This window comes from Myroides odoratimimus (assembly GCF_038039805.1).
Classification (GTDB): domain Bacteria; phylum Bacteroidota; class Bacteroidia; order Flavobacteriales; family Flavobacteriaceae; genus Flavobacterium; species Flavobacterium odoratimimum_B.
On the sequence record NZ_JBBPHK010000007.1, the window covers coordinates 57,672 to 147,699 of the forward strand.

The 90,028-nt window shown below is 33.9% G+C and carries 75 protein-coding genes and 2 tRNA genes (1 of these 77 running past the window's edge); 37 read left to right on the forward strand and 40 right to left on the reverse strand.

Features of this window, described 5'->3' with window-relative positions; all coding sequences use genetic code 11:
• Window positions 1–555, forward strand: the 3' portion of a protein-coding gene (locus AABL85_RS07505; protein WP_341309680.1) for an endonuclease/exonuclease/phosphatase family protein. 150 nt of this gene lie to the left of the window's left edge; the window shows 555 of its 705 coding nt (coding positions 151–705); the start codon falls outside the window, past its left edge; its stop codon occupies window positions 553–555.
• 336 nt (window positions 556–891) lie between these two features.
• On the opposite strand, the gene AABL85_RS07510 is transcribed toward AABL85_RS07505, so the two are convergent.
• From AABL85_RS07510 to AABL85_RS07520, 3 genes are all read right to left on the reverse strand, one after another.
• On the reverse strand, window positions 892–1,566 hold the full coding sequence (locus AABL85_RS07510) for a DUF2461 domain-containing protein (protein WP_341309681.1): 675 nt from the start codon (window positions 1,564–1,566) through the stop codon (window positions 892–894).
• Window positions 1,563–2,060 (reverse strand): DNA-deoxyinosine glycosylase, encoded by a 498-nt coding sequence (locus AABL85_RS07515; protein ID WP_341309682.1) that lies wholly within the window; start codon window positions 2,058–2,060, stop codon window positions 1,563–1,565. The genes AABL85_RS07510 and AABL85_RS07515 overlap by 4 nt, the downstream gene beginning before the upstream one ends.
• 659 nt (window positions 2,061–2,719) lie before the next feature.
• Window positions 2,720–3,541 (reverse strand): helix-turn-helix transcriptional regulator, encoded by an 822-nt coding sequence (locus AABL85_RS07520; protein ID WP_341309683.1) that lies wholly within the window; start codon window positions 3,539–3,541, stop codon window positions 2,720–2,722.
• Between the two features lie 121 nt (window positions 3,542–3,662).
• On the opposite strand from AABL85_RS07520, the gene AABL85_RS07525 reads away from it, so the two are divergent.
• Window positions 3,663–4,586: a GNAT family N-acetyltransferase gene (locus tag AABL85_RS07525; protein ID WP_341309684.1), complete on the forward strand. Its 924-nt coding sequence runs from the start codon at window positions 3,663–3,665 to the stop codon at window positions 4,584–4,586.
• 64 nt (window positions 4,587–4,650) lie between these two features.
• Here AABL85_RS07525 and pdxY read toward each other — a convergent pair whose 3' ends face one another.
• From pdxY to AABL85_RS07555, 6 genes are all read right to left on the reverse strand, one after another.
• Entirely contained in the window at window positions 4,651–5,508 is an 858-nt protein-coding gene (pdxY, locus tag AABL85_RS07530; protein WP_160340024.1) for a pyridoxal kinase, read from the reverse strand.
• Window positions 5,509–5,938: 430 nt separating this feature from the next.
• Complete coding sequence (locus AABL85_RS07535; protein ID WP_341309685.1) at window positions 5,939–6,694, reverse strand: hypothetical protein; 756 nt, start codon at window positions 6,692–6,694, stop codon at window positions 5,939–5,941.
• 2 nt (window positions 6,695–6,696) lie between these two features.
• The gene (locus tag AABL85_RS07540; RefSeq protein ID WP_341309686.1) at window positions 6,697–7,377 is read right to left on the reverse strand and encodes a hypothetical protein; all 681 of its coding nucleotides are present in this window, start codon (window positions 7,375–7,377) and stop codon (window positions 6,697–6,699) included.
• 85 nt (window positions 7,378–7,462) lie between these two features.
• Window positions 7,463–8,185, reverse strand: a complete 723-nt coding sequence (locus AABL85_RS07545; protein ID WP_341309687.1) for a hypothetical protein — start codon at window positions 8,183–8,185, stop codon at window positions 7,463–7,465.
• A 123-nt stretch (window positions 8,186–8,308) separates the two neighbouring features.
• Window positions 8,309–9,376 (reverse strand): SDR family oxidoreductase, encoded by a 1,068-nt coding sequence (locus tag AABL85_RS07550; RefSeq protein ID WP_341309688.1) that lies wholly within the window; start codon window positions 9,374–9,376, stop codon window positions 8,309–8,311.
• A gap of 90 nt (window positions 9,377–9,466) precedes the next feature.
• Window positions 9,467–10,039 (reverse strand): Crp/Fnr family transcriptional regulator, encoded by a 573-nt coding sequence (locus tag AABL85_RS07555; protein WP_341309689.1) that lies wholly within the window; start codon window positions 10,037–10,039, stop codon window positions 9,467–9,469.
• An 82-nt stretch (window positions 10,040–10,121) separates the two neighbouring features.
• On the opposite strand from AABL85_RS07555, the gene AABL85_RS07560 reads away from it, so the two are divergent.
• Window positions 10,122–10,496 carry a hypothetical protein gene (locus AABL85_RS07560; protein ID WP_341309690.1) on the forward strand — a complete coding sequence of 125 codons (375 nt, stop codon included), beginning with the start codon at window positions 10,122–10,124 and terminating at the stop codon, window positions 10,494–10,496.
• Window positions 10,497–10,498: 2 nt separating this feature from the next.
• On the forward strand, window positions 10,499–10,987 hold the full coding sequence (locus AABL85_RS07565; protein ID WP_341309691.1) for a GNAT family N-acetyltransferase: 489 nt from the start codon (window positions 10,499–10,501) through the stop codon (window positions 10,985–10,987).
• Between the two features lie 71 nt (window positions 10,988–11,058).
• Here AABL85_RS07565 and AABL85_RS07570 read toward each other — a convergent pair whose 3' ends face one another.
• The 4 genes from AABL85_RS07570 to AABL85_RS07585 form a co-directional block, all read right to left on the reverse strand.
• Window positions 11,059–11,403, reverse strand: a complete 345-nt coding sequence (locus tag AABL85_RS07570; RefSeq protein ID WP_041889912.1) for a type II toxin-antitoxin system RelE/ParE family toxin — start codon at window positions 11,401–11,403, stop codon at window positions 11,059–11,061.
• Window positions 11,404–11,407: 4 nt separating this feature from the next.
• Window positions 11,408–11,644, reverse strand: a complete 237-nt coding sequence (locus AABL85_RS07575) for a hypothetical protein (protein WP_341309692.1) — start codon at window positions 11,642–11,644, stop codon at window positions 11,408–11,410.
• A gap of 130 nt (window positions 11,645–11,774) precedes the next feature.
• Entirely contained in the window at window positions 11,775–13,670 is a 1,896-nt protein-coding gene (gene dnaK / locus AABL85_RS07580; protein WP_286415876.1) for a molecular chaperone DnaK, read from the reverse strand.
• A gap of 269 nt (window positions 13,671–13,939) precedes the next feature.
• Window positions 13,940–14,986, reverse strand: coding sequence for a hypothetical protein (locus AABL85_RS07585; protein WP_341309693.1), 1,047 nt, complete (start codon window positions 14,984–14,986; stop codon window positions 13,940–13,942).
• A gap of 241 nt (window positions 14,987–15,227) precedes the next feature.
• On the opposite strand from AABL85_RS07585, the gene AABL85_RS07590 reads away from it, so the two are divergent.
• The 5 genes from AABL85_RS07590 to AABL85_RS07610 all read left to right on the forward strand — a co-directional run bounded on the left by AABL85_RS07590 (window position 15,228) and on the right by AABL85_RS07610 (window position 21,170).
• The gene (locus tag AABL85_RS07590) at window positions 15,228–16,652 is read left to right on the forward strand and encodes an L-serine ammonia-lyase (RefSeq protein ID WP_286415877.1); all 1,425 of its coding nucleotides are present in this window, start codon (window positions 15,228–15,230) and stop codon (window positions 16,650–16,652) included.
• Window positions 16,653–16,656: 4 nt separating this feature from the next.
• Complete coding sequence (locus AABL85_RS07595; protein WP_341309694.1) at window positions 16,657–17,835, forward strand: SH3 domain-containing protein; 1,179 nt, start codon at window positions 16,657–16,659, stop codon at window positions 17,833–17,835.
• A 53-nt stretch (window positions 17,836–17,888) separates the two neighbouring features.
• Window positions 17,889–18,707 (forward strand): 3-methyl-2-oxobutanoate hydroxymethyltransferase, encoded by an 819-nt coding sequence (gene panB, locus AABL85_RS07600; protein WP_016649692.1) that lies wholly within the window; start codon window positions 17,889–17,891, stop codon window positions 18,705–18,707.
• 78 nt (window positions 18,708–18,785) lie between these two features.
• Entirely contained in the window at window positions 18,786–19,484 is a 699-nt protein-coding gene (locus AABL85_RS07605) for an RluA family pseudouridine synthase (RefSeq protein ID WP_286415880.1), read from the forward strand.
• A 159-nt stretch (window positions 19,485–19,643) separates the two neighbouring features.
• The gene (locus AABL85_RS07610) at window positions 19,644–21,170 is read left to right on the forward strand and encodes an AbgT family transporter (RefSeq protein ID WP_286415882.1); all 1,527 of its coding nucleotides are present in this window, start codon (window positions 19,644–19,646) and stop codon (window positions 21,168–21,170) included.
• A gap of 70 nt (window positions 21,171–21,240) precedes the next feature.
• Here the strand turns inward: AABL85_RS07610 and AABL85_RS07615 are convergent, their stop codons facing one another.
• Both AABL85_RS07615 and AABL85_RS07620 read right to left on the reverse strand, forming a co-directional pair.
• Entirely contained in the window at window positions 21,241–22,083 is an 843-nt protein-coding gene (locus tag AABL85_RS07615; protein ID WP_341309695.1) for a sulfurtransferase, read from the reverse strand.
• A 32-nt stretch (window positions 22,084–22,115) separates the two neighbouring features.
• Window positions 22,116–23,051: a hypothetical protein gene (locus AABL85_RS07620; protein ID WP_341309696.1), complete on the reverse strand. Its 936-nt coding sequence runs from the start codon at window positions 23,049–23,051 to the stop codon at window positions 22,116–22,118.
• Between the two features lie 516 nt (window positions 23,052–23,567).
• On the opposite strand from AABL85_RS07620, the gene AABL85_RS07625 reads away from it, so the two are divergent.
• Window positions 23,568–26,102, forward strand: a complete 2,535-nt coding sequence (locus AABL85_RS07625) for a heavy metal translocating P-type ATPase (RefSeq protein WP_341309697.1) — start codon at window positions 23,568–23,570, stop codon at window positions 26,100–26,102.
• A gap of 759 nt (window positions 26,103–26,861) precedes the next feature.
• Here AABL85_RS07625 and AABL85_RS07630 read toward each other — a convergent pair.
• On the reverse strand, window positions 26,862–27,167 hold the full coding sequence (locus tag AABL85_RS07630) for a DUF6804 family protein (RefSeq protein ID WP_341309698.1): 306 nt from the start codon (window positions 27,165–27,167) through the stop codon (window positions 26,862–26,864).
• A gap of 217 nt (window positions 27,168–27,384) precedes the next feature.
• On the opposite strand from AABL85_RS07630, the gene gcvT reads away from it, so the two are divergent.
• On the forward strand, window positions 27,385–28,467 hold the full coding sequence (gene gcvT, locus AABL85_RS07635) for a glycine cleavage system aminomethyltransferase GcvT (RefSeq protein ID WP_131540709.1): 1,083 nt from the start codon (window positions 27,385–27,387) through the stop codon (window positions 28,465–28,467).
• A gap of 101 nt (window positions 28,468–28,568) precedes the next feature.
• Complete coding sequence (locus tag AABL85_RS07640; protein WP_041889880.1) at window positions 28,569–29,279, forward strand: YebC/PmpR family DNA-binding transcriptional regulator; 711 nt, start codon at window positions 28,569–28,571, stop codon at window positions 29,277–29,279.
• A 75-nt stretch (window positions 29,280–29,354) separates the two neighbouring features.
• Here the strand turns inward: AABL85_RS07640 and AABL85_RS07645 are convergent, their stop codons facing one another.
• Window positions 29,355–30,332 carry an AraC family transcriptional regulator gene (locus tag AABL85_RS07645; protein ID WP_341309699.1) on the reverse strand — a complete coding sequence of 326 codons (978 nt, stop codon included), beginning with the start codon at window positions 30,330–30,332 and terminating at the stop codon, window positions 29,355–29,357.
• Window positions 30,333–30,452: 120 nt separating this feature from the next.
• On the opposite strand from AABL85_RS07645, the gene AABL85_RS07650 reads away from it, so the two are divergent.
• The 3 genes from AABL85_RS07650 (at window position 30,453) to AABL85_RS07660 (ending at window position 34,700) form a co-directional block, all read left to right on the forward strand.
• Window positions 30,453–32,858 (forward strand): TonB-dependent receptor, encoded by a 2,406-nt coding sequence (locus AABL85_RS07650; protein ID WP_341309700.1) that lies wholly within the window; start codon window positions 30,453–30,455, stop codon window positions 32,856–32,858.
• 147 nt (window positions 32,859–33,005) lie between these two features.
• The gene (gene ypfJ, locus AABL85_RS07655; protein WP_131540706.1) at window positions 33,006–33,860 is read left to right on the forward strand and encodes a KPN_02809 family neutral zinc metallopeptidase; all 855 of its coding nucleotides are present in this window, start codon (window positions 33,006–33,008) and stop codon (window positions 33,858–33,860) included.
• Window positions 33,861–33,929: 69 nt separating this feature from the next.
• A complete protein-coding gene (locus AABL85_RS07660) occupies window positions 33,930–34,700 on the forward strand; it encodes a hypothetical protein (RefSeq protein ID WP_131540705.1) in 771 nt (256 codons plus the stop codon).
• Window positions 34,701–34,705: 5 nt separating this feature from the next.
• On the opposite strand, the gene AABL85_RS07665 is transcribed toward AABL85_RS07660, so the two are convergent.
• Complete coding sequence (locus tag AABL85_RS07665) at window positions 34,706–36,247, reverse strand: YifB family Mg chelatase-like AAA ATPase (RefSeq protein ID WP_341309701.1); 1,542 nt, start codon at window positions 36,245–36,247, stop codon at window positions 34,706–34,708.
• Window positions 36,248–36,558: 311 nt separating this feature from the next.
• Here AABL85_RS07665 and AABL85_RS07670 point away from each other — a divergent pair, with 311 nt between their 5' ends.
• From AABL85_RS07670 to AABL85_RS07680, 3 genes are all read left to right on the forward strand, one after another.
• Window positions 36,559–37,707: an efflux RND transporter periplasmic adaptor subunit gene (locus AABL85_RS07670; RefSeq protein WP_131540703.1), complete on the forward strand. Its 1,149-nt coding sequence runs from the start codon at window positions 36,559–36,561 to the stop codon at window positions 37,705–37,707.
• A 69-nt stretch (window positions 37,708–37,776) separates the two neighbouring features.
• A complete protein-coding gene (locus AABL85_RS07675) occupies window positions 37,777–40,926 on the forward strand; it encodes an efflux RND transporter permease subunit (RefSeq protein ID WP_341309702.1) in 3,150 nt (1,049 codons plus the stop codon).
• Between the two features lie 12 nt (window positions 40,927–40,938).
• On the forward strand, window positions 40,939–42,411 hold the full coding sequence (locus AABL85_RS07680) for an efflux transporter outer membrane subunit (protein WP_286415917.1): 1,473 nt from the start codon (window positions 40,939–40,941) through the stop codon (window positions 42,409–42,411).
• 350 nt (window positions 42,412–42,761) lie between these two features.
• On the opposite strand, the gene mltG is transcribed toward AABL85_RS07680, so the two are convergent.
• Genes mltG through dapF form a run of 3 tightly spaced genes read right to left on the reverse strand, consistent with a single transcriptional unit; the run spans window position 42,762 to window position 45,120 of the window.
• Complete coding sequence (gene mltG, locus AABL85_RS07685; protein WP_131540698.1) at window positions 42,762–43,799, reverse strand: endolytic transglycosylase MltG; 1,038 nt, start codon at window positions 43,797–43,799, stop codon at window positions 42,762–42,764.
• Between the two features lie 8 nt (window positions 43,800–43,807).
• Window positions 43,808–44,332, reverse strand: coding sequence for a GNAT family N-acetyltransferase (locus AABL85_RS07690; RefSeq protein WP_131540697.1), 525 nt, complete (start codon window positions 44,330–44,332; stop codon window positions 43,808–43,810).
• A 5-nt stretch (window positions 44,333–44,337) separates the two neighbouring features.
• Window positions 44,338–45,120, reverse strand: coding sequence for a diaminopimelate epimerase (gene dapF / locus AABL85_RS07695; RefSeq protein WP_286416961.1), 783 nt, complete (start codon window positions 45,118–45,120; stop codon window positions 44,338–44,340).
• A 134-nt stretch (window positions 45,121–45,254) separates the two neighbouring features.
• Between dapF and AABL85_RS07700 the strand changes: the two genes are divergently transcribed.
• Window positions 45,255–46,655: a trypsin-like peptidase domain-containing protein gene (locus AABL85_RS07700; RefSeq protein WP_341309703.1), complete on the forward strand. Its 1,401-nt coding sequence runs from the start codon at window positions 45,255–45,257 to the stop codon at window positions 46,653–46,655.
• Between the two features lie 113 nt (window positions 46,656–46,768).
• A complete protein-coding gene (locus AABL85_RS07705; protein ID WP_131540694.1) occupies window positions 46,769–48,217 on the forward strand; it encodes a glyceraldehyde-3-phosphate dehydrogenase in 1,449 nt (482 codons plus the stop codon).
• Window positions 48,218–48,290: 73 nt separating this feature from the next.
• Here AABL85_RS07705 and AABL85_RS07710 read toward each other — a convergent pair whose 3' ends face one another.
• Together AABL85_RS07710 and AABL85_RS07715 are read right to left on the reverse strand one after the other, a co-directional pair.
• Window positions 48,291–48,860, reverse strand: a complete 570-nt coding sequence (locus AABL85_RS07710) for a TlpA disulfide reductase family protein (RefSeq protein ID WP_341309704.1) — start codon at window positions 48,858–48,860, stop codon at window positions 48,291–48,293.
• A gap of 173 nt (window positions 48,861–49,033) precedes the next feature.
• Complete coding sequence (locus AABL85_RS07715) at window positions 49,034–50,353, reverse strand: solute carrier family 23 protein (protein ID WP_286416955.1); 1,320 nt, start codon at window positions 50,351–50,353, stop codon at window positions 49,034–49,036.
• Between the two features lie 133 nt (window positions 50,354–50,486).
• On the opposite strand from AABL85_RS07715, the gene AABL85_RS07720 reads away from it, so the two are divergent.
• A complete protein-coding gene (locus tag AABL85_RS07720) occupies window positions 50,487–51,140 on the forward strand; it encodes a hypothetical protein (protein ID WP_286419265.1) in 654 nt (217 codons plus the stop codon).
• Between the two features lie 67 nt (window positions 51,141–51,207).
• On the opposite strand, the gene AABL85_RS07725 is transcribed toward AABL85_RS07720, so the two are convergent.
• Window positions 51,208–53,469, reverse strand: coding sequence for an aconitate hydratase (locus AABL85_RS07725; protein ID WP_341309705.1), 2,262 nt, complete (start codon window positions 53,467–53,469; stop codon window positions 51,208–51,210).
• Between the two features lie 281 nt (window positions 53,470–53,750).
• On the opposite strand from AABL85_RS07725, the gene AABL85_RS07730 reads away from it, so the two are divergent.
• On the forward strand, window positions 53,751–54,215 hold the full coding sequence (locus AABL85_RS07730) for an OsmC family protein (protein ID WP_341309706.1): 465 nt from the start codon (window positions 53,751–53,753) through the stop codon (window positions 54,213–54,215).
• 92 nt (window positions 54,216–54,307) lie between these two features.
• Here AABL85_RS07730 and AABL85_RS07735 read toward each other — a convergent pair whose 3' ends face one another.
• The 3 genes from AABL85_RS07735 to AABL85_RS07745 all read right to left on the reverse strand — a co-directional run bounded on the left by AABL85_RS07735 (window position 54,308) and on the right by AABL85_RS07745 (window position 59,708).
• A complete protein-coding gene (locus AABL85_RS07735) occupies window positions 54,308–57,070 on the reverse strand; it encodes a bifunctional aconitate hydratase 2/2-methylisocitrate dehydratase (RefSeq protein WP_131540688.1) in 2,763 nt (920 codons plus the stop codon).
• A gap of 408 nt (window positions 57,071–57,478) precedes the next feature.
• Entirely contained in the window at window positions 57,479–58,852 is a 1,374-nt protein-coding gene (locus AABL85_RS07740) for a peptidylprolyl isomerase (protein ID WP_131540687.1), read from the reverse strand.
• Window positions 58,839–59,708 carry a hypothetical protein gene (locus AABL85_RS07745; RefSeq protein WP_341309707.1) on the reverse strand — a complete coding sequence of 290 codons (870 nt, stop codon included), beginning with the start codon at window positions 59,706–59,708 and terminating at the stop codon, window positions 58,839–58,841. The genes AABL85_RS07740 and AABL85_RS07745 overlap by 14 nt, the downstream gene beginning before the upstream one ends.
• A 391-nt stretch (window positions 59,709–60,099) precedes the next feature.
• Here AABL85_RS07745 and AABL85_RS07750 point away from each other — a divergent pair, with 391 nt between their 5' ends.
• Entirely contained in the window at window positions 60,100–61,692 is a 1,593-nt protein-coding gene (locus tag AABL85_RS07750; protein ID WP_131540685.1) for a peptide chain release factor 3, read from the forward strand.
• A 415-nt stretch (window positions 61,693–62,107) separates the two neighbouring features.
• Here the strand turns inward: AABL85_RS07750 and AABL85_RS07755 are convergent, their stop codons facing one another.
• Together AABL85_RS07755 and AABL85_RS07760 are read right to left on the reverse strand one after the other, a co-directional pair.
• Window positions 62,108–62,623 carry a DUF2892 domain-containing protein gene (locus AABL85_RS07755; RefSeq protein ID WP_286416944.1) on the reverse strand — a complete coding sequence of 172 codons (516 nt, stop codon included), beginning with the start codon at window positions 62,621–62,623 and terminating at the stop codon, window positions 62,108–62,110.
• A 139-nt stretch (window positions 62,624–62,762) separates the two neighbouring features.
• Window positions 62,763–63,419: an HAD family hydrolase gene (locus AABL85_RS07760; protein WP_131540683.1), complete on the reverse strand. Its 657-nt coding sequence runs from the start codon at window positions 63,417–63,419 to the stop codon at window positions 62,763–62,765.
• Between the two features lie 100 nt (window positions 63,420–63,519).
• Between AABL85_RS07760 and AABL85_RS07765 the strand changes: the two genes are divergently transcribed.
• The 6 genes from AABL85_RS07765 (at window position 63,520) to AABL85_RS07790 (ending at window position 68,630) form a co-directional block, all read left to right on the forward strand.
• Window positions 63,520–64,062, forward strand: coding sequence for an RNA polymerase sigma factor (locus AABL85_RS07765; RefSeq protein ID WP_341309708.1), 543 nt, complete (start codon window positions 63,520–63,522; stop codon window positions 64,060–64,062).
• Between the two features lie 43 nt (window positions 64,063–64,105).
• Window positions 64,106–64,519 (forward strand): hypothetical protein, encoded by a 414-nt coding sequence (locus tag AABL85_RS07770; RefSeq protein WP_131540681.1) that lies wholly within the window; start codon window positions 64,106–64,108, stop codon window positions 64,517–64,519.
• Window positions 64,520–64,523: 4 nt separating this feature from the next.
• Complete coding sequence (locus AABL85_RS07775; RefSeq protein WP_131540680.1) at window positions 64,524–64,955, forward strand: hypothetical protein; 432 nt, start codon at window positions 64,524–64,526, stop codon at window positions 64,953–64,955.
• An 89-nt stretch (window positions 64,956–65,044) separates the two neighbouring features.
• Window positions 65,045–66,256: an RsmB/NOP family class I SAM-dependent RNA methyltransferase gene (locus AABL85_RS07780; RefSeq protein WP_006263112.1), complete on the forward strand. Its 1,212-nt coding sequence runs from the start codon at window positions 65,045–65,047 to the stop codon at window positions 66,254–66,256.
• A gap of 76 nt (window positions 66,257–66,332) precedes the next feature.
• Entirely contained in the window at window positions 66,333–67,286 is a 954-nt protein-coding gene (locus AABL85_RS07785) for an endonuclease I family protein (protein ID WP_341309709.1), read from the forward strand.
• Window positions 67,287–67,598: 312 nt separating this feature from the next.
• On the forward strand, window positions 67,599–68,630 hold the full coding sequence (locus tag AABL85_RS07790; RefSeq protein ID WP_341309710.1) for an endonuclease I family protein: 1,032 nt from the start codon (window positions 67,599–67,601) through the stop codon (window positions 68,628–68,630).
• 268 nt (window positions 68,631–68,898) lie between these two features.
• Here the strand turns inward: AABL85_RS07790 and AABL85_RS07795 are convergent, their stop codons facing one another.
• Window positions 68,899–69,549 (reverse strand): DedA family protein, encoded by a 651-nt coding sequence (locus tag AABL85_RS07795; protein WP_341309711.1) that lies wholly within the window; start codon window positions 69,547–69,549, stop codon window positions 68,899–68,901.
• A 365-nt stretch (window positions 69,550–69,914) separates the two neighbouring features.
• On the opposite strand from AABL85_RS07795, the gene AABL85_RS07800 reads away from it, so the two are divergent.
• Together AABL85_RS07800 and AABL85_RS07805 are read left to right on the forward strand one after the other, a co-directional pair.
• Window positions 69,915–69,988, forward strand: a tRNA-Met gene (locus tag AABL85_RS07800).
• A 123-nt stretch (window positions 69,989–70,111) separates the two neighbouring features.
• Complete coding sequence (locus AABL85_RS07805; RefSeq protein ID WP_131540676.1) at window positions 70,112–71,155, forward strand: endonuclease I family protein; 1,044 nt, start codon at window positions 70,112–70,114, stop codon at window positions 71,153–71,155.
• 44 nt (window positions 71,156–71,199) lie between these two features.
• Here the strand turns inward: AABL85_RS07805 and AABL85_RS07810 are convergent, their stop codons facing one another.
• Both AABL85_RS07810 and AABL85_RS07815 read right to left on the reverse strand, forming a co-directional pair.
• Window positions 71,200–71,868 (reverse strand): sterol desaturase family protein, encoded by a 669-nt coding sequence (locus AABL85_RS07810; RefSeq protein ID WP_341309712.1) that lies wholly within the window; start codon window positions 71,866–71,868, stop codon window positions 71,200–71,202.
• A gap of 38 nt (window positions 71,869–71,906) precedes the next feature.
• Window positions 71,907–72,914, reverse strand: coding sequence for a beta-ketoacyl-ACP synthase III (locus AABL85_RS07815; protein WP_341309713.1), 1,008 nt, complete (start codon window positions 72,912–72,914; stop codon window positions 71,907–71,909).
• Window positions 72,915–73,056: 142 nt separating this feature from the next.
• Between AABL85_RS07815 and AABL85_RS07820 the strand changes: the two genes are divergently transcribed.
• Window positions 73,057–75,477: an alpha/beta hydrolase family protein gene (locus AABL85_RS07820; RefSeq protein ID WP_341309714.1), complete on the forward strand. Its 2,421-nt coding sequence runs from the start codon at window positions 73,057–73,059 to the stop codon at window positions 75,475–75,477.
• A gap of 87 nt (window positions 75,478–75,564) precedes the next feature.
• Here AABL85_RS07820 and AABL85_RS07825 read toward each other — a convergent pair whose 3' ends face one another.
• The gene (locus tag AABL85_RS07825) at window positions 75,565–76,527 is read right to left on the reverse strand and encodes an ABC transporter ATP-binding protein (RefSeq protein WP_283839360.1); all 963 of its coding nucleotides are present in this window, start codon (window positions 76,525–76,527) and stop codon (window positions 75,565–75,567) included.
• A 120-nt stretch (window positions 76,528–76,647) separates the two neighbouring features.
• The gene (gene trxB, locus AABL85_RS07830) at window positions 76,648–77,589 is read right to left on the reverse strand and encodes a thioredoxin-disulfide reductase (RefSeq protein ID WP_131540671.1); all 942 of its coding nucleotides are present in this window, start codon (window positions 77,587–77,589) and stop codon (window positions 76,648–76,650) included.
• Window positions 77,590–77,759: 170 nt separating this feature from the next.
• On the opposite strand from trxB, the gene AABL85_RS07835 reads away from it, so the two are divergent.
• The 3 genes from AABL85_RS07835 to AABL85_RS07845 all read left to right on the forward strand — a co-directional run bounded on the left by AABL85_RS07835 (window position 77,760) and on the right by AABL85_RS07845 (window position 79,775).
• Window positions 77,760–77,834 (forward strand) — tRNA-Pro (locus AABL85_RS07835).
• Window positions 77,835–78,133: 299 nt separating this feature from the next.
• Window positions 78,134–79,396, forward strand: a complete 1,263-nt coding sequence (locus AABL85_RS07840) for a site-specific integrase (RefSeq protein ID WP_341309715.1) — start codon at window positions 78,134–78,136, stop codon at window positions 79,394–79,396.
• A gap of 112 nt (window positions 79,397–79,508) precedes the next feature.
• Entirely contained in the window at window positions 79,509–79,775 is a 267-nt protein-coding gene (locus tag AABL85_RS07845; protein ID WP_131540669.1) for a helix-turn-helix domain-containing protein, read from the forward strand.
• A gap of 250 nt (window positions 79,776–80,025) precedes the next feature.
• On the opposite strand, the gene AABL85_RS07850 is transcribed toward AABL85_RS07845, so the two are convergent.
• Window positions 80,026–82,902 (reverse strand): type I restriction endonuclease subunit R, encoded by a 2,877-nt coding sequence (locus tag AABL85_RS07850; protein ID WP_341309716.1) that lies wholly within the window; start codon window positions 82,900–82,902, stop codon window positions 80,026–80,028.
• A gap of 107 nt (window positions 82,903–83,009) precedes the next feature.
• Window positions 83,010–83,936, reverse strand: a complete 927-nt coding sequence (locus AABL85_RS07855) for a tyrosine-type recombinase/integrase (protein WP_341309717.1) — start codon at window positions 83,934–83,936, stop codon at window positions 83,010–83,012.
• A gap of 84 nt (window positions 83,937–84,020) precedes the next feature.
• On the opposite strand from AABL85_RS07855, the gene AABL85_RS07860 reads away from it, so the two are divergent.
• Window positions 84,021–85,106 (forward strand): restriction endonuclease subunit S, encoded by a 1,086-nt coding sequence (locus AABL85_RS07860; protein WP_341309718.1) that lies wholly within the window; start codon window positions 84,021–84,023, stop codon window positions 85,104–85,106.
• A gap of 44 nt (window positions 85,107–85,150) precedes the next feature.
• Here AABL85_RS07860 and AABL85_RS07865 read toward each other — a convergent pair whose 3' ends face one another.
• The gene (locus AABL85_RS07865) at window positions 85,151–85,600 is read right to left on the reverse strand and encodes a hypothetical protein (protein WP_198032307.1); all 450 of its coding nucleotides are present in this window, start codon (window positions 85,598–85,600) and stop codon (window positions 85,151–85,153) included.
• 181 nt (window positions 85,601–85,781) lie between these two features.
• Here AABL85_RS07865 and AABL85_RS07870 point away from each other — a divergent pair, with 181 nt between their 5' ends.
• Window positions 85,782–86,357 (forward strand): restriction endonuclease subunit S, encoded by a 576-nt coding sequence (locus AABL85_RS07870; RefSeq protein ID WP_341309719.1) that lies wholly within the window; start codon window positions 85,782–85,784, stop codon window positions 86,355–86,357.
• On the opposite strand, the gene AABL85_RS07875 is transcribed toward AABL85_RS07870, so the two are convergent.
• From AABL85_RS07875 to traN, 3 genes are all read right to left on the reverse strand, one after another.
• Window positions 86,346–87,497 (reverse strand): restriction endonuclease subunit S, encoded by a 1,152-nt coding sequence (locus AABL85_RS07875; RefSeq protein ID WP_341309720.1) that lies wholly within the window; start codon window positions 87,495–87,497, stop codon window positions 86,346–86,348. The genes AABL85_RS07870 and AABL85_RS07875 overlap by 12 nt on opposite strands.
• Before the next feature lie 47 nt (window positions 87,498–87,544).
• Window positions 87,545–89,104: a type I restriction-modification system subunit M gene (locus AABL85_RS07880; RefSeq protein ID WP_341309721.1), complete on the reverse strand. Its 1,560-nt coding sequence runs from the start codon at window positions 89,102–89,104 to the stop codon at window positions 87,545–87,547.
• A gap of 155 nt (window positions 89,105–89,259) precedes the next feature.
• Window positions 89,260–90,028 (reverse strand): conjugative transposon protein TraN (gene traN, locus AABL85_RS07885; protein ID WP_341309722.1); only part of this gene is annotated, 769 nt, incomplete at its 5' end.

Here is a 90,028-nt window from a genome sequence, read left to right on the forward strand (position 1 = left end):
ACTTGGATTGGAGAGAATAAAAACAAAGGACTCGCAATATTTGCAAAACCTAATATTAAACTACAAAAATTAAATTGGTCAAATCAATTTAATGATCATACCGTTAATTATTTTTTACCTTGTAAGATTAATGACAATTTTAATTTACTAGCTGTTTGGGCACATTACAACAACTCTCCTAATTTTGGATACATTGGGCAGATTTGGAAATATATACAAATCAATAAGAACAACCTAAATAATTCTATAATAGCCGGAGACTTTAACAGTAATGCTATTTGGGATCAATGGGATAGATGGTGGAATCATAGTGATGTAATAAATGAATTAAAAGAAATCGGTATTAATAGCTTATATCATCATTTTCACCAAGAACTTCAAGGACAAGAAACAAAACCCACATTTTTCTTACAACGTAAACAATCCAAACCATATCATATAGACTATATACTTGGTTCCGAAAATTTCATTAATAAAACTAGTACTTTTGAAATTGCTGATTTTTACAAATGGATTGAATTTAGTGATCATATGCCTATCATATATGAATACTAAATTATTCTGATACCTATTCGCAAAAAAATACTAACCATTACTATACACTCTAGACCTCCATTGAGGATAACTAACCACACAGTATGTCTTGCTGACAAAGGAAGCATCTCACTAGTAACTCTACAGCTATAGAATGAGATTCTTCGCGAGCTCAGAATGACATACGATACGGATATACTATTGGTCATATATTGTCGGGCGTATGTAATACGCCCCCTACAACTATGTGCCAACTAAGCGAGATATACACCTCTTTTCTGAAAGACAAACATCTCTAATTTTTACTCTCTCTAAAAGGAGCCCTTTGTTTCCTGTTCTCACCTTCACAAAAATCCTCTACTCATACAGACTCACCCCATTCACATCGGTAGTCAATACATCTGACATATAGTCAAACAGTGGTCTCATCGCTATAAATGTCTTGATCACCTCCTCTTTAAAGTTAGGCGCTAATACCTCTTTATCCGTAAAAGAACGCATCACAAGATACTGCTTCTTGCGCAATAAGTCGATAGCAGGATGCTCCTTGTCAAATCCCTTAGGAGCTGTCTTTAGCTCCTCCCCTTGTAGTTCTCCGAAGTACTTCTGAAATTGCTCCTCTGCTATAATCTCACGAAGTTCACTATCATCCATAGCGATCTCCTTGCGGATGCGCAGTAAGTCTTCCTTATTAGGCTCCCAAAAGCCACCTCCTACAAAACTTCTATCTGGTTCTATATTCACATAATATCCTCCTCTCAGCATCGGCTTGGTACGTCCTAAGTGCAGTCCAAAATAAGTCTTATAAGGTGTCTTGTCCTTAGAGAAGCGTACATCTCTATAGATGCGGTGTACGTGTAATAGGTCTATACTATCGTGCTGTAACATCTCATCGTGCACTACTTTAAAGAAAGCCTTCACCTCAGCGAATAGCTTATCGAATTCTGGCTTATGATCTGCAAACCAAGGTTTATTATTATTCTGACTTAACGTCACTAAGAAGTCTATATGTTCTTTTTTTAACTGTTTCATACTTTATTTTTTAATTCTTGCCAATGAGCTAATTTTTCTTGAAAGCTCATTCTTGCATTTGCCCCACTCGGCGAAGGTAAAGTTAACAAGGAAACACCATCTATTTGCCCTATGTATTTATCGAAATATTGTCTTGCCTTTTGACTGGAGAATACGATTGTATCGATATGGGGATATTCTATTAATAACCCTTTGATATCATTAGCTTTTTCTGCGATAATATCACTGTCTAAGCTACTCTTGCGTTCGCAAGACTGCAAGACATCCCATAAGGCAATTCTATTTCGCTGAAGCAAATCGAGCTTATCCTTATACACATCGCTATATTCTTCTCTAAAAACACTAAATAATAACTTCCAAAACACATTCTGCTTATTGCCGTAATACTCCTGAAAGTCTAACGATTTAATACTCGGCATCGTACCCAATATCAATACTTTAGCCTCATTAAACACCACAGGCTTAAAAGAATGTATTCTACCCACTTCACTCATATCCCAAAGATATTAATTTTTATCTCAACGAAATAGCTATCAATTCTTTGCTGCTTATTTTGCTATAATTTAGAACAATTCTCTAAGTTTCATTTTATTTAAAAATTGCTTTAGAGCTACTCCCCTATTTTTGATAAGCACAGTATTTCTTCAACAACAACACACTAAAAAAAGCGTCTCATTTTTTTATTTTTCACTAAAAAAGCGTTCTAAAAATGACTCTTAACTATTTTATTTAATCACTTTTTTACAAAAACACCCTGAAAATAGCTTCTATCACATTAATATTTTAAAAAAGAGGTGCATTTTTTTTAGCACCAAAAAACAACTAAAACACTATATAACAACACATTAAACCAAAACAATATAAAATCTATTAAAACATAAAACAGCTCTTAACCCTAGTGAATACAAGCCTTATTTTGATTTCCTTCGACAATACATGGACAATAACCCGAGAATGGTGGACTAGAGAGGTTATTTGTCCAAGAATTGTTCTTTTACTCTCCTGCTATTCTCCTTTTATTAAAATTTAAAATACATTGAAGATTCTATCTAAACTGAAATAGAATAATATCCACATAAAAACTATGTAGTACCAAGAGTGTTTTTAAGTTTACTCCTAAAAGAATGAATATACTTCCCTCTAAACTGAGTGCTTATAGATGTGCTTGTCTATACGCTAAGGGAGATAGACCTGTAGATTTTTTAAAATAACGACAGAAGCTAGTCGCATCTAAGAAATGAAGCTCTTCAGCTATGGTGTAGATAGGTTTATCCGTTGCTATAAGGTAAGACTGCGCTTGAGTGAGTACAAGCTCATTAATAATCGCAGATACCGTCTTACCCGTCTGCCTGCGTACCAAAGTCGTTAAGTACTTAGGAGTGAGCTTTAGTTGATCAGCATAAAACTGTACTGTGCGCTCAGCTAAATAATACTGATGAACCAAATTATACAGCCTAAAAACAGTTGTTTCTTTCTTAGAACTTGGTTTCAGATTCACTTCATCTTGTTCATAGAATCGGTTGATATGAGCAATTAAAGAATACAATAAATACTTCATCGCATCAGCATAAAACACAGATGTATCTGTACTACGATTAGCCAGCAACAACTGGTAGTAATCGATGAACACGCCCTGATCACCCGCATTCAAATGAATAATAGGGTGTCTCACCAATTCGTTTAAAAACTGATAATTAGTTGGTAGAATAAGATCCTTTATACTATCTAGATCAAATAGCACACATAGATACTTCCCCTTGCGTTCTGTGATGGGAATAGAGAATAAACGCTGGGGAAACACGGTCAATAGAGAACCTGCAGAGAAATCTTCTATTCGATTGTCTACTTTAAGCTCATTACTTCCCTCCATACAATAAGATAGCAGTATTCCTTTCTCTCTATATGTAGTAGTAGAGAATAAAGAAGGAATAATACGATCCGATGTGATAATCTGAATAGGAAAGTGCTGACTCATCACGCTGTAGTTAATAAATCAAAGTTAACAATAAAAACAACTTCTTGCACATTTATAAAACAATACTGTCAATAGATAAACAAGGTCTTATTCAGAACTTTGCTCCAAATAAATAAGAATTATGATCAGCAAATCAGTAAGTATAAAAGGAACTCCTTATACCCTATATATCAACTATCAAGATGATAAACAAAAACGAAAAGAGTTCAATCGAATGTGTCAGGAAGTATGGGAGTTTGATTTTGAAGCCTTTTACCAATCGGGATACTGGGGAGAGGAGTGTATACTATTTTCTTTATTCCAAGAAGATAAGATAGTCGCACATACAACTTTAAGCCTATTCGAAATAACGAAAGAAAATAAAACGTACAAGGCAGGACAATTAGGCACTGTGATGACAGACTCTGCCTATCAAAACAAAGGGTTGTCAAGGTTCTTATTAGAATATATAGAAGTAGCATATAGAGATATCGTAACAGGCTACTTCTTGTTTGCAAATGATACAGTACTGGACTTCTATCCAAAGTTTGGTTATGTGCCTGTTGAAGAGTATCAAGCTACACTAAAGGTGAATACCAAATATTCTCCTCTATCGAGTTTAGAGAAATTAGATTTAGACAACCCTGCATCGCTTGCTTTATTTGAAGAATATGTCAAAAGTGGTTATACCTATAATAGATTGATTACTAAAAATGTAGGCTTAGCTTTCTTTTATTGTTATGCAGACTACGACTTCAGTTTTAAAAACGCTATTTATTACAGCAAAGCATTGGATACCATCATCATCTATGAACAAGAAGAAAGTGAACTGACAATCTATTCTATTTATCAAAGAGATCACCATGTCAAACAACTCGATGCGATAATAGATGCATGCTGTACAGCAGAGACGCAGACTATCAATTTTGCATTTAGCCCTGAGGCAGAACAAGCTACTTATAGTCTATATAAAGAAGATGACGATATTACACTCATGGTGACAAAAGAGCTAATAGACTTATTCTCTGATCAGAAGACTATGGTAGCTTCACTATCCCATACATAAATGCTAAATATTCAGAGTTCAATAAAAAAGGCAGTACGAAAACTTATCTTACTGCCTCTCTGTTTTATTTATACTTTACTGCAAGAACATCTTGTGCTTGTAAGATAGCCATCGCATTCATCTCTTTCAATCCATGAAGGTGAACATATCGCAATACTTCAGATAAGAAGTTCATGCTTGTCTGGATAGCTTCTTCGATCGTACGCCCCTTCGTTAGCTGTGCAGAAAGTGTTCCCGTAAACAAATCGCCTGTTCCCACTACTTCGACAGGTATATTATCAGCATAGAAATGAGTCAACTTACCTTGATTAATCAATATGACTTCTACTTGGTGATTTACATTCTCTTTCATTTCGGCTGTAGTCAAAACAATGATTTTAGAAGATAATACCTCATCCGCCTGTACAGCTGTTATCAGTTCTTGCTCATTCGTTATACGCTTTCCTAAAAGGTATTCTAATTCAAAGTGATTAGGTGTCAAGATATCACTTAACGATAATAATCGTTCTTTTGAATAATCTGCCTGTTCTTTGGGGATATACAGCCCATCTGTACGTGTATCACCAAATACAGGATCATAGATATAAGTAATACTATGCTGTGCTTTTAGCTGCTTTATGAACTTTGCCGTAGCATCTATTATCTCTTTGCTCTTTAAGTATCCACTTACAACATACTGTGTAAGCTGTGCAGTGTTAATTTCTAATACTCCACGTGCCAGTTTATCGAATAATTCTTTGGGCACTGCTTCTCCATAATAAACAGGCTTGTCTGTGTGACTTGATAAAAGAATGGTAGGCATCGCTACGCAATTAATTCCGTGAAGCTGTATAGCAAAACTGGCTGAGTTATTCCCCACATACCCTGTAGACACAGTACTCTGTATGGATATAATATGAGGTTCTATTGTATTATTTGTCATGATAATGAAATGAGAAAACACTTCTATATTCTTGCTTATTCACTTCTGTAAAACATAGAAAATATACAACTGTGCTTCTTAAATTATTTCTTACAAAAATACAACTATAATCAGCAAGCGAGATAGTCCAGTTTAAAGAAAATTAATTAAACCTAGAATCGTGATAGACAGATAAACGAAAAGTAATTATACAAAATAGCTCTGAATTAGTGATACAAGTATACTATAGTATGGTTGTAGAGCTAATGAAAGAGATATGAAGTAGAATTGCTTTGTAATATTTGGCTAACGCTTATTCTGGGTTAAAATAATACCAATAAAAAAGCAGACTGTAGTCTGCTTGATTCTATCTTATGGTATAAGGCGTTCTGCTTTTAACTGTTCAAATAATGCAATGAAAGAGTCTTTTGTCGGTTTAAAAGCAGTAAAACTATTTCTTGGTAATAAATAATGTATATGGTATAGATGAATCCCAATTTGTAATTTCAATATCCTTAGAGTTTCTAGAAGTTCCTTTTAGATCAGCTCCAAATGGTTTATTCTCTGTATTTTGTGTCCTATTCAAATGTATACTTATCAAATCGCCCGCTTTACAACTATAAACAACTGATGGAAAATTAATAAGAACTGATGACCCATCAATATGTGGTAAAACAGCACTGTGATCCCCTCCAGAAACAAAATTCCAAGTATTACCATTATCACTACTACTCACAATTCTCATTCCGAAATAAACTCCAGTTTTATTATCATCACTAGCCAGAAACATACTTACAAATCCTGAAAACAGATAATATCCATCGTATTTAATCCTAAATGTATTCGGAAGATTCCCCTGCTCAATACCAAGGTTATTAACTGTTGCATCCTTAATATTTATTGGAAGAACTACAGTTTTTAAAGTATTATAATCAGCTATCCCATTTGGGATATAGAATGCTTCTGATTTCTTTACTATAAAAACCTCTGTTTCAATTGCTTCTTCCGTTTTTGTAAAAACTGTTCCCTTATCATCAATAAATAATTTACGCTCACCAACATTATCAAATTCACTAATCTCCCTCATTTTAACTTTACCATTTACATCGAGTTTTTCTAGTGGCAAATCAGTACCTATTCCAAGATTTTGCGTATAACCAACTAAACTAAAAAAAAACAAGTAAACTATTAATATTTTATCTTTCATAGCTATAGTTTTAATATTATAATAGTATATGGGCTAATCTTATTTGTAGCCCCTAAAGTAAATGACCCCATTGTTGAAAATCCTGTTAAATTTCCATTATTATCTTTTACTCTTGCTAATTTCATACGTACAAGATCACCTGCGTTATGTTTTACAATACCACTAGGCAAAAGAATAACTGCATTTCTAAAAACACCTGCAACAAGCATTTTTGAAAAATGTATACCAGAAACAACATTCCAGCTTGTTCCATTATCTTGACTTACTTCTATTTTTGCAATAATATCAAAAAAAGGATTCGTTGTTGACGATATTGGTTGCATATATAAATTAAGAAATGCATTATACTCATAATATCCTTCAGTAGCAATCCTTAAATTATACGTATTTTCAGGTTGTGTTATCCCCAGATTATTATTCTCTGTCTTAGCAAAATCAATAGGAATAATAATATCCTTTCCAGAATTATATTCACTACCTAAAGTATTCTCTGGCAATGATTGTCTAGCTACATTAGTATAAACTTGTGTCATTAATACTGCATCTTCTTTTTTTCCTATTAAACCATCTTGTCTAATATACAACGATCGTAATCCTTCTGCTTTGCTCTCTTTAACATCTCTCAATCTAATTTTCCCCTGTACATCTAACATTTCTGTTGGTACATCTAAACCTACTCCCATTTTTTGTGAGTAGATTATGGGTATTGAAAAAAAGAAAGTTAATAAAACGCCTATATACCTCATGCTTCTTAATATTTTAATTTTGTTACATTTTACTAATTATCAAATTATAAGTTTTTAACCCATTATCATTAAAAAGCTCAAAGGCAGTCACTTCATCACCTTGTGGTAAACCACTACCACTACCACTAGCAGCTCTAACAATAAATATTCGAACTAAATCACCTTTTTTATGTTCATAAACAATAGAAGGTATCACCAAATTTCTAATCTCTCCATTATATGAAGAACCAGTAGATGACTGATTTATTTTCTTGATTTTATGTAAACTAAGAGACCTTGTTTCCCAATTTTGTCCATTATCACTACTTGTTTCTAAACCAGTAAATACCCATACTCCATCCTTCTCTGTATTAACTTTGCTACGTATATTTACTGATGTTTTATAATTATAAAACCCAGGAGTATTTATTTTTAACGCATCACCGACATGACTTAACCCAAGATTATTTACAATAACATCATTTACATTTATAGGAACATGAATTCTTTTTCTAGAATTAAACTCAACACTTCCTCCTAATGGGGGAGCATTATTCAATCCTTGCGCTGAAAAAACTTGAGATTGTACTTCTTTAAATACTTTTATCCCTAAAACCCCTTCATTATTTATAAACAAAGGCTTTAAACTTTCATCATTCAAATAATCTGTATTTCTAATACGCATCGTACCATTTACATCCACCATCTCTGTAGGAACCTCTACTTCTACACCTATCTGAGCAAACACCAGCGAATTAATTAACATAAAAAAAAACAAAAAAACACCTCTTATCATAACAAAATAAATTTAACTGCTAAATTAACATAATATTTAAAAAACCAAACATTGTAGATAAAAAAAACAGACCGTAGTCTGCTTAATTATATCTTATGGTATAAGGCGTTCTGCTTTTAACTGTTCAAATAATTCTATGAAAGAGTCTTTTGTCGGTTTAAAAGCAGTAAAACCTAACTTTCTACTTTTAGACATATCAGTAATTACTTCTATTGGACGACCTAAATCAGCATCCGTATGCCAAGGAGAAACTAAGGTATCTAAATCCAAAGCTTGCAGTTTATGCTTCGATATAATAGTCTGCCATACCTCACTCTTCTGTAACAAGGTTGCTTCTAATGGTCTGATCGTATCCTTATACCCTTCAAAAGGTATGTCAAAATAATTAGCGATCTCTTCCCATAACCACTTCCATCTAAACACATCTCCATTGGTAACATTGAAGGCTTGATTCTTAGCTATATCAGTAGTGGATGCCCATACCAACTGTTTTGCTAATACACTTACATCTGTTACATCTGACACCCCATTCCACTGTGCTTCTGATCCTGGCCAAACCATAGGAAGTCCTTCTTCCTTACAGATACTCGCATACACAGCAAGAGTAATCCCCATATTCATCAGATTACCTACTGCATGTCCTATCAAAGTATGAGGTCTATGCACACTCCAAGTAAAACCGTCTCGCTCAGATGCTTTATATACCTCATCTTCTTGAGCGTAATAGAAATTCTCTAAATCTAAACGAGGGTGTTCTTCTCTAACAGGGGTAATGGGCAATATACCAGACTTCACATAAGATTCAAAAGGGCCTAAATAATGTTTTAATCCAGTCACTAAGGCTACGTGCTTTACGCTCTGTTTAGGAGATAATACATCTAGTAAATTCCTAACTAAAGTAGCATTGACCATGATATTCTCTGCCTCTGTGTCCTTACGCATCCATGTGGTAAAGTAAACATGAGTAGGAGCTATATCTTGTAAGGCTATAGCTAAACCTTCTGTGTCTAATAAGTCCGCAGCAATGGGAATGACTCCGTCTACTACACCTTTTGGATTTCGCGCCAATCCATATACTGTCCAATTTTGAGCGATAAATTCTTTTGCTAGATTACTACCAGCAATACCACTAACGCCTACTACTAATGCTTTGTTCTTCATATTTTATTTCTTTGAATACAAAGCTAAAGCAAGTAAAAAAGCTGTGCCTTGACTTAAAACAAGGCTTTCTATTGATCTAAATCAAGTAGTTTACTTCATTTTTTTCTTTATGCGGCTAACCGTTTCTGGAGTCAGTCCAAGATATGAGGCTAAGAGGTGTTGAGGAATACGATTGACTAAATCTGGATAACAAGTAATAATCTGAGCATATTTTTCCTCTGCATTATAGGCTATATTACTCAATATACGCCTATCTTTATTAGCTAAGCTACGTTCATACAGTATTCTGAAGTAGTTACTCATTACTGGCATATCTATCATTAACTGATCATATTGCTCCTTTGAAATTAACAAAAGCTCTACATCTTCGATCGCATCAATATTTAGTACACCTTTTTCACCTGTAAAGAAACTATAAGAATCTGCTACCCACCAACCTTCCCAACCGATGAAGTTAATATTCTCTATTCCTTTTTCGTCTATCACATAAGACTTCAATACTCCTTTCGCAACAAAAGCCATGTACCTACATACTTCTCCTTCTTGTAGTAGGTATTGCTTTCTCCTTAGTTTTTTAACTGTAAAATAATCTTCTAAACGAACAGTTTCTTCTGTGGTCAACTGCACTTTTTCTTGAATGTGTTGAATTAATAAATCGAACATGGGAAGTAGTAAAAATATCCTATCTACAAAAATAAGCAATTAAAAAGCGAAATGTTTACCTTTAGGTCTTCATTGTAACCTTATGCCAATTATAACTCAACAAAACTTACTTATTCCTTATCCGCAAAAAGTAGCACTATCTATACAGTTTGACTATGCTATCGTGGATATACACAATAGTTTTGACTACTTAGAAGAACTATGGGATGATATTGTTTTGACGATTACAAATGCTTTTAATGATAGAGGAATTACAATCTTAGAAGGCACAACCAATATCAATGAGGATTATACTGTTATCAGCTATGAAGTGGTCGCTTTAGTCACACCTCCTTATATAGACTTTTCCTTCGTTTTTGATAATTTGTATGATGTTGACTTACCTAGTGCATTTCTAATAAGTACTCCTAATTATTACGACAAGGAGATAAAAGACATTTTACTACAAACAAAATAACGATGATAAAACCAATTGATAGTACCGACTTACCCCAGACTTTACAAGTATTAGAAGAAGTAAAACAACATATGTTTACTCAAGGTATTGACCAATGGGATGAATCCTATCCTAATAAAGATATTATCTCTAATGACATTCAAAAGAAGCAAGCTTATACCTATACAGAAAACGAACAGATCTTAGCCTATATGGTCTTAAACGAAGAATATGATGTAGAGTATAACGACTTACATTGGACCAGCCCTGTTCCATTTATTGTTATCCACCGATTATTTGTCAGCCCAAAGGCACAAGGTAAAGGCATATCCACTAAGATGATTCTATTCGCAGAACAATACGCCAAAGACAATAACTATGCGTCTATTCGCTTTGATGCATATACACTAAATACTACTGCTAATGCGGTATATACTAAAAAAGGATATCAATTAGTAGGTACAGTTCAGTTTAGAAAAGGGGTATTTAATTGTTATGAGAAAACACTATAGTAAACACTAAAAAGTTAATTACGCTCAGAATCAACTTCTATATTTCAAGTACAAACAAAAAAACCGAGCCCTTACAGACTCGGTTTACTATTATTTCTCTGATATTCTTCTCTATCTTCATTGACATACATCTTATGAGGAGATTGCTTGGTATGAAAGATATCCAGAATAACAATATTCTCTTCAGTTACCTCATATAGAATTTTATACTCATAAACTAAGAGATATCTTCTCTCGAATCGACTATACATCATACCTTCTTTCTGTCCTAAATAGGGAAAATTAATTAACTGCTTGATTGCTTTAATAATATTATCCTTTACCTCTTTAGCCTTGCTTACACTGACATGATTAACATAATAGAAGTATATATCCCTTAATTGACTGGCTGCAAAATCAGATAATATTATTTTCATACTACTACCATTTAGTACTCATCTCTTCTACTTCCTCTAAGGTATAATACCTTCCCTCCTCATAGTCTTTACGAGATATGGACAATCTGCTCTCTAACTCCTCTTCTGTCATAGGTACAAACATCTCCTCTTCCACTCGTTTTAGAGCATTGACATATTCATTTATTTGGTCGATCAATGCCTCATCGTTAATATCCATAAGGGATTTAACTATTTGTTGTCTCTTTACCTCTACACTCATAACTAATTCATTTACAATACAAAGGTATACAAAATAAATAAGCACATCCCCGTCTACCTATAAATTTACCACATAAAAAAACCGAGCCTTTACAGACTCGGTTTCTCTCTTTATAACTATATAAGTGGGTTTACTTCACTTCTTCGTATTCTACATCTTGTGTACCATCAGCATCACCACCTTGGTTTGGCTGTCCTTGTTGAGGACCTGCTTGACCACCTTCAGCTTGTGCTTTGTACATTTCTTCAGATGCTGCTTTCCAAGCTTCGTTGATTTTATCTAAAGCTGGTTGGATAGTATCTAAGTTCTTCGTTTCGAAAGCTGTTTTTAATTCAGCTAAAGCTCCTTCGATATTAGATTTATTTCCTTCAGATAACTTATCTCCGAATTCTTTTAATTGTTTCTCTGTTTGGAAAATCATAGCATCAGCTTCATTGATTTTCTCTACAGTTTCTTTTGCTTTTTTATCAGCATCAGCATTTGCTTCAGCTTCTTTTTTCATTCTTTGGATTTCTTCTTCAGTTAATCCAGATGAAGCTTCGATACGAATATCGTGAGATTTACCAGTTCCTTTATCTGTAGCAGATACTTTGATAATACCGTTAGCATCGATATCGAAAGTTACTTCGATTTGAGGCACTCCTCTTTGTGCAGGTGGTAAACCATCTAAGTGGAAACGACCGATTGTCTTGTTATCGTTAGCCATTGGTCTTTCTCCTTGTAATACGTGGATTTCAACCGATGGTTGGTTATCAGCAGCAGTAGAGAACACTTGAGATTTCTTAGTAGGAATCGTTGTGTTAGACTCAATCAACTTAGTGAATACACCTCCCATAGTCTCGATACCTAATGAAAGTGGTGTAACGTCTAATAATAATACGTCTTTTACATCTCCTGTTAATACACCACCTTGGATAGCAGCTCCAATAGCTACAACCTCGTCTGGGTTAACTCCTTTGTGTGGTTTTTTACCGAAGAATTTCTCTACTTCCTCTTGGATTCTTGGGATACGTGTAGATCCTCCAACTAAGATTACTTCATCGATATCTGATTTAGATAAACCAGCATCTTTTAACGCTTTCTCACATGGGATCATAGAACGACGTACTAAATCATCTGATAATTGCTCAAATTTAGCTCTTGTCAATGTTTGTACTAAGTGTTTTGGTCCTGAAGCCGTAGCTGTAACATAAGGTAAGTTAATCTCTGTCTGTGTAGCAGATGACAACTCAACTTTTGCTTTCTCAGCAGCTTCTTTTAAACGTTGTAATGCCATAGCATCTTTACGTAAATCTACTCCTTCAGCAGCGTTAAACTCGTCTGCTAACCAGTTGATGATTACGTTATCAAAGTCATCTCCTCCTAAGTGAGTATCTCCATTAGTAGATAATACTTCGAATACACCGTCTCCTAATTCAAGGATAGAGATATCGAATGTACCACCTCCTAAGTCATATACTACTACTTTTTGGTCTGTTCCTTTTTTATCTAATCCGTATGCTAACGCAGCAGCTGTAGGCTCGTTAATAATACGTCTTACTTTTAATCCTGCAATCTCTCCAGCCTCTTTAGTCGCTTGACGTTGTGCGTCATTAAAGTAAGCAGGTACAGTAATTACAGCTTCTGAAACTTCTTGTCCTAAGAAATCTTCAGCTGTTTTCTTCATTTTTTGAAGAGTCATTGCAGAAATCTCTTGTGGAGTATATAAACGTCCATCGATATCTACACGTGGAGTATCATTATCTCCTTTTACTACTTGGTAAGGTACAGCATCAACTTCTTTAGCTGATGTACTGAACTTCTCTCCCATAAAACGCTTAATTGAAGCAACTGTTTTTGTTGGGTTAGTTACCGCTTGACGTTTTGCAGGATCACCTACTTTAATCTCTCCACCTTCTACGAAAGCTACGATAGATGGTGTAGTTCTTTTTCCTTCAGCGTTTGAAATTACTACTGGCTCATTACCTTCCATTACAGACACACAAGAGTTCGTAGTTCCTAAGTCAATACCAATTATTTTACTCATAATATTTTCTATAGTTTATTTTTATACTTAATTCATTTTTGTGAGCTTCAAGCTCGGTTACTCTTAAACAATCTTTGTGCCAACAGAAAAAAAGGAAACTTTTGTCTGTTTTTAGTCAGTTTTAACCATTTTACAATGTCATATTGTCACCATTTCACGTATTCATCGACTAAATTAATCCAATTTCGTCAGTAATTTACTGACATAAAAAAACCAGATTAGAGTTTCTAATCTGGTTCTTATAGTTATAATTTTCTTTTTCTATATTTTTAGTACTTCGTTACACTTAGATTAGTCAATACACCTTTTCCAGCTGACCCTTCTTGAACTCCCTCTAAAAATACATTTCCATTTCCATATGGATTATTCAAAAAGACCATTGGATAAACCTTATCCCCTTTCTTTAGATTAAGCAAAGTAGTATAAGAGGTAAACCCTCGACTTTCCCCTGCCCCTGATAAAGGGATTCTATAAACACCACGTCCGATCCATAAATCTTTAATATCATTGTTATCCTTTGGAAAACGACTTGTAAATCCTATTACAATATCTTCTTCTAACAAAGATTTTGTAACAATATCAATACTCCCTGAACCACTTAATCTAACACTTTCTTTGGTACTATTACTATTAATATAAGTTTTTGGAACAGCTAACCCTACCTGTAAAGTCATTAAGTAGTTTCCATCTTCTAAGACTGTTAAGCTGTGATCTGTAGTACTCCATTGTATTGAAGGAGAGTTGAATATTTCTCTTTTAAATACAGTGATTTTATTGTACCTTTCATTCAAAAGCTGAGTTCCCTCTGAAGATGCAAAAAACTCTACTGAAGGAATAGTTAACGTATTTAAATACTTTTGGAACAATTCATCTACATTGACAGCAGTAGAATTTCCATTGCCATCTAACATTAAAAAAGTATAATCTTTCACATTTGTCATATCTCCTTGCTGTGCAGCCTCAGGTTTATACCATTTAGGAGCTTTACCAGCTCCTTGAGACATGAGGTAGGCCCCCTCTTCACCACTTGTTTTGTCTATCGTAATCTCACTGTTAATATTTACCTTTCCTTCTACATTAGCATCTCCCTTGACATCCAGTTTAACCTCTGGAGTAAGTGTACCTATACCTAACCTTCCCTCTTCATCTACTACCACATCATTCTTAATTTGCTCTGCAGTAGGCGTACCTGCTGTCGAATTATCTTTTTTCGCATCAATATGAAATGGTTTCATAGGTAGGGTAGTATTCACTCCTACTTGAGCAGAGATACTACTAAACGCTAATAAACTTAATAATACATAAAAAATTCTCATAACTCCTAATTTTACCAATAAAAACAAATATACAAAAACAAATTATGTTAAAAACAACAATATAATTTAATTAAAACAAAAGTATTCTCTTTACCTTACATTATACTTCCTTATCAATAAATGAATAGCCCATAATATTAAAGAGACACATTCCATTCATACCTTGCGTTAAATAAACCTCTAAAAGTTGTCTCTGATTAGAATTTAGCTATCTTCGTATTATTAAAATCACTACTATTTTATGGAATGTATTTCTGTATTTGACATGCTTAAGATTGGCGTAGGCCCCTCAAGTTCACATACTTTAGGGCCATGGAGAGCCGCTGAGCTTTTTTTGAAAGAATTGCGCGAACGCCAAATCTTTGATCAAGTTTCTTATTTAAAAATTGACCTATTTGGTTCACTTTCTTTGACAGGAGTAGGTCACGCTACTGACCTAGCCGTTATGCTAGGGTTGAGCGGAGCAGATCCTGAATATGTACCTGTAGAAGATATTAGTGGCATTATTGACAAGATCAACACATCCCAATCTTTGCATTTAGGAGGAGAAAAACTAATTGCTTTTAATCCTAAAGAACATATTGTATTCAATAGAAACTTCTTACCTTTTCATGCTAATGGTATGACTTTTACAGTAAAATATGGAGAACACAATGTATATGAATCTACTTTTTATTCTATAGGTGGAGGTTTTGTTGTAAAAGAGGAAAATCCAGAAAACCAAGAAAAGGAAGAAATAAAAGCAGCTTTTCCTTATCCAATCGAAAAAGCTACTGAATTATTAGCCTACTGTAAAGAGCAGAATATGTCTATCTCTGAGTTAGTATATGAAAATGAAAAGTCTATACGCTCAGAAGAAGAAATACATAATGAATTATTACGCGTATGGAATACCATGCTAGAGTGTATGTATATCGGATGTCATACTGAAGGTATACTACCTGGAGGTCTTAATGTACGTCGTCGTGCTTATGATACCCATAGTAAATTAAAAGGAGAACTACCTTATAATACACCTCAAGAATGGTTACAAACTATTCGTAAAACAAAAGTTTACTTTAGACAGATACTGAAATGGGTAAGTTGTTTTGCTTTAGCTGTTAATGAAGTTAATGCTTCTCTAGGACGTGTAGTAACAGCCCCAACTAATGGTAGTGCAGGGGTTATTCCTGCTGTATTAATGTATTATCTAGTAATAGAAAACCACAAAGCAGGAGAAAAAGAAATCAAGCAGTTCTTAATGGTTGCTGGTGAGATAGGAAGTATCTTTAAAAAAGGAGCAACTATATCTGCTGCTATGGGAGGGTGTCAAGCTGAGATAGGTGTATCGAGTGCAATGGCTGCTGGTGCCTTATGTGAACTAATGGGTGGTACTCCAGAACAAGTAACTGTAGCTGCTGAGATAGCTATGGAGCATCACTTAGGACTGACATGTGATCCTATAGGTGGGTTAGTACAAGTACCTTGTATAGAAAGAAATACTATGGGAGCTATAAAAGCTATTAATGCTGCTGAGCTAGCCTTAGATACAGATCCTAAAAATGCAAAAGTTCCTTTAGACAAGGTAGTTAATACCATGTGGGAAACTGCAAAAGACATGAATAATAAATACAAAGAGACTTCAGAAGGTGGTCTTGCTGTAGCTGTAAACTTATCAGACTGTTAAACAGATGAAACAAACGATTGGAATATTGTGTTTCCTAGTCTCTGCCTACGCTTTAGGACAGAGTCAACTATATGTAACTACTCCTACTGTAGCTTACAGCGATGCTAATGGCACTACGCAAATAGGTGTCTATACACGTGGTGCATATCTAAATAAAGTAGATAAAGTAAGTAACGATGTTTTTAAAGTAACTAATGAACTATTAGGAACCACCTATATATTAGATACTGATCATCTAAAAGAAGTATTGTCTGCAGAAGACAGTACTGAAGCTTCTCCTTCCCCTATTATTGACTTTGATGATTACTATGGAAGTCCTCATCTATTTACTGTTGTAGGTGGGCTTAAAGTAAGAACAGCACCTAATCATCAATCAGAAACAACAGGAGTTCTATACAACGGAACACCTGTAGGAATTGATTATTTCCCTTATGATAAAGAAGCTTGGATTAAGATAAACTTTAATGAAGGACAAGGGTATATACCTGTTAAATACTTAGGAAAGAGACCAAACCTAAACAACCTAATTGCTAGTTATAAAAAGGCTACTGAACCTAAAGAGCAAAAGCGCTTTATACAGCGTATTATCGAGCTTGGTTGGAATAGTAACAACGATGATAATGCTAAGGCATTATTAGTCTTTGCTGACTATGCAGATAAAAACAGTCAACCAGAGCGTGCTACCATTGCGAGACTACAAGCAGAAGTATTAAAAGCAATTCCTGATGAAGGTATTTATGACAAAACATCAGATTTAGTTACAAATAAATTAATTGGTTTTACCCTAAACAATGTGATAGAACCAAAAAAAGGTTTTAGTTTAGCCACATTAGAAAAGACCTTTGGAAAGGTAAAAGAGAGCTATAGCAATTTAGAAGATTGCGCTCTAGACAATTACGAGAGTAATATTATATTCAACACAGCAGAGTGTATTGGACATGATGTAAACAAAACATATACCCTGAGAATTGTCGAGATGGGCAATGGTGCTGGATTTAAAATCAACAATAACATTCTAAACGAGAATACAACAGAAACAGAGTTTTTAAAAACAGGAAAAGGCTTAATCAATACCATTTTAAATACCGAAAAAGCTTATCAGATCCCTGCTGGAGATTCTGCATATAGATTCACATTTAAAGAAGGTAAATTGAGTAAAGTGGAATTGATTTATTTCTGCTAATTCCTTTTTTTATTCTTTAATAAAATTTACAATAACCCAAAAAAACAAGAAAAATGTCTGTAGCAAAAAAAGACTATAAAAAAGTGACAACTAAGTCGCTAATAGATATGAAAGCCAACGGAGAGAAAATATCAATGTTAACATGTTATGACTACTCTATGGCTAAAGTATTAGAAGCAGGTGGAGTTGACGTAATGCTTGTAGGAGATTCTGCTAGTAATGTAATGGCTGGTCATGAGACTACCCTACCGATTACATTAGACCAGATGATCTATCACGCACAGTCTGTAGTACGTGGAGCTGACAGAGCGCTAATTGTTGTGGATTTACCTTTTGGTTCTTACCAATCTGATCCAAAAGAAGCATTGCGTTCAGCTATCCGTATCATGAAAGAAAGCGGAGCTCATGCAGTAAAAATGGAAGGTGGAGAAGAGATTAAAGATGGTATCAAACGCATCTTAGACGCAGGTATCCCTGTTATGGGACACTTAGGTCTTACTCCTCAGTCTATCTACAAATTCGGAACTTATACAGTAAGAGCTAAAGAAGAAGAAGAAGCTAATCAACTTATCAAAGATGCTAAAATGCTAGAAGAAATAGGATGTTTCGCTCTTGTACTAGAGAAAATACCTGCTGCTTTAGCAAAGAAAGTTGCTGAGAGTATCTCTATCCCGGTTATCGGTATCGGTGCTGGTAATGGTGTAGATGGACAAGTATTAGTAGTACATGATATGATAGGTTTAACTCACGAGTTTAGTCCTAAATTCTTACGTCGTTATATGAATATTTTTGAAGATATGAAAAATGCAGTATCTCAATACGTTGACGATGTTAAGTCTGTTGATTTCCCTAACGAAAACGAACAGTACTAATAGATTCTAACTTATTTAAAATACAAAGAATATCCTTTTTACATATAAAAAGGATATTTTTGTTTAAAATTATTACAAATGAAAATCGTCTCTACACCTGACAACCTACAAGTACTACATGAAGATAATCATATCATCATCATTAATAAACGCGTAGGCGATATCGTACAAGGTGATCAAACAGGTGATATGCCATTAAGTGAAATAGTAAAGCTATACTTAAAAAAGAAGTATAATAAACCTGGTGAAGTGTATCTAGGTGTGGTACATCGCTTAGATCGTCCTACTTCTGGGTTAGTTGTATTTGCAAAAACTTCTAAAGCACTGAGTCGCTTAAATGAATCATTCAAAAATAGAGAAACACAGAAGACCTATTGGGCAGTAGTAAAAGATGCTCCTCCTAAAGTAGAAGACACATTAGAGCATTTTTTAGTGAGAAATCCTAAAAATAATACTTCCAAAGCACATAAAAAAGAAGTACCGAATAGCAAAAAAGCGAAGCTAACATATCGAATGTTTCACCAGCTAAAGACCTACTCTACTCTTGAGATAGATCTACACACTGGTCGTCACCACCAGATAAGATGCCAGCTATCAGCTATAGGATGCCCTATTAAAGGAGATTTGAAGTATGGAGCAGACAGAAGTAATCCTGATGGAGGTATTCACTTACATGCTCGTAAGCTGACCTTTATTCATCCAGTGACCAAAGAGGCCCTTACTATAGTAGCCCCTACTCCTGATGAAGTAATATGGAATAATATAGAGAATAAATAACCTCATCACTATAAACGTTTAGTTAGTCATAGCTAAACGTTTTTTTTTGCTCTATCAAAAAGATATCTATTCATTATTCTCCTAAATAAGATTTTTTTAAGCACAATGTAAAAATTAATAAAAAATATTATCTTTCGCTTTTACTTAACATTATCATAAATGACTGATACACCAAAAAAGAGTTTAGTAGATAGGTTTCTATCTAGCGTTGAAAAAATTGGTAATATGCTACCTCATCCAGCAACACTATTTGCTAGTTTTGCCCTATTAGTAATTATTGCTTCATGGATAGCTAGTTTCTTTGATCTCTCCGTAATACACCCCGGTACGAAAGAAGAAATACAGTCATTTAACTTAGTAAGTGCAGAGGGACTACACATGATTTTAACAAAGATGGTTACTAACTTTACCAACTTTGCTCCTCTAGGTACAGTACTAGTATCTTTACTAGGTATTGGTATTGCAGAAGGTTCAGGATTAATAGGAACTATCCTAAAAAAGATAGTACTATCCTCTCCTAAGAAGCTACTGACATTCGTTATCGTATTTGCAGGAATCTTATCTAATACGGCTAGTGAAGTAGGATATGTTTTATTAGTACCTCTAGCTGCAATTATATTCTTAGCGGCAGGGAGACACCCTATCGCAGGATTAGCAGCTGCATTCGCAGGTGTATCAGGAGGATATAGTGCTAACTTATTATTAGGTACTATAGACCCTTTATTAGCAGGATTATCTGAAGAGGCTGCTCGAATTATAGATCCTACTTATGTGGTAAATCCAGCAGCTAACTACTATTTCCTATTTGTCTCTACATTTATAGTAGCTCTTTTAGGGACATGGGTTACTGAGCGCATTGTAGTCCCAAGATTAGGAGAATACACGGGGGATGAAAAAGCTATCTCTATAGATCCACTTACAAAAGAAGAAAAGAAAGGTCTGATCTATGCTAGTATTGCAGGGATATTATTTACAGCATTTATACTAGGAGGTCTGATCCCAGAGAGCGGTTATTTAAGAGGTACTGATGGTGGGATTCTTAAGTCTCCTTTTATGTCAGGTATTGTTGCTTTATTATTTATTGGAGCAGCACTAGCAGGTATCGCTTATGGTATCGGAGCTAAAACCATCAAAAATGATACTGATGTCATGAAAGGAATGTCAAAAGCAATGGAGACACTTGGTTCTTATATCGTATTAGTATTCTTTGCAGCGCAATTTGTAGCTTATTTTAACTGGACTAACCTAGGGTTAATATTTGCTATCGAAGGAGCAGAAACCTTACAAAAATCAGGTTTAGGTGCAATTCCTTTAATGCTAATGTTCATAATTGTATCAGCATTGATCAATCTTATTATGGGAAGTGCTTCAGCTAAATGGGCGATTATGGCTCCAGTATTCATACCTATGTTTATGCTATTAGGATATTCCCCTGAACTAACACAAGTAGCATATAGAATTGGAGATAGTGTAACGAATATTATCTCTCCTATGATGAGTTATTTTGCCTTAATTGTTGCCTTTATGCAGCGTTATGACAAAAAAGCAGGTATAGGAACTATTGTTTCCACTATGCTTCCTTATACATTTGTATTCTTTATCGGATGGGCAATCCTGTTTATCATCTGGTTATTATTAGAATTACCACTAGGGCCAGGTGCTCAACTATTCTACAATGTTCAATAAAAATTAAAACATAATAAAAGAGGAACTAATTCTTTCAGATTAGTTCCTCTTTTCATTTTTATTAATTTATCTATTCTCCTGTAGCAATAGGCTTGTTACTTCTAGACCACTCACTCCACGAGCCTACATATAGCTTAGGTGTTGGGATACCAGCTACTGTAATAGCTAATAGCGTATGACAGGCTGTAATACCAGAACCACAGTGTACTGCTCTATTTTCTAATGGATAATCTTGTAGAATAGCAGTATACTTTTCTCTTAACTGTTCTTCTGTCAAGAACATCCCCCTCTCATCTAGATTAGACATAAAAGGAACATTGATAGCTCCTGGGATATGTCCTGCTATTTGATCTATTGGCTCTGTTATTCCTTTATAACGATTCTCCTCGCGTACATCTATTACTACATAATCTTCTCTCCCTACATTTGCTTCTATTTCATTAATATCAGCTAGTGGTAGTTGCCACTCCGTTACTGGATATACACCTACTTCGCTTGGTTTTACCACCTTGTTATTACTTGAAAAACCCGCTTGCTGTGCAGCACTCATGCCTCCGCTAAGCACCTGTACTTTCTGATGACCTACAGCTGTCAGCATCCACCAAAAACGTGCCGCAGAATTCCCTCCGAATACAGTGTCATAGATAATCACATGTGAGTCAGGAGTTATACCTAAAGATTGTAAACTATGAGCAAACTTATCAAGAGGAGGTAATGGATGTCTCCCTCCCTTAGAAGCATCTTCTCCTATATGTGCTAACTGTGTATTTCCATCTACAAATAATGCTCCGTCTAAATGTTCTTTATCATATTCAGTTCTAGCCACTTTACTATTTGTAGCATCTATTAATATATAACTACTTCCTTGTTCTTTTAAAGACAATAGTTCACTAGGTAGGATAATTGGTTTCATATTTATAAGTATTGTTTGTTCTGTATCTAACTTTATAAGCTCAGCGGTGCAAAAACACTAGCTAACCGTTCTTCTAACTTAGCTAAATCCTCTTTCGCTTTAGTACCATAAAATCGTTTAGTAGCCAATATAACTGTTTCTTGTTCTAACAACTTTCGTTCTACGATCATCTCTGCCTCATACACCATTTTCATAGCTTGAGGCACACTAGGTATCTCCACTTCTAGTTTTAAGACACCACCTTCTTCATTTATATAATAAGGCAGTACTTTATTGATAACAGGGTTAAATAACTTACTTGTATAGAGTATCACAGATTCAGGTAAGTTCTTCTTCTTGTTCTCTTTCTTACGCGTATAGATAACTTTCTCTACCTCATAACCAGCTACATTACTTACCTCACCAGTAAGTTTACGATCATAATTCTCTAAAGTAATATTAGTCTGCAATAATTCTTTTGCAAAAAAATCTTTTTTGTATGAAAAATTTAATTCTGTATTCGGAACTATTGTTGACGCCGTATACACAAATCCTTCATCTAAAATATCATTCCATTTATTCTCTAGAATATAAGTAGCTCCTTCTCCTTTGTACACTACTTCATAGCCCGCCACATATACATTATTTTTAATAAATGCTAATGTACCATACTCTTCTAAAAACTGAGGATTATCCGTCAAAAACTGATTCAATCTATCTCTATCTTCTACGGATAGCGATTCTATATACTTCTTCGCTAGTTCCTTACTATACAGAGGATCTTGACTGATATACTCTGCAAATTGTTCTATAAGAGGATCAGTTAATGACATTTTATACCCTAAAACTCCTTCTATAAACTTATCCTTCTTTATAGTCGTTTTCTCTTTAGGCACCACAGCTATATCAGTAGCCTCTTGTTGTTTATTTTCCTTACACCCTATCAGCGCTACCCCTACTATCAACAATCCTAAACTTAGTCTTTTCATTCTACTTTGTATTGAAAATCTAAAGTACAAAAAATAACTACGCTCACTTATTCCTTCTCTCTATAATAAATAATGAATAAATGATTTATACCTAGAATTAACATTATAAAAGAAAAAGACAAGAAAAATAGCATGTACACTAGTGATAGGATTATAAAAACAAGTGTATAGTTAAAAGCAGGACTATAATCAATTACTATACAGCTATAGTAGGACGAGACATTGTTAAATTCTGTGGTCGCATAGTGGTCGCATAGTGATTACATAGTGGTCGCATTAAAAACGGGCTAATCTATGCGACCACTATGTGATCAATATCCTATAAAAATACGGTCAGCAAAATTCATAACATGAAGCAGCAAAAAAAATAGAGAACAAATCTGAATTAGTTAATCAATAAAAATAAATTCCCCTCATATTGATACAAAACTATATAACCCTTCTTCAAAATTGTATAACACTATATATGTCTTTTTATTCGTACTTTGTATCTGCATAAAAAGAATTACTGTACAAATGAAAAAAGAATATAAAGTAAGTGGTATGAGCTGCAATGGTTGTAGAACCAAAATAGAGGATACCCTAAATGAAATACACGGTATACAAGCAGAAGTCTCATTAGAGAATGAAAATGCTCAAATAGAATCTCATCACGATATAGATACATTAACCTTACAAAAGGCTTTATTAAAAAAAGGGAACTATATCCTTCAAGAAGTAGTAACTAAAGAAGATGGTACACAAGAGATTCTACCTGCTGTAGAAGTATCAGAAGAAGATATGTATCAACAGGAACTGCCTAAGGGAATGGAAGACAAAGCTGGTAAATATTTTTGTCCGATGCTATGTGAGGGAGATAAAGTCTATGATACCAATGTAGGTTGTCCTGTATGTGGTATGAACTTAGAGCAAATCCCTGCTCCCAAAATAGAAAAAACAGTTTATTACTGTCCTATGTTATGTGAAGGCGATAAAACCTATGACAAACCAGGTAATTGTCCGAAGTGTGGTATGAATTTAGTGCCTAAGACTGTTCTAGTAGAACAAGAAGATACTACCTATGCAGATATGCTAAAAAAACTGCGTATCTCTGTAGCCTTCACCATTCCAGTATTTATTCTTGCTATGGGATCAATGATTCCAGGAGACCCGATTGGAAAAATAGTACCTCATGAATGGAATAATTACATTCAATTATTATTCACCATTCCTGTAGTGTATGTGTGTTGGATGTTTTTTACTAGAGCTTGGATTTCTTTTAAAACATGGAACCTAAATATGTTTAGTTTAATCGGTTTAGGATCTGCAGCAGGATTAATCTTTAGCGTTGTAGCCTTATTCTTCCCTAACCTATTCCCAGACGATTTTAAAGGAGAGCATGGTATCCATCTATACTTTGAATCTGTAGCTGTAATTCTTACCCTAGTATTAGTAGGACAAGTAATGGAAGCCAAAGCACATAGTCGTACAAATACAGCTATAAAAGAATTATTAAAACTTTCTCCTACAGAAGCAACTTTAGTTACTGAACAAGGAGAAGAAATAATACAAATAGATAAGATTATTAAAGGAAATCATCTACGTGTAAAACCAGGAGAAAAGATACCTGTAGATGGCGAAATTATAGAAGGAGAATCTAGTATAGATGAAGCTATGATCACTGGAGAGCCTATCCCTGTACACAAAATAAAAGGAGATAAAGTTGTATCTGGTACTATTAATGGAAATAGTTCATTCATCATGACTGCCGAAAAAGTAGGTGACGAGACACTACTTTCTCAGATTATTGAGATGGTAAATAATGCTAGTCGTTCAAGAGCCCCTATTCAGAAACTAGCTGATCAGGTAGCAAAGTACTTTGTACCTATCGTGGTGATAATTGCCATAGCTACTTTTATTCTATGGAAGACATTAGGACCTGAACCTAGATTAGCCTATGCCTTTGTCAATGCATTAGCAGTATTAATCATTGCTTGCCCTTGTGCTTTAGGCTTAGCTACACCTATGTCTATAATGGTCGGAATCGGTAAAGGTGCTCAGAATGGTATTCTGATTAAAAATGCAGAAGCATTAGAAACAGCTAATAAAGTAAATGTATTAATCACAGATAAGACAGGTACGCTGACGGAAGGTAAACCATCAGTAGAAAAAATAGTAAGTATTTCTTCTGAATATACAGCAGAGGATTTACTATTGCTGACAGCTTCACTTAACCAAAATAGTGAGCATGCTTTAGCTACTTCATTTACTAAAAAAGCAAAAGAAGACGGTCTAAGTCTGACATCTGTAAAGATGTTTAATAATATTACAGGAAAAGGAATACAAGGCTTAGTAGATAAAAAGCGAATTTCTCTAGGGAATAAAGCACTTATGGACGTAGTGAACGCTCCACTAACTGATGACTTACTACAACAAGTAGAGAAAGAACAAAGCCAAGGAAAGACAGTGTCTTATATCGCAGATAATAATATTATAATAGGGTATGCTGTACTCTATGACAAAATAAAAGAATCGAGTAAACAAGCTGTAAAAGAGCTTCAAAATAAAGGAATTGAAGTAATTATGATTACTGGAGATAATCCTAAAACTGCGCAGGCTGTTGCAACAGAATTGAATATTAAACATTTCTTAGCTGAAGCAATGCCTGAAGATAAATTAAACGAAATAAAGAAACTACAAGAACAAGGAAAAATAGTAGCTATGGCAGGTGATGGTATAAATGACGCACCTGCTCTAGCCCAAGCAAATGTAGGTATCTCTATGGGTACTGGAACGGATGTGGCTATAGAAAGTGCAGAAGTAACCTTGCTACAAGGAGATTTGGCAGGGATACCTAAGGCTATTAATCTAAGTCATGGGGTAATGAATAATATTAAGCAGAATTTATTCTTTGCCTTTATCTATAATAGTGTCGGTATACCTATCGCTGCAGGTGTACTATACCCTATCTTCGGAATAGTATTATCACCTATGATTGCAGCTGTTGCAATGAGCTTTAGTTCTGTATCTGTTATTACAAACTCATTAAGACTAAAGAACTTGAAACTTTAATCATCATTTTTTTTTATAATACCTTTCATTTTTTTTAACCAGAGCGATAGCAATAGCTCTGGTTTTTTTTGCTTTTTAGTTTACTTCAAATTAGGTGATTGATACATAAACGAAAGCAATTATACGAAATAGCTTTGAGTTGGTAATTTCACTATTATAGCATAGTTATAAACTAATAAAAGAACAGTAAAGCAACATTCCTTCTACTGTATTGAGCTAATATTTAATCTAGACTTGAAACAACAAGTATAAAAACAAAAAAGCCTGGGTAGTTCACCCTGGCTTTTTACTCACCTTAAAAACTAAAATTGCAAACACAAATACTAACTTTTAGTTTATTAAACTTAAAAAAAGGCCATCCAAAAGAATGGCCTAATCAGAATCATCTATATAAAAAAAAACAAGTCCCCACTCTGTTTTTTATTAAAATAATTAGATGTTCTTAAATATCTTCAAAAGTTTAACAGTGCTAATATACAAAAAAAACACAAACATTAACATTTAAAATAACTAGACGTAATAAATTAATATAAAAACAGAATATCACTCAATAAAATAACATTTAAAAAAACTTATAATCAACTACATACATCTTTTTCAAAAAAACTTAATTTTATTCAAAAAAAGATAATTTCATATCTCTTTTGGCGTTTCACCTAAGTCATAGAAACAATACATACACTAAAAAAACAAAAGCTTACCACTACAAAGGTCATGGTAAGCTTATTATCAATTGTTTATTTACAAAAAGTGATAAGATTAATCCTGTTCTACTACTCTAGTCTTAGCAAATACAGCAGATAAAACTAAATAACCTGCTGCAACTAATTCTATTACCAACCACCAGGTATGCTCTATCGGGATAACATAAAATGGTTGAAATATTCCAATAATAAGAATATACATTCCCATTTCGATTAGTTTCTTATTAATATGAGAATTATAAGCTAATATTCCTAAACCTACCATTACGATAAATCCTACTAAAAGATCAAAATCTGATGAAGAAGTAAATGCACTTAAAATTAATAGAAGTGCTACCAATATTTTAATTGCTCTTTCCATACTTTAATTCTTTATAAATTAGATTACTCTAAGATACCAAAAACTATAATCAATTAAAAATCAATAACAAAGAATTATATATAATAAAACAAAGCATATTCTGTCAATATTATAATTAATTCATACTACTCCATCAATCTCCACCTAAAAGCACTTTTATTTGAGGTAAAAAAAACTTACTTTAGCACCTAATTATAATTAAATCATTAACAACACAATGAAACAAGTAACTTTAAACCATATCCATGAAGCTTTAGGAGCGAAGATGGTTCCATTTGCAGGATTTAATATGCCAGTACAATATGAGGGAGTAAACATTGAACACGAAACAGTTAGAAACGGTGTTGGTGTTTTTGATGTATCTCATATGGGAATCTTCAAAATTTCTGGACCAAATGCTTTGGCATTAATCCAAAAAGTTACTTCTAATGATGCTTCTGTATTGGTTGATGGTAAAGCTCAGTACTGCTACTTCCCTAATACTTCTGGAGGAGTTATAGATGATATCATTACTTACAGAGTAAATGAAAATGAATATTTAATGGTAGTAAATGCATCAAATATTGAGAAAGACTGGAACTGGGTAAGCTCTCACAATGATATGAATGCGACATTAGAAAACCTATCTGATGGCTACTCTATCTTAGCTATACAAGGGCCTAAAGCTATCGAGTCTATGCAAAGCTTAACTGAAGTTAACTTAGCTGATATCAAATTTTACAACTTTGTAATTGATACTTTCGCTGGAGTAAAAGACGTAGTAATCTCTGCTACTGGATATACTGGTTCAGGTGGTTTTGAAGTTTACGTTAAAAATGAAGATGTAGAAACAGTATGGAACAAAGTATTCGAAGCGGGTGCTAACTGGGGAATCAAACCGATCGGATTAGCTGCTCGTGATACATTACGCCTAGAGATGGGATACTGCTTATACGGTAATGAACTAAACGATGAAATCTCTCCATTAGAAGCTGGATTAGGATGGGTAACGAAGTTCACAAAAGACTTTATCAACTCAGATAATTTAAAAGCTGAAAAAGAAGCAGGTATCAAGAATAGATTGATTGGATTCGAATTAGTAGGTAAAGGTATTCCTAGACATGACTACGAAATCGTAGATGCTGAAGGTAACGTAATCGGAAAAGTGACTTCTGGTACTCAATCTCCTTCATTAGGTAAAGGAATCGGTATGGGATATGTACCTGTAGCACTAGCTGCTGAAGGAAGCCAAATATTCATCCGTATTCGTAAGAATGATGTTGAAGCAAAAGTGGTAAAAACACCTTTTTATAAAAAATAAGACAAAAGAATAGGGAGCTTAAAAATAAGCTCCCTTTTTTTTTATGATATATTTGAATAATGAGTTATTTTTGCATTTATAAAATTAAGTAACAAATTATTATGGGAAGAGCGTTTGAATTTAGAAAAGGACGTAAGCTAAAACGTTGGTCTGCTATGGCAAAAACGTTTACAAGAATTGGTAAGGATATCGTAATGGCTGTAAAAGAAGGTGGACCTAATCCCGAGGCTAATGCTCGCCTTCGTGCCGTAATACAAAATGCTAAGGCAGCTAATATGCCTAAAGATAACGTAGAGCGTGCCATTAAACGTGCTACTGATAAAGATACTGAAAACTATAAAGAAGTAATATTCGAAGGATACGGACCTCACGGTATCGCTTTCTTAATCGAATGTGCTACAGATAATAATAATAGAACTGTTGCAAACATTAGAAGTTACTTCAATAAATGCAATGGTACTTTAGGTACACAAGGTTCTGTTGAGTTTATGTTTGACCATACATGTAACTTCAGAATCCCTGCAGAAGAAGGTAGAGATTTAGAAGAGTTCGAATTAGAATTAATTGATTTTGGTATTGATGAGATCTTTGAAGATGAAGATGGTGTAATGATTTATGCTCCTTTTGAAAGCTTCGGATCTATCCAAAAAGAATTAGAGGGTAGAGGAATTGAGATTTTATCTTCTGGATTCGATAGAATACCACAAGTAACAAAAGAACTTTCTGAAGAAGAAATAGCTGACGTAGAAAAATTATTAGACAAAATCGAAGAAGATGACGACGTACAAAACGTTTTCACTACTATGGCATAATCCGTAGTTTCGTTTATAATATTAGAAAGACGGAATACTTCACTATAAGTATTCCGTCTTTTTTAATTAGTATTACTAGGTTAAATGAAATCTCTTAGGAGGATACCCAAAGTGCTTCTTAAAAGCTTTAGAAAAGGCTACAGAAGAAGAATAGCCTAAGTCAAAAGCTATCTCTGCAATAGTATGATGTGCTTCTTCTAACTTCTGTATAGCAATATTCATACGTCTATGTTGAGCATATTCGAATAGTCCTAGATTGTATAAATGTTTAAATCCTTTCTTTAGTTTATATTCATTCATAAAGAATAGCTTAGACAGCTCTTCAGTAGTATAAAACTCACGGTAATTAAGATCTATAAATTCTTTTATATTAGATAGTATTAGTTCATCTTCTGGTGTCAGCTTTACCCCTAACTGTAACTTAGAGCACTCCTCTATTCCCGCCTCTCGCTCATGTAATAACACGGATATCACCTCTAACACTTTTCCTTTTGTATACATCTCTTTTGCCATCCCTTTATAACTACATGTTTTGATTTCATTTAGTAATACTAAAAGTTCTTGTGTCAGTTTAATATCCTTAATTAATCTACAGGTCTGGTCATTCTTTATCGCAGTAGTAAATTCCGCTATAGTCTCATCTTGCTGACTCCATTCATTAAAAAAGTCTAAAGGTAGATAGATATCTAAATGTTCATACACAGCATCTTTTTCAAATATAACATCTGCTGTAGAACCTGTGCTTAAATAAGACAAATAACAGTGAAAAGGTAAATACTTATTAGGTGTTCCATTAATTACATCTCTGACGATATGCTTCCCGAAAAAGAAGCTTAGCTCTACATACTCTATTTCTTCAAAAACATAGTGCAAGGCAAAATCTTGTGTATACTTCAGATAATACTGTCGAATAATAATATCAGCAGAATCAAAGATATGATAAGTCACAAAAGTACCTGAGTCATTTACTAATTCCTTTTTACTCTGATACATCTCATTAGTTACCATATTCTCTAACTCAAAAAACTCAACGATTTGATCACCTTTTCTCATAAAACTACCTATTGATTACTAAACTGCTAATTTTTACTCCCTTTTGGCTAAGTCATTCCATGATATAGAATTTACTTTTGTTTCCGCATTCAAATTTATTCAATCTAAATTAAGTATCAGATGAAAAGATTTTTTTTAATCAACACAAGTCATAAATTATTACTTAGCGGTCTACTTTTGATCAATATAAGCACCTATTCTCAAGAAAAAGGGAATATTAAAGGAACTGTTGTTAGTCATACTCAGGAGAAATTGACAGGAACCACAATTACTTTAAACGATAATTTATTTAAAACCATTACAGATAACAATGGATATTATATACTAGAAAATATAGAATCTGGTAAATATCTTATCACTCTCCAATACAGAAATACTATTACAAAAGACAGTATAGTAATACCTGCGAATCAAACTATCACAAAAGATTTCATGTTATTTGATGATAACAATGAAACTCTAGAGGCAGTAGTGATTAATACAAACAAAAATATCCGTTCTTCTTCTTCCTTGCGAACAGCAGCTAACCTATTAGATGTACCACAAAACATCCAAGTGATTGATAAAGGGCTAATGGACGACCAGATTAGTATGACCATGAGTGATGCTATTGCTCAAAATGTCAGCGGTGTAAGATCGGTATTACATCAAGAGCAAGCAAGTGCTGGTATATATGTACGTGGTTATGGCGCTAGTAATCTGAGAAATGGTATGGATATCTCAGGAAGTTTTGGTCCCATTAGAGAAGACAATACTTTTATAGAGCGTGTCGAATTTGTAAAAGGGCCAGCAGGTTTTATGATGGGAAACACACAGCCAGGTGGTTTTTATAATATCGTAACCAAAAAGCCGACAGGTAGTAACAAAACGACAGTTAAGACTATTTTAGGTAGCTATAATCTATATCGTGCAGAAGTAGATCTAGATACTAAACTGACAAAAGATGAGAAACTATTGTTCCGTATTAACGGAATGGCAACAAAAGCTAGCTCATTCCAATTGTATAATAAAAATAACTACTTATCATTAGCACCTTCATTAAAATACAATATTAGTGAAGATACCAATATTACCTTTGAATATATATTCAACTCTAATGAGTTTGAAGGTGGATTCTCTAAATATGCTTATTCTAAAAAGGAGTTTAAAGAACTTCCTCGCAAATTCACATTCACTGATCCTATTGTAGATCCTACTATGATTAAAGAACACAATGTATTCATTAATCTTAATCACAGACTAAGTGACGATTGGAACCTGACAGCCAAACTAGGTTATGTAGAAGCTACTATGGAAGGAGAGAGTTTATATTCTATCTATAACTCTATAGACGATAAAGGTAATGTACAAAGAGCACTTTCTGTAAACGATGCGTATAACTCAGCTAAGGTTGGTCAAGTCTATATGAATGGTAAATTTAATATCACAGATAAGATTAAAAACAATGTGCTATTTGGTCTAGATATGGGACAAAAAGAGCATATGGCAGACTGGTCTCTTGTTTCTGATGCTAAAGGAAATGCTATTCCTGTAGGTCCTTTATTCAATATCTACAATCCAGTGTATGGTAAACTTACTAAAAAAGATATTCCTACATATGACCGTTCTCGTTCATTAAGAGAAAGAGCAGCCGGTAATATTCAAGAGTACAGCTATATCTCTTTATATGTACAAGATGAGTTACTATTACTAGACGAGAAGCTTAGATTAGGACTTGGCGTACGCTACACCTCAACAGAGAAAACGACAAGTGCTTCTAATGGAGATGTAGTAAAGAATCAAGCGTATACTCCTCGTTTTAGTATCACCTATAATATCTCCCCATCATTCTCAGCTTATGCTTTATATGATCAGAGCTTCCAAGAACAAGTTGGCCAATTAGAAAACAACAAAACTGCTGATCCTTCTAAAGGAACGAATAAAGAATTTGGGTTAAAGAAAACATGGTTTGATAAAAAACTATTTACTTCATTAGCTTTCTATCAAGTAGATAAGACAAACATCCTAACCCCACGTGATGCCTCTGCCAATAATCAAATCATGGTACAGAGTGGTAAAGCTACATCTAAAGGGGTAGAGTTTGACTTAAATGGACACATTACAGATGGTTTAACCTTGACAATGAACTATGCTTATACTGATGCTAAGATAACGAAAGATAATAATCCTGCTAAAAAAGGACAACTATTACCAGGAACTGCCAAGCACAGTACTAATGCATGGCTTACTTATAGAGTGCAATCAGGTACATTTGAAGGTTTAGGTTTCTCCCTTGGGTACCAATACCAAAAAGACCGTTCTCAAGCTCCTGTTCAGGCTAAGAAGTTCTTACCAGATGACTACTTTACACTTGATGGAGGAGTATCTTATAAAAAGAACAACTATGCATTCAACCTAATAGTTAATAATATCACAGATAGATATAATTATGTAGGTCACTTCCCTGGTGCATGGGGATATACACACTATGGGTGGAGAGCTACTACTCCACTATCATTCAAACTTAGTTTAGCCTATACATTCTAATAAGATAAAGTTACATAAAGATCACCTCTTTCTAAAATAATTAGAAAGGGGTGTTTTGTTTTAAAACACTCGCTCTTCTAGCAATATTCTCATATATTGACATACACTGCTCTATTTTTCCTATTTTTGCAATAAAAATTTTTCATTATGAAATGGGAAGGTAGACGCGAAAGTAAAAACGTTACTGACAATAGAGGTAAATCTTCAGCTGGAAAAACAGCTATCGGAGGTGGTTTAATTGGTATTATAGCGATGTTGCTATACCTATTTGGAGGAGAGACAGGAAAACAAATAGCTCCTGTATTAGAACAAATGGGTGAAGGTCAACAGACAGAACAAGTAGAAACTAGAAACCTATCACAGGAAGAAGTTGAGATGGGTAAGATGGTAGCTGTAATGTTTGCTGATACTGAAGATGTATGGCATAAGATATTTAAAGAAAATGGAATGCAATACCGCGAGCCTAAGATGGAACTATTCGATGATAAAGTCAATACACAATGTGGTAGCGCCACTGCTGAGGTAGGTCCTTTCTACTGCCCTGCTGATGAAACAGTATATATGGACTTGCGATTTTTTGAAGAACTACACACTCGCTTTGGAGCTGAGAGAGGTAACTTTGCTATTGCTTATGTTATCGCCCATGAAGTAGGTCATCATGTACAGACTCTATTAGGTACCAATAGTAAAGTACACCAAGCTCAACAAAGTATGAGTAAGAAAGAAGCAAATAAACTATCTGTTGGTTTAGAGCTTCAAGCAGACTTCTACGCTGGTGTATGGGCTAAGTATAACCAAAAATATTTAGACGCTAAAGATATTGATATTGCCTTAAGTGCTGCTCAAGCTGTAGGGGATGACGCAATACAAAAAAGAGTAACAGGTCAAGTAAACCCTGACTCGTTCACACATGGTAGTTCAAAACAGAGAAAAGAGTGGTTCATGAAAGGATTCGAAACTGCGGATATCAAACAAGGAAATACTTTTGACTTTATCCGATAGCTTCACCCTATCACAGACAAACTAATATTTATAGACATTTAAAAAGACTCTTCTTAAGAGCCTATCCTTATGACAAATTTAAAAGATATACTAGACAATATTAAACAGAATAGTTTTGCATTAGCTCCATTTCAGGTAATGAGTGAAGCATTTAATTACTACAGAAAAACATTCTTATTAGTAATTACAACTTTATTACTAACCTTTTTTGCAGCTACATTACTAGGTTCTATGATATTAAGTCAGTTCGTTACATTAGATCCTAACCAAGATGTTCTCCAAGAACAAATTCAGGAGATGACTAGGCAGTTAACAGAACCTCCTTTTTTCTATTACTATCTTATATCATTTGCTGTATTTAGTGCTCTAGGGAGTATCCTTATAGGTGGTTTTTATAAATTAAATGCACAAGTACATTTAAATGAAGTTCCTTCTTTCTTTAATGCATTTAAGTACTTCTTTAATATAAAAGGGCTCTATATCTTTATATCACAATTATTGATATCACTTGTCTTTATGGCAATTACTATTCCTTTAAAGTTACAAAACCTTGAAATGGTTTCTATGGCTATTAACTGGATCATTAGTACCTTGACCATATTCACTATTCCCTTAATTATCTTTGGACACCAGAAACCTATTACAGCGATAAAGAATAGTATTATGGTAGTGAATAAACAACCTATACCTATCATCCTAACCATTATACTGAATTACTTTTTTTTAATTAGTGGTTTACTATTTTTTGTTATTGGTATTCTATTTGTCTTACCATATTTATTCGCAGTATACTTTGTATTGTATAAACAAGTTATAGGATATAACCTAGAAGAGAATTAATGGTACTAACCTAACCATCCTTCTCTATCTAGACTACGATATTGTATTGCCTCAGCTATATGCTGGGGCTTTATATTTTCTGACTTATCTAAATCTGCTATTGTACGAGATACTTTTAATATCCTATCATACGCTCTCGCAGATAGATTCAGCTTATCCATCGCAGTCTTTAACAAGTTTAGCGAATCTTCTTGCAGCGCACAGTATTTCCTAAGAAGCGCAGTAGACATCTGAGCATTATAATGAACTCCATTGTGAAGTTTAAATCTTTCTAATTGCACTTTTCTCGCCGCTACTACCCGTTCCCTAATATCATTACTTGGTTCTGACAATTGTTTATCTGACAATTTTTCAAAGGGCACAGGGTTTACCTCGATATGTATATCTATTCGATCTAGCAGTGGTCCAGATACCTTGCTTAAATAACGTTGCATCTCTAATGGTGTAGATTTAACTGGTGCATTTGGATCATTAAAATAACCACTTGGACTAGGGTTCATACTCGCGACCAACATAAACGAAGAAGGGTACGTTATCGTAAACTTTGCTCGTGAGATAGTCACCTCTCTATCTTCTAGTGGTTGTCTCATCACTTCTAGTACCTCTCTTTTAAACTCAGGCAACTCATCTAGAAAGAGTACACCATTATGTGCTAGAGATATTTCACCAGGTTGTGGATAACTTCCCCCTCCTACTAGAGATACAGAGGACGCAGTGTGATGAGGACTTCTAAAAGGCCTAGCCCTCATCAGTCCACAGTCTTTGGCCTTCCCTACTACACTGTGAATTTTAGTTGTCTCTAATGCCTCTTCTAACGTCATCGGAGGTAATATACTAGGGAGTCTTTTAGCGAGCATTGTTTTTCCAGAACCTGGAGGTCCTATTAAGATAATATTATGCCCACCAGCTGCAGCTATCTCCATGGCTCTCTTAATACTCTCTTGTCCCTTCACATCCTTAAAGTCTATCTCTAAATGATGCTCAGACTCTTCACTAAACATCTCAGCGAAGTCTAACTCCACAGGTACTAACTCTCCCTTTCCCTCTAAGAAGTCTATTACTTCCTTTATATTACTGACACCATATACCTCTAATCCTTCTACTATAGCGGCTTCCTTCTCATTCTCTTTTGGAATTATAATTCCTTTATACCCCTCTTCTTTTGCCTTTATAGCGATAGGGAGTGCTCCATTAATGCACTGTACAGTACCATCTAGAGATAGCTCCCCCATAATAATATAATCTGACAACTCTTCTTGTAATGACATCTGATTAGAAGCTGCCAATATACCTATAGCAATCACTAGGTCATAAGCAGAACCTTCCTTGCGCAAATTTGCAGGTGCTAAGTTAATCGTTATCTTCCTTCCTGGGAACTTATAACTATTATTCTTCAATGCTGCTGCTATCCTATAGCTACTCTCTTTTATCGCATTATCAGGTAGCCCTACTAAGTGATATCCTACTCCTCCATCTATGTGTACCTCTACTGTAATAGTTGTAGCTTCGATTCCAAATACAGCACTCCCAAACACCTTTATTAACATAATTTATGAGTATTAATTAATGTTTACTTAATAATTTAAGCTATTTCTTACTATTCTAAAAACGTTATCTTTGCCAATATGTGGAGCGATACCACAAAAAGCAACAACTTTTATAAATAAGATTAGCTAAATTTAAACAATAACAACTATTACTCAATAATACAAATCAAACACAAAAACCTACAAATCAAACATTTAAATTCATTAAATTAGTTTTTAATTATAAATAAAGTCTTTTTGGCATTAGTATTGAGTAAGGTTATTGTGGAGATAGACTCTCACCTACAACAACAAATAGTATTTAAAGAATTATGATTACAAGTAGAAAAACAGTTTTAGTAGCATTTTCAGCGTTGATTATGTTTGGTACATTGATAGGAATTAACAGCTGCAATATAGGTTCATCTAAAACACTAGATCCTAAAGAAAATGCTTTAGCCTTACCTATCATAAAAGTAGATACAACAACTGCAATTACAATCAAAGATTATATAGGAAATATAGAGGGAAAAGTAAACGTGGAAATCAGACCTCAGGTAGAAGGTATACTTGAGAAGATTTTCGTAGATGAAGGTGCTTTTGTAAAAGAAGGACAACCTTTATTTCAAATCGATCCACTACCTTACCAAGAAGTCTTGAACAATATGATCGCTACAGAGAATGTAGAAAAAGCAAAGCTTAAAAACGCAAAGCTAGAAATAGATCGTCTAAAACCGCTTATCGATAATGAGGTTATCGCTCAAGTACAATTAGAAACAGCGAAGTCTAACTATGACATCGCTAAAGCCTCTTTGGCTAAAGCTACTGCTGCTGTTAATAGTGCTAAGATTAGTCTTGACTATACTATTATAAAAGCACCTGTAAGTGGATACATCGGACGTATGCCTAAGCGTATCGGTAACTTAGTGTCTAAAGGAGATAAAGAACCTCTAACTGTATTATCAGACGTGAGTGAAGTATATGTGTACTTCGGGATGAGTGAGTCTGACTTCTTATACTTTAGCAAAGACAATAAGAAAACAGATACTGCTAGTATCAGTAATGGTCATTACTTACCAGACGTTTCTCTAATCTTAGCAGATGGACACGAATACCCTGAGAAAGGGAAAGTAGACATGATCAATGGACAAGTAAACAGAACAACAGGTTCTATTTCTTTAAGAGCGTCGTTCCCAAACTCTAAAGACGTAATGAGATCAGGTAATACGGGAACTATCAAACTAAAAGAAACAAATCCTCGTGTTATTTTAATTCCACAAGAAGTAACTACTTCTATCCAAGACAAGACTTTCGTTTATATCTTAGATAAGGAAGACAAAGTAAAGTTACAGTCTATCGAATTAAATGGAGTGTCAGGAAATAACTTTATCGTGTCTGAAGGATTACATATCGGAGACAGAATTATCAAAACTGGTTTTGATAAACTTACTGAAGGAATGTATGTAAAACCTTTAAACTAAACAAAGCCCTATTCAAAAGACAAAAACAGAATTTAGAGTATTTGTACTCGCCTTACAAAACAATTTAATATGTTAAAAGCCATTATAGAACGCCCCATATTAGCCACTGTAATCTCAATTATGTTTGTGTTACTAGGACTAGTAGGGCTAACCTTACTGCCAATTACAAGGTTCCCAGAGATTGCACCTCCTAGTGTAAGTGTATCAACTTCTTACCCTGGAGCCAATGCGGAGACTGTTGCTCAGAGTGTTTTACTTCCGATAGAAGAATCTATTAACGGGGTAGACAATATGACCTATATTAGCTCTAAAGCGAGTAACAGTGGATCAGGAACAATCAACGTATTCTTTAAAGCTGGTACTGACCCTGATCAAGCTGCGGTAAACGTACAGAACAGAGTAAGTAAAGCTGCTGGTGATCTTCCATCAGAAGTGAATGAGAACGGTATATCTGTGACTCCTCGTCTTAGTGGTAACATTATGACGATCAACTTCTACAGTGATCACCCAGAAGAAGTATATGACGAAACTTTCTTACAAGCTTATACGCAGATTAATATTAACCGTGAATTACTTCGTGTACCTGGAGTAGCTTCTGTAAGCCGTATTGGTGCTCGTGACTACTCTATGAGAACTTGGTTAAACCCTGATAAGCTTGCCTTATATAGTTTAACTCCACAAGATGTCATCAGTGCGATCAAAGATCAAAACTTTGAGATTGCACCAGGTAGTTTTGGAGAGACATCTGATGAAGCCTTTGAGACTGCTTTAAAGCACAAAGGGAGATTTAACTTACCTGAACAATATGAGAACATCGTTATTAAAACCAATAAAGACGGTTCTGTTCTACTGCTAAAAGATGTAGCCAGAGTAGAGTTCGGAGCATCTAACGTAGGTAGTGATAACAGTGTGAACGGGTACCCTGGTCTAACGATGAATATTACACAGACCAATGGTTCTAACGCACGTGATATCGATATCGCAGTAAGAAAAACATTAGAGAGACTGTCTAAATCATTCCCACAAGGAGTTCACTACGATATTAGCTATTCTGTAAAAGCACAGATAGACGAATCTATTAGCCAAGTAAGAAGTACACTATTCGAAGCATTCTTCTTAGTGTTTATCATTGTTTACTTGTTCTTACAGGATTTCCGTTCTACGATTATTCCAGTTATTGCTATTCCTATCTCGCTAGTAGGTACTTTGTTCTTTATTTATTTAATGGGCTTCTCTATTAATATATTGACCATGTTTGCCTTAGTACTAGCCATCGGTATCGTGGTGGATGATGCCATCGTAGTAGTGGAAGCCATACACGAGAAGATGCATCATACAGGAATGAAGGCAAAAGAAGCGACGATCACGACGATGAACGAGATTACGAGAGCTATTATCTCTATTACGTTAGTCATGTCGGCAGTATTCTTACCTGTAGGATTTATGCAAGGGCCTGCAGGGATATTCTATAAGCAGTTCGCCTATACCCTAGCCTTCGCTATTCTTATTTCTGCTGTGAATGCCTTGACGCTGAGTCCTGCACTATGTGCTTTATTTTTAAAGCAACCATCAGGAGAAGAATATGCTGCTCAGAAACCTCAAACAGGATTTAAGAGAGTGCGCAATAGATTCTTCTTTGCATTTAATACTGCATTTGACAGTTTTACAGAAAAGTATGTCGTAACGATCAAGAAGTTAATTACTAACAAGAAGGTAGCTATCGCAGGATTAGCCCTAATCATAGGAGTTGGAGTTTTATATTTATACAAGACCCCTTCTTCATTTATCCCTAGAGAAGATGACAGTTATATCACCTACTCTCTAGCGATGCCTCCAGGGGCTTCATTAGCGCGTACTAAGGTAGTATTAGCAAAAGCAGATAGTATCTTAAAACAACGTACAGATATCGAAGGGATGACAGCTATCTCAGGATATAATACGATAGACGGTAATGCCAGTCCATCATTTGCAGTTGGGTACATTAACCTTAAACCGTATAAAGAAAGAGGTAAAGTAAAGAATATAGACAAGATTATCGCAGAGATACAAGGCGATTTATCACAGATACACGAGGCTTCTTTTAACGTATTCCCTAGACCTACTATTTCTGGTTTTGGTGATTTCGGAGGAATTGAGTTCGTGTTACAAGATCGTATGGGAGGTGGATTTACAGAATTCAACCAAGTGAGTGATGAGGTAATCAAACAATTAAATGACAGAGAAGAAATATCTAATGCCTTTACTTCATTTAAAGCAAACTATCCTCAGTATTTACTTGAGATCGATTATGTAAAAGCAAAATCATTAGGTGTAAGTGTAAAAGACCTTATGACTACTATCAAGAACTACTATGGTCGTGTAAAAGCAGGAGACTTTAATAGATTCGGTAGAACGTACCGTGTATATATGCAGGCTGACATTCCATTTAGAGAGAGTCCACAGTCCTTCTCTTCTATCTATGTAAAGAATAAAGATGGAGAAATGCTACCTGCTAATACCTTGATTAAACTGAAGAAAGTATTAGGTCCAGAGACCGTGACTAGATATAACTTATATAACTCTATCTCTATCAAAGCTAACCCTGCACCAGGATATAGTACAGGAGATGCGATGAAAGCGATAGAAGAAGTAACAGAACAGCTACCTGGTAACTACTCTTATGAGTACACAGGTATGTCATTAGAAGAAAAAGATTCGGGTAACCAAGCGATTATCATCTTTGGGCTAAGTATCATCTTTGTGTACTTCTTATTATGTGCTCAGTATGAGAGTTACTTATTACCAGTAGCGATTCTATTGACTGTACCTACAGGATTATTAGGGGTAGCCCTATTCGTTAATCTAGCAGGATTACAAAACAATATCTATGTACAAGTAGGATTGATTATGTTGATCGGGTTATTAGCGAAGAATGCCATCCTTATCGTAGAGTTCGCTCTACAACAACGCAAAAACGGATTGTCGATATTCGATGCTGCCGTGGAAGGAGCTAAAATGCGTCTAAGACCTATCCTAATGACATCATTTGCTTTCGTAGCAGGTCTAGTACCACTGATGTTTACAGTAGGACCATCGGCTCAAGGAAACCACTCTATCAGCTTCAGTGCTGCTGGTGGTATGATATTTGGAGTAATTGCGGGTATATTTATTATCCCAGTACTATTCTATATCTTCCAGACTTGGGACGAAAAACTTAAATCTAAACTTACTAATGAATAAAAGATAGAAACCATGAACACAAAAAGAATTATAACAAGCACTTTATATGTATCGGTGGTTTCCGCAGCTTTAGCCTTACATTCTTGTGCTCCACAGTCTAACTATAAAGCACCTGAGTTTCAATTACCAGAACAGTATAGAGGTCAGCTAGATTCTATCAACAGTACCAGAGACTCAGTAGGAATAGCAGATATCGATTGGAAAACGTTCTTTGAAGACGACAAGTTGATCGAATTAATCAACAGTGGATTAGAACACAACTTCGACATCGCTAATGCTATAAAGAATATCGAAATAGCTGACCAAAAGGCTAGACAAGCTAAACTAGAATGGTTGCCTTCAGTAGATATGACACTTGGTAATGTAGCCTATCAGTACCGCTCTTCTAATTACTATGGATCAGCTGCTAGTAAGTACTATGAAAATAAAGGAAAAGAAGCTCCTAAGAATATGTATGTAAACTCTGCTCAATATGTCTCTTCTCTTAGTATAAGCTGGGAATTAGACGTATGGGGAAAGATGAAGAGTATGAGTGCAGAGGCTCTGGCGAACTATCTACAGACTCACGAAGCTCGTAAGGCTGTACAGACTGCTCTAATCGCTAATATAGCAGAAGGATATTATAACTTACTACTGCTAGATGCGCAGATGGAAGTAGCCCAGTCTAACTATGAATTAACGAAGAATACGCTAAAGATAGTTGAACTACAACGAGATGCTGGACAAACCACCTCTCTTGCTATTCAACAAACGCGTAACCAAATGTTAGTAGCAAAGGCATTAATCCCTTCTCTAAAACAGCAAATAGCAGTCCAAGAGAACGCATTATCCCTACTTACTGGACAGCTACCTGATGCTATCGAACGAGATACTAAACTAGCTGATGTCAACTATCAAGAGACACTTACAACAGGAGTACCACTATACTTAGTGAGTCAGCGTCCTGATGTACAACAAGCAGAACTAGCTTTAAAAGCGAGTAATGCTAGAGTAGGTGTAGCACAGACGAGTAGATACCCTTCTCTTACGATAGATGTAACAGGGGGATTAAATAGTATGTTAGGTAAGAATTGGTTTAATATACCAGGTTCTTTGTTTGGTGGATTAATAGGTGATGTAGCTGCCCCTCTATTTAATAAGCGAAAACTAAAAACAGATTATGAAGTAGCTAAAATAGAAAGAGAAAAAGCAGAAATAGATCTTCAGAAGTCTGTCTATACAGCTATTACAGAAGTATCTGATGCTTTAATCACACTAGAGACAGTAAAAGAACAGATAGAGATAGCCGAAGAGCAAGTAGCTACTTCTAGACTAGGTGTAAAACAATCTAACTTACTGTTTAACAGTGGATATGCAAACTACATCGAGATTATCAATGCACAAAAGAATATGCTAGATAGTGAGCTAAACCTAAACAAACTAAAACTGAACAAACTAATTTCGAGAGTAAAACTATACCAAGCTCTTGGTGGTGGATGGAAATAGTATTCCACATTTATACTCTTATAATCAATACCAAAAAAGGCTGTCCGTGGACAGCCTTTTCTATTATACTTATTCTACTTAGCTTCTAATCTAGTTTCACCTAGATTGCGAATACCTTATTAGTACCTATATCGCATCTCTGTATTCACTCCGTTACTTTATGCGATTTAACGGACTCAATACGGACTGATAACGGACTCAATACGGACTCATTTCATACAAAACAGCACCAACAGTAAGAGTTAACTACTAGCTCAATGAATCCCTACAAATTATAAATATACCATGCTAATAATATATAAAGTTAAAAAAAGCTGTCTAAAATTAGACAGCTTACTTCTTTTATTTTTTTAATTTATACCTGCTTGGTTTAGCCATGCACTATACTTTCTACTATTAGCATTATGCTGAGCTAACGTCACCGCAAACTCATGATATCCTAATCTATCTACACTCGCACAAAAATATACATAATCGTGCTTCTCTGCATTCAATACCGCATCTATACTAGACTGATCTGACATAAAGATAGGCCCAGGAGGTAATCCTGTATTCTGATACGTATTATAAGGTGATGGTATCTGAGTATCCTTTAGGTACACTCTTTTGATCACTTGTTTAAAATCATTAGTATATAATTTCTTAGCATATACTACTGTAGGATCTGCTTGTAGTGGCATTCCTAACTTAATTCTGTTTAGGTATACTCCTGCTACTCTTTCTTTCTCGTCTGCTTTACTCGTTTCTTTCTGAACAATAGACGCTAAGATAGATACCTCTACAGGTGTTAACCCTAGAGCTTTTGCTTTCTCTTGACGTTCAGCGTTCCAGAAGCGGATATACTCTTTATGCATCTTATTGCGAATTTTCAAAGGGCTTACATTCCAATAGAATTCATACGTCTCAGGTAAGAAACATACTAATACACTCTCTTTAGTAAATCCGTTTTCTTCTAAGAAACTAGGTTCGTAGAACGTCTCTAAGAATCCTATACTATCCGTCTCAAACATAGAACCTAACCTTCCTGCGAAATCTTCTATACGCTCAAGATTATTATACGTTAGACGCACAGGTACATTCTTTCTAAGTGCCTCGATGATGTCATAGGTATTCATCCCATTTCTAAGTTTAAAACGACCACTGAATACATTAGACGGATAACTGCGCTGTTCTGCTATTTCTACAAAACCATCCTTATCATTTAGGTAAGGCTCTAATATCTTCAGTACAGAATGAAAGTTGTCTTCTTGCTTAATGTAGATAAACTGTTCTTCATCCCATCCTTTTAAATTAGGCGAAAATGCCTTCCCATACCATATATACAAATATCCTAATAGTCCAAATCCCCCAAGAACAACTAGAATAACTAAGATGTTTTTTAATTTCATAATTTTATTTAAAATAATAATTGATACAACGCTTCGTCTTTATAAACTCCGCCAACTCTTTCCCAATCTTTTTTTATACCTACTAGCTTAAAACCGTACTTTAAAAACAGTTGTTGGCTAGGATAATTATCTACCGAAATATTAGCATACAGCTGGTGCAAACCTAATACTTCTTTGCCATAATTAATAACTAATTCTAATGCTTCTGCTCCTGCTCCTTTTCCTCTATCTTCTGGATGTTGGATTACAATACCTACACCAGCTCTATTGTTCTTAGGGTCAAATTCAAATAAATCGATCAACCCTAATGCCTGTTCTGTATCTATATCACAGATAACTAATCTCAACTGCTTTACTTCATAGATATCAAGATGAGCATTCTCTAAATACTGTCTAATCAAGAAGCGGCTATAAGGTGTCACCGTATTACTAACTTCCCATAGATCAATGTCATTCTCTATCTGATAGATAAACTCTAAATCTTCTGGCTCTAAAGCACGTAAAAATATAGCATTCCCACGAATATGTAACATCTTTTTTATATTTCTATTGTCCCTTCAAACACTAGTTTGGCTGGTCCGCTTAATACTACATTTCTATAACTAATACGATCATCTGTATCAAAACTAATCGTCAGACTACCTCCCTCTACATCTATCTTCACTTCGTTATGATCACACTTCCCTTGAGCATACATCGATATCGCTACTGCTGTAGCACCTGTACCACAAGATAACGTCTCATCTTCTACCCCTCTCTCGAATGTACGTATTCTGAAATGATTAGGACCTTCCTGCTCTACGAAGTTTACATTAGTACCTCCTGGTGCATATAATTCGCTTTCTCTTATCTCTTGTCCTATACCGAATACATCATAGTTACCTAGATCTCTCACTACCTGTACATGATGAGGTGATCCCGTATTTAAAAAGCTATATGACTTCTCTATCTCTATCCCTGACACATTGATCATCTGTAGAGATACTACTCCATCACTACTAATCGTAGCTGTATGTTCTCCATCTATAGCTATAAAACGGCAATTGTCATTAATTATTTTTAATTGTTTTGCAAAGGCCACTAGACATCTACCTCCATTACCACACATGGTACTCTCACTTCCATCGGCATTATAATAGACCATTCTAAAATCATATCCTTCAGCTTCTTCTAACAAAATCAAACCGTCTCCCCCTATTCCAAAGCGTCTATGACATAAGTGTGCCACTAATTCTGTATCTTCTTTTGGAAAAAAGCCAGTGCGGTTATCTATCATTACGAAATCGTTACCAGTCCCTTGATACTTATAAAATCTCAACATATAGCTAATCTTACTTAAAGTGGTAAAAATACAAATAATGTATGTTAAAACACGGTGTTAAGTGATGGTTAAACATCATTTTGTTCAAATTTTTATTTAGTAATTTTAGTTTTATTTAATTAATAGATTTATATATGAAAAAGATCTTAGGTATTTTTTTAATTTGTTTATTAAGTGGTAGTATGACACTGGCTGGTTATAAGTATTTTTTTGAAAATCAAAATGATGCAGAGCTAACTAAATTAGAGGAGATACCGTCTGCACTGTCTACTACTAAGTCTTCTATTATTCCTAATTCGTCTATTGATTTCGTTAAAGCTGCTGAAAACACAGTAAATACAGTAGTTCACGTCAAAAATCTAAGTTATGTATCTTCTCGTTCTAACCCTATTATGGAACTATTCTATGGGTATAAGCCTTCACCAAAACCTCAGATAGGTACAGGGTCAGGTGTTATCATTACAGAGGATGGCTATATCGTCACGAACAACCACGTGATTGCTAATGCCTCTGAACTAGAAGTGACACTCTCTAATAATGAAACGTATAAAGCAAGACTAATCGGTACGGATAAAGAAATGGATATCGCGCTATTAAAAATAGAGCCAAAAGAAAAATTATCCTATATTGTATTTGGAGATTCTGACAATATTCAACTAGGGGAATGGGTTATCGCTGTAGGTAATCCTTATAACTTAACTTCTACAGTTACAGCTGGTATCGTATCAGCTAAAGCACGTAATCTGTCTAAGACAAGCATTCAATCCTTTATACAAACAGATGCCGCTATCAATCCTGGTAATAGTGGAGGTGCTTTAGTGAATACTAAGGGAGAGTTAATCGGTATTAACACCATGATCTCGTCTAACACAGGTGCTTATGTAGGCTACGCCTTTGCTGTGCCCTCTAATGTAACGCGTAAGATAGTTGAGGATTTATTAGAATATGGAAATGTACAGAATGCTACTCTAGGAGTATCTGGATATGAATTAACTCCTCAAATCGTTAAAGAGCTAAACATTAGTACTACCACATTTGGTTTTTATATACAAGATATTATAGCGAACTCTGGTGCAGCTCAGGCTGGATTAAAGACTGGAGACATTATCACGAAGATTAATAATAAGGATATTAAGACCTTTGTAGATCTCCGCTCGATCATTAATACTAAACGCCCTAAGGATACAGTAGCAATAGAATACTTAAGGGGGAATGATAAACACAATACGTCTGTAAAATTAGGCAAAAATGAACCGCGAAAAATAGAATTCAGAGGACTAGAAATACAAGAATTAGATTCAGCAGAAAAAGAAGAATTAAACATCAACTACGGGTTTAAAATAACCAAGGTATTAGACAAGGACTTTGCTAAATATGAAGATGATTTGATTGGCAGTATTCTCCTTTCTATCAATGATTTCAAAGTTTCTAACATCAATCAAATTAAAAATATCAATTCTCAGATTAATCAAAATCAAAAAATAAAGCTCACTTTAATGAATAAAAATGGAGAATATCTTCGTTTACTAATATAATCGTAAGGTTCACCCAATAAATACACTAAAAAGAGTATTTTAAAATTTACAACTTGATTAATTCATTAAAAAAACAGACTTTTGCAGTAATTTATCACAACACAATTTAATATATGAAAAATACTAGTCTTTACGAGAAAGAATTAGCTTTTCAAGCAGATCGTAGAAAAGCATGCGTAGAGTTTATTAAGATTATCAGTGACCTATGGTATGACAAGTCTATTGAACTATTAATGTTCCGTAACCAACTTATCGACCGCAGCGTTAGCGATATCATTAACTTACACGAGTATGCTGCAAAATTTGTTGGTAAACCAATCAATATTTTTGATTCTGTAGAAATAGCTGAAGCGATTCAACGAGCTGACTTACCACCTTCTAGAATCGATATCGGTCGTTTAACTTATGAATATCACTTAGAAGACAACAAGCACAGCAATGCTTTAGACTTTGTTATTTCTAAATTAAAAGATGCTAAAGAAACAGAAGAATTAGTACCTAAAGACGTAGTACTTTACGGATTTGGACGTATCGGACGTTTATTAGCTAGAGAGTTAATGAACAAAATCGGTAAAGGACAACAAATGCGTTTAAGAGCTATTGTAACTCGTGATAAAAACGATGCAGTTCTTTTAGAAAAACGTGCTTCTTTACTTAAATATGACTCAGTACATGGAGACTTCGAAGGTTCAGTAATCGCTGATCCTGAGAACAATGCTTTAATCATCAATGGTACTACAGTACACATGATTTCTGCTAATGCTCCAGAAGACATTGACTATACTCAATATGACATTGAGAATGCTTTAATCATCGATAATACAGGTGCTTTTAAAACTGATGAAGATTTAAAACGTCACTTAACTTCTAAAGGTGCTTCTAAAGTATTATTGACAGCTCCTGGAAAAGGTGTACCAAACATCGTTCACGGTGTTAACCACACTGAGTATGATCCAAACCAAGTAGATATCTGGTCTGCTGCTTCTTGTACTACGAATGCTATTACTCCTATCTTAAAAGTAATGGAAGATAACTTCGGTGTAGTAAAAGGACACTTAGAGACTATCCACGCATACACAAATGACCAAAACTTAGTAGATAATATGCACAAGAAATACCGTCGTGGTAGAGCTGCTGCATTAAACATGGTTATCACTGAGACAGGTGCAGGAAGTGCTGTAGCTAAGGCATTACCATCATTAGCTGGTAAACTTACTTCTAATGCTATCCGTGTACCAGTTCCTAATGGATCACTAGTAGTATTAAACTTAGAAGTTGAGAAAGAAACTTCTGTTGAAGATTTAAATGAAGTAATGCGCAAAGCTGCTCTTAACGGAGACTTAGTAGAGCAAATTAAATATTCTATCAATAACGAATTAGTATCATCTGATATCGTAGGAACATCTGCTCCATCTATCTTTGATAGTAAAGCAACTATCGTTTCTGCAGATGGTAAAAATGTAGTAATGTATGTATGGTATGATAACGAATATGGTTATAGCCACCAAGTTATCCGCTTAGCGAAGTACATCGCTCAAGTTAGACGTTATACTTACTATTAATAGATAGTAAACTTAATATACGAAAAAGTCCAGCAATAGCTGGACTTTTTTTATATCTCTTTGTATTTCATTTTTATTTCAATAAGTCATCTAACATAACTCTAAACTTAGAACTATTCCAATCAGCTGCTCTGAACTTTCGCACTACTATATTTCCTTTTTTATCTATTACATAAGAAGCTGGTATAGATTCTGAAAACAAAACAGCAGGAGCTGCATTCTGCTCAAAATAAATAGGTAAAGTATACTGATGTTTCTCTTTAAATGCCTTTACTTTATCAGGAGATTCTGAAGTGACGAAAAGAAAAACTACTTTGTCCCTATAATCGTTATAAAGCTCTTGAAAACTAGGTTTCTCTGCTAAACATGGAGGACACCACGTAGCCCAAAAGTTAATGATGACTACTTTTCCTTTAGTTTGGTCTAAGTCAAAAGTCTGGCCATATTCATCAATTAAATGCCATGACTCATAACTCACTGTTTGTTGATTTTCGACATTCTCCAAGCTAGGACTCATAGCCACAAGCCTATTCAACCACACCTTTACACTATCCCCTAAAGGAGTAAATAAAAAAACTCCTAATACAATAATAAATATAGCATTAGATATCCATCCTTTCTTTTTGATATTCTTCTCACTCATACTCTTACTTTATTCAATATTTAAATCTAGAATACTCATTATACAAATACTACAAACCTATTCTACGTTATAATTATTGTACAATCACTTTTCGTTTATCTTTTTATAATGTATTCTGAGTTAAATATATAAAGAACTCACCACAACAAAAAATGTACTTCTCTAAAACTGCACTAAGATTTTCTAAACATATCGTCAAAGTCTACATCTACTCTACCAGGTAATACGATATTTAATACTATCCCTATAATAGATGCCAATGCCATTCCTTCTAATGAGAATAATTCTCCTATATGAATAGCTGCTCCTCCGATACCGATAATCAATATAACTGATGAAATAATCAGGTTTCTCTTTATCTTAAAATCTACATCATTCTCAACTAACATACGCAATCCACTTGATGCTATAATACCAAATAAAAGAATAGAAACACCTCCCATTACAGGTGCTGGTATCGTACTTAACAAAGCTGATATCTTACCACAAAAACCAAATAGAATAGCAAAACATGCTGCTCCCATAAAAATATAAATACTAAAAGCTCTTGTAATAGCTAATACTCCAATATTTTCACCATAAGTAGTATTAGGTGGTCCTCCTATTAATGAAGCTAACATAGTGGCTACTCCATCACCTAACATACTCTTATGAAGTCCTGGATCTTTTATTAAATCTTTATCAATAACTTTACTCAATACTAATTGATGCCCTATATGCTCTGCAATAGGAACAATAGCTACAGGTAGCATCAATAAAATAACATACCATGACACAGTAGGCTCATAATGTACAAAAGGCACCATAAAACTAGGCACTTCAAACCAATTAGCATCAATTACTTTATCAAAATGCACAACTCCCATTATAGCAGAAAAACAATAACCTCCTACAATACCTACTAGTACAGGAATAACACTAAGAAAACCACGTGTAAATATTGCTGTAATAATCGTTATAGCTAATGTTACTAAACCAATCATAACATAAGTTAGGTCATATTCTCCTTGAGGATTATTAGTTACCATTCCTATCGCTGTACTAGCTAGTCCTAAACCAATAACCATAATAACTGGTCCAACTACAATAGGCGGTAATAATTTCATTAACCAATTAGTTCCTGCCTTAGCAATTAGTAGTGCCACTAAAGAATAAACAACTCCGACAAGAAAGCTCCCTACCAAAAAACTACCCACTGGCATGCCAGAAGAGGGGTCTGCTTCTAAAGCTTTCATTGCAATAATAGGGTTTATAAAAGCAAAAGAAGAACCTAAATAAGAAGGTACTTTTCCTCTAGTGATAAAAATAAAAACCAATGTACCAATACCACTCGATATTAATGCAATAGCAGGGTTCATGCCTGTCAAGGTTGGAACTAAAACTGTTGCTCCAAACATCGCAAATAAATGTTGGACACTCAATAGAATCCACTGTCCTACTTTAGGCTTCTCATCTACTGCCAATACTATTTTCTTATCTTCTATATCACCCATCTTGTGCTGTTGTGTATTTAAATTACAAAATAACTATAAAATAAAGTAGTTAACAAAATATTACTTAAAAATGGTTTAACAATGTCATATTTTATTACATACATTTACAACAACATTTAAAACACAATAACATATGAAAGGATTTAAACTTTTCTTCTTACTTACAGTAGGCATCCTATTAACTTCTTGTGGGGCTAAACAAATTGCACTTAACAAACAGAGCTATCACAGTGAAAAAAAAGTAGCAGTAATCATAAATAAAACTGAACTTAAAACCATGAGACTTGGAAGTCAAGGTCTGTTAGATATAGCTGTAACACCACAAAAAAAGTATTTAAAAGCACTAAATGAAATAGACAGTATTTATAGCCCAAAAATTCATACTGCCTTAATTAACGAAGTAAAAAAGATATACGATTATACAAAAAAGAATTATCTTATTATAGATGATTCAGAGAATTTACCTACTATAATACAAAACAAGAAAGAAGTATTAGATTACAACTATATCAAGGAAACATATGAAGTAGACGAAATACAAGAAATAACTCTTCAATATGGAATAGCAATCACGTATCATGGTTTTATAGAAATAGAGAAAAAATCATTTGTCAATATTACTTCAACGATTACGAATATCGATATGAACAGTATCATTCAGCGCTATGATAAATTAACTACTGGAAAGTTAAAAGGAAAATGGCAAAATGAAAACTATGAAATTTTACAGAATTCCCTAAAAGAATGTTTAACTATAGCAAAAAGAGATTTTAACAGTCAATTTTAATCTAAATAAAAGGGTATCCATCTTAAACGGATACCCTTTCTTCTTATAAGAGGTTATAAATGACTATTTATTTACCTGCTGCAATTAAGTTTAATGCAGAACCTGCTTTAAACCATTCTATTTGACTTGCATTATATGTGTGATTAGCTTTAATCACGTCTTTAGAACCATCTGCGTGTACAAACTCTAATGACAATTGCTTACCTGGAGCGAACTCAGTTAAGTCTAAGAAGTTGATAGTGTCATTCTCTTGAATTTTATCATAATCTGCTTCATTAGCAAACGTTAAAGCTAACATACCTTGTTTCTTTAAGTTTGTTTCATGAATACGTGCAAAAGACTTCACTAATACAGCTTTTACCCCTAAGTGACGAGGCTCCATAGCAGCGTGCTCACGTGATGATCCCTCACCATAATTTTGATCTCCTACTACGATTGTCGGAATACCTGCCGCTTTATAAGCTCGCTGCACAGCAGGTACAGCTCCATACTCTCCTGTGAGTTGATTCTTAACTTTATTTGTTTCATGATTGAATGCATTCTCAGCCCCGATCAACATATTGTCAGAAATATTATCTAAGTGGCCACGGAAACGCAACCAAGGACCTGCCATAGAGATATGATCCGTAGTACATTTACCAAAAGCTTTGATCAGCAATTTAGCTCCAGTAATATTCTTTCCATCCCATGGAGTAAACGGCTCTAACAATTGTAAACGACTAGAAGTAGGATTCACATCTACTACTACATTTGAACCATCAGCAGCTGGTGCTTGATAACCTGGATCCTCTACTGCAAAACCTTTAGTTGGTAATTCATCACCTGTAGGAGGAACTAATTTTACTTCCTCTCCGTTGTCATTGATTAGCGTATCCGTGATAGGATTAAAACCTAAATCACCTGCTATAGCTAGGGCTGCTACCATTTCTGGTGAAGTTACGAAAGCATGCGTATTTGGGTTACCATCTGCACGTTTAGAGAAGTTACGGTTAAACGAGTGAACAATAGTGTTTTTCTCTTGCTTATCTGCTCCTTCACGATCCCATTGACCAATACATGGCCCGCAAGCATTTGTAAACACTTTAGTTCCCATCTTCTCAAAAGTCTCAATGATACCATCTCTTTCGATCGTATAACGTATTTGTTCAGAACCTGGGTTAATACCAAACTCAGCCTTAGGAGTGATTCCTTGAGCTACTGCTTGTTCTACAATAGAAGCCGCTCTAGACATATCTTCATAAGAAGAGTTAGTACAAGAACCTATTAATCCCCACTCTACTTTTAATGGCCATCCGTTAGCTTCTGCTTCTGCTCTCATTTTTGACACAGGAGTTCCTCTATCTGGTGTAAAAGGTCCATTAATATGTGGTTCTAATTCAGATAAGTTTATTTCTATTAACTCATCAAAGTATTTTTCTGGGTGAGCATATACTTCAGCATCTGCTGTTAAGTGCTCAGCTACCTTATCAGCTGCATCGACTACATCTTGACGACCTGTAGCAGCTAAATATCTTCTCATTGAATCATCGTATCCAAATGTAGAAGTAGTCGCTCCTATCTCAGCTCCCATATTACAGATAGTACCTTTACCAGTACATGACATAGAAGTAGCCCCTTCACCGAAATACTCTACGATAGCTCCTGTTCCACCTTTCACAGTTAGAATGTCAGCTACTTTAAGGATAACGTCTTTAGGTGCTGTCCAACCATTTAACTTTCCAGTTAATTTTACTCCTATTAATTTAGGAAACTTCAATTCCCAAGCCATACCAGACATTACATCTACTGCATCAGCTCCACCTACACCGATAGCTAACATACCTAGACCACCAGCATTAACTGTATGTGAATCTGTACCTATCATTAATCCGCCTGGGAAAGCATAGTTCTCTAGCACAATTTGGTGAATAATACCTGCTCCTGGCTTCCAAAATCCTATTCCATATTTATTAGATACAGAAGATAAAAAGTTAAACACCTCTGATGATTGGTTCTGTGCTGTTTGAAGATCTGTAGCCGCACCTACTTTTGCTTGGATTAAGTGGTCACAGTGTACTGTAGTTGGCACTGCTACCTTTTCTTTTCCAGCATGCATAAATTGCAATAAAGCCATCTGAGCTGTTGCATCTTGACACGCTACACGGTCCGGTGCAAAGTCTACATAGTCTTTACCTCTTTCAAATGATTGTGATGGTGTTCCATCCCATAAGTGAGTATATAAAATCTTTTCTGAAAGTGTTAATGGACGCCCCACTACTTCACGAGCTTTCGCTACTCGGTCAGGCATCTTATCATACACTTTTTTAATCATTTCAATATCAAAAGCCATAATAAATTTCTTTTTTTTACAATTTAAATTATTAAGACAATTTACAGTTTTTTACCTCTAATAAATTCTATATAAATGTTAAAACAATATATTTAAAATGATTCTACTTAAACAAAGTAGATTTGCAAGGAATACCCAAATGCAAAGTATAAAGACGACATGATAACAAGGGAATAGATGTGTATTTTGTTTAAATTTGAATAAATCATTGATAGTAAGAGTTACTCTAACTCCACTACTATCTAAATACACAAAACAAAACATTTAGATAAGCCAATACTATGTACAAACATCTTTTTAAAGCAGCACTAAATTGGATAGCGCCCGACAAGCAAAAAGAGTCAAACAAAAAGGTGTATGCTAAAAGCCATACCGTAAAAATAGAGGGAAAAGATATTTTAGCTATTTCAGCAGCCAAAGCTTTTAAAGGAGATCCTACCTTGCTAAATCCAGAAGATTTATTACTGAGTGCTCTTACCTCTTGCCACATGATGTCTTATCTGTACGTATGCCAACAACACAATATAGAGGTGCTTACTTACGAAGATAATTCACAAGCTACATTGGTACTAAATGATGATGGCAGTGGACGTATAACTAAAGTAGTTTTAAATCCGATAATACGCATCAAAGATGAATCGCAAAAAGAATTAGCACTACAACTGCATACCCAAGCCAATAAACTTTGCTTTATTGCTAATTCTTGCAATTTTGAAATAGAGCATCATGCCCAATGTTTCAGTTAAAATATGCATCTTATTAAAATCAAGTATATCATAAAAAAAGCGAGGTAGTCTGTATGGACTACCTCGCTTGGTATATATAAATACTATTCTAATTACTTAGTAGGAATTGGCTTAAACTTAGTTAAGTTAATTCCTTCTACTGAAGCTTTATATTCTTCGATAGTTGGTATTCTTCCTAAGATAGCAGATAATACTACTACTGGTGTAGAAGCTAATAAAGATTCTCCTTTTTTGCGTTCTGAATCTTCTACTACACGTCCTTGGAATAAACGAGTAGATGTAGCCATTACAGTATCACCTTTAGCTGCTTTCTCTTGGTTACCCATACATAAGTTACAACCAGGACGCTCTAAGTACATAATGTTTTCATACTCTGTACGAGCATTGCTTTTTGGCAACAAGTCACTGAACTCAAATCCTGAATATTTTTGTAAGTATTCCCAATCTCCTTCAGCTTTCAACTCGTCGATGATGTTGTAAGTCGGAGCAGCCACTACTAATGGAGCATTAAACTTAACTTCACCACTTTGTTTTTCAATGTTTTTAAGCATTTGAGAAACGATCTTCAAGTCGTCTTTATGTACCATACAAGAACCTACGAAACCTAAGTCAACTTTTTTGTTGTCTCCATAGTAAGAAAGCTCTCTAATTGTATCGTGTGTATAGCGTTTAGAAACATCTTCGTTATTTACATCTGGGTCAGCAATCATTGGCTCCTCGATAATATCTAAGTCAATCACTACCTCAGCATAATACTTAGCATTAGCATCTGGAGTTAAAGCTGGTTTTTCACCTGATCTAATCTCTTCGATACGCTTATTAGCCTTGTCAATCAAGCCTTGAAGCACTTGATTTTTATTATCCATACCTTTCTCAATCATGATTTGGATACGGCTTTTTGCTATTTCTAATGATTCAATTAAAGTATCGTCTTGAGAAATACAGATAGATGCTTTAGCTTTCATCTCTGCAGTCCAGTCAGTAAATGTAAAGGCTTGGTCAGCAAGAAGAGTTCCGATATGTACTTCGATAATTCTTCCTTGGAATACGTTCTCTCCTGCGAATTGTTTCAACATTTGAGATTGTGTAGCATGCACCACGTCACGGAAATCCATATGTGGTTTCATAGTTCCTTTGAAAGTAACTTTAACTGACTCTGGAATTGGCATTGAAGCCTCACCTGTAGCTAGAGCTAAAGCAACTGTTCCTGAATCCGCACCGAAAGCAACTCCCTTAGACATTCTCGTATGTGAGTCACCACCGATAATAATAGCCCAATCGTCAATTGTGATATCATTCAATACTTTGTGAATAACGTCAGTCATAGAATGGTATTCACCTTTAGGGTCACGTGCTGTAATTAAACCGAAGTCGTTCATAAACTTCATCAATTTAGGGATATTAGCCTGCGCTTTTTTGTCCCATACAGAAGCAGTGTGACATCCAGATTGGTAAGCTCCATCTACAATAGGAGAAATAACTGTAGCAGCCATTGCCTCTAACTCTTGAGCAGTCATAAGACCAGTTGTATCTTGAGACCCTACGATATTAACTTCTACACGTACATCAGATCCAGCGTGTAATACTTTTCCTGGAGCTACTCCTACTGCATTTCTATTGAAGATTTTCTCTACAGCTGTAAGTCCTTGTCCTTCCACAGAAACTTCTTTTGAAGGAGCAAATACTGTTGGAGCTGTTATACCCAATACTTTTGCTGCGAAAGTTTGAATTTTTTTACCAAACACGATAGCATAAGAACCACCTGCTTTGATAAACTCCATTTTTTGTGGAGTTAAAGCTTTAGAAATATCGATAAGCTCTTTTTCTCCGTTATAAAGTTTTTTTGTTTTTGTATTAATTGTCAATACAGTTCCTGTTGCTACAGAGTAAACTTCCTCTAAGATAGGCTCTCCTTTTTCGTTAAGGACAACTTTTCCATTTGCGTCTGTTTTCTTTACCCAGTTCTTAAGGTCAATTCCAATACCTCCTGTTACATCCACAGTCGTTAAGAAAATAGGAGAGATTCCATTTGTACCTGCTACAATTGGAGCAATATTAACGAAAGGTACATAAGGACTTGCTTGTTTACCTGTCCATAATGCTACGTTATTCACACCTGACATTCTAGAAGACCCTACTCCCATTGTTCCTTTTTCCGCGATTAACATCACGCTTTTACCAGGATGAGCTGCTTGTAGCGCTTTAATCTCTTGTTGAGCCTGAGGAGTGATCATACACTGTCCATGAAGTTCACGGTCAGAACGAGAGTGAGCTTGGTTACCTGGAGATAATAAGTCTGTAGAGATATCCCCTTCACCAGCAATGAAAGTTACTACATCTATTTTCTCAGCCACTTCAGGAAGTTTAGTAAAGAACTCTGCTTTAGCATAGCTCTCTAAGATATCCTTAGCAATAGCATTACCAGCTAAGAAAGCCTCTTTTAGACGTAATGTATCTGCATCGTATAAGAACACTTGTGTCTTAAGTACTTTAGCAGCTTCTAAAGCGATAGCTTCATCATTACCTAATGCTAAATCTAAAAGAACCTCGATAGAAGGACCTCCCTTCATATGAGATAATAATTCAAAAGCAAAAGCTGGAGTAATTTCTTTTACTACAACCTCACCTAAGATAATTTCTTTTAAAAACTTTGCTTTAACACCAGCAGCACTAGTAGTACCAGGTAAAACATTATAAATAAAAAGCTTAAGAGAATCCTCATGGTATTCGTTCTCAGCATCTTTTACTTGTGCTATAACTTCACTTAATAGTTCAGCACCGTCAATTGGCTTAGGGTTAAGCCCTTGAGTTTTTCTTTCTTCGATCTCGTTGATGTAATCCTTGTAAAGACTCATAGTTATGTCTATTTAATAAAAGGTTGAGGATAGAACCCTGTATCAACCTATACATGTTATTTAGTATTAGTTCTTTTCTAAGCTTAATCCTCACACACTCATCCTTCTTAGTTTAGATAATTATGTTTAGTTTATCACTTCGATTTTTGTCAGTACAAATTTAAGCAAACTAATTTATTTTCAAAAGTTTTTAATGAATCCTACAAATACAAAAAATATTATTTACAAACATTCTTCTTTACTGAATTAAATTCAATAGTTTTAATAAACAGAACCTCTTTTTCTGAAATTAATTAATTTTTAATGCTTAATATATCATATTACGATATTTATCCCTTAAACATAAAAAAAACGACATTCTAGCCAATTGCTAAAATGTCGTTTTCATTCTTTCAGATTATTATATTCTTATTTTTTAAGCCAATTATTACGGAATTTACAATTGCGAAATTCTCCTTGAATGTTAATATAAGCATCATTTACCTTACGAGATACCCATTTATTTACTTCTTCACCTTGCTTTTTATTTAAGGCCATATTTCTAACCTTCGTATAATCCTCTGCAAAATCAATTTTATGCTCAGCATATTTCTTATTGATTGTTACTATGCGATAGTATTTCTCTTGCTTTTGCATATCATTCTTTAATGCCACTTGAGATACTTCGCCTTCTTTTAGATTAGACACTAAGAAGTATAGTTCTCTATCTTCCATATTATTCAATTCAAAACGTGGATCTAATGATCTAGGATCTTTCATAATACCACCATTTTGTTTTGTATCCTTATCATCTGACTCACTAGCTGCTGCAGCTGCGAATGTGATTTCTTTATTCGCAATCTTCGTACGAATATTCTCTGCTCTTTTTTTAGCTTCTTCTAATGCTGCATCAGTCGGTTTTGGCTTTAATAAGATATGTCTTAGATCTAAGTGCTGTCCGCGTATCTTCTCTAAGTATATGATATGATAACCGTACTCTGACTCAAATGGCTCTGAGATCTCTCCCTCTGCCATATTAAATGCTACCTCTTTAAACTCTTTTACGAAAGGAGACTTTTTAGTGATAGAATAGAATCCTCCATTACTAGCAGACCCTCTATCATCTGTGAATAATACCGCTTTACTAAAGAAACTAGCTCCATTCTCTAACACGTCTTTCTTCATCTCATTCAGACGATCGATTACTTTTTGCTTTTGCTCTTTAGAAATCTCTGGTTTAATCACAATCTCAGCTATCTCTACCTCATCACCTACAGTTGGCAACTGATCTTTAGGAATCTCGTTAAAGAACTGACGTACTTCTTCTGGAGTGATAGTTACCTTCTCCACGATATGCTGTTGCATATTCTGTGTCAGTTTATTTTGCTTTACGATTTCGAATAATGCCTCGCGTAGCTCTTCTTCGTTCTTTTTATTATAGAACTGAATAATCTTATCTATAGACCCCACATCCTCCACCATACGGTTGATCTGTTCGTTCATAAAGCTAGTCACCTCAGCATCTGTCACCTCTAAACTGTCTTGTACAGCCTGATGAGCAAATAGTTTATCCTCTAATAGTTTTTCAAATAAATCACATCTTGATAAATCACCTGTAGGAATACGTTGTGCTTTAAGCTCTATCAACGTTTTATCAATTTCTGATTCTAAGATAATGTAATCACCTACTACTCCTACTACTCCATCTATTTTTCTACCTTGCTTAGTCTGCCCTTGCGCAAATCCTACAAAAGAAAGAGCTAGCCCTAGAGCTACCATTACCTTCTTATTAAAAAACTTCATACTTTTTATTTTTTTTAGCATCCTTTAATATATCTTCTTCGTATTGTTTTAGTAATTCCATTTTACGATCATTAATGACCATCATCTTTAGTGATTTCTTTAAATAACTAAAAGGAATTACACTTCCTCTAGATAATACTGTATTCACTTTTACAAAATAAGTACTATTTTCTTCTTCTACCTCAAAAAAGGTATTGTTTTTTAAGTAATTATCTTTGTTATTATTATTTAAGAAAGGGAGTTTCTCATATATCTGCTTCACATCCACCCATATAGAGTCATTTAGAGCATATGATTTCATATGAAGAGACATACCTTCTAATTTTTCATGATCCTCTTTTCGAGATGAGCTAAAATACTTCCTAATAGTATTATAATTAGTATTATCCTTTAAGACATTAGCATAAGACATTTTTACCAACATATCTTCTACAAGGAAATTACTCTTATACTTATCATAATACACTCTCAAGTCTTTCTCTTGAATAATGGTATCTATACTCTTCTGTACTAATTTTTCTAGATAATCCTTGATCAGCAAATCACTTTTAAATTGATCGACTAATTTATCTATTTCTTCTTTCTTATCACTAGAGAGGTTAAATTCTGCTGCATCTATCAATAACTTTTTAGTAGCCCACTTATCTATAAATCGAGTAACAATGGCTAAGCTATCCTGCTTATCAGCACTAGATGGTACGATGCCATGCACCTCATCTCTATCTAAATAAGTATCATTCACCCTTGCTACAGCATTCTCTTTAGTACCACTACTACCAATCTTATCACAAGATACCACCATAGCACCACATAACATACTCAAAAACAAGGTTCCTACTAAGCGATATTTATTCATATACTATTTCTATTTATGAAACTAATTCCCAAAAATACTTATTTTAAAATAAAGTTTTATAACCTAAGATAAGTTACTTTATAATTCTGCCTCCACTCCTTTTAAATTCCAACACACAATAATACAAATCTTTACTAAAGTACATACACTAGTTAACGAAGTATTGATAATAATTATGTAATTATTTTACATAAAGGATAACTCCTTTCCTATCTAAATATTGTATTTCAAAGTAGCTCGACTCTCTTTATTCATTGCACTATTTACGCATACCCCATCACTACTAGCTCATCTAAGGATTAGATACCAACTAAATGTATGCATCATTCTCCAAAAAACAACTTTTAATTCCGCAAAATATAAGTACTTTTGTACCTTAAATTTTTTAATAATGAGTTTTTTAAAGGAAATAGATCGTAGACGTACATTTGGTGTAATTGCTCACCCTGATGCTGGTAAGACAACATTAACTGAAAAGTTACTACTTTTTGGTGGAGCTATTCAAGAAGCTGGTGCAGTAAAAAACAACAAGATTAAAAAAGGAGCTACTTCCGATTTTATGGAGATTGAACGCCAACGTGGTATTTCTGTTGCAACTTCGGTTCTTGCATTTAATTATAAAGACAAAAAGATTAATATTCTAGATACACCTGGTCACAAGGACTTCGCAGAAGATACATTCAGAACACTGACTGCAGTAGACAGTGTTATCGTAGTAATCGACGTAGCTAAAGGGGTTGAGGAACAAACTGAGAAGCTTGTAGAAGTATGTAGAATGCGTAACATCCCAATGATCGTATTCATTAACAAACTTGACCGTGAAGGACGTGATGCTTTTGAACTAATGGATGAAGTAGAACAAAAACTTCAACTAAAAGTTACTCCTTTAAGTTTCCCTATCGGTATGGGGTATGACTTTAAAGGTATCTACAATATCTGGGAAAAGAATATCAACTTATTCAGTGAAGATAGCCGTAAGAACATTGAAGAAACAATCAATATCTCTGACTTAGCTTCTCCTGAATTAGACAAATTAGTAGGTGAAAAATCTGCTAATAACCTACGTGATGAACTAGAAATCATAGAAGGTATTTATCCAGAATTTGACAGAGAAGAATATATCAGTGGTAACCTACAACCTGTATTCTTTGGTTCTGCGTTAAACAACTTTGGGGTACGTGAGCTATTAGATTGTTTTATCCAAATCGCTCCTTCTCCTCGTGCTAAAGAATCTAGTACAAGAGTAGTAGAGCCAAAAGAAAATACGTTCTCAGGATTTGTATTTAAGATCCATGCTAACATGGACCCTAAACACAGAGACCGTCTAGCATTTATCAAGATTGTATCTGGTACATTTGAGAGAAATACTCCTTACTTACACGTAAGACAAGGGAAGAAGCTTAAGTTCTCTAGCCCGAATGCTTTCTTCGCTGAGAAAAAAGAAATCGTAGATGTATCTTATGCTGGAGATATCGTAGGGTTACACGATACTGGTAACTTTAAGATCGGAGACACACTGACTGAAGGAGAAATCATGCAGTTCACAGGTATACCAAGTTTCTCGCCTGAGCACTTCCGTTATATCAACAACGCTGATCCACTTAAGTCTAAACAATTAGAGAAAGGTATCGATCAGTTAATGGACGAAGGGGTAGCACAGTTATTCACCCTAGAGATGAATGGTCGTAAAGTAATCGGTACTGTAGGAGCCCTTCAGTACGAGGTTATCCAATACCGTTTAGAGCACGAATACGGAGCTAAATGTACGTATGAGAACTTCCCTGCTTATAAAGCATGTTGGGTACGTCCAGAAGATCCTAAAAACGAAGAGTTCAAAGAATTCAAACGTATTAAGCAGAAGTTCCTAGCTTTTGATAAATCAGGACAACTAGTGTTCTTAGCAGATAGTGAATTCTCTATCCAAATGACACAAAGTAAATTCCCTACTGTGAAACTAGCATTCACATCAGAAGAGATTAAATAGTCAATATACTATAAAATATAAAATCGCTTAAGAGATAATCTTAAGCGATTTTTTTTATAGTTCTATCTTTATTTAGAAAGTCAAAACAAGAGGTAAGCATCTGAATACTAAAAACTATGTTCTGACTTTTTGATATCTTTCATACACTAGCTACTCATCTTTTTAACACTTCGGATTTATATACATACGTATAAACTAATATCCATCGCTTCTACCACCATTCACCTCTCTCTCACTCTCTATCGGAACAAATATACACTCTATCTAGCCTAAGTATATAGTCACTCCGATAAAACTGTCTATAAAACGGAGTCACTACAGACTCATAACGGACTCACTATGGACTCAAATCGACTGAGATACAAAAAAAGCCACACCTAAGTGTAGCTTTCTATATCTTTAACAAAATCTAAGATTAGAATCTCTTCATTTGTTCTTTCATCATTTTGATTTGGTCTTTTAACATCCCTTGTTTATCAAGCTTCTGTGCTTCACTTAGAAGTTTAGTAGCTTCTAGCTTACGTCTCTTCGTCATTGCGATACCTGCTAGCTGAAGTTTAGCCATTGCTAAATCTTGATCCATGTTTAATCCAAGTTCTACAGCCTTCTTCATATACTTCTCTGAAGCATTTAAGTTAGTCTGAGAAGTCATGATTCCCATTAAGTAGTTATAATATCCATTCTGCTTACGCACTAATGCTGTCTCAGGATTCTTGATTTTATTCAACCATTTTTGGGCACCGTCAAAATCTTGTTTTCTCAATTTTAAGAAAGCTAATAAGATAAACTCATTTTTATAGTAAAGTAATATTACTAATGAAATAAGGAACAATAAGAAAATACCGTTACCAATATTACCTTCTACGAATTGCCAAACTGATACTGCGAATAATACCGCAGCGATACCTAATTTAATATATCTATGAAACATCTACTTAATAAGCTTTTATTATAAAGAACGCAAAGTTAATAATTTCTATCCATTATAAAAATAAAAGAAAGTCAAATTAAACGCCTTTACATTCCTAAATCATTATATTTTTTCTTAACTACTTTTTATCTACTCTACCTTAGAGCTGGATGATATAGTCCGCATCTATCGTCGTAAAATCGTGTACGATATAGTTGGCTCCAGTATAGTCTTGCTGTTTAGAGTTAGCACTCTTATATCCTATTACCTTAATACCTGCTGCATTAGCTGCCTTGATACCATTAGTACTATCTTCTATCACGATACAGTTATCCTTATCACTGTACTTAGCTAGTGATGCTGCCTTTAAGAATATAGCTGGGTCTGGCTTAGACTTAGGTAGATCTTCTCCACTTACGATATGTGTAAAGAACGGATACAGCCCAAAACGAGTGAACACTCTATCTATCGTACTCTTAGATGCTGATGATCCTACGATAAGTTCTATCCCTCTAGCATGTAACCCTTCTATCAAGTCGCGTACACCATCTATTAGTTCTAGATCAGGCTTGGTATCAAAAGATTCGTTAAACAACGCTCTTTTTCTCAATACCATATCCGGAATATTACCTTCTACACCATATATTTCTTTTATGCGCTCATACGTGTTCTTAGTAGAGTGCCCTGTAAAGGAATTATATACGTGCTCTGAAACTTCTATTCCCAATTCTTTAAAATGACTGTGATATGCGTAACGGTGTACCGGCTCAGTATCTACAATCACCCCGTCCATATCAAATATAACCGTCTTGATCATTTTTTTTCTGACAAAAATAATCCTTTATATCAATATACTGACTTTATTTATCTACATTTACTTCTCACATCCAAAAACAAACTATAAAATATCAAAACTCTTGTCAGACGAAATTTCACTCTTAAATCGATTACAAAATAACGACACAAAGCATGAAGCATTTCGTGAATTACTAAGCCTCTATCAGCAGCGCTTGTATATGCATATCCGTACTATAGTGTTAAATCACGATGACACTGATGATGTGCTACAAGAAGTTTTTATAAAAATCTACCAAAACATAGATACCTTTAAAGGTAATAGTCAATTGTTCTCATGGATGTATAGAATAGCGACTAATCAAGCACTAGATTTTCTAAAGTCAAAAAGTAGAAAAATGCAACTAGAAGATGATGAGCTAAATGAGTATCTAGTCAATCAGCTGGAGGCAGACAGCCTATTCGATGGTGATGAAGCAGAGCTCATTTTACAAAAGGCAATAGCATCATTACCACAAAAACAGCAACTCGTCTTCAAGATGAAATATTATGAAGATCTAGACTACCAGACTATATCAGAGATTTTAGAGACTAGTGTAGGAGCACTAAAAGCTTCTTATCATCACGCAGTGAAGAAAATAGAACTTTTTATAAAGTCAAATTAAACCTTTGTACTTTTTAATCGTCTAACTAATAAAGGAGAAGAATATGGACAATAAATATTTAAATACGAAAGATCCTAAAGATACTTTTAAAGTACCTGAAGACTACTTTGCTAATCTAGAGAGTAGAGTATTAGCTAATATTGACTCTTCTATCACCCCTACTCCTAAAATAGTACCTCTGTATAAAAACCGTTATATTTGGACCACCGCAGCAGCGGCTATTGCATTGCTATTTGGTATAAAGTTCTTCTTTTCTCCAGATTCTAATTCCTTAAATAAGGATAGTATAGAGAATTACTTAGAATACAATCAAAGTTTTTCTTTAAACAATGATATTATCAATGCATTAGATGAAGAGGACTTCAATGACCTAAAAGACAATATAGAAATAAAACAATCCCAAATAGATCATTATGTGTTATCACATATTGACATCGAGTATTACTTAAATGAATAATACAATGAAACAATTATTAAGTATTTTAATGGTGCTTATGTTTAGTGTAACTACTTATGCACAAGACAAACATGATCAGATTAGATCATTAAAAGTTGCTCATATTACAGCTGAATTAAATTTGAGCAGCGAACAAGCTGAAAAGTTCTTACCTATCTACATCGCTTATGATAAGAAGATGTCAGAACTACGACATACTAATGTATTTAAATACATCAAAAACGCAGATATACAAGACTTAAACAAACTAAGTGATAAAGAAGCGATTAAGAAAGTACAGGAGTTAATAGACTTCGAAGAGTCTTATTCTTCTGCTCGAATCAAGTTTGTAGAAGATACTAAAAAGATCATAGGTGAAAAGAAAATTCTTGTTCTAAAAAAGGCAGAAGACGACTTTAACCGTCAACTCTTAAAAAAGTATAAAGACAAGAAGTAATTCTCTTTAACTTAAAATAATACTAATCCATACCTATAAAGCCCACAAATCAACGTATATTTGTGGGCTATTTTATATATAATATAATAATGAGATTACACAGAAACCTTGTATTTACAGTTATAGACTCTATTTTAGCTATATTCAACGATGGTGAGTATGCAGATAAAATGGTAGCTAGAGCCTTGAAAAAAGATAAACGCTGGGGAAGCGCTGATAGAAAATTCGTAGCTGAGACTATCTATGAAATCGTAAGATGGAGAAGACTATATGCTGAAATAGCAGAAGTAAAAGACCCTATAAACAGAGATGACGCTTGGAGAATATTCGCTGTTTGGGCTGTACTTAGAGGTTATACATTGCCGGACTGGAAATACTTCGAAAACACACCTGCAAGACGTATCAAAGGTAGATTCGACGAATTAAATAAAACACGTAAGTTCAGAGAGTCTATTCCTGACTGGATGGATGAACTAGGTGTGAAAGAATTAGGTGAAGAAAAATGGACAAAAGAACTTGCTGCTCAGAACAAACAAGCTAGCGTGATCTTACGTGTGAATACTTTAAAAACAACTAGACAAAAACTATATGGTATTCTGATGGATCTAGATATAGAGACTATCTTACCTGAAGAATATCCTGATGCATTAATTCTTAAGGAAAGAGCAAATGTATTTATGACAGATGCTTTTAAAGAAGGATTGTTTGAAGTACAAGATGCTTCTTCACAGTTAGTAGCTAGATTGTTAGATGTAAAACCTGGAATGCGTGTAGTAGATACATGTGCTGGTGCAGGTGGTAAGACACTACACTTAGCTTCTCTTATGGAGAACAAAGGACAAATCATAGCAATGGATATCTATGAGAGCAAACAAAAGCAACTAAAGATCAGAGCTAAACGAAATGGAGCTTTTAATATAGAGTACAGAATCATAGAAGGTACTAAAACGATTAAAAAACTACATGACAAGGCTGATCGTCTATTAATAGATGCACCATGTAGTGGATTAGGAGTATTAAAAAGAAACCCTGATAGCAAGTGGAAGCTTAGACCTGAGTTCGTAGAAGAAATTAAGCAAGTACAGGAGCAAGTATTACAAGATTATTCTAAGATACTTAAAGCTGGTGGTAAGATGGTATATGCTACCTGCTCTATTCTTCCTTCTGAAAATGAACTACAGATAGAAAAGTTCTTAAAATCAGATGCTGGTAAAGACTTTAAACTGATCGAAGATCATAAAATTCTATCTAGTGAGTCTGGTTTTGACGGATTCTACATGGCTTTATTAGAGAAAAAATAAACCTATCGATAACAAAAGCCTGTTTTACCTTAAAACAGGCTTTTTACTTATATACTCCTTTTGATATTTCTGACGTATGAAAACCAACTTCCTTATAGCCTCAATATCTCTTTTAGTACTTACGCTAGGTGCATGTGATAAAAAGAGTAATACAGACTTTACCCCTATTTACTCAACAGGAGAAGTCCTTACTACTGATATTAAAGCCACTGAAAAAAGTAAGGCTACTACCACTGGTATTTTCTCTATTCCTGCGTCTGAACAAGATTATTACCAAGGAGTAGATTTCACTAAAACAGGTCTAGCGCTAAAACAAGAGCTAACAGAACTAAGCACTCGTCAACACGTAAGAGAATTAAGCTATAAAGAAATATGGGAAGCTACCAAAGCAACTGACCTAACACCTGAAGGTAATGAAGTGTATCTACTATATGGTCATAAAGGAGTGCGCTCAGGAACCACAGCATATACTAGAGGTAAACAGAGTAATGGTGGTGGACAAGGACAATGGAACAGAGAACACACTTATGCTAAATCACTAGGTACCCCTAATCTAAACGAAGCTGGCCCAGGAGCAGATGCACATCATCTAAGAGCTGCAGATGTGAAATGGAATAGTATTAGAGGAAATAAACCATTTGCACAAGGTAGTGGTCCTTCTAAGCTAATAGGAGATTACTGGTATCCTGGCGATGAATGGAAAGGAGATGTGGCACGTATGATGATGTATATGTATATCCGTTATGAGAATAGATGTATCCCTAAGTATACTCCTAAAGGAAATAATGGAAGAAATGCTGGTGTAGTAGTAGGCACTTCTAATAAAATAGATCCAAATATGATTAATCTATTGCTAGAATGGAATGCTGAAGATCCTGTCTCTGAAATCGAGAAATATAGAAATGAGTATCATGCTAACACAAAGAATAAATATGCTCAGGGAAATAGAAACCCTTTTATAGACAATCCGTATCTAGCCACTCAAATCTGGGGTGGCCCAGAAGCAAAAAATCATTGGGCAAAAAAGTAACTTTACAATTTTAGATACATTATAAGGACAATCTGACGGATTGTCCTTTTTTTTGGCCTTCTATCTGCCTTATCCCTCTAAAAATGCCTCACTAATTAATACTAAAAAACCTAAAAAAATAGAGTTCTTCTCATACTGACAATAAATAACAATATCATACTTCCTCTTTTTGCGTATATACATGAATATTCATAAACTATCTGTATCAACTAAACTTAGAAAAGAGAATAAGTTAACTTGCAAACTAATAGAATAGCGCAATAATTATTCATTCTATTGTAAAAAAACAGAATAATAAATCACTTACCAAACATGAAAAAAACATTACTTGTATTAGCAGGATTAGCCTTCTTCGCTACTTCTTGTACGAAAGATCCTATTATTACCGACCCTACTGAGTCTACAGAAAAGCCTGGTAATGGCGGAGGAGAAAAACCTGATGAAGGAGGAAATATCACTCCTAATCCTGGAGACTACATCATCCCTGCTCAATACCAACAGTATTACAGCAAGCTAGACTTCACTAAAGAAGGAACACAACTAAAACAACAGTTAGCAAAACTAGTGAAAGATACACATATCCCACAGAGTTATACACCTGGTATCTGGGAAGCTACAGAATTCACTGATCAAGATCCAGATAATAAAGATAATGTTCTTCAGATATATGGTTGGTCTGCTAAAGATGCTAAGGATGATATCACTAAAATGAGATCTGTCCCAAAAGAACATAAAAATAATGGTACGAACCCTTCGATACCAATTACTTCTAAATGGGAAAGAGAACACGTATTTGCTAAAGCATTAGCTGTAGATAAAGCTAAAAACCAAAAAGCCTTAACAACTACATATTCTGATGATAAACCAACAGCAATAGAAGATATCGCAGGACATGATGCACATCACTTACGTGCTATCAATAGATCTACAAACTCATCTAGAAGTAATCACAAATTTGTAGATGGTAATGGGAATTCAGTTAAAAAAGGGAATTACTGGTATCCTGGTGATGAATGGAAAGGTGATGTAGCTCGTATGATGATGTATATGCATATCCGCTATGAAAACGAAAATGGAGGAGGATATACTAAAGCTACTAAAGTAGGAATGCCTATGGACGCTAAAGCTGGCGTATTAAGCGATGAAATGATTGACTTATTCTTAAAATGGAATGCAGAAGATAAGGTATCGGAGATAGAGAGAAGACGTAATGAATATCATGGTAATCCTAATAATCCTAACTATAGATATTCTCAAGGTAACCGTAACCCATTCATTGACAACCCTGAATTAGCTAATCGCATCTGGGGTGGCCCTAAGGCAGAAAACAAATGGAGTAAATAACAAAACCCTATTATAAATAAAAGCTGGAAGTCAGTAGATGATTTCTAGCTTTTTTTATTATATCTAGTATCTACACTATCCTATTAATTCAATTCTTCTTCACAGTCTTAGATTAATTCTACAACTAGACAATAAAAAGCTCAATCATGAATAGAGACTATCTTGTATTGTTTCTTTTATACATCACTATCAAATATTTTTGAATAAAGCCATAAAAAAACCAATGCTTATCACATTGGTTCTATCGTTTATTATTTAAATTAATATTCTATTCAATTGCTTTTTTGCTTTGTACTTTAGCCTTTATAAACTCGTACACAATAGGCAATACAGACACTACGATAATCAGAAGTACAATTTTAGAGAAATTATCTTTTACAAGAGGTATATTACCCAAGAAATATCCTGCTAGAGTAAGTCCTACTACCCACGCTATCCCTCCTACTACATTATAAGTCATAAATATTCCATATCTCATCTTTCCAATACCAGCTACAAAAGGGGCTAATGTACGAACTATAGGGACAAATCGAGCAATAACGATGGTGCGCTCTCCATACTTCTCATAAAAAGACTGTGTCTTATCTAGATGCTCTTGTTTCACTACTTGTTTACCAAACAACTTAAATTCTGTCAGACGCATTCCTACTTTTCGTCCGAGATAATAGTTTAAAGAGTCTCCAGTAATGGCTGCTACTAAAAGAATTGCAATGGTTAATACTATATTCAGTTCATCTGACTGAGCTACTAACATTCCTGTTGCAAAGAGAAGTGAATCACCAGGTAAAAATGGCATGACCACTAATCCAGTCTCAACAAAAATAATTAAAAATAAAATAACGTATAACCACGTTCCGTATTGCTCTATAAAGATGTGCAAATACTTATCAATGTGAAAAAGATAATCTAATAGTTCCATACCCTCAAAGATATATATCAAAACAATTTCTAAAAGAAATTTCACAAAATTATAACAATGTGTATCTTTTTGAGAAACCACACAAAAACATAGCCCTATACTTTATTTAAAATACAAAAAATAGTGCAAGAAACTTCATTTACCCTTATTCTATCCTCTATAAAAAGTACTTTATAACAGGAAACTGGTGAGAATAAAAATATTTCAAAAAAATGAAAAAATATTTCTACAGTAAACTTTTCATTCTAAACAGGTTAAACTAATCGTGTCATTTATTTTAAAAATATCTATTCAAAACAGTTTGGAGAACCCATAAATACTACTATATTTGCACTCGCAATACGGAAGTAATGCAGACCAAAAATGGCGAGGTAGCTCAGTCGGTTAGAGCGCAGGATTCATAACCCTGAGGTCACGGGTTCAACTCCCGTCTTCGCTACAAGGCAAAAGGACATCTTAATTAAGATGTCCTTTTTTATTTGGTTTATTTTGGACACTTTCCGTCATTATCATTTTAATTAAGTAATTTTGTCATAACAGAAACAATAAAACATAATTACCAATGATTAAAAGATTTAGTATAATACTATGTCTTGCTATATTATCTTTTTCTTGCTCAAAAGAAGATAATACTATAATAGACAAACCTACTTCACCAGTAGATCCTACACCTCCAGTTGTAGTTCCTCCTATTGGCAATGATAAAGACATACCTGATCCTAAAACTTTCAAAATCCCTTCAGAATATAGTGATTACTATAAAAGCATCGATTGGTCTAAAAAGGGAATGGAACTTAAAAAAGAACTAGCTAAGTTAATTACACAAACACATCATCCAATACCCTATACACCAGGTGTATGGGAAGCAATAGAATACACAGATCAAGATCCTGACAATCCTAACAATGTTCTCCTTATTTATGGATGGCCAGATAAGGATGCTAAAAATGTTATACATAAAAGATCTATGCATAAAACTAGTAAAAGTAGTGGCAATGGAAGTAATAGAGATTATAGTTGGGAACGTGAACACGTTTTTGCAAAATCTCTTGCTGTTGTAAAAAACACTAAACAAACTGCTTTAATTGCGAATGTTAAATCTAACTATATTGGGACATCTATTCCTGAAATTGCTGGAACAGATGTTCATAACCTACGATCTATAAATGGAACATGGAATAATACAAGAGGCAATAAGAAATTTGCTGATGGGCATGGTAATTCTGGACCAGTTGGTTCTTATAATTGGTATCCAGGAGATGATTGGAAAGGTGACGTGGCACGTATGATGCTATATATGCATATTCGCTACGAAAGTAATAAAAACGAACCTGATTTTGATAGATATACGAATGCTAGTAAAGTAGGTATACCTATCAACTCTAGAGCTCCTCTTACAGATAGTATGATTGACTTATTCCTAAAGTGGAATGCCGAAGATCCTGTAGATGAAATAGAAAGAAGAAGAAACGAATATCATGGCAATCCTCAAAACCCTGAATTTCGTTATGCTCAAGGAAATAGAAATCCTTTTATAGATAACCCAAGCTTAGCTAATGTCATATGGGGTATGCCTATCTATATAGCAGAAAACACATGGAAATAATATCATAAAAAAACGACTATCATAGCTTGATAGTCGTTTTTCGTTTATTTCTTCTTTTCAAACATAAGTTCTTTTACCTTCTCTTTATCTTCTTTCTCTTTATCTAAGTCGAACATTGTTCCAAATACTCGATCCCAAAAGGTATTACTTACACCGAAGCCCATTTCTTCATCTTTATAGTGATGCAAATGATGGTTTCGCCACAGTGGTTTCATAAACTTAAAAGGTGGTGCAAATGCATGAATAGCATAGTGCATTGATGCATATAATAAATATCCTATTATAAAACCTGGATAAAAACCAAATGTATATCTTCCCATGATCAGATAATGCAATCCAAAAAGTACAGAAGCTAATATAATACTAGGCACAGGAGGCATAAATAATCGCTGTCTATCACGAGGATAATGGTGATGATTGCCGTGCATAATATAAGCAAATCTCTGTGCATTTGGCTTATCACTTATTAAATGAAAGATATAACGATGAGCTAAATATTCAAAAAAAGTCCAGAATATCATTCCTCCAAAGAATAGAAGAATAAGATTCTGGACTGATAAATTGTGATCTGTATATCCTAAACATACTATATATGATAATACAGGTATATACATCCCCCAAATAACTGCAGGATGTCCCTTAGTAAGCATTTCTAAATAAGGATTCTTAAATAATCTAGCCTGACCCTTATTGTGGATTTTATCAAATTTCATAACTACATTAACTTAATTAAAGCTAATATAATTATTTTTTACCACTTAATAATAACACTCCCCCAAGTAAATCCACTTCCAAAAGCTGCTAATACAACTAAATCGCCTTCTTTAATCTTACCTGCTTCCCAAGCTTCTGTTAGAGCTATTGGCACAGAGGCTGCAGTTGTGTTTCCGTATTTTTGGATATTATTAAATACTTGGTCATCTGATAGACCAAACTTCTGCTGAATAAATTGAGAAATTCTCAAGTTAGCTTGATGAGAAATTAACATATTAATATCTGACACTTGTAGACCATTTGCTTCTAATCCTTCATTAATCACCTCACTAAAACGAACTACTGCATTTTTAAACACAAACTGTCCATTCATATGAGGAGTATAACTAACGTCATCAGGATCGTTATCCTTTAAAATATCTGTTACCCATCTACCTCCCATTCCTGGTGCTAATAAGGCTAATTCTTCTGCATGTTCTCCTTGTGAGTGGATATGTGTAGATAACAAACCTTGTTCTTCATTCTCAGAACGAGTCAATACTGCTGCCCCAGCTCCATCTCCAAAAATAACAGAAACTCCTCTACCTCTGGTAGTCATATCTAAACCTGTAGAGTGCACTTCAGACCCTACCACAAGTACGTTTTTATACATCCCTGTTTTAATATACTGATCTGCTATAGATAAAGCATAGATAAAACCTGAACACTGTGCACGAATATCTAATGCCGCAACGGTATTTAATCCTAATTCACGTTGTAACATTACTCCTGGTCCTGGAAAATAATAATCTGGGCTCAAAGTAGCAAATACGACAAAGTCAATATCCTTTGCTTCTACTCCTGCTCTCTGCATCGCTATACGAGCAGCCTTTACTCCCATTCCAGAAGTTGTATCTTCTTCTAATGCTTTATGTCTTCTTTCATGTATACCTGTTCTCTCTACAATCCATTCATGGTTAGTATCCATTATCTTCGCCAGGTCGTCATTGGTCACTACATTCTCAGGAACGTAATAACCTAATCCGCTTATTTTTGATCTAAACATTTTTAAAAAAATTGGTTTACGAGCTACAAAAATACACTAATAACTAAAAACTTAAACATTTTTGCCATAAAAAGGCTATACACTCACAGAACACTCAATAATTTCGTTTATATTAGCCGACCTAACGTTAAAACTAACCATAATGAGAATCATCAAAACAACCTTATTATCCCTATTTTTGATTAGTTCTATGTACGCACAAGAAAATGTTACATATCAAAAACCATCACAAGAAATTCTAGAATTAGCTGACTTCGAAAGAGCTCCTGCTATCTCTATGGACAACAAAATGGAATATATGCTTCTAAGCTATAGAAGTACATATAAGACATTGATGGATTTGAATGTAAACGAAATGAGACTTGCTGGTTTACGTATCGATGTAAACACAAATATTTCAAGCACAGCAACTTATATTACTAACCTAAAGGTTAGAAAAATAAAAGATACTCAAGAAATACAAGTAAAAGGATTACCTGCTAATCCTAGAATTACTAATATTACTTGGTCTCCTGATCAATCAAAATTAGCATTCACTAACACTGCTGAAAACGGTGTAGAGCTTTGGATCTTAGACGTAAAGACTGCTCAAGCAACTAAGCTAACTGAAGCAAATTTAAATGCGAATATCGGCAACCCTATTACTTGGTTTAAGGATAGTCAATCTTTATTGATTAATCAGATCCCTGCTAATAGGCCTGCATTAATCGATACTTCTAAAAATTTACCAACAGGTCCTATTGTATCTGTGAGTGAAGGTGTTGTTTCTCAAAACAGAACATACCAAGATTTATTAAAGAATAAAACTGACGAAGCTAACTTCGAAACTTTAGTTACTTCTGAATTGTATAAAATAGACCTTAAAGGGAATAAAACACTTTTCAAAAAAGGAGATTTATTTGTTGGTTCTAGTTTCTCTCCTGATGGAGAATACTTAATGGTTACTACATTACAGAAACCATTCTCTTACTTAGTATCACTAAACCGTTTTCCTATGAAAACTGTAGTTTATGACAAAGCAGGTAACTTAGTAAAAGAAGTAAATGATATTCCCTTAAATGAAATCATGCCTAAAGGATTTATGGCAACTCGTGAAGGAAAGAGAAATATGGGATGGAGAGCTGATAAAGCCGCTACTCTTTATTATGTAGAAGCTTTAGATGGTGGTGATCCTGCGAAAGATGTACCTTTCAGAGATGAAGTGTTTACTTGGGATGCCCCATTTAATAACGCACCTAAATCTATTGTTAAATTATCTCAACGTTATGGTGGAATCACTTGGGGAGATGATAACTTAGCTTTAGTAGGCGATCAGTGGTATGATACTAGAAATACTAGAACATTCATTATTGATCCATCTAAATTTAATGACGCTCCTGTAAAAATAGAAGACAGAAACTCACAAGACGTATACAGTGATCCAGGTACATTCGAATTAAAAAGAAATGAATTTGACCGTTATGTATTAGCTAAAGAAAATAATAAACTTTTCTTAATCGGACAAGGTTATACAGCTAAAGGACAATTCCCTTTCATCGATGAGTTCGATTTAAAAACATTAAAAACAAAAAGATTGTACCAGTCTAATTACACAGATAAAAAAGAGACTATTCAATCTATAGAAGATGTTAAGAAAGGATTAGTATTAGTATCTATTCAATCAGCTACTGAATATCCTAACTACTACTTCAGAAATATCAATAAGAAGAATGACTTAAAAGCAATCACTTCATTTAAAAACCCTTTTAGCTCTTTAAACGGAGTACACAAAGAGGTAATTAAATATAAGAGAGAAGATGGTTTAGAATTATCAGGTACTTTGTATTTACCTGCTGGATATGATATCAAAGCTAAGAAAGAGAAATTACCTCTATTAATCTGGGCTTACCCTGCTGAGTACAAAGACAAAAATAGTGCTGCGCAAGTAACACATAACCCTAATGAGTTTACATTCCCTTCTTATGGATCATTTATCTACTGGGTGACGAAAGGATACGCGGTATTAGATGATGCTGCATTCCCTATCGTAGGAGAAGGTAAAGAAGAGCCGAATGATACTTATGTAGAACAATTAGTGGCAAATGGTAAAGCAGCTATTGATGCTGTAGATGCATTAGGATATATCGATAGAAAGAGAGTAGCTGTAGGAGGACACTCTTACGGAGCGTTTATGACAGCTAATTTACTTACTCATTCAGACTTATTTGCAGCAGGTATTGCACGTAGTGGAGCTTACAACAGAACATTAACTCCATTTGGTTTCCAAACAGAACAAAGAAACTATTGGGAAGTTCCTGAAGTATACAATACAATGTCTCCATTTATGAATGCTAGTAAAATGAAGACTCCAATGTTATTAGTACATGGTGAAGCTGATAATAACCCTGGAACATTTACATTACAAACAGAGCGTTACTTCCAAGCTTTAAAAGGATTAGGTGCGCCAGTTAGAATGGTTATCCTTCCTAAAGAAAGTCATGGATATGCTGCTAAAGAAAATATCTTCCACCTATTATGGGAACAAGATCAATTCTTAGAAAAAAATGTAAAAAACAAAAAATAGTATATTTTAAAAGCTCAGCAATTGCTGAGCTTTTTTCGTTTATATATACAACAAAAAAACGCCGCTTAATTAAAGTGGCGTTTTTTATTATTGAAATTTCTTCAATGCTAGTTTAATCTTAGTCCCTTTTTCGATATTAAAAGGATGGTCAAAGAATACTACTCTATCCTCATTAAAGAAAGTTTTTATCATATAACCATCTCCCTTAAAATAAGCATCAAGCACCTCTACCTCTATTTGGCCCTTTTGTTTTGAGAGCATTAATTGATGAGGATAAATTAGCAATAATTCGTCTTCTTCAAAAGAATTTGTAAAGTCTGAAATATATAACTCATTAACTTCTCCAAATAAAGATGCTACATATTTATTCAATGGAAACTCATATACATCTTTGGTTTCCCCCATATCCACTAACTCGCCATCTTTTAGTACAATTGTCTCATCAGCAAAACTCAATGCATCAATACTATCATGAGTAGCCACTATACACGTAATTCCTTTTTCTTTTAAATAAGCAAATAGATTACGTCTAAGCAGACTTCTTCTCGAATAATCAATATGACTAAATGGTTCATCTAATAATAGAATCTCTGGCTCTAATGCAAGTACACGAGCTATAGCAACACGTTGTTGTTGTCCACCACTTAAATGTTTTACTTTTACATCTGCATAGTCATCTAAGTCTACTAATGTCAAAAGCTCTTTTATACGATGCTCTTTCTCTTCCATATAAAAGTTAGAAAGATACTTACCTATATTTTCTTTTACAGAAGTAAAAGGCATTAAATCGAAATCTTGAGCTAGGTATCTCATTTCATCTATTCCAGGAACCAAATGATATGCAGGCCCTAAAACTTGCTTATTATTCCAGTGAATTTCTCCTTGATCTAGATCCTGTAAACCATAAATCAATTTTAACAGAGTACTCTTGCCACATCCACTTTCTCCCAACAGAGCAACATGCTGTCCTTTTTCGACAACCAAGCTAAGGTTATTAATAACTGTTTTTTCTTCTAAGTAACTAAATGATATATTTTTAAGTAAAAGCATTTCTATTTTTTATGAAAAACAAATATAATAATATCCCTTTAAGCACTATATAATATTAACTTTTAATAATAAAAAAGGGAACCACTATTGGGTTCCCTTATATACTGTTTTCAATACATATTACTTAGCAGCTAAATAACGCTCAGCATCTAATGCTGCAATACATCCTGAACCTGCAGCTGTAATAGCTTGTCTGTAATCTTTATCTTGTACATCTCCACAAGCAAAAACTCCTTCAACATTCGTTTTACTAGTCTTCCCTTGAGTGATTAAGTATCCTGTCTCATCCATCTCTAATTCTTCTTTAAAGATGTCTGTATTAGGCTTATGACCAATAGCTACGAAGAAACCTGTAGCTTCAATGTCTTTCTCTTCACCAGTGATATTATTTTTCACACGAACACCTGTTACTACATTACCATCACCTAATACATCTACAGTAGACGTATTCATCAAGATTTCGATGTTTTCAGTATTACGCACACGTTCCTCCATAATACGAGATGAACGGAACTTATCACTACGCACTAGCATAGTAACCTTTTTACATAATTTAGATAAGTAATGAGCCTCCTCACAAGCTGAATCTCCAGCTCCTACGATTACTACTTCTTGATTTCTATAGAAGAATCCATCACAAACTGCACATGCCGATACTCCTCCTCCTAAAGATAAATAGTGTTGCTCTGATGGTAATCCTAAGTACATCGCTGTAGCACCAGTAGAAATAATAACAGTATCAGCATGAATCTCAGTTGTTTCATTTACCCATACTTTCTTTACGTCTCCTTTTAGTTCAGCCTTCGTTACCCATCCATCACGGATATCAGCACCGAAGCGTTGTGCTTGTGCCTGTAATTGCATCATCATTTCAGGTCCTGTAACTCCTTCTGGATATCCAGGGAAGTTCTCTACTTCATTTGTTGTAGTTAATTGTCCTCCTGGTTGCATTCCTTGATAAAGTACAGGTGCCATATTAGCACGTGCCGCATATATTGCTGCTGTATAACCAGCAGGCCCAGAACCTATAATTAAACACTTTACTCTTTCTATATCAGACATAATGATTTGTTTTATTGTTAGTGTAACAAAAATAGTTTTTTTATCCTCGTTTCAAAACAACAAACAAGAGAAAAAACAAATAGTCAAATAATTTTTATTTATTCCTTTTTTTTCTTGCACACAAAAAAAATTATATTACCTTTGCACTCGCAATGACAGAATAAGTCTAGCGGGGTGTAGCGTAGCCCGGTCATCGCGCCTGCTTTGGGAGCAGGAGGTCGCAGGTTCGAATCCTGCCACCCCGACTTTTTCGGCATCAAAATGTGCCTAAATCCGTAAGTATCAATTACTTACGGATTTTTTTATTTTTAAATATATCATAATAATCCATTGTAAATCAATCTAAATGTGAGCTATTAGGTGAGCTATTTTTAAAAGGTAAATTAGCTCACCGAATCGAGTTTAACTAATTGTATTTCAATAAACTAAACACAATTTATTTTAGTTTAATTCAGTGCTTTTTGGTCTTGTTTGAGTACTATTCAGGTGAGTAGTTTATAAAAACCATATCAAAACAGTTCGGTTAACATTAAAATAGATTGATATGAAAACAAAAAACACATTTGGAATACACTTCATTATACGTGTTTCTAATTCAAACAAAACAGTCCCATCCCTTATATACGCTAGGGTTACAGTAAACGGGCAACGAACAGAAATTTCTTTAAAACTAAAAATATCCCCTACTTCTTGGGATAACATTAAAGGAAGAGCAAAAGGAAAAAGTGAGGACACGGTTCGAATCAACGCACATATTGAGCGAGTACGTTCCCTCATTACAGATGCCTATCATCAATTAGTTCAACAAAAAAGAGTTGTCTCTATTGGAGCTGTTAAAAACATCTTTCTTGGACATGATGATACAGAATCATCACTTTTAAAGCTTATAGACTATCACAGAGAGATAGCTACAAGTAAATTAGCTTATGGTACACTTAAGAACTACTTCTCTACGGAAAAGTACCTTAAAAGCTATTTACGTAAAGTACACAATCGAACTGACATCTATTTAAGCGAGATTAACTACAAATTTATCTTTGACTTTGAAAACTTCTTGAGAAGTTGTAAACCTATTCATAAGCATCAGCCACTGAACAACAATGGCATTATGAAGCATATTGAAAGGTTTAAAAAGTTAATCAACTTAGCTATCACCATGGAATGGATGGAGAAAGATCCCTTTACCAAATATAAACTTCAATTTGAGAAGACAGAAAGAGGACACCTAACTAAATCTGAACTTGAAATCCTTGTCAACAAGAATTTCGCTATTGAACGATTACAATCCGTTCTTGATATGTTTTTGTTTAGTTGTTATACTGGTTTAGCCTATATAGATATCTTTCACTTAGCACCACAAAACATAGCAAAAGGAAGTGATGGAAAAGATTGGATTATATCAAGTAGAGAGAAAACTAAAATACCTGTTAGGGTTCCTCTCTTACCTGAAGCCTTAGAGCTAATTGAAAAATACAAAGAGCATCCTGTGGCTTTTGCCAAAGGCAAACTATTTCCAGTTATTAGTAACCAGCGAATGAATGGTTACTTAAAAGAGATTGCTATTATCTGTGAAATAGATAAGAATCTATCTTTTCACTTAGCCAGACATACATTTGCCACAACCATTACACTAAACAATGGTGTACCTATTGAGTCAGTGAGTAAGATGCTTGGGCATACGGCTATTAAAACAACTCAAATCTATGCGAAGGTATTAGAACATAAACTGGGTGAAGATATGGACAACTTAAGAGAAAGAAGACTTATTCAGGAAAATCACAAATACAACTTTGAAGAGTCAAATTAAACCTCTCAAAGACAACAGAACTAAACCAGTACATACAAATTGTTATTTAGGGTTAGAACTAAGCTTGTAGCAGCTTAAAACAAATCAGAACTAACCCTAAATACTATTAATTATGAAAGTAGAATTTATTACAAAAGAAGACCTTGAGATTTTTAAACAAGAGATTATTACTGAGATAAGAAGGTATAGTCCTTTTAATAGAAAGAAAGATCAAGAAATAAAACAATGGATTAAAAGCTATGAGGTAAGAAAGCTTCTTGGTATTTCTCCTGGTACCTTACAAAATATGAGAATAAATGGTACGATACCATTTAAGAAGATTGGTGGCTTGATGTTTTATAGGTACGAAGATATTTTAAAGATGATGGAGAGTGAATAAAATAAAACACCCCAACTATCGTGTGGTAGTTGGGGTGTTTTTATTTTATTGGAAAAAGAGGGATATCCCCCCTACTCCGTATGTCTTATAAATAGTAACTTTCAGGTTTTTGTATTATTGCATGCCATGAAATAGCTGAGCTTTTAAATCGATGATTTTTAGTGCATTAATCGATTTTCAAAAATTAATATTATTTCTAATAAAATCAATAGAATTATAGTTAATTAATCAATTGTGATAAAATGAATCATTAGTATCCTGATATTCCATTCACAAAAGTATCAACGAATCCCATAATCTTTCCTAAAATACGATCTCCTGTTTCTTTAAACTTCAAAACACTAGGCTTCCCATCTTTTCTTAAGCTAAGCAAATCGTCTCGCAAAGGTTCTCTTTCAGAGAATAAATAGTTTTCAATTAGTTTTTCTGTTTGATCTCTGTATAAATTTTCTGTCTGAACTAATTTAACCAATGCTGATTCCTGTTCCTTAACCCAGAATTTATCGAACTCTTCAGTGATATTATCCGTATCTTCAATTAAGGGTAAATTTTCTTGAATAAACTTCTCTATTAATTCTCGTTTACTTCGAAGAGATACTTCTGTATTTAATAAATTAGAAATCTCTTTTTCAATAGTTTCTTTATCCTTATCTGTTTGTTTTGATTTGAATGTAATTAATAATTGTAAGATATAATTTACATTAATTGTATCTCTTCTTATAAGTTCAAGTTCAAAATCAATATCATTTAGAATTGAAGTTTTCTCTGGTGTAGAATTATCAGAACCTAATTTATCTTTTAAATCTAAATACTTACTAGTATAATCAGCAAATATTTGTTCTTCTAAATCTAAATCTTCCCAATTAAACTCAGTAAAATGAGTCATCTTCTTATGAAGTCTTATAAGAGCACGAAATGCTAAGATAAATTTCAACTTTTCATCCTCAGAATATAGTCCGTCTACAGCATCAACTATCGGAACAAGCTCTAATAGTTTTTCTGTAGCCTCATTAAATTTATCAACATATTTCTCATAAGGTTCAACTATAATCTCATCAATAGCTTCTTTATTACTAAATAAAGCAATTGCTTGATCTGTCTTCTCCTTCAAATTGCGGAAGCATACTATATTCCCTTGTGTCTTATTCTTATCTAAAATTCTATTTGTACGACTAAAGGCTTGAATAAGACCATGATACTGTAAATTCTTATCTACATATAATGTATTTAAATATTTGCTATCAAATCCGGTTAAAAACATATTGGCAACCAAAAGAATATCTGTTTCATTTTGCTTAGATTTCTTTGCCACAGCATTGTAATAGTTATAGAAACCTTCTGTATCCTTTATATTGTGTTTCTCTTCAAACTGATTATTAAAATCGTCGACATATAACTCAAGCAATTCTCTTCGATGAGGAACATAATTGCTCTGATATTCAAGAGGTGATTCAGCAGCCATATTTAGCTGATTTACAACTTGCTCTTCCATCTCATCTTCATTTTGAGCAAAACTAAATATAGTAGCAATCTTTAAATCGTGTTCTCCATCCTGTTTCTTTCTTTTAAAAATCTCATAATATTGGATAACTGCGTCAATATCCTGTACACACATCATCGCACAGAACTTTTTATTTTGTGTTTTTTGATTGTGATATTGCACAATATAATCTACAATAGCTTCTTTACGCTCAGGAGCTTCATAAACTTCAGCTTCATTAATTTGCTCTATTTGTAAATCAATGATATGATCCTTCTTCTTAAATGTTTGAATGTACTCAACCGAAAACTTCAAGACATTCTCATCGCGTATTGCATCAGTAATAACATACTTATGCAAACAGTTTCCAAAAAGACTTGCTGTTGTTTTCTCTCCATTAGCATTCTCAGCTAATATTGGGGTTCCTGTAAAACCAAATAATTGAATATTAGTAAAATATTGTACTATATTTTTATGGGTATCACCAAATTGAGAGCGATGACATTCATCAAAAATAAAAACCATACGCATGTCCTTTATGGATTTCATCTTTGATACGTTTCTACCAGATATAGCATTATTTAATTTCTGAATAGTAGTTACAATAATACTAACATTCGGATCAATAAACTTCTTAATCAAATCGTCTGTATTGGTCGCTGAACTAACTGATCCCTTACTAAACTTATCATATTCTTGATTAGTTTGATAATCTAAATCCTTTCGGTCTACAACAAACACAACTTTTCTAATAGCAGGTATATTAGATAGAATTTGACTCGCTTTAAAACTTGTCAATGTTTTTCCACTACCTGTAGTATGCCAGATATATCCATTCTTTTCAATATTATAACCATTGAGCACCTCATTTTCTGTTACTTTTTTAATAATACTCTCCACAGCATAATACTGATAGGGACGAAGAACCATTAAACGTTTATCTGTCTCATTAAGAACAATGTATTTACAAATCATCTTACTCACATGACAAGGTTCTAAGAATCGATCCGTAAAACCGTTTAAAATATTATTTAAAGGATTATTAAGCTCGTCTGTCCAATGAAAAGTCTGTAAAAACTCTGGTGTATGAGTTCCAAAATTACTGTAATACTTTGTATTAATCCCGTTACTTATTACAAACAATTGTACATATTGAAACAAAGCTTTTCCTGAACCATAGCTATGCTTTTGGTAACGGTTAATTTGATTGAAAGCTTCTTTTAATTCAAGTCCTCTTCTTTTTAATTCAATTTGTACCAGAGGAAGACCATTAATTAAAAGTGTAACATCGTAGCGATTTACATATTTTCCTTCTTGCGTAATCTGATTTGTTACTTGGTATTCATTCTGACACCAATGCTCAACATTTAGAAATTCAAAATATAGATTATCTCCGTTATCTCTAATAATATGGTGCTTTTTCTCTCGTAAAGTTTTTGCTTTTTCAAAGACAGATCCTTTGTTAAGTATATTTAGTACTTTCTCGAATTCGCTATCACTAAATTCAATTCGATTATGCTTTTCTAATTGTATTTTTAAATTAGCCAGCAACTCTGCTTCATTGGCAATAGAAACATATTTATATCCCATCTTTTGCAATTGGATTACCAATTGCTCTTCTAAAAACTGTTCAGACTGCTTACTCAAAATAATTATGAATTAGGAGTTAAAAAGGTGAATATTTGATTTGTAAACAAATTTAACAAAATATATATACTCCCACTCATTTCTCCTAATTCATAGTGATAATAATTTTACCTTAATGTCTTAAACATTTGTTCAATTGCCTTTTTTTTCTGCTCCATATTAGGATGAACATATAAATTTAAGGTTGTACTAATATTAGAATGACCTAAAAGCACACTAACTGTTTTATAATCACAATTACTCTCAATACAACGAGTCGCAAAGCTATGTCTTAATCCATGAAATTTTAATTCAGGCATATCTAATTCATTCATCAGTTTTTTATAATAGCTACGATACGTTCTAGGCTCTGTAGGTTTAGCATCATTAGTTAGTACAAAAAAAGTAGGGTTGACTATTTTTTTAAACGGCTTTAATATTCTTAATAAATCCTTACTAATTGGGATATCACGAATGGAATTTTTTGTCTTTGGTGTGTCTAAAATTAACTCAGTTCTTCTGACACCATTCTCTATCAAATAAATTCTTTGAATAGTTCTATTAATACTTATAACACCATTATCAGTATCTATATCTTCCCAAGTAAGGGCACAAACTTCTCCTATACGGATCCCTGCGCTTAAACAGATATAAACTCCTAAATTCTTAAATGTAAAATGATCTTGTATGTAGTTCATTATCTTTTTTTGTTCAGCACGACTAAGTACTTCTAAATTTTGCTTTTCTCTTTCTGTTGGGAACTGTATATCAAAAGACGTATAACTCAACCACTTATTCTTAGCTCCAAACTTCAATACCATCTTTAAGACAATCAAAATATCTTTAATTGTTTTATGACTCAATCCTCCTTCTAATTTTTGAAGTACAAAACTTTGTACATCTGCTTCTTCAATTTCATATTGTTCTCCAAAAATGGGTAATAAGTGATTTTCAATCAAAAGAGTATAAGCTGAAAAACTTGATTTTTTCACATATTGCTGTTTGTCTATTTTCCATAGCTCAATTACTTCTGAAAGTTGTTTTTGTGTATTCATTCTGTATTTATATTTTAAAACGCCAAAGGAAAACAATTAAGGATATTTAATCCTAGTGATAGCTTAGGTTCTAAGGTTCCTAATTTGAGATTTCCTGGGTTTGAGGGAGAATGGGAAGTTAGGAAAATAGAATCTTTAGGAACATTTAGTGGAGGTGGTACTCCAGATACAAGTATAGATAGATTTTGGTCGGGAGATATTCCTTGGATATCAAGTTCGGATTTAATCGAAGGAGATATTCATAATATTATAAAATATAGATTTATCACTAAGGAAGCTATAGATAATTCTGCAACTAAGATTACTCCAAAAGGAAGTATTTTAATGGTTTCAAGAGTAGGTGTTGGAAAATTTGCAGTTGCAGACGAAAATTTATGTACAAGTCAAGATTTTACAAATTTAATAACTGATGAAAATGAATATTTTATTTGTTATTATTTTCAAGCTAAAATAAATGTATTCATCGGATTAAGTCAAGGAACTTCTATCAAGGGTTTTACCACAAAAGACATAAAGTCAGCAAAGTTTTCTATTCCGAAACTTTTAGAACAACAAAAAATTTCATCATTCTTGACTCTTATAGATAAACGTATCAACACCCAAAACAAAATAATTGAGGAGTTAGAACAGTTAATTAAAGGACTTTGTATTAATCTTATTCTAAAACAAGTGCCAAATACAAAATTAAATCAATGTGTTATATGTAATACTTCATCATTAACAGAATCAGAGGTTATTAATCAACAAGGAACTCATCCAGTTTATGGAGCTACAGGAATCATTACTTATACAGTAGACTATCAAATTGATAAAGATGCTATACTTATTATTAAAGATGGTTCTGGAGTTGGTAAAGTTCAATATGCTACGAATAAGTTCTCAGTTATAGGTACTTTAAATTATTTAACAATTAAGTCACAGGTAAACTTAAGGTATATTCTATATTCTTTAAAATTTTTCAATTTTGAGAAATATAAAGTTGGATCTGGTATTCCCCATATTTATTTTAAAGACTATGGTGAAGCCTTGATTTATTGTCCTTCTCTTGCAGAACAATATAAAATAGAAGGCTTATTATCATCTATTGATAAAAAGATAGAAATAGAGAAACAAAATTTAAATCAATTAAATTTACAGAAACAGTTTTTATTAAAAGAATTATTCATATAAGTAATTAAGGCAAGAAATATTGATTATACTTCTTGCCTTTTATATTAGATAAACATTTGTTGTAAAAAGTGTTTTTTCTGATTCTTTAGCCTTTCTAGGATATTCATTTCAACTGTTTTTTTAGATTCAATTGCACTTAATAAAGAAGATATTTTCTTTATTTCTTTTTCATCTATTGGTAAATAAAGCCTCTTTTTTAAAAAGCTTTGGTTTGTAATACTAATAGTATTCTTAGCGCCTTTCTGAATTATACTTTGTAGATAATTCTGTACATTTATAGGATTACTAAAATAAAAATGTAAAATATTTGCCATATAAAAGTTTTTTACTTTAAACACTCCATATAAAGGAGACACAGCTACTCGCTCTTTTATAAAACTCTGTTTGATAATACCATATGGAAACTCTCCTGTTGGACTTTTTGTATATACGATATCACCATAATGAACAACATTATAGTTCTTGGTATCTTTAGCAGCAAATGATCTTCCCAAGTATTCTATTTGATTAATCACTCCTTTACTTACTGATACTGAATGTACAGTATAATTATCTGTATTTAATTCTTTACGTTCTTCTAATACATCTTCTAGGGATTGTTCAGACCAATCTTTGTTATTTCTATTATGAAAAAGTTTTTGACAAAGTCCTTTAATTAAGGATTTAAGATCCTCTGTGGATACAATTAGTAGTAAAATTTTTAAACAAGAGATAAGTTTTAAAACTAATAAAAAAGAATCGTTTCCTATTTGGAATAAAACGGTACTTAGTAATCTATCAACAATAACAACAGGTTCATCAAATAGAGAAGACTCTATTTTAAATGGTAAGTATATTTTCTTTGATAGATCTCAAGATACTAGAACTAGTAATAAATATTTATTTAACAAGGAAGCTATAATAGTACCAGGAGAAGGACAAGAGTTTAAGCCAAAATACTATAATGGAAAATTTGACTTACATCAACGAACATATGCAATTTTTGATTTTAAAAATATTATAGGAAAATATTTGTTTTTTTATATGCTTAATAATAATCAACACCTTCAATCTCAAGCTGTAGGTTCTACTGTTAAATCGTTGAGATTACCAATGTTTTTATCCATGCCTATAAGTTTACCTTGTAAAGAAGAACAAGAAAAGATAGCATATTTTCTATCTTCTCTTAACACGAAAATAATAACTGAATATCAAATATTAAAACTTTTTAAAGATAAAAAGAGCTATTTACTAAGCAATTTATTTAAATAAATTGCTTAGTAAATAATTTTTCTGCTTAGTTAAAAGCACATTTTTTTGCGCTTCAATATCTTGTTTATTTTGAATTAATGTTAATAGATTAGCAATCTTATTTTGTTCATTTTCATTAGGAAGTATTAAAAATAGTTGTTCAACTTCTGATATATAATGACGTTTATGTTCACTTGAAGCTAATTTCAAAAAAGATAGATATTCAAATATGTATTTTAAGTTTATGTTATCTTTTGCAGTTAGAATCTTTATTGCTGAAGATTTTACTTTAAATGGAAAATCGACAAATTTTATAGCCATTGTAAAATCATCAAAAATTACACATTGCCCTTTACTATATATGTCGAAGTTCTCATTAGTATAGCCGAGTATAAAAGCCTTGTTTGCAGTTAATACTGGAGTTAACTCTGTGTCAGAAGAATAATCAGTATTTATCACAATATATTTAGAAGGTTGTTCGTAATTTAAAACTTCTTTAATTTGAACAGTATTATTTCCTTCTTGAGACATTTGTTTAAATAATAAATTTCGAAGTGTATCCCTTAAAGTTTCTAACTCCTCAATTATTTTGTTTTGGGTTTGGATTCGCTCATCAAGCAAAGCTAAAAATGAAGAAATTTTCTTTTGTTCATTTAGTTTAGGTAAATTCAATGACAATGTAGCTAATTGACTAGAATATAGATGTACTACTGAAACTCCTTGAGCTAAACTAGCTATTTTGAGCTTCTTTTTATTATTCAAATAATATGCTAAAAACACTCCATTATTATTTGTCTTAATTATATTTAAATCTCCACCTAAAGCAACTTTATCTTTCAAAACACAAGAAGCTGTTGCAATATCCTCTGCACTTTCTCCTGATGCAGGAATAATAACATCATTTACTTCACTGAATATGAGATCAGCTTCATTTACATTAGTCAAGGATTTTATCTCATTGATTATTTCCTTATAATGTGTATAGAGTTCCCCATATCTGATACATTCAATTTTTCCATTATCTTCTATATCAATTTTTGATATTCCTTTCCCTTTTGAAAATGTAGCTATTTCCCCTAGCTTCTTAGTCACCCATTCTCCCTCAAACTCAGGAAATCTCAAATTAGGAACCTTCTTATCTTTTAATCTTTTACTTGTCATTTTAGTCATTTAATTTTCGTTAGTAATAACATTAAGGATATAAAAAATTAAAAAACTAGTCCTAGTTCTTTGAAATAAACATCAATTTCCTTGTCTAATTCAGCACGTTTAGCTTCCAAAGACTTTATTTCCTTCATTACAGCATGTATATCGATCTCTTCTTCTTCTTCAAAAGTATCAACATACCTGGGGATATTTAGATTATAATCATTTTCTGCAACTTCTTCTAAAGTAGCTAAATGGCTATATTTTTCGATTACGGTCCTGTTGCGATAAGTATCTACAATTTTCTCAATATGTTCCTCACGCAACATGTTTTGGTTCTTTACCTTCTCAAAGTCTTTACTTGCATCGATAAATAAAATATGATTAGGATCCTCTTTACATTTCTTAAACACTAAAATACAAGTAGGGATACTTGTACCATAAAAGATATTAGCAGGAAGCCCGATAACTGCATCTAAGTAGTTTTTTTGCTCAATAAGATACTTACGAATATGTAATTCTGCTGCTCCTCTAAATAACACACCATGAGGTAAAACAATAGCCATCGTACCATTCTCAGCAAGGTGATAAATCATGTGCTGAACAAAAGCGAAATCAGCTTTACTTGCAGGAGCTAACTTACCATATTGACTAAAGCGATCGTCACTTAAAAATAATGGATTAGCACTCCAATTAGCTGAGAAAGGTGGATTTGCAACAATAGCCTCAAAAGGCATATCATTCAAATGTTGAGGATGCTCTAACGTATCTTCTTGTTTAATATCAAATTTTAAATAATGTACACCATGCAAGATCATATTCATCCTTGCAAGGTTATACGTTGTTCGGTTCATCTCTTGTCCATAAAAATTATTGACATCTTTCACTTCACGAGCAACACGTAACAATAAAGAACCAGATCCACAAGTAGGATCATATACAGATTTTAATCTATTCTTTCCTGTAGTAACGATCTTTGCCAGAATCTTAGAAACTTCCTGAGGAGTATAAAACTCTCCAGCTTTTTTACCAGCACCACTTGCAAATTGACCAATTAAATACTCATAAGCATCACCAAGAACATCCAATTCGGTATGTTCTAATTTAAAATCAATTTCATCTAAGTGAACTAAAACCTTTACAATAATTTCATTACGTGCTTCAGCCGTTTTACCAAGTTTAGTACTATTAAGATCCATATCTTCAAATAGGTTATCAAAGTCTTCCTCACTTTGAGTTCCCATAGTACTTAACTGAATATTCGTTAAAATTTTCTGTAAGTCTTCTAAGATAAAAGTGTTAGTACTTCCACTTCCTCTTTTTGCTATCTCACTAAAAAGCTCAGAAGGCTTTAAAAAGTAACCTAAGGTTTCCAAAGCTTCCTCTCTAATTGCATCAATATATTCTTTTCCTACAGCTGAATTTTCATCAATACTGCTAAACTCAATATTATCTTCTTGCAAAATGGAGTTCGCATAGATTTCCATTTTTTCTGCTAAATACTTGTAGAAAATAAATCCAAGAATATAATCTCGGAATTCATCTGCATTCATCTTTCCTCTCAACGTATTGGCAATATTCCAAAGCTGTTGTTCTAATATTTTCTTTTGTTCTTCTGACATTTTTTGAAATAACTTTTATTTAATTGAGGATATACAATCCTTAAAGTGGCACTAAAATAGTAAACTTTTACATCTAAAGTATAATATAAGGCAAAATATACTTCTTAGATTGTATATACTAAAAAAAGCCCTTAAAAAAAGGACTTTTTGATTTGTCAAATCTTTAAATAGTCTACTCTTTTTGATCTTAAAAGGTCTGAATTCTTCACTTTCAAAATCTGGCTCCTAACACCATTCTTTTCTTTGATGTCAATTAAAAGCACCTGTTTATCAGACAGCGTAAACTGATCTAATATAAAAACATTATCTTGTTTACTTTGACTATTGATTATTTGAGCATCGCTTAAGCTTCTAATTGGCTTTAAGCTCACTTCTTGAACTGTGGTTCGTTTAGTGGTTCTTCTATCCTTGATTTTAAAGCTTACATAGTCAACTTCATATGGTAAATTGCTCTTGTTGTTTATAGACAAGTGAAAGTAGAGCTTACCATCTTGGGTGTAGATACTCTTTAACCTTGCTTCTACTCCATAATTTTTGCTTTTAATGTTTAGCTCTTTCCTGTTCTTTTTGATGATTGCTTTCATAAAAAGATCAGCTAAGCTTGGACTGGTACTTCCTAAGTCTTTAAATAACACTTCGCTTTGCTCTTTATTTACTTGTTTTTCAAATTTGGTTAAGTCATAACTCAAGTGTATTGGCTGCTCTTTGTAGCTAGCACTGAAACTGTAGAACTTACCATTGTTTGTAATAACTGTAAAGTTTGTCGGTATTATGTCTTCTTTTGTAGTTTTTAAGCGAAGAACGTTGGAAGTAGCCTCTACTTTACTAGCTATAATTTCACTACTACCTAAATCCACATACTCAATACTTGGAGAATCCAGTGAAATTGACCACCTAATTCCGTTAAAAGTGACCATGTCATTC

Excerpts from the sequence above, each read along its gene's own strand:
- AABL85_RS07510 (WP_341309681.1), bottom strand. The coding sequence starts at position 1,566 with ATGAAACAGTTAAAAAAAGAACATATAGACTTCTTAGTGACGTTAAGT.
- AABL85_RS07515 (WP_341309682.1), bottom strand. The coding sequence starts at position 2,060 with ATGAGTGAAGTGGGTAGAATACATTCTTTTAAGCCTGTGGTGTTTAAT.
- AABL85_RS07520 (WP_341309683.1), bottom strand. The coding sequence starts at position 3,541 with ATGAGTCAGCACTTTCCTATTCAGATTATCACATCGGATCGTATTATT.
- AABL85_RS07525 (WP_341309684.1), top strand. The coding sequence starts at position 3,663 with ATGATCAGCAAATCAGTAAGTATAAAAGGAACTCCTTATACCCTATAT.
- pdxY (WP_160340024.1), bottom strand. The coding sequence starts at position 5,508 with ATGACAAATAATACAATAGAACCTCATATTATATCCATACAGAGTACT.
- AABL85_RS07535 (WP_341309685.1), bottom strand. The coding sequence starts at position 6,694 with ATGAAAGATAAAATATTAATAGTTTACTTGTTTTTTTTTAGTTTAGTT.
- AABL85_RS07540 (WP_341309686.1), bottom strand. The coding sequence starts at position 7,377 with ATGGGAGTAGGTTTAGATGTACCAACAGAAATGTTAGATGTACAGGGG.
- AABL85_RS07545 (WP_341309687.1), bottom strand. The coding sequence starts at position 8,185 with ATGTTAATTAATTCGCTGGTGTTTGCTCAGATAGGTGTAGAAGTAGAG.
- AABL85_RS07550 (WP_341309688.1), bottom strand. The coding sequence starts at position 9,376 with ATGAAGAACAAAGCATTAGTAGTAGGCGTTAGTGGTATTGCTGGTAGT.
- AABL85_RS07555 (WP_341309689.1), bottom strand. The coding sequence starts at position 10,039 with ATGTTCGATTTATTAATTCAACACATTCAAGAAAAAGTGCAGTTGACC.
- AABL85_RS07560 (WP_341309690.1), top strand. The coding sequence starts at position 10,122 with ATGCCAATTATAACTCAACAAAACTTACTTATTCCTTATCCGCAAAAA.
- AABL85_RS07565 (WP_341309691.1), top strand. The coding sequence starts at position 10,499 with ATGATAAAACCAATTGATAGTACCGACTTACCCCAGACTTTACAAGTA.
- AABL85_RS07570 (WP_041889912.1), bottom strand. The coding sequence starts at position 11,403 with ATGAAAATAATATTATCTGATTTTGCAGCCAGTCAATTAAGGGATATA.
- AABL85_RS07575 (WP_341309692.1), bottom strand. The coding sequence starts at position 11,644 with ATGAGTGTAGAGGTAAAGAGACAACAAATAGTTAAATCCCTTATGGAT.
- dnaK (WP_286415876.1), bottom strand. The coding sequence starts at position 13,670 with ATGAGTAAAATAATTGGTATTGACTTAGGAACTACGAACTCTTGTGTG.
- AABL85_RS07585 (WP_341309693.1), bottom strand. The coding sequence starts at position 14,986 with ATGAGAATTTTTTATGTATTATTAAGTTTATTAGCGTTTAGTAGTATC.
- AABL85_RS07590 (WP_286415877.1), top strand. The coding sequence starts at position 15,228 with ATGGAATGTATTTCTGTATTTGACATGCTTAAGATTGGCGTAGGCCCC.
- AABL85_RS07595 (WP_341309694.1), top strand. The coding sequence starts at position 16,657 with ATGAAACAAACGATTGGAATATTGTGTTTCCTAGTCTCTGCCTACGCT.
- panB (WP_016649692.1), top strand. The coding sequence starts at position 17,889 with ATGTCTGTAGCAAAAAAAGACTATAAAAAAGTGACAACTAAGTCGCTA.
- AABL85_RS07605 (WP_286415880.1), top strand. The coding sequence starts at position 18,786 with ATGAAAATCGTCTCTACACCTGACAACCTACAAGTACTACATGAAGAT.
- AABL85_RS07610 (WP_286415882.1), top strand. The coding sequence starts at position 19,644 with ATGACTGATACACCAAAAAAGAGTTTAGTAGATAGGTTTCTATCTAGC.
- AABL85_RS07615 (WP_341309695.1), bottom strand. The coding sequence starts at position 22,083 with ATGAAACCAATTATCCTACCTAGTGAACTATTGTCTTTAAAAGAACAA.
- AABL85_RS07620 (WP_341309696.1), bottom strand. The coding sequence starts at position 23,051 with ATGAAAAGACTAAGTTTAGGATTGTTGATAGTAGGGGTAGCGCTGATA.
- AABL85_RS07625 (WP_341309697.1), top strand. The coding sequence starts at position 23,568 with ATGAAAAAAGAATATAAAGTAAGTGGTATGAGCTGCAATGGTTGTAGA.
- AABL85_RS07630 (WP_341309698.1), bottom strand. The coding sequence starts at position 27,167 with ATGGAAAGAGCAATTAAAATATTGGTAGCACTTCTATTAATTTTAAGT.
- gcvT (WP_131540709.1), top strand. The coding sequence starts at position 27,385 with ATGAAACAAGTAACTTTAAACCATATCCATGAAGCTTTAGGAGCGAAG.
- AABL85_RS07640 (WP_041889880.1), top strand. The coding sequence starts at position 28,569 with ATGGGAAGAGCGTTTGAATTTAGAAAAGGACGTAAGCTAAAACGTTGG.
- AABL85_RS07645 (WP_341309699.1), bottom strand. The coding sequence starts at position 30,332 with ATGAGAAAAGGTGATCAAATCGTTGAGTTTTTTGAGTTAGAGAATATG.
- AABL85_RS07650 (WP_341309700.1), top strand. The coding sequence starts at position 30,453 with ATGAAAAGATTTTTTTTAATCAACACAAGTCATAAATTATTACTTAGC.
- ypfJ (WP_131540706.1), top strand. The coding sequence starts at position 33,006 with ATGAAATGGGAAGGTAGACGCGAAAGTAAAAACGTTACTGACAATAGA.
- AABL85_RS07660 (WP_131540705.1), top strand. The coding sequence starts at position 33,930 with ATGACAAATTTAAAAGATATACTAGACAATATTAAACAGAATAGTTTT.
- AABL85_RS07665 (WP_341309701.1), bottom strand. The coding sequence starts at position 36,247 with ATGTTAATAAAGGTGTTTGGGAGTGCTGTATTTGGAATCGAAGCTACA.
- AABL85_RS07670 (WP_131540703.1), top strand. The coding sequence starts at position 36,559 with ATGATTACAAGTAGAAAAACAGTTTTAGTAGCATTTTCAGCGTTGATT.
- AABL85_RS07675 (WP_341309702.1), top strand. The coding sequence starts at position 37,777 with ATGTTAAAAGCCATTATAGAACGCCCCATATTAGCCACTGTAATCTCA.
- AABL85_RS07680 (WP_286415917.1), top strand. The coding sequence starts at position 40,939 with ATGAACACAAAAAGAATTATAACAAGCACTTTATATGTATCGGTGGTT.
- mltG (WP_131540698.1), bottom strand. The coding sequence starts at position 43,799 with ATGAAATTAAAAAACATCTTAGTTATTCTAGTTGTTCTTGGGGGATTT.
- AABL85_RS07690 (WP_131540697.1), bottom strand. The coding sequence starts at position 44,332 with ATGTTACATATTCGTGGGAATGCTATATTTTTACGTGCTTTAGAGCCA.
- dapF (WP_286416961.1), bottom strand. The coding sequence starts at position 45,120 with ATGTTGAGATTTTATAAGTATCAAGGGACTGGTAACGATTTCGTAATG.
- AABL85_RS07700 (WP_341309703.1), top strand. The coding sequence starts at position 45,255 with ATGAAAAAGATCTTAGGTATTTTTTTAATTTGTTTATTAAGTGGTAGT.
- AABL85_RS07705 (WP_131540694.1), top strand. The coding sequence starts at position 46,769 with ATGAAAAATACTAGTCTTTACGAGAAAGAATTAGCTTTTCAAGCAGAT.
- AABL85_RS07710 (WP_341309704.1), bottom strand. The coding sequence starts at position 48,860 with ATGAGTGAGAAGAATATCAAAAAGAAAGGATGGATATCTAATGCTATA.
- AABL85_RS07715 (WP_286416955.1), bottom strand. The coding sequence starts at position 50,353 with ATGGGTGATATAGAAGATAAGAAAATAGTATTGGCAGTAGATGAGAAG.
- AABL85_RS07720 (WP_286419265.1), top strand. The coding sequence starts at position 50,487 with ATGAAAGGATTTAAACTTTTCTTCTTACTTACAGTAGGCATCCTATTA.
- AABL85_RS07725 (WP_341309705.1), bottom strand. The coding sequence starts at position 53,469 with ATGGCTTTTGATATTGAAATGATTAAAAAAGTGTATGATAAGATGCCT.
- AABL85_RS07730 (WP_341309706.1), top strand. The coding sequence starts at position 53,751 with ATGTACAAACATCTTTTTAAAGCAGCACTAAATTGGATAGCGCCCGAC.
- AABL85_RS07735 (WP_131540688.1), bottom strand. The coding sequence starts at position 57,070 with ATGAGTCTTTACAAGGATTACATCAACGAGATCGAAGAAAGAAAAACT.
- AABL85_RS07740 (WP_131540687.1), bottom strand. The coding sequence starts at position 58,852 with ATGAAGTTTTTTAATAAGAAGGTAATGGTAGCTCTAGGGCTAGCTCTT.
- AABL85_RS07745 (WP_341309707.1), bottom strand. The coding sequence starts at position 59,708 with ATGAATAAATATCGCTTAGTAGGAACCTTGTTTTTGAGTATGTTATGT.
- AABL85_RS07750 (WP_131540685.1), top strand. The coding sequence starts at position 60,100 with ATGAGTTTTTTAAAGGAAATAGATCGTAGACGTACATTTGGTGTAATT.
- AABL85_RS07755 (WP_286416944.1), bottom strand. The coding sequence starts at position 62,623 with ATGTTTCATAGATATATTAAATTAGGTATCGCTGCGGTATTATTCGCA.
- AABL85_RS07760 (WP_131540683.1), bottom strand. The coding sequence starts at position 63,419 with ATGATCAAGACGGTTATATTTGATATGGACGGGGTGATTGTAGATACT.
- AABL85_RS07770 (WP_131540681.1), top strand. The coding sequence starts at position 64,106 with ATGGACAATAAATATTTAAATACGAAAGATCCTAAAGATACTTTTAAA.
- AABL85_RS07775 (WP_131540680.1), top strand. The coding sequence starts at position 64,524 with ATGAAACAATTATTAAGTATTTTAATGGTGCTTATGTTTAGTGTAACT.
- AABL85_RS07780 (WP_006263112.1), top strand. The coding sequence starts at position 65,045 with ATGAGATTACACAGAAACCTTGTATTTACAGTTATAGACTCTATTTTA.
- AABL85_RS07785 (WP_341309709.1), top strand. The coding sequence starts at position 66,333 with ATGAAAACCAACTTCCTTATAGCCTCAATATCTCTTTTAGTACTTACG.
- AABL85_RS07790 (WP_341309710.1), top strand. The coding sequence starts at position 67,599 with ATGAAAAAAACATTACTTGTATTAGCAGGATTAGCCTTCTTCGCTACT.
- AABL85_RS07795 (WP_341309711.1), bottom strand. The coding sequence starts at position 69,549 with ATGGAACTATTAGATTATCTTTTTCACATTGATAAGTATTTGCACATC.
- AABL85_RS07805 (WP_131540676.1), top strand. The coding sequence starts at position 70,112 with ATGATTAAAAGATTTAGTATAATACTATGTCTTGCTATATTATCTTTT.
- AABL85_RS07810 (WP_341309712.1), bottom strand. The coding sequence starts at position 71,868 with ATGAAATTTGATAAAATCCACAATAAGGGTCAGGCTAGATTATTTAAG.
- AABL85_RS07815 (WP_341309713.1), bottom strand. The coding sequence starts at position 72,914 with ATGTTTAGATCAAAAATAAGCGGATTAGGTTATTACGTTCCTGAGAAT.
- AABL85_RS07820 (WP_341309714.1), top strand. The coding sequence starts at position 73,057 with ATGAGAATCATCAAAACAACCTTATTATCCCTATTTTTGATTAGTTCT.
- AABL85_RS07825 (WP_283839360.1), bottom strand. The coding sequence starts at position 76,527 with ATGCTTTTACTTAAAAATATATCATTTAGTTACTTAGAAGAAAAAACA.
- trxB (WP_131540671.1), bottom strand. The coding sequence starts at position 77,589 with ATGTCTGATATAGAAAGAGTAAAGTGTTTAATTATAGGTTCTGGGCCT.
- AABL85_RS07840 (WP_341309715.1), top strand. The coding sequence starts at position 78,134 with ATGAAAACAAAAAACACATTTGGAATACACTTCATTATACGTGTTTCT.
- AABL85_RS07845 (WP_131540669.1), top strand. The coding sequence starts at position 79,509 with ATGAAAGTAGAATTTATTACAAAAGAAGACCTTGAGATTTTTAAACAA.
- AABL85_RS07855 (WP_341309717.1), bottom strand. The coding sequence starts at position 83,936 with ATGAATACACAAAAACAACTTTCAGAAGTAATTGAGCTATGGAAAATA.
- AABL85_RS07875 (WP_341309720.1), bottom strand. The coding sequence starts at position 87,497 with ATGACAAGTAAAAGATTAAAAGATAAGAAGGTTCCTAATTTGAGATTT.
- AABL85_RS07880 (WP_341309721.1), bottom strand. The coding sequence starts at position 89,104 with ATGTCAGAAGAACAAAAGAAAATATTAGAACAACAGCTTTGGAATATT.